Below are 115,343 nucleotides of genomic sequence, written 5' to 3' on the forward strand. Positions count from 1 at the left end.
AAAGCTATTTTGGATGATTCAGGTTGTGCTATATCTTCTATTTCCCAACCTTGCACAAGTCTGAAAGCGTTCCATATTTTATTAGCAAATTGCTTTCCTTGTTGGCATAACTCTTCATCAAACATCAAATCATTACCAGCTGCTGCACTTAATAATAAGCCAACACGAACACCATCGGCACCATAATCTTCTATTAATTTTAAAGCATCTGGAGAGTTACCAAGAGATTTAGACATTTTACGACGTTGCTTATCTCTTACTAAACCTGTTAAATAAACATTTTCAAAAGGCCTTTTGTCTTTATATTCATAGCCAGCAATAATCATTCGTGCAACCCAAAAGAATAAAATATCTGGACCTGTAACTAAATCGTTGGTAGGATAATAGTAATTAATTTCTTCATTTTCAGGATTCCTAATGCCGTCAAATACACTTATTGGCCATATCCATGAGCTAAACCATGTATCTAGGGCATCTGAATCTTGCTTTAAATCTTCAACATTTAAACTAGGATTTCCAGTTTTGTCTTTTGCCAAATTTAAAGCATCATTTATGTTCTCTGCCACTACAAAATCTTCTTTACCATCTCCATAGAAGAATGCAGGAATTTGTTGTCCCCAACGCAACTGACGAGAAATATTCCAATCACGAATATTTTCCATCCAATGTCTATAGGTATTTTCAAATTTCTTAGGATATAACTTTACATCTCCATTTGTTAAAACAGCATCTATAGCTGGTTTAGCTAAATCTTCCATTTTTAAAAACCATTGATCGCTTAATCGAGGCTCAATAACCGCTTTGGTACGTTCAGAGGTTCCAACTTTATTGATATGGTTTTCTGACTTTACAATAATTCCAGCTTCTTCTAATTCTTTTGCAACTGCTTTTCTAACAACAAAACGATCCTGACCTTCATAATGCAAGCCAAAACTATTCAAGGAGGCATCATCATTGAAGATATCAACAACTTCAAGATTGTGTTTATCCCCTAAAACCTTATCATTTTCATCATGAGCAGGAGTTACTTTAAGACAACCTGTACCAAATTCGATATCTACATATTCATCTTCGATAATTGGAATAACTCTTCCACAGATTGGTACAATGGCTTTTTTTCCTTTTAAATGTTCAAATCGTTCATCATTTGGATTTATACAAATTGCTGTATCACCAAAAATGGTCTCTGGACGAGTTGTTGCAATGGTTAATTTCTCATCACTACCTTCAATTTTATATTCTAAATAATACAATAAGCCTTGTTGCTCAACATGAATCACTTCCTCATCAGACAAGGTTGTTTTTGCTTCTGGATCCCAATTTACCATTCGGTAACCTCTGTAAATTAATCCTTTGTTATACAAATCAACAAAAACCTTTATTACAGCTTCACTCATATCATCATCCATGGTGAATTTGGTACGATCCCAGTCGCAAGAACAGCCTAATTTTTTAAGTTGCTCAAGAATTACACCTCCATATTCTTCAGTCCATTCCCAAGCATGGTCTAAAAACTCTTCTCGTGTTAAATCATTTTTATCAATCCCTTGAGCTTTAAGTTTAGCAGCCACTTTAGCTTCGGTCGCAATAGATGCATGGTCGGTTCCAGGTACCCAACATGCATTTTTACCTTGCAATCTTGCTCTTCGAATAAGAACATCCTGAATGGTATTATTAAGCATATGTCCCATGTGCAGTACTCCTGTCACATTTGGTGGAGGAATTACAATTGTATAAGGCTCTCTCTCATCGGGAACAGAATGAAAATAGTTATGCTCCATCCAATAGTTATACCACTTGTTCTCTACATTAGATGCTGAATATTTTGTTGGTATGTTCATGCTTTGGTATTGTTTTTGCTTTATGACAGACAAAAGTACTTATATTTCTTTTTTTGCGAAATTAATGTCTGCATATTATTGACATATTTAGCTTTATATGATGTTAATATTGTTGCATTACATCTAATTAATTTTGTAGAATGGCAAAAAGTAAGTAGTTTTGATAGTATCAATTTAAAATTTGAATGATGAAAAATGTAATATTAATTTTATTTGTAAGTGTGCTAAGTTTGGGTGTTTTTGCTCAAGAAAAGGTTGCAAAAATAGAATTTAAAAACGATGTAATTGATTATGGCACCATTGAAAAAGGTTCTGACGGTGTTAGAGTATTTGAATTTACAAATACAGGAAATGCACCTTTAATCATTTCTAATGTAAAGTCTACTTGTGGCTGTACTGTACCTAAAAAACCAGACGGTCCAATTATGCCAGGTGAAACTGGAGAAATCTCTGTAAAATATGACACGAACAGAGTTAATCCAATTAGAAAAACAATAACTGTAACCTCTAATGCAGACACACCTAGCGTAGCCCTAAAAATTAAAGGTCTAGTTGTGGATTCTAGTAAAGAAAATCCACTAGAGAAAAAAGACAAAAGTGTAATGGAACAATAGTAATTCCTAATTAAATAACAGGTATTAAGAACTCTCTTTTAAGGGAGTTCTTTTTCTTTAAAGACATCTTCAAGTCTAAACTCAAACAACATTACCTCTCCATCTCTCTCTATTCTCAAACGAATAAGTTTGCCAATATCGTTTTTAAAATATTCCATTATTCTCTGAAGCTTAAGTTCGTGTGTTTTTTTGCCATTAATAGATAAAAGTTCATCACCAATCTGTAAGCCAACTTTCTCAGCAGGCGACCCTTTTCTTAAAGCCACTATAGAATAAGCTGGCTTTAAAGAGTATTTATAGTACGTGCTTAACTCAATTTTAGTTTCATCTTTAGCGTTTCCGTAGCCTAGATGACCTCTATCCTCCTTTTCTTTAACAACCCTTGATCCCGTTTGTTCTAATACGATTCCACTTCTATTATAATAAAATGGTGTTTTAAAATTCCTATTCTTTTTTAAAGTTATTTTAGAGTTCCCATAATCGACAATAAGATTAAATCGTTTTAATATTTCTCCAGAAACACTACCGTTTCTATTTTTAATTTTTCTTGCATTACCAATAGAAGATGAATCTGGAAAGGCAACATTAACATCTTCGAGTTCGAAACTTTTCATCTTAAACATTTTTATTCTAGATCGTTTACCATAAACATTACCGCTTAAACCTTTTCCTATGTAATCATTAAAATACATGTCATTAAAAGGCTGAAGACCTAGTGAAACATCCTCAAACAACCAGATCGCATCACTACTACCAGTATCAATTAAAAGCTTTACTGGTATCAAATCAGAATCAACTTTTACCTCAGTTTCTATATAGGGCTTGTTATTAAAGAGTGAAAGATCAAAAACTTCACATTTTTTACAAGTTTTGTAGACATACTTTTCTGGCTTGTTCAACTTGATATATTTCGATGTGTAATTTACTTCGACAATAAAATTTTTAAAAAGGTCATAACCTATAATACCATGAACATTAACACCAAGTCTATTAGTAAAGTTTATTGAATTATCAAAAATCACATAAATGTCTTGATTAACATTAATAGCGTTTCCTATTTTGGTGAAATTTTTTTTAGATTTCAATGCTTCAATAGGCTTTCCTTCTTCTCCTAAACCTCTTAAATAAATGGTTTCTACATTTTTTATTTGCAATGAATCTGTATTAGTAATATTAAATAAAATGGGTTTGCTTACACCTGTATCAAGAATAAATGATAGTTCCACACCATTCAATTCTATAGGTATAATGATTAAATTATTAATAAGTTGAAACTTAATTTTGTCATTGTCTTTACCAGGCAAATTGAAATCTCCTTGTCCATATGAAGGGGGCCAACTTATCAAGCTAAGCAAACAAATAATCAGTATTTTTTTAGTTAAAATCATAAGTATTATTAACAAGTTACAAATCTTTGACACATCTTAAGTTTTTACCCCTATTTTTAAATAAAATTTAAGATAATTTTCAGAACTTTACTGCATAAATAATTTTCTCATGCCAACAATATCAAAAAAAGGACAACTAATGCCTGAATCTCCAATTCGAAAGTTAGTTCCTTACGCTGAAAACGCATATAAACAAGGTAAAACAGTTTATCATTTAAACATTGGCCAACCTGATATTAAAACCCCTCAAGTAGCACTGGATGCGATAAAGATTCACTCATTAGACATTTTGGCTTACACAAGGTCTGAAGGCTCTGAAGGTTACAGAAAAAAAATTGCAGATTATTACGCAAAAAATGATATTCAGGTTAATCACGATGATATAATTGTAACCACAGGTGGTAGTGAAGCATTACTTTTTGCATTTGGAACGATCACAGATGTTGATGATGAAATTATTATCCCAGAGCCATTTTATGCCAATTACAATGGATTTTCAACTGCTTCAGGTGTCAAAGTAGTTCCTGTGATATCAAAAATTGAAGACAATTTTGCCTTACCTCCAATTGAAGAATTTGAAAAATTAATTACCCCAAAAACCAAAGGAATTCTTATTTGTAATCCTGGAAATCCAACTGGATATTTATACTCAAAAGAAGAGATTAAAAAGTTAGCAAAAATTGTAAAAAAGCATGATTTGTTTTTAATTGCTGATGAAGTATATAGAGAATTTGCTTATGATGGAATAACTCATTATTCTATTTTACAAGAGGAAGGATTAGAAAAACATGCTATTGTAATTGATTCTGTTTCCAAACGTTACAGTATGTGTGGAGCGAGAATTGGATGTTTAGTTTCAAAAAATAAAGACGTGATTAAAACTGCATTAAAATTTGCTCAAGCACGTTTAAGTCCGCCAACTTTAGCTCAAATTGCAAGTGAAGCTGCTTTAGAAACTCCTCAAAGTTATTTTGATGATGTTATTAAAGAATATGTAGACCGTCGAAACGTTCTTATTGAAGAGTTAAATAAAATTGAAGGTGTACAAGTCGCCAATCCTAAAGGTGCATTTTATTGCATAGCGCAATTACCAATAAAAAATTCTGATGCATTTGCGCAATGGTTATTAGAATCATTTGATATTGATGGCGAAACCGTTATGGTTGCTCCTGCTGGAGGTTTTTATAGCACTCCAGGTGTTGGTTTAAATCAGATTAGAATCGCGTACGTTTTAAATAAAGACAGCCTTAAAAAAGCAGTACACATATTAAAAGAAGCGTTAAAAGTTTATAAAGACTAGTGCATATTCAACACAACATATCGCTTAAGAATTACAATACGTTTGGTATAGATGTTAATGCAAGACAGTTCATTTCAATCACTTCTGTAGCGGATTTAAAATCAGTTTATTCTGCTGAAAGAAAAGCATCTAAATTTATCCTAGGTGGTGGAAGCAATATGTTGCTTACTAAAGATATTGAAGCACTAGTGTTGCACATCAACTTAAAAGGTAAACACATCATATCTCAAACTGAAGACCATGTACTTGTTAAGGCGAGTGCTGGAGAAAACTGGCATGAATTTGTACTTTGGACCTTAGAAAACAACTTTGGAGGTCTAGAAAACTTATCATTAATCCCTGGAAATGTTGGCACTAGCCCAATTCAAAACATTGGCGCTTATGGTGTAGAGCTAAAAGACACATTTCATTCCTGCGATGCATTAAATCTTGAAACATTAAAAATAGAAACCTTTACAAATAGCGACTGTAACTTTGGTTATCGTAATTCAATTTTCAAAGAGGAAGCGAAAGGACAGTATATCATTTTGAGTGTTGTTTTTAATTTAACCACAAAAAACCATGTGTTACACACTAAATATGGAGCTATCAATTCGGAATTAGAACGACTTAACATCACCAAACCAACAATTCAAGATGTTTCAAAAGCCGTAATTTCTATCAGACAAAGTAAATTACCAGATCCAAAAGACATTGGAAATAGTGGTAGTTTTTTTAAAAATCCAATTATAACCAAAGAGGCCTTTTCAAGGTTAGAACGTAATTTCCCTAATGCGCCGCATTATGTCGTTTCAGATAAGAACATAAAAGTACCAGCAGGCTGGCTTATAGAAACATCAGGATTTAAAGGTAAAACATTTGGTAATTATGGAGTTCACAAAAAACAAGCTTTAGTGCTCGTAAATTATGGTGGTGCATCTGGTCATGATATCTTAAAGTTATCTAAACTTATACAAGACACAGTTTTACGACTTTTTGATATTAGTATTGAAGCTGAAGTGAATATAATATAAAAAAAGCCTCAACGAATTGAGACTTCTAGTTTTAACGTAGAAATTTGAAAAAGCTATTAATCAATTTCTTAAGAAAGAAAATTTAATTTCTACGGGAATAAATTTTAATTTTGTTCCGTTAATTTTTAATTAACTTTACCAACCTTTTATTATATACGAACGCAAATAGACATTTGGATCATTTCAAATTCAGTTTTTACAAAATTTATTTTTTTTGAGTACATCTTTAGAACAACAAATCGTACACTTACTTCAAAAAGGCGATAAAAAAGCCATTAGTCTTCTCTATGAAAATTATTCAGATAGTTTGTATGGTGTTATTCTAAAGGTTACCATAAATGAAGAAATTGCTCAAGATGCGCTTCAAGAAACCTTTGTCAAAGTCTGGAAAAACGCAAAAAAATACGACGCTAAAAAAGCTAAATTATTTACATGGCTCTATCGAATAGCAAAAAATACTGCTATAGATAAATTGAGAAGTTTCAACAATCGATTTGATAAAGAAGTCCAAATTGATAAATCAAACGTATATATCTTACCAACAGCGAATTTAAATCAAGATGTATTAGATTTAAAAGAGCATGTGGCAAGGTTAGACGTAAAGTACCAAATTGTTTTAAAAGCCTTGTTTTTTGAAGGTATGACTCAACAAGAAGCAAGTGACGAATTAGAGATTCCGTTAGGTACAATTAAGTCTAGATTAAAAATAGGATTACGAGAACTTAAAAAAGTTTATGATCCCTAAATAAGTTATATATGGAAAAAAAACTACATACTTTTTTTCAATCTGGTTTACTTGACAAGTACATACTAGATGAAACCTCTGCATCAGAACGTCTGACAGTAGAAAATTTTATTGACACCTATCCTGAAGTGGCAAGTGAATACGAAAGGTTACAAAACAACCTTGAAATTATCGCTAAAGCTACTGCTATAGAAGCTCCTACAACCATTTTAGATGCTATCTTAAATGAAATTGAAGAAGACAACACTCCAGTTATCAAACTAGAAAAAGCGCAACATAGTACACCTTGGTATAGCATTGCGGCAAGTGTAGTTGCCTTACTTTTTGCTGGTGGATACTATATGAAAACACAACAAAACTTAGATTTATTAAAAGAAAACCAAGTGGTTGTGGAAGAAATTTTTGATTTGAGAAGTGATATTGAAGACAATAATAAAAGGCTCGATAATTTGATGGACGAGTTTATGAAACTCAATAATCCTGAAACTGAAAAATATGTGTTTAGAGGAAATGATCGAGCAAAAGACTTAAAAACTGTTGCTTATATTAATCCTGTAGATGAAACATCTATGATTGATGTTGTGTCTTTACCTCAATTACCTGAAGATCAAACGTATCAACTTTGGGCAGAAATGCAAGACAGAATGGTAAATTTAGGAATTTTAGATGCTTCTCAAAAAAAGTTACAATCTGTGCCTTATGTGAAAGACGCTCTTGCGTTAAGCATTACAATAGAACCTAATAGCCATTTAAACACCACTGCAGCAGATAGTGCTGTAGCTGAAATTGATTTAAACAATAAAAGAAATAATTAATAGCAACTATTTTAAAATACGGAAAGCCACTTTTGATTTGTTCAAAAGTGGCTTTCCGTATTTTTATTGAATCAGATTAAACCTATTCTTTATCGAATAATGCTTTGTGAATGAATCCTGCAACTATAGCACCTGCGATTGGAGCCAACCAAAACAACCATAATTGAGCTGTATAGTCTCCTCCTGCAAATAATGCTTGACTCGTAGATCTTGCTGGATTAACAGACGTATTAGAAATTGGAATACTAATTAAATGAATCAATGTCAATCCAAGTCCAATCGCTATTGGAGCAAATCCTTTTGGTACTCTTACATCAGTACTACCAAGTATAATTAGCAAGAAAAACATGGTTAAAAGAAATTCTGCAATTAATACAGACATCATATTAAAACCACCTGGAGATAAATCACCATAACCATTTGAAGCAAATCCACCTATATCAACAAAATCAGATTTTCCAGAAACAATAACAAACAACAATCCTGCAGCTGCAATTGCTCCAACAAGTTGTGCAATGAGGTAACCTAATACATCTTTTCCTGAAAACTTTCCTCCAGCCCATAAACCTAAAGATACAGCTGGATTAAAATGTCCTCCAGAAATATGACCAACAGCATAAGCCATTGTTAAAACTGTTAAACCAAAAGCTAGTGCAACACCAGCAAAACCGATTCCTAATTCTGGAAAAGTAGCTGCAAAAACAGCACTACCACAACCTCCAAAAACAAGCCAAAATGTTCCAAAGAACTCCGCGAATAATTTTTTCATAATTTAAAAAAGTAGTTAGTTAAAAATTTAATTTATTAACTTTTAGACACTTAAACAAACTTCAAAGTCACATTCTAGGTTTTTATCAAGTAAACTGGCTAATAATTTTAACGGTAAACCATCGAAAATCTGTATCTTTGCATTGAATTTTTTAACCTTCATTTATGAAACTCGTCATCATTACATTAGTGCTTTTAGGTTTAAGTGTAGCTGGTATAGCCATTAAAATTTGGGCAAAAAAGGACGGAAAGTTCGCAGGTACTTGCGCAAGTCAAAACCCAATGCTTAATCAAGAAGGTGAAGCTTGTGGATTTTGTGGAAAATCTCCAGATCAATTTGAGAATTGTAACGAACCTCAACACTCCTAATCTTTAATGATTATTCTTGAAATAGCATTCTACGTATTTATCGTTGTTGTAGGTATTCAAGTTTGCTTCTACGGAATTATATTCAACAGTTTAACTAGGCATAAAATAGTTAAACCCAATCAAAAAAATATTTCAGTTTCAGTAATCATTTGTGCAAAAAATGAAGCTAAAAACCTAAGAGAGTCATTACCATTAATTATGACTCAATCCTATTCCGATTTTGAAGTTATTCTAATTAATGATAATTCAACTGATGACACATTACAAGTGCTAGAGAGTTTTAAGGAAAATCATAGCAATATAAAAATTGTAAATGTTAAACCTATTGAAAAATTTTGGGGTAATAAAAAGTACGCACTTACTCTTGGTATTAAAGCAGCTACTCATAATTTTCTTCTTTTTACTGATGCAGATTGCAAACCGTTATCAAAATATTGGATTCAAGAAATGAGCTCACATTTTACTAACGATAAAACAATAGTTATAGGTTACGGTGCCTATAAAAAAATTAAAGGATCATTTATTAATAAACTTATTAGGTATGAAACTTTTCTAACAGCCATTCAGTATTTATCATATGCAGCATTAGGACAACCCTATATGGCTGTAGGCAGGAATTTAGCTTATAGAAAAGAACAGTTTTTTGAGGCAAACGGATTCATGCAACACATGCATATAAAATCTGGTGATGATGATTTGTTTATCAATCAAGTAGCGAATGCAACTAATACAACCATTTGTGTGTCAAAAGAAAGCTTTACTGAATCAGTCCCTAAAAATTCCTTATCTGATTGGTCACTCCAAAAGCGCAGACATATTAGTACTGCAGGTCATTATAAATTGAAACATAAAATCTTTTTAGCAACATTTTATTGCTCCCAATTTCTATTTTGGTCCCTAGCTATTTTATTATTGGGTTTTATGTTTGAATGGAAAATTATTATAGGGTTAATCCTTTTAAGATTTGTTGTTCAACTCATTAACCTCTTTTTAGCTTCAAAAAAACTAAACGAAAAGGACCTTCCGTTTCTTAGTCCATTTCTTGAGGTGTTTTTAATTGCCTTTCAATTCTTTATATTTATAAAAAATATGATATCAAAACCAACGCATTGGAAGTAAAAGAAGCCATTGAAAGAGCAAAAACCAACGATCAAATAGCATTTAACTTTTTGCTTGATTCCTTTTGGAATAGTATTTATGGATTCCAGCTAAAGCGTACTGAAAATGAGAATGATGCTGAAGATATTACCATACAAACGTTTTCAAAAGCATTTGATAAAATTCATACATACAACGACCAATATGAATTTAAAACTTGGTTAATTACTATTTCAAAAAATATTCATATTGATCTACTTCGAAAACGCAAATCATCAATTTCACACACCTCAAATAGTGATGAAGATGATGGTTTTCACGCCATTATTGATGAATCACCTTCACCTGAAGACAAACTCATCACAGAACAAAATCTTGCCAAATTACTTCGCGATATAAAAAAGTTAAAACCTCATTATCAAGAAGTAATTAATTTAAGATACTTCCAAGAACTAAGCTACAAGGAAATATCTCAACAGCTAGATGAACCAATGAATAACGTAAAAGTAAAATTATTACGTGCTAAAAAATTATTAGCTGAGATTATTAAAAAGAAATAATATCTAGTGAATTTTAGTCTAAAAAAAATAGGTCCTGGATTATTATTTGCAGGTGCAGCTATTGGAGTTTCCCATTTAGTGCAATCGACTAGAGCAGGTGCAGATTTTGGTTTTGGATTAATTTGGGCTTTGCTCTTAGTGAACCTTTTTAAATATCCCTTTTTCCAATTTGGACCTCGATATGCGTCTGCAACTGGAGAATCACTTTTAGATGGTTATAAAAAACTTGGAAAACCTGTTTTAGTTGCCTATTTCTTGCTCACATTCGGAACCATGTTTACCATTCAAACTGCAGTTACAATCGTAACAGCAGGCATAGCTGCTTCCTTGTTTGGTGATTTATTTAGTATTGAAACTTGGACTGTTATTATACTAGCCATTTGTCTGCTTTTATTACTTGTTGGAAAATACAAACTCCTAGATAGGCTCATAAAAATAATTATAATAACACTAACTATCAGCACTATAACTGCGGTTTGCTTTGCTTTATATAATACATCGCAAGCAGGCTCCTTCCAACAATTACTTCCTAAAAATAGTATAGAAATCGCTTTCCTAATTGCTTTCATGGGATGGATGCCAGCGCCTTTAGATATTTCGGTTTGGCATTCACTATGGACAATTGAAAAGAAGAAATCGTCTGGAGAATTTTCACCAAAATCAGCATTATTTGATTTTAATGTAGGATATATAAGTACTATCGCTTTAGGTATCGCTTTTGTAGCCTTAGGTGCGCTAGTCATGTTTCAAAGTGGAGAAACATTTAGTAATTCTGCTGGAACGTTTGCAAACCAACTTTTAGATATGTATACCAAAAGTCTAGGTAATTGGGCTTATGTTTTTATTGGCATTGCTGCTTTTACAACAATGTTCAGTACAACCTTAACCACTTTAGATGCCTCACCTAGAGCAATGTCTAAAACAACTCAACTCCTTACAGATGGCACTTTAAAGAAAGGCTACTTATTTTGGATACTAGTTTTAACACTGGGAACTATTGTGATCTTCTTTTTCTTCGCTTCTGAAATGGGATTACTTATAAAATTTGCCACAATTCTATCATTTTTAACAGCGCCTTTTTACGCTATAATTAATTATATCTTAATTTCTAGTAAACATACACCGCAAGAATGGAGACCATCTAAAGGTTTACACATACTAAGCATTCTTGGGATAATCTTTCTCGTAGGATTTAGCATTTGGTATCTTTCATATTAAGATTTATTTAAAAGAATACTTCGTATCTTTGTATTCGAAATTTTTAAGAATGAGCATAGAAGGAGCTTCAAATACCATAACGCAACGTCAACCGAAACCAAAATGGCTTCGTGTTAAGCTTCCCACAGGAAAAAAATACACTGAACTAAGAGGATTAGTCGATAAGTACAAATTAAACACAATTTGTACCTCTGGTAGTTGTCCAAATATGGGTGAATGTTGGGGAGAAGGAACAGCCACGTTTATGATTTTAGGAAATGTATGTACGCGTTCTTGTGGTTTTTGTGGTGTAAAAACTGGAAGACCAGAAACCGTAGATTGGGACGAACCTGAAAAAGTAGCTCGTTCTATTAAAATTATGGGAATCAAGCATGCTGTTTTAACAAGTGTTGATAGAGATGACCTTAAAGATATGGGAAGCATCATGTGGAGTGAAACAGTAAAAGCTGTAAGACGCATGAATCCTGAAACAACTTTAGAAACGCTTATTCCAGACTTTCAAGGATTAGAACAGCATATAGATAGAATTATTGATGTGGCTCCAGAAGTGGTATCTCACAATATAGAAACTGTAAAACGATTAACTAGAGAAGTTCGTATTCAAGCCAAATACGATCGTAGTATGCATGTACTTAATTATTTAAAACAGCAAGGACAACGACGTACAAAATCTGGAATCATGCTAGGTTTAGGTGAAACTCGAGAAGAAGTTATAGAAACACTTCATGATCTTAAAGCTAATCATGTGGATGTTGTAACTATCGGACAATATCTTCAACCAAGTAAAAAACACTTACCAGTTAAACAGTTTATCACTCCAGAACAATTTGATGAGTATAAAGCTATTGGATTAGATTTAGGATTCCGCCATGTCGAAAGTAGTGCTTTAGTGAGGTCTTCATATAAAGCACAAAAACATATCAACTAAATGATTAACGTCGCAATTAATGGATTTGGTCGCATTGGAAGACGTGTTTTTAGACTTATTCAAAACCGAAAAGACATTCAGGTTGTTGCCATAAATGACCTTGCAGATGCCAAAACACTTAGTCATTTATTAAAATACGATAGTATACATGGAGTTTCGAAGCAAGATATTTCATCTTCAGAAACCTCAATTATCATTAATGGCAAACATATTCCACTTTTAAATCAGAATCACCCAAAGTTTATTAACTGGACGCCTTATAATGTAGATTTCGTGATTGAATCTTCAGGGAAATTTAAAACGTCATCTGATTTAGAATTCCATATTAAAAATGGCGCAAAACAAGTAATTTTATCAGTCCCACCAATTGAAGACGATATAAAAACTGTTGTATTAGGTGTCAATGAACACGAAATTAAAGGAAACGAAACTATCATTTCAAATGCATCGTGCACCACCAACAATGCGGCTCCTATGATTTCTGTTATTGATAAACTTTGTGGTGTAAAGCAAGCTTATATCACAACTATACATTCTTATACTACAGATCAAAGTCTACATGATCAACCTCATAAAGATTTAAGACGTGCACGTGCAGCTGGACAATCAATTGTACCTACAACTACTGGAGCAGCTAAGGCATTAACAAGAATTTTTCCTGATTTATCAGATGTTATTGGTGGCTGTGGCATTAGAGTGCCTGTTGCTAATGGCTCGTTAACAGATATTACCTTTAATGTAGAACGAACGGTAACTATCGAAGAAATTAATTCTGCTTTTAAGAAGGCATCTCAAACCTACTTAAAGGATATTCTTGAATATACTGAAGACCCAATTGTATCGATAGACATTGTTGGAAATCCACATTCTTGCATTTTTGATTCTCAAATGACTTCTGTCATAGGAAACATGATAAAAATAGTGGGTTGGTACGACAATGAAACTGGCTATTCTACAAGAATTTTAGATTTAATTTGCAATTTATCGATGAAATAGTGTCTTTTATCGAATAAATATTTATATTTGTCCAAATAAAGTGGCCAAAATATGTCCCAAGTTAAATATTACATATTAGCATTTTTAATCACTTTTTCAACATTTGTTTCTGCTCAAGAAGATTCTGAAGAAGATGTTGACATCCTAAAAATGCGCATTGAAAACCTAATCACTCAATCAAATTTTGATAATGAGAGAGGTGACTATTTTAATGCAAAAGACAACCTAGAAAAAGCACTTGCTATCGCTGAAAAAATTAGCGACAGAAAAAGCGAAGGTGAAATTCATACTAAAATTGCCAAACTTCAATTCACGGTAAATGAGTATGAAAACGCCCTAGTTTCCCTTACTAAAGCTGCAGAAATTCAACGTGAAATTAATGATTATGGCAATCTGGCCATGACCTACAACATAAGAGGTTTACTTCACGCAAGTAAAAAAGAATATCAAACAGCATTAGATTATTACAATTCAGCTAAAACAAAATTTGAGGAAGAAGACCTTGAACGTTTTATTTCAGAAGTTACATTAAATGAAGCTAAAGTAAATCTAAAACTTAAAGATTATAAAACTGCTAAATCTCTATTAGAGCGCACAATTGTACTCGCAAAAAAATACAACCAAAACAATATCTTATCTAATGCTTTAATCTATAGTGGAAAAACGATAGATAAATTAGGAAATAACCAGTTAGCCATTTCAATGACTAAAGAAGGTTTAGACATTGCAGATGCTTATGGATTTATCGAAAACACCAATGAAGCTTATTTAACTCTAAGTAATATCTATGAAAATGAAACTGATTTTGAATTAGCTCATGAATATCTTGCTAAGCATGTTCAGCTTTCAGATTCAATTCTTAATATTAAAAGAGAAAATTTAAATCCAGAGAAAAGGGTACAATACATTGACGCTTATAATGCTGCAGATTATGAAAAGCTAAAAAACATAATAGAAGAACAAGAATCTGAAAGTAGTTTAGCCAAAATCACAACAATATTAAGTATTGCCTTAATTACTATTCTTTCACTATTAACGTTAGCACTTTATAAAAACAACAATATTAGATTGAAGTCAAATAATATGCTTCATGAAAAAAATGATGACCTCATTGAAGCTATGCGTAAAGCAGAACAAGCTTCAAAAACTAAAGCTAATTTCTTATCTACCGTTACTCATGAGCTTAGAACGCCGTTATATGCCGTAACAGGACTAACAAATATGTTATTAGATGAAGAGCCAAAAGAGCATCAAATACCACATTTGAAGTCTTTAAAATTTTCAGGTGATTACTTATTGACCTTTATTAATGATATTCTTCAAATTAATAAGATTGAAGCTAATAAAGTTGAACTTGATCCTGTTCAGTTTAACTTAAAGATGAAAGTTGAAAACGTAGTATCTGCTTTGAATAATTCAGCATTAGACAATAATACCATAATGCACTATGAATATCAAAAAGACTTACCACATACGTTTGTTGGAGATAATTTGAAAATATCCCAAATCTTAATCAATCTAATTGGTAACTCGATCAAGTTCACCAAAGATGGTGATATTTGGGTAAGAGTATATAGCATTTCTAAAAATGGAGATGATCATGTTCTTCGATTTGAAATTGAAGATAATGGTATAGGAATCTCTAAGGAAAAACAAGATAACATGTTTGAGAGCTTCTCCCAAGGCTCGATACAAATTAATAGAAAGTATGGCGGAACAGGTCTAGGACTATCCATCGTAAAAGGATTAATTGAAATATTAAAAGGAAAAATTTACCTCAAAAGTGAACTCGGAAAAGGAACTACTTTCTTTTTTGAAATACCATTAACCTACGCTCCAGAAGAAGTTAAAATTATTAAAGAGGATTACTCTAAAAACATTAGCAAATTGGACATTAGCAACATTAAGATTTTGATTGTTGAAGACAACAAAATTAATCAAATGATTACCAAGAAAATCTTGAATAAGATGGGTCTTGAGTGCGAAATCGTAGACAATGGTGAAGCAGCAGTTGAAAAAGTAAGAGAAAACACCTATGATGTTGTACTTATGGATATTCACATGCCTGGTATTAGCGGTCTAGAAGCCACTAAAATCATTAGAACATTCGATAAAGACCTTACTATTTTTGCATTAACAGCCGTAACTTTAGAAGACAAAATGCATGAGTTTGATGAAGCAGGATTTGATGACATCATTTCTAAGCCATTCAAACAAGAAGATTTTGAAAAGAAGTTGTATGAAGAGCTTTCTAAAAATGAAAAGACAACACAGTCTTTATAAGGATTCTTTCAGGTAGTTACTTATTGTATTTTCAAATAATTCAGGATTATCAATTTTGAATTCTATGGGTAAATAAAATAAAGAATTGTTGTCTTTAAAATAAGGTAACAGTCTTACATAATCTTTTTCTGTTGTAAGTATTCTTGTATCACTCTTTAATCTTGAAACATCTTGTGCTGTAAAATTATGATGATCCTTAAATTTTAGGTGTTCAAATTGTAGTCCTTTGTCTTCTAAATAATCCTCAAGTGGTTTCGGATTAGCAATTCCAGTGACTAAAGTAAATGTTTCATCCTTAAATTCAGTTAATGACAAGCTTTCACTTGCATTCAATATAGAGTCAGAATACTTTATAGAACTAAACAACACGTCTTGATTTGATAAGGGTTGTAACCGATTAATAATCGATGATTTTTCAGCTTCCGAAATCGTTTCAGGACATTTGGTAACCACAATGACGTTTGCACGATTTGCTCCAGATCTTGGCTCTCTCAAATTCCCAGTAGGCAAAACGATATCATCACTATACAGTTGGTCATAGGCTGTAAGCAAAATATTAAAGCCTGCATTTACCTTTCTATGTTGAAACGCATCATCTAATAAAATAATATCTGGTTGTTTTTGCTCTAGTAATTGCGAAATTCCATGTCTTCTATCTGCATCAACAGCAACGATTACATTTTTAAACTTATTATAAAACTGAAATGGCTCATCGCCTATTGAAAGCGCAGTTGCATGGTCATCAGCCATTATAAATCCTGAAGATGCTCGCTTATAGCCTCTACTTAATGTTGCTACTTTATAATTCTGACTTAAAAAACGGATAAGATATTCTATTGTAGGTGTTTTTCCTGTACCACCAACACTCAAATTTCCAACACAAAATACAGGAGTTTGATATGAGGTTGAAGACTTCCAACCTAAATCATACAACCGATTCCGTAACCAAGTAACAAAATAGTATATGGGAACAATGGGGAAAAACAAGTATCGAAGTAGCTTCATTATCACGAAATCAATTGCTAAGATAATCATATCAAATGACTATAAAATTTTATATTTGAAACAAATTCACAATTATGGTTGTAAAAGATGTCATTAACTATTTAGAAGAATTGGCTCCTCTTAGCTATGCAGAAGACTTTGATAACGTCGGACTTCTCGTTGGAAATAAGCATACTGAAGTCACAGGAGTTCTTGTCACACTTGATACTTTAGAAGCTGTTGTTGACGAAGCTATCGACAAAAAATGTAATCTTATTGTAAGTTTTCATCCAATTATTTTTAAAGGATTAAAAAAGATTACTGGAACATCTTATGTTGAAAGAACAGTTTTAAAAGCTATTAAAAACGACATCGCTATATATGCAGTTCATACGGCTTTAGACAATGCACTAAAAGGCGTCAATGACATCATTTGTAACACCTTAGGATTAACCAATAAAAAAATATTAATTCCTCAAAAAGGTAGTATTAAGAAACTAACGACCTACGTTCCAACAAAAAATGCTGAGTCATTAAGATCTGAATTATTTAAAGCAGGAGCAGGTAATATAGGAAATTATGACAATTGCAGTTTTAATACCGAAGGCAAAGGCACCTATAGAGGTAATGAATCTTCAAATCCGCAGGTTGGTAAAAAAGGTGAATTACATGAAGAACTTGAAACTCAAATTTCAGTGACCTTCAGTAAACATGTAGAAACTCAACTTTTAAATACACTCTTTGAACATCATCCTTATGAAGAAGTTGCTTTTGAAGTGACAACACTTGATAATTATAACCAAAATATTGGTATAGGAATGGTTGGAGAGTTGGCTAAAAGTCAGAAAACTGAAGCATTTCTCCAATTTGTCAAAGAAAAAATGAATGTCTCATGTATTAGGCATTCAAATCTTATAAAAGAAAACGTAGCAAAGATTGCGGTATTAGGAGGTTCTGGAAGTTTCGCTATTTCGGCGGCTAAAGGAGCTGGAGCTGATGTTTTAATTACTTCAGATTTAAAATATCATGATTTCTTTTCAGCAGAAAGCGACATTATTTTAGCAGATATTGGACATTATGAAAGCGAACAGTTCACAAAAAACTTTTTAGTAGACTATCTCTCGAAAAAAATTACTAATTTTGCAGTCGTTTTATCAACGACGAATACAAATCCGGTAAAGTATTTATAATTATGGCAAAAAAAGCTGAAGCATCTGTTGAAGATCGATTAAGAGCATTGTATGATTTACAATTAATCGACTCTAGAGTAGATGAAATTAGAAACCTAAGAGGAGAATTACCTTTAGAGGTTCAAGACTTAGAAGATGAAGTTGAAGGTTTAAATACAAGACTCGAAAAGTTAGGTACTAACTTAGATCTTATTGATGACCAAATCAAAGGAAAGAAAAACCTTATTGAGGAAGCAAAAGCGCTAATCAAAAAGTATTCTGAACAACAAAAGAATGTTAGAAATAACAGAGAATATAATTCTTTAACGAAAGAAGTTGAATTTCAAGAATTAGAAATTCAATTAGCTGAAAAGCATATCAAAGAATTTAAAGTTCAGATAGATCAGAAAAAAGAAGTTATTTCTGAAACTAAAAGCAAACTTAAAGATCGTACTACACACCTTAAGCACAAGCGTGGTGAGTTAAACGAAATTTTAGCTGAAACTCAAAAAGAAGAAGATGCTTTACTTAAAAAATCTGAAGATTTCCAAAAGAAATTAGATGAGCGTTTAGTAAATGCATACTTAAGAATTAGAAACAATGTAAAAAATGGATTAGCTGTTGTACCAATTGAAAGAGGTGCATCAGGAGGTTCTTTCTTTACTATTCCACCACAAATTCAAGTTGAAATTGCATCTCGTAAAAAAGTAATTACAGATGAACATAGTGGTAGAATTCTTGTTGACGCTGAATTGGCTCAAGAAGAACAAGATAAAATGGGAAAAATGTTTGCTAAACTTTAGTAAACACTACATTACAAATTAAATTAAGCCTTCATTTCTTGAAGGCTTTTTTATTTTAATAAAACTTTCACAATCTTCATATTAAGGTTTCTTATCTTTTATCGACTTAAAGAAAAATTAAACATAAAAATGAGAACACTTTTTACAACTTTGGTTATTACTGTATTATTTAGTTGCCAAAATACTGCGCAAGAAAACAAAGAGCAGCTTGCTGTTATTAACGCTAGTCCAATTGAAGTCCCTTTAGAAAATGGGAAAGCCAAAGCTTATTTCGCCAGTGGCTGTTTTTGGTGTGTTGAGGCTGTTTTTGAAAGTGTAAAAGGTGTTGAAGAGTCCATTTCTGGATATGCTGGAGGCCACACTCAAAATCCAACTTACGAATCAAATAGCTATGGTCGTGTAAAAGATCATGCAGAAGCGGTAGAAATTATTTATGATCCAAATGTAGTGAGTTTTGCAACATTAGTTGACGTCTATTTTGCGTCTCAAAACCCTACACAAGTCAATGGCCAAGGTCCAGATCGAGGGTTTCAATATCGCTCTATAATCTTTTACCAAAACGAAACACAAAAGAAAATTATAGAAGAGAAAAAAGCAGCTTTAGCTAAAGAACTCAATGCAACTATTGCGGCAGAAGTCTATCCGTTTCAAAAATTCTGGAGAGGTGAAGATTACCACCAAAATTATGAGCGACTACATCCTAATCAAAGTTATATTAGAAATGTATCTATCCCAAGATTATTAAAATTTCAAGCTAAAATGCCAGAAGTTTTAAAGAAACGCCATTAAAAGGACTTGTCATTCAGAACCAAGCGAAGAAACTATATACACTGAAGAGACATCATTAGTAATTTTGATTTTTTATTTGGTTGCTTTGATTTCAAAAATAAGAGGATACAATTTTTCTTTAGTTACATACATTCCTGAATCGGTTTTAATTAAATCAGGCAAAACATCATATGGACTTTCATCGTACTCGTTTAAGTAGTCAATTTTTAGACCTGCTTCAACAAGTGCGTTAATCACTTCGCTTAAACCATGATTCCAGCCATATTCTTTGCTTATCATCTTTGAAGTTTCATCGGCATAAGTCCCTTCATATTCCTCATAAATGGCTTCGTCTTGCATATAGCCGTATTTCATAATTGGTTTACCTTCTAAGTAATCAAACATCCAAACAATAGGATGAAACTCGACCATATAAAACGTGCCTCCCTTTTTTAAGCGTTCTGCAATCATTTTTCCCCAAGGTCTCAAGTCTGGCAACCATCCAATTACGCCATAAGAAGTAAACACGATATCAAATGTTTCTTTTATATACTTTGACGTATCCAAAACATTACATCGTACAAATTCTGCATCAAGCTGAAGTTCCTCATTTAAAGTTTTTGCCATGGCGATTCCATCATCACTCAAATCTACACCAACACATTTAGCGCCTACTCTGCTCCAACTCAAAGTATCTTGCCCAAAATGACATTGTAGATGTAATATAGACTTTCCTTTTACATCGCTCAAAGCTTTTAGCTCGTAAGGCATTAAAGACGATTTCCCTTTTTTAAAAGCATCTAAATCATACATGTCACTTTTAGAATGAATTTTCACCTTTTCATTCCATGTTTGCCGATTCACCTCAAAAAAATCTTCACTCATAATTACATTATTAAAGCTCTAAAGTAATAATTACTTCGGAAACAAAACTACTTTCATACCTTTACAATAAAACTGATGATACGACTTCTAACCATTTTATGCATGCTGACTATTCTGCTCGCTTGTAAAACTGAAACAAAAGAACATAACACCAAAACTGAAACAACTTCAGAAAAAATAAAAGAATTTACTCCTGCTGAAAAAATTGCTCAAGCTCATGGTATTGACAATTGGAATAACATTAATGAGATTCAATTCACCTTCAATGTTGATAGAGCTGACAATCATTTTGAGCGTTCTTGGACATGGAATCCTAAAACTGATGAGGTTAAACTAATATCAGAAAAAGGTGCTATTCAGTATAATCGTAAATCTATTGATAGCATATCAATGAGTTCAGATCGAGCCTTCATAAATGATAAATTTTGGTTGTTAATTCCTTTTCAATTGGTTTGGGATGAAGGCACAACAATTTCAGAACCTATAAAAGAAGTAGCTCCAATTTCTACAACTGAATTACATAAAATCACAATAGCTTACGGAAACGAAGGTGGCTATACACCTGGAGATGCCTATGATATTTATTATGGTGACGATTACAGGATTAGGGAATGGGTATTTAGAGAAGGAAACAAAAAAGAACCTTCAATGACCACAACTTTTGAAAACTATGAAGATATCAAGGGCATAAAAATTGCTAAAGATCACAAAATGGCTGAAAGCAATTTCAACCTTTACTTTACAAACATAAAAGTAAAGTAACTTATAAGGTTTAAATAAACATTCAAGTTAAAAATTGTTCGAAATAAAAACATCTAAACTGTAGCAATTAGACGTATATAAAGTATATAATATTCCGCTTTATGCGTCTATATATATTCAAAGCGCTTCATCTATTTAGTTGAAGCGCTTTTTACTTAGCCAATAAAGTTTTTATCGACGTGAGCGCCATCGCAATAGGGTTTGTTTTGAGAAGCTCCACATCTGCAAAAAGCTGTCGTTCTATTTTTAGTTTCTTTACGTCCATTGTTATGAGTCACTTTCAAAGTACCATATACTAAAAGTGGACCGTTTTCCATCACTTCGACTTTGGTATCTAGAGATTCTGAAGCTTCATTATCTTCACCATTCATATAATAGCTTAGTGCACCAGACGGACAAGCTTTAACTTGCTTAACTAATGCTTCCGTTGATGCTGCATCTATTTTAATCCATGGTTTCTCTTTAGGCTGAAACACATCACCTAAACCTTTAACACAAATTGCAGAATGAATGCAAGCATCAGGTTTCCAAACGATAGTAACTTCTCCGTTGGAGTATTCTTTTGTCTTTCCCATATCGCTTTGATTTCTTTAAAGATACTAAAAAAACAATTCATTTACACTCGAGAAATTGACGCTTTCAACTGTTCTTTCCTACCGTAATTATTCTTATTTTTGTTAGATACCATAAAACTAAACACCTTGTCCAACTATAAATCTGGTCTTGATTTTGCTAAACAACAAGACAAAAACGACGAACTTTCATCGTATAGATCACAGTTTCATCTTCCGAAAGACAATAACGGAAATGAACTTATTTATATGACAGGAAACTCTTTAGGTTTACAGCCTAAAATCACAAAAGATTACATTAATCAAGAACTAGAAGATTGGGCAAATCTAGGTGTTGAAGGCCATACAGAAGGAAGAAATCCTTGGTTGTATTATCATGAGTTCTTAACTGAAACCATGGCCAATATTGTAGGAGCTAAACCCATAGAAGTTGTGGTGATGAATTCATTAACAGCTAATCTTCATTTTATGATGGTCAGTTTTTATAATCCAACTCCTAAACGCTATAAAATCTTAATTGAAGCTGATGCCTTTCCAAGTGATAAATATGCTGTAGAATCACAATTGCGTCATCATGGTTATGATGAGAAAGAAGGGTTGATTTTATGGAAAGCACGCGAAGGCGAAGAACTTGCCAATTACGAGGACTTAGAATCAATCTTAAAGGAACAAGGCGACCAGATTGCGCTTATAATGATTGGTGGCGTTAACTATTATACAGGCCAATTTTTCGATTTAAAACGTATCACCCAACTTGGTCACAAACATGGATGCGTTGTTGGTTTCGATTGTGCTCATGGCGCAGGAAATGTACAACTTAATCTTCATGATTCTGGAGCTGACTTTGCGGTTTGGTGCACTTATAAATATTTAAACTCAGGACCAGGAAGTTTATCTGGCGCTTTCGTACATGAACGTCACGCACATAATAAAGAGTTAAATCGTTTTGCAGGTTGGTGGTCACATAACAAACAAACACGTTTTAAAATGCGTGATGAGTTTGACCAATTACCTGGAGCTGAAGGTTGGCAATTAAGCAATCCTCCTATTCTGTCTATGGCTGCCATTAGAGCTTCTTTAGATGTATTTAAAGCTGCTGGATTTGAAAACCTGTGTGAAAAATCAGTTCGACTTACAGGTTACTTCGAATTTTTATTAAACGAACTCAATAATTCGGATATAAAAATAATTACACCTAGCAATCCAGATGAACGTGGTTGTCAAATTTCAATCCAAGTGAAAAATGCTGATAAAAGTTTACATGATAAACTTACAAACGCTGGAATAATCACCGACTGGAGAGAACCAGATGTGATTAGATGTGCTCCTGTTCCTTTATACAATTCGTTTATGGATGTTTACGGATTTGTTGAACGGTTAAAAACCATTTTAAATTAAACAATGTTACCACGAACGCAGTCTAGAGGTCTTAAACAGGTCTCGAATGCGCTCAACCAGACAAACAAACATATGAAACAACAAAACATATTAATCATTGGAGCTGGTCTCTGCGGAAGTTTACTCGCATTGCGTTTAGGACAACGTGGTTATAACGTTACAGTATATGAAATGCGTCCAGATTTGCGTAAAACAGATATTTCTGCTGGTCGATCAATTAACTTAGCATTTTCAGATCGAGGCAATAAAGCCATGAAATTGGTTGGTATTGAAGACAAGGTGAAAGCATTATGTATACCTATGAATGGTCGAATGCTTCACGACAAAGAAGGCAATACGTTTTTATCAAACTATAGTGGTAGAGATCACGAGTATATCAATTCTATTTCTAGAGGAGAGCTTAACGGACTTTTATTAACTGAAGCAGAAAAACATGATAATGTTAGGATTCATTTTAATAAAAAATGTAAATCGGTAGATTTTGAACATACAACTGCAAGGTTTAGAGACTATGAAACAAAAGACGAGTTTGTGGAAGATGCAGACTGCATTATAGCTACTGATGGCGCAGGTTCGGCCTTGCGGAGAAGTTATTACTTAGAACGCAAATTTTTATTCAGTTTTTCGCAAGATTACTTAACTCATGGGTATAAAGAATTATCCATTCTTCCTACTGAAAGTGGAGATTATAAAACCTACAAAAACGCTTTACACATTTGGCCTAGAGGTGATTTCATGGTTATTGCTTTACCAAATTTAGATGGTAGTTTTACTGTAACTCTATTCTTAAGTTTTGATCAAGGTGAATACAATTTCAATAATTTAACAACACCAGAAATCGTAACGGAATTTTTCCAAAAAGAATTTCCTGATGCCTTAGAATTAATGCCTAATCTTGTTGAAGATTTCTTCGACAATCCAACTGCACCTTTAGGAACCGTAAAATGTTCGCCTTGGCATTACAAAGGGAATACCTTACTTATGGGAGATTCTGCTCATGCTATTGTGCCTTTTTACGGACAAGGGATGAATGCGTCGTTTGAAGATGTGGTAGAATTTGATGCTGTTTTAGACCAACATGAAGGCAATTGGGAAACCATCTTTTCTGAATATGAAAAAACCAGAAAGAAAGATACAGATGCAATTGCAGATTTAGCAATTGATAACTTCCATGAAATGAAAGACCACGTTGGTCAAGCTATATTTCAAGAAAAACGAAAAATTGAAATGGCTTTAGAGAGAGAATTCCCTGAAGATTATTCTTCAAAATATAGTTTAGTTACCTTCAACGAACATATTGGTTATCGTGAAGCCATGTTAAAAGGTCGTGCACAAGACAAAGCCATTTTAACAATGTTAGCAGATGGAATTATCTCAACCGAAGATGACATTAAAGATATCTTAGATAAAGTTCAATCAGAAACCAAAGCCATTCTTGAAGATGATAGAATTGCTGGTTTGCATTAAAAAAATGAATGTCACCTCGAGCGCAGTCGAGAGGTCTTAAAAAAGGTCTCGACTGCGCTCGACCAGACAAACTAATAAAATTATGAGCGAAAAAATAGTAACACCAAGAGGAGCCTATCCACATGTAAAACAAGTTGGCGATTTCATTTTCGTTTCGGGTACAAGTTCTCGACGACCAGACAATACAATTGCTGGTGTAGATATCATTGACGACATGGGAACTAAGCGCTTGAATGCCGAAACCCAAACTCGTGAAGTATTACAAAATATAGATGCCAATTTAAAAAAAGTAGGTGCCAGTTTAAAGGATGTTGTTGATGTGACTTCCTTTTTAGTGAATATGAATGATTTTGCAGGCTATAACAAAGCCTACGGAGAATTCTTCGACAAAGCAACTGGACCAACCCGAACGACAGTCGCAGTACATCAATTACCTCATCCAGATCTCGTTGTCGAAATTAAAGTGATGGCTTTTAAAAAACAAGAATGAACATTAAAAACTATATCAACGGAAACTTTCATAATCCCATTCTAGACAATTGGATAGACAACTACAATCCGTCTAATGACGAGATTTACGGCCAAATACCTAACTCATCAAAAGAAGACGTTGAAAACGCATATATTGCTGCAAAATCAGCGTTTCCAGTGTGGTCGCAAACCACTCTGGAAGAACGCAGTCGCATCCTTATAAAAATATCAGAATTATTAGAATCCAATTTGCAACGTTTTGCAGAAGCCGAATCTAAAGACAATGGAAAACCTGTATCACTTGCTAAAGCTGTTGACATTCCAAGAGCTGCGAGTAATTTTCGTTTCTTCGGAAATGCCATTACGCAATTCGCTAGTGAGAGCCATGAAAGTATTGGCCAACAAGCCATAAATTATACCTTGCGTCAACCCATTGGAGTTGTTGGCTGTATTTCACCTTGGAACCTGCCACTCTATTTATTCTCTTGGAAAATAGCTCCAGCACTTGCAGCCGGAAACTGTGTGGTTGCCAAACCTAGTGAAGTAACACCAATGACAGCATACCTTCTTGGGGAAATTTGCAACGAAGCTGGTCTCCCAAAAGGTGTTTTAAATATTGTTCACGGACTTGGAGGTTCAACTGGTCAAGCCATTATTGAACATCCAGATATAAAAGCCATTTCATTCACAGGAGGAACAGCAACTGGAGCTCATATCGCCAAAGTCGCTGCTCCAATGTTTAAAAAATTATCGTTAGAGTTAGGTGGGAAAAATCCGAATATCATTTTTGCAGATTGCGATTATGACGATATGCTTAATACGACCGTTCGTTCATCATTTGCAAATCAAGGACAGATTTGTTTATGTGGGAGTCGGATATTTGTGGAAGCATCAATTTATGAGACATTCAAAACCGATTTTGTAACGAAAGTAAAACAACTTAAAGTTGGTCATCCTTCTGAAGCTGACACAAATATTGGAGCTTTGGTTTCCAAACCTCATCTTGATAAAGTAAAAGACTACATTCAAATTGCTAAAGATGAAAACGGAACTGTATTATGTGGTGGAAATGAAGTCACTGTCAAAGGTTATGAAAATGGTTATTATTTAGAACCTACCGTTATTGAAGTTCAAAGTGATGAATGTCGCGTCAATCAAGAAGAGATTTTCGGGCCAGTAGTCACCATAATGCCATTTCATACTGAGGATGATGTTTTAAAAATGGCAAACAAAGTAAAATACGGGTTATCCGCAACCTTATGGACAAATGATTTAAAACGCACAATGCGAATGAGCAACCAATTGCAAGCAGGAATAGTTTGGGTTAACACTTGGATGATGCGCGATTTGAGAACACCCTTTGGAGGCGTTAAAGCTTCTGGAGTTGGTCGTGAAGGTGGTTTTGAAGCCTTACGTTTTTTCACCGAAGCTAAGAATGTTTGCATTAAATATTAAAGGAGTAAGGTCTCGACTTCGGTCGACCAGACAATAAATAAAAATTTAAAACTAAATGTCACTTCGAGCTCAGTCGAGAGGTTTCAATAGAATTTAAAATATGGATTTACAACTAAACAACAAATACGCATTAGTCTGTGGAAGCACAGCAGGAATAGGCAAAGCAACAGCTTTAGCGCTAGCCGAAGAAGGGGTCATAGTTACACTTATTGCTAGAAATGAAGACAAGCTTAAAGTCACTTTAGCCGAATTACCTCAACATAGATCTCATGATTATATCGTTGCAGATTTTTCAAATCCGAAAGCATTAAAAGAAAAGGTAAGTGATTATATATCTAATAATCATGGGTTCCATATTTTAGTAAATAATACAGGAGGACCAAAAGGCGGACCTGTTTTTTCAGCAGATGTTTCAGAATTTGAAAGTGCATTTACCCAACATTTGAAATGTAACCATGTGCTAGCACAAGCGGTTGTTCCATTTATGAAAAGTGAAGCTTATGGTCGAATTATAAATGTGATTTCTACATCTGTGAAACAACCACTTGATGGCTTAGGTGTTAGCAATACCATACGAGGTGCTGTGGCTAATTGGAGTAAAACTTTAGCCAATGAATTAGGACAATTTGGAATCACGGTCAACAACGTGCTTCCAGGAGCAACAGGCACCGAACGTTTAACTGAAATCATTAAAAACAAATCGGCCAAAACAGGCACAACTGAAGATGAAGCTGCTAATGCTATGAAAAGTGCTGTGCCAGCTAAACGCTTTGCAAAACCTCAAGAATTGGCAGATGCTATTACGTTTTTAGCTAGTGAACGCGCTGCTTACATTAATGGAATAAATCTTCCTGTTGATGGCGGACGAACAAAGTCATTGTAAACGAAAGAACAAAGAGCACCTTCTTTTTTAATATTAAATCCATTTATTATTACTAATTTTATTGGATTGATGAATTTGCGTTAAGGATTGAAAGGTTTATTTGAGCTCATCTCTGATAGCGAGCCTTGAAAGCCTGACCCTTTATGGGTAACGCCCAAAATAAAACACTATGAGTAAATTATTTCCACCCATAAATTTTAAAGCTTGGATTGAAGAAAATCGACATCTTTTAAAGCCACCAGTTGGTAATAAAGTCGTTTGGAAAGATGGTGATTTTATTGTCATGGTCGTTGGTGGACCTAATAGTAGGAAAGATTATCACTATAATGAAACACCTGAATTTTTCTATCAAGTTGAAGGTGACATAGTTTTAAAAGTCATTGACAAAGGCACGCCTAAAGATATTCATATTAAGGAAGGAGACATATTTTTACTACCACCTAAAGTACCACATTCTCCGCAAAGAGGTGCAAATACGGTAGGTTTAGTTATTGAGTATCCTCGTGAAGAAGGTGTGCAAGATGCCTTATTATGGTTTTGTGAAAACTGTACAACTAAATTGTATGAAGAGGACTTTACCTTAGACAATATTGAAACTGATATGCCAGCTATTTTTGACAAATATTATGGAGACAAGGACAAACGTAGTTGTCCGAATTGTGGAGAAATCATGCAGCCACCTAAAAAAGTTCAATTAGAAGAGTAAATTAATTAACTCCTGAAATCATTTTAGGATACTATTATGGAAAAACGAAAATTAAGAATAAACGGTCATTCCCACCTGCTTCCCTATCCGGAAGAAATTCCTGAATTCATGAAAGATAAAGGGATTTTTTGGGTAGATAAAGATCGTAAATTCATGCTTCAAAAAGACTGGAATCGCCCGATTACAGATTCTAGTTTCTTTCTAGATGAGAAGCTTGCTTGGATGGAGCATTTTAAGATTGACCATGCCGTAGTTTTAAACTTATCTCAACTTTACGGAAATGGCTTAAGGCTTGAAGAAATGAAACAAGCATTACGTTTTCAAAATGATTTTAATGCCAGAGTACAGAAAGAAAATCCAAGCAAATTTACAACAGGTTTTGTTGTACATCCAGGTTTTGTAAGAGGTGCCTGCTGGGAAATTGAACGTTGTGTTGAAGAGTTAGGCATGCAGTTATTATGTTTACCAACACATTATATGGATACCATTGGAACTTGGCGTTGCATTTTTGATGAAGAGAATGAGCCGATTTTTGAGCTCGCAGATAAATATAATTTAGCAGTAGAAATTCACCCTTATGATGGTGAGAAATTTATAAAACTTGAAAACACATCTTGGCGTTTTCACTTAATTTGGATGCTTGCACAATGTGCAGATGCTTATCATTTTTTAACCTTAAATGGCTATTATGAAAAGTATAAAAATATGCGTATTTGCTTTGCTCATGGTGGGCAATTAGCTCAAATTAATTTGGGTAGACGTATCCAAGGCTTTGATGGTAGACCAGATTTATTTAAAGATAAAACCCACCCTAGAAAAGCTGTTGGTCATAAAAATATTTTCTTTGACACTTTAGTTCATGATACTGGTGGACTTGAGTTACTTATAAGAAATCAAGGTTCTAAACAAGTATTAATGGGATTAGATGATCCCTATCCTTTAGGCGAAATGGAAAGCGTGCAACAAAGTTCGTATCCTGGTAAAATATTAGATCTCGCTGTAGACCGAAAGATTATAGGAGAAACTGAACGTGATGCCATTTGGGAAGATAATGTCATACAGTGGTTATGCGGTGATAACGAAGATGCTAAGCAAAAACTTGTGAATAGGATTTTATCGTAATTTAGAAATAACAAAAAAAAACCTTTCAACTCTATTAGAATTGAAAGGTTTTTTATTTTCTATTGGTTTAAACTATAAGCCTAAAGCGTCTGTCCCTTGTTCAAAAATAACATCAACTGGAATGTTAGCCTCACTTAAACGATCTAAATCAGCTTGAAGTTCTGGTGAAATAATTCCACTTTGAGCAACTAATTTTGAAACAGCATCATAATCACCATCACCTTGAATTGTTAAAATTAGATTTGACAAATCTTTCATAGCCCGTAACATTTTATCAAAGTTTACTTTATATGTACCGTCTTCATTTCGTGAAAACGCTCCCTTTTCTTTAAAAAAGTTAAAACGAATCATATTGGCTTTACCATGAGCAGAAGATGCTCCAAAGCGAACTGAGCGAAAAATACCAGCCATAAACGTAACCATATTATCTTTTATATCTTCTTTCAATTCACCTCGTTCTTGTAATTGCTGTATCATATATAAGCCTAAGATGTCTGCTTTACCTTCTTCTAAAGCACTAGCATGTTCTTTTAAAGATGTTCTCACAGTACCCTTTCCATTAATGGTATTCTTTATACCTAAACCATGAGCTACTTCATGAAACATAGTATTTGCAAAAAACGCATCAAATGTGATGTGTTTACGCTGACTTTCTTCAATTAACACATCCGAAATTGGCAATAAAATTTTATCAAACTTTGCTCGCATAGCATTTTTTAATTGTAAACGACGTGTCCCTTTTTGCAGTTGCACTTCTTCATCATTTGGAAGGTTAATTGCTATGGTTTTACTACCCGAATTACAATCACCAGCATAATACACCACATCATAAGCGTTTAAATCACTATCTGTTCCAGGTTTTTCAGCTTTATACGCGTCATCTACAGGCAAGCCTTCTTGAAGCTCAGGTAAATAAGCACTAAACTTTGCTAAACGCTTACTCCATTCTTGATCTTTAATCAACACGTAGGCTTCATGAGCTGCTTTGTTTCCAAACATCTGGTCTTCGTAGGTTTCAATTGGACCTATAACAATATCAAGTGTATTGGTTTTCATATCCATCCAAGCCAAATCACTAGCTTGGTAATTATCATCTAACAATGCTTTGGATCTCAATTTCAAATACGCCTGCAAACCTTCATCTTCAGCCAATTCAGAAGCTTGTACAAGTAAATCTGACACCTCTTTTAACTCTTCTGCAAATTGAACATGATAAGGTATAGAATATAAAGCTCCGTTCTCATCACGTCTAACAAAATTATAAATACTTGATTTGTTTTCTATATCTGCAGATACAAACTCTTCTTTAGTCATGTCTTTTGGATAAAAGTTTGCTCCTAAAGGCTTTTCTTTAAATCCATCAACAAAAGGGCTATTTCCATCAAGTCGATCCCATGGACCATAATTAATTTCTACAAACTTCTTTGTGTCTTCATCTGAAATGGAATTTAACAGCTCTTTTTTATCTCCATAAGCTTCAAACCAAAATAAATCGTTCATTTTATCTGCTGCCTTAATAAGCAACGGAATCATTTTACGTTCGTTTTCAGACAATCCACTAATATCTGCTGTAAGCTTAAAACTCACATATTTACTTAGTTTCTTTTCTAAAGGTGTCATTTCTTTTTCTGGCATTACGACCTCCTCTTTTTTATCTCCTTTACATGAAGTAACTATCACTAATAGTGACAGCATGGCTATTATTTTTTTCATAAATTTTAATAGGTTTATTTAGTTTTCCAAAGTTAATTAAATTAATAAGTTTCAACAGGCAGTAACGTCTATTTTTTATTATAGACATTTGGTATTATCCATTTATAATTTTCAAAAACACATCTGCAAATGGATCTTGATTTACTACAGTGTAATAAAATAATGCGCCTAACCAACCATGTAGCAATCCTAAAACGTATAAATTTTTTGATTTTAAATACACATAACCATAATATAAAGCTAAAAAGAATGTACCTATCATTAACCAATTTGAAGGGTAATGCACTATAGAAAAAAGTATTGCTGTCAATACGATAACCGGAAATTTATTCAATCTAACAAATTTGAGAGTATTCAAGTTACCAGCAACAAGTCCAATTGTTAGAAATTGTTGAACCGTTCCCCAAATAGGATACGTGATTAATAATGGAATAATATGCCATGATAAATTAAGTGTTCCTTGAAGATAACCAATGACCAGAAATGATAGAATTGAAAGTAAAGCAAAAGGCATCATTAGTCTTAAAACTGTTTTAAAATTATCAATCCGAAATCCCCAATCTCTTAAAACTAACGTATCTTTTTTATAGCGATACCTAATGTAAATTGACCAAGCCAAAATAGCAAAAACCACGAATGGTAATCGCCAATTTAAATAATCCATAAATACAAATTTACCAACACCAGTTAAGGCAACAGCAATGATTTCTAATAGTCTTACTTTATCAGAAATTGGTCGTGTCAAACTAAAGTTTGAGAATTCAACTAAATATTTTGTGAGTTTTGATTTCATCTTTATTGTTTTAAAACCTCGCAGAAAAAACTACGAGGTTTATTGTCAGCATATTTACTACTAACCATCATCAAAACTAACCTTTAGTCTTCATTTGTTTTAAGGTCTTTATCAATATAAGCTACATCTCTAGTGTTCTTTTGTACTGCAATTGCAGAAAATAGACTTAAGGTAAATGACATGCCATAGAATCCCTTCTCACTCAGCTCTAAATCTGCATTCCAAAGGCCAATAATTAATAGTACAATGGCAGCAATAGAGGTAAACCAACTAATCCCATAATACATTTCGGTAACCTGAATATCTTCAAGTTTATCTCTTACTGCTTTTTGAACTGAAATCACTGAGAATAATCCGAAAAGTAAAATGGTGAAATAGTATCCTTTTTCATTAAGTTCCATATTTGCATTCCATAAACCTATACAATATGAAACCATTCCAATACATAAAGCCGTCCAAGAAGCTCCAATAAATGCAGGCGTAGGTTTTTGGTTATAGATCTTTTTCTCTTTCTTTTTCGATTTAACTTTGTCGTCTTCTTTTAACGATACTGTTGTTTGATAATTCATAATGTTTTGTTTTAATGATTATGATACAAATGTGCAACGATAAGCACAACACGAAAACACAGATTTAATGAAATACTGACGATTATATATGTATTATAGTATTCAATAACGTTATATTTAGTGCATTCATAATATATATACTGACGACTAAATGACTGATTTAAATACTATAGTTTCCACGTTTTCTTCCGAAGAACAACAACGATTTATCAAATACTTAGAAAACAAGAACAAACGAAACGACACAAAGAACATCGAACTATTTAAACTATTAACCAAAGAAGACCTTAGCTCAAAAGCATTGTGCTTCGCTATTTATAAAACAGATAATAAAGTAGCTTATCATGCCCTTAGAAAACGACTTTATCAATCACTAGTTGATTTTATTGCCAATACAAATCTTGAAGAAGAGAATTCTATTGACATGCAAATCATAAAATACATTTTGGCGTCAAGAACATTTTTAATTAAGAAACAATTTAAAATTGCTTATGCCATTTTAGATAAAGCTGAAGTTTTAGCTCATGAACATTCCTTGTTTCCAATATTAAATGAAATCTATCATACTAAAATTCAGTACGCCTATTTAAACCCAAAAGTTGACATAGATGAATTGATTTCTAAATTTAAAATCAATCAGAAAAATCACTACCTAGAGGAAGAACTCAATATGGTTTATGCTAAAATACGGCAAACCTTAAATGATATGACCTTTAAAGGTGAAGTTATAGATTTTCAAACTATTTTAAACACTACACTAGCTGAACATAACATTAGCCTCAACAATTCGATGTCATTTAAATCGCTCTATCAGCTCATGACTATCGTAAGTATTTCGGCTTTTGTAACCAATGATTATCTAAAAATAGAATCCTTCCTATTGGAAACATATTCAAAAATTAGAACACACAAATTAAAAGACAAGCAATTGTATTATCACATTCAAATTGTGTATATGATTGCGAATACGTTATTCAGAAATAAAAAATTTAAAATGTCTTTATTGCATTTAGAGACTATGAAAGTTTTAATGGAAAAACAACGAAGAAAGCATTTTAAAACTTTTGAATTAAAATATAATTTGCTGTTAGCCTTAAATTTAAATTATTCTGGTTTTCAAAACAAAGCCATTGAAAACCTTGAAGAATTTAAGCAATCAAAACACAATGACCTTGAATCCTTTTTAGATATTCAATTAAGTCTAGTTATGTTTTACATCCAGGGTTCAAAATTTAAGAACGCGCAACATCTTTTTTCAAAATTTTACCATACAGATAAATATTATATTGAAAAGGCAGGAAAAGAATGGATTATTAAAAAAAGTCTAGTTGAAATTATTCTACATATCGAATTAGGACATATAGATTTAGTAGAATCAAGATTACTTAGCTTTAAGCGTAACTACAATTCATATTTAAAACAAATTCAGCAAGAGCGTGTTTTAACCTATTTGAAGTTAGTAAACCATTATTATAAACACCCAGAATCTGTGACTACTTCAAAATTCAAGGACAAAGTTGAAGCCTCATTTAATTGGATAGAAGCTGAACAAGAAGACATTTTTGTAATGAGTTTTTTCGCTTGGTTAAAAAGTAAAATGGAGAACAAACCACTTTATGAGACCACCTTGCAACTTGTAGAAATTGTCAAAAAAAGCTAAATTCAAGTTAAAATAAAAAGTATATTAAACCTTTAAAATCTTTTGTAGTCTTAACTACATCAATTAAAAAAACAAATAATTAAAAATTATGAAGAAATTAATGCTGATTGCAATTGCTTTATTAACCTTAAACGCAACTGCACAAGACAAAAAAATCAAAAAAGGACATCTTAATGATTTATCTGCCGAAGAAGTGGCTACTTTAAAAACCAAAAAATTGACGTTACACTTAGACTTGACTGAATCTCAACAAGAGAAAGTAAAGACCATTGTTCTTGAAGAAGCAAAATATAAAGAAAACCAAAGAGCTGTTCACAAGAAAAAAAAGAAAGATGAAACGTCTAAAAAACTATCTAAAGAAGATCGATACGCTATGGCTAACGAACGTTTAGATCGACAAATTGAAATGAAAAAACAGATGAAAGCTGTCTTAAATGCTGAACAATACAAAAAATGGGAAGCATCGCTATCTAAGAAAAATCAAAAAAAACGAAAAGCTCTTCGTGGTAAGAAATCTGATAAAAAGCAATAAGCCTAATTGTATTATTCGATTTATGAGCATTGATTTTTAAAATCAGTGCTTTTTTTATTTGCCATTTTAAATTAAAAATCATTAATTTAGTAGCCTAAATTTCTTTCAAAATATCATAATGATGAAAAAACTAATAACACTTTGCTTTTTTGCGTTTGCACTTATGTTTAGCACGCAAGGATTGGACGCTCAAAACAAAATAGAAATTAATGGAGCAGCTTCAGAAAAAGCAAAAGACATTCAAAAGAATATTAAAATCAATAGTAATCAATTAGAGGAAGTTTACCAAGCTTACAAGGCATTTGAGACTACCTATCAAACGATTAGTAGTGATTTACAAGGAAATCAAGTACAACTTGAAAAAATTAATACCATTTTAGATAAAAGATTAAGTGAGATTTTAAACCAGGAGCAATTTGACAAATATATTGCCCTTTACAGGTCTAATTAGTCTTTAAGGAATACCTAATAAAAAAGCCTACTTAAATTTAAGTAGGCTTTTTTATTATAAGCTTTTTGCAACTTTCGCAACAGCGGCAATAGTTGCGTCTAAATCTTCATAACTAAGGGCATCAGTAATAAACCAAGTTTCAAAAGCACTCGGAGCGATATAAATCCCTTCGTTTAGCATCCCATGAAAAAAGGTTTTAAAAGTTTCATTATTACCTTTTACAGAACTTTCAAAATCTACAACATCATCTTTTGAAAAATGAATGGAAATCATAGACCCAACCCTATTAATAGTGTGTGTAATTCCTGCATCAATTAAAGCTTGAGAACAGCCTTTATGCAAATACTTTGTTTTATCTTCTAGTCGCTGAAACAATTCTGCGTCATTATTTATAGACGATAGCATAGCAAGTCCAGCAGCCATTGCTAGTGGATTTCCACTTAAAGTACCAGCTTGATATACACTACCTAAAGGTGCTAAATGATTCATTATTTCGGTACGACCAGCAAAAGCACCAACAGGAAGTCCACCACCAATTACTTTTCCGAAGCATACAATATCAGCATCAACACCATACAACTCTTGGCAACCACCTTTAGCCAGTCTGAAGCCTGTCATAACTTCATCAAAAATCAATAAGATTCCATTGGCATCACACTCACGTCTTAGCGCTTGTAGAAAACCATCTTTTGGCGGAATACATCCCATATTTCCAGCAACTGGTTCAAGGATAATACAGGCAATTTCATTTGGATTGGCTTTAATCAGTGCCTTCACATTATCAATATCGTTAAATCTCGCCAACAAAGTGTCTTTGGCAGTACCTTGTGTCACACCTGGACTATTTGGGCTTCCAAAAGTAACAGCTCCACTACCAGCTTGAATTAAAAACGCATCACTATGACCATGATAACAACCAGCAAATTTTATAATCTTATCTCTTTTCGTAAATCCTCTTGCTAAACGAACGGCACTCATACAAGCTTCTGTCCCAGAATTCACAAATCTGATCTTATCAATATTAGGCACCATTGACACTGCCAATTCAGCAATTTTAGTTTCAATTTCGGTAGGCATTCCAAAGGATGTACCCAACTTGGTTTTTTCAATCACAGCATTGACAACGGGTTCAAAAGCGTGACCTAAAAGCATTGGTCCCCAAGAATTTATATAATCGATATAACGATTATCATCTTCATCATAAACATAAGCGCCTTTGGCAGATTTTGCAAAAATTGGAGTTCCTCCAACGGCTTTAAATGCTCTAACTGGAGAATTAACACCTCCTGGAATAACCTTCTCTGCGTCTTTAAAAAGCGCACTACTTCTTTTGTACATCATATTTATTTTACTATCAAAATCTGACCAATTGACAATTCATTATTAGCAAGATTATTAAGTGATTTAAGCTTATCAACAGTAGTATTATACGTTTTAGATAACGAATAAAGTGTATCACCTTTAACTACAGCATGTGTGATGCTAACATTATTTTGATTATTTGAGATACTTTTTTCTTTTCCTAAAACCATATCATCAAACTTATAAAGTTGATAGCGTTCAATTAAACTAATTAATTTTTCCGGATATTTTCTATCTGTTGCATAACCTGCAGCTCTTAATCCTTTCGCCCAACCTTTATAATCATCTTCTTTTAATTGAAATAATTTCGAATATCGACCGCGAGAGGTTAAAAATGTTGAATGATCTTCAAATGAAGACTCTGCATGTTTATATTTTCTGAAACACTCTTGAGAGGCATCATCATCATGATAAATTTTTTGACCTGTCCAACCATGACATTTAATTCCAAAATGGTTATTCGCCTTTACGGCCAAACGACCTTTCCCAGAACCTGATTCCAGAATCCCTTGTGCTAATGTAATACTTGCAGGTATTTTGTACTTTCGCATTTCTTCCGTTGCAATAGCGCTAAAATTAGCAATATAAGCTTCGGTTGCGTTTAGATGGGATGTTGGTTTTGAAGGGGTTTCAGAAGTTGTTGTTCTGTCGGTTTCTGTCGGTTTTGAAACTTGTTCTGTTTTTTGTTTACTCCCCTTCTTTTTTGTAACAATTTTTCGCTTGGAACTGCAACTTACAGCTAAAAGTGAAATCAAAAACATAATACTAATTCTCTTCATAAATTCTTAAACGATTAAGGGCTTGTTTTGTTGTTTTAATTTTGCGTTCATTCCTACTATTCCTTGCAAACCACCTGTATGAATTGCTAATATTTTTGCGTCTTTTTCAAAATAGTCTTTAGAGATTAAATCATAAATTCCATACATCATTTTACCCGTGTAAACAGGATCCAGTGGTACATTATACTTTTTCTTGAACCGATTAATAAATTGAATTAAATCTTCATTAATCTTTGCATAACCTCCAAAGTGGTAATCGGAAACAAGCTCCCAATTATTTTTATTTACAAATTTAGTGATTTCTTCCTGTAAAAAATCACCTTTTAACGCTGGAAAACCAATAATTTTTTGATTAGAATTACTCGCATTTATTAATCCAGAAATTGTACCTCCTGTCCCAACTGGACAACATATATAATCAAATTTTTCATTAACCTCTTCCAATATCTCTTCGCAACCTTTTACTGCTAATTCATTAGTTCCTCCTTCTGGAATAAGATAAAAATCACCAAACTCCTTTTCCAATTGCTCAATAAAACTTTTAGATGTTTTGTGTCTATAGTGTTCTCTTGAAACAAATTTAAATTGCATACCACAAGCCTTTGAAACTGACAAAGTGGAATTTAATGTCCTTAAATCCTTTAATTCTTCTCCTCTAATAACTCCAATAGTTTGAAAGTTATTTTCTTGACCTGCGTGAGCTACTGCGGCAATATGATTTGAGAATGCTCCTCCAAATGTCAATAATGTCTTTTTATTCAGCTTTTTTGCTTCCAGCAAATTGTATTTAAGTTTTCTCAATTTATTACCCGAAACATGAGGGTGATTTAGATACTCAGGCTTTATAAAAACATGATTATCAATTGAAATAAGGTTTTTATCCATAAAATGAAACACTTTATCAAAAAAATAAATTAATCAATAAATATCTATAAAAATTATTTATTTTTGATTAAATTTGGAGATTACTTAGCCACAGTATTATCTGAATCTTATAAATCCTACATAATTGACAGTAAAATAGTCAATGTGATATGCCTTAAATTAAAAGATTATGATTAGAAAAATACTAGCTTTCTTATTATTAGTAATTACAACTCAATTAACTTTAGCTCAAGCCCCTGGAACAGATTGCGCATCTGCAGCTCCAATTACACTAGCACCTGGTACGACAGTATCTACTGGATTGCACACTGTTGCTAATCCTGGCGGTACTTATGCAGGAACAGGTTGTGACCCTGGAAGTTCTTGGTACACTGGTGGCGATGATGGTATTTACTCCATAAATGTTACTATTCCAGGAGATTACACTTTCGCATTTGCAAATAATGGTACGACATGGAAATCATTATCCGTTCATAATACTTGCCCACCAACTAATGGTGCGGATTGCATAGGAGGTGTTGGAACTGGATCATTTCGAGATAATTCAAGAACTCTAACTTTAGCAGCAGGTATGCATTATATAGTTATTGATTGTTGGAGTGCAGCAGCTACTTATCCTCCGACACCAGGAGCAACACCAATTCCTACATTTGAATTACTTATAACATCACCAATTTCAAATGATGACTGTTCTGGAGCTGTTGAATTATTTTCAGACGTTGACTGTACATTTAAAACATATACCAATGCTGGTGCTACTGGATCTGTTGGTGCTCCTGCTCCAGGTTGTGCTAATTATCAAGGTGGAGACGTTTGGTTTTCTTATGAGGTTAATATTACTGGAGAATTTACAATTACTACTCAAGCTGGTGTAATTTCAGACAGTGGAATGGCAGTATATTCAGGAACCTGTGGTTCTTTAGTGTTGTTAGACTGTGACGATGATTTCGGAACTGGACTTATGTCCACGATAACAATTACGGGAAGAACACCAGGAGAAATTGTTTATATAAGACTTTGGGAATATGGAAATAACAACAATGGTACTTTTGGTATTTGTATTACAACACCAATACCTCCTGGCGACAACGGCGTGTATCACGACTGTCCTAATGAAAGAAGTCAGTCATTGACCTCAGACTTTACTTGCCCTCCAGGTATTAATTCATCGAATACTGTGTTCGGGAACCTTGATGGAGCTCCCACAGCAGATAGACAAAATTCGGCAGCAAACAATACTACTTGCAATACTAATGTTGGTGCAGCAAGACGTTATGAAGGCATAAATTTCACAGTACCAACGACTGGACTTTATGTTATTGATATGACTGCAGCCGCTGGATTTGATGGCATGGGATATATTATAGTTAATGATGGGTTATATACTATTGGTTCATGTGCAACTGGGACTTTTGTCATCAGAGATGATGATTCTGGTGCAGGTCTTAATTCAAGATTAACAGTGACATTAACAGCTGGTACACCTTATACACTTATTACAACAGAATTTAACTTAGGTAGTGGCAATAGCCCTTATACATGGACTGTAACCACAGGCCCTAATATTAATTGGGAAACAGTATTTCCAATTGAATGGTATACAACAGCATCTGGTGGAACTCCTATAGAAACTGGACCAGGATTTAATCCAGTAAACTATCCAGGTTCTGGATTAACAGATACTAGTGTAGCTGGTATTTACTCATATTGGTATGCTTGTCCTACTACTCCTGCAGTTAGAACTCGAGTAGACTACGTAATAGGTAAACATTGGGAAGGTTCAACATCAAGTGATTGGAATACGGCATCTAACTGGCATGGAAACTCAGTACCTACGAATTCACAGTGTGTGTATATTCCTGATGGAACTGTTACTATTCCTGTTCTTAATGACCCTATTGTACCTGATGACTATGATGCAGACGGTTTAAACTTAACCGTTCGTAATGGAGCTTCGCTTACCTTAGCTTCAGATGTAAATACGAATAACTTTGGTTCGTCATTAACTATTCAAGATTATATTAGTGTTGAAGCAACTGGTTCATTAATCGTTGATAATGATGCTAGTTTAATTCAAGTAAATGACACGCCTTCAGTTGCAAATAGTGGCAATATTACAGTCAATAGAATCGCAAACGTAAGCCGAACTGACTATGTATATTGGGCAAGTCCTGTACAGGGCACAAGTGTGTCATCGGTTTATGGTGCAAATACACCTTTGAGTTATATATTTGAATGGATACCAACAGTACCTACAGGTTTATTTGGACCTCCTGCAGACAATGCACCTATTTGCTTTGGAGAGTGGAATAACAATAGTACTCTAACAATGAGTCCTGGACAAGGTTATGCCGTAAGAGGCCCTAATGATCACAGTAATGTGACATCTATTGATGAGAATGTTACATTTAATGGTGTACCAAATAATGGTGCCATTACGCAACAAATACTTAGTGGAACGAATCCTTCTACTAATAGTCCATACGTAAATACGATTACGAATAATTATGGATTAACAGTAACGGCTTCTGATGACAACTGGAATCTTTTAGGGAATCCTTACCCATCAGCTTTAGATGCAACAGCATTTTTATCAAGTAATACAGCCCTTGAGGGTTCTGTACATATTTGGACGCATTCAACTCAAATAGGCAATAATGGCCAGTCGTTCTACACTCAATTTGGATCTACATACGACGTTAGCGATTATATTTCGTTCAACTTTTCTGGACCTAGTTATCCTGACACCTCTTTTTCAGGTAAAATTGCTTCAGGACAAGGCTTTTTTGTTATGGCCTTGAATGATAATGAGTCTGGTAATGTTACTTTTAATAATAGTATGCGTAGTAGAACTCACAGTAATACTGACTTCTATAGAACAACCAATGACAATGAAAACACAATAGATTCTAATACCTTAGAACGTCACCGCATTTGGTTAGACTTGGTTGACCCTAACAATGCTTCATCAAACATTTTAGTTGGCTATATTGAAGGAGCAACTCAAGAAAAAGACAGATTATATGATGCATTGGCTAGAGAAGCTAATAGTTTAAGTTTATATTCTAAAATTGGAAATCAACGTATGATAATACAAGGCCGTTCATTACCTTTTGATGAAAACGACCAGGTTTCTTTAGGAACGGTAATTCCTCAATCAGGAGAATATACTATAGCAATAAGCGCTGTTGATGGATTGTTTTTAGAGGACAGTCAAAACATCTATTTGGAAGACACTCACAATGATGTAATACATAATTTAAGAGCAGCTCCATATACCTTTACAGCAACAGAATCTGCAGATTATGGAGACCGTTTCATTCTGAGATATACAGATGATGCTTTAAGTATAAATGAGTTTGACTTAGATGAATTAAGTATCGTCGCTCCTAAAGGCAACTATATAAAAATCAATTCTGAAACTAGCCCTATTGCAGCAGTAACTGTTTTTGACCTACTTGGAAGATCATTGATTGATAAATTTAATATCGGAAATACAGAGTTCATTTTAACAAATCACAATTTATCTAGTGGAGCTTATTTGGTTAAGGTAACTTTAAACAATGGTTTATCAAAAACACAAAAAGTAATTCTAAAACAATAGTTTTAAACCATTAGTCATACATTCAAAAAAAGGTCTAGATACAAAATTATCTAGACCTTTTCTGTTTTAAACACCTTGCACATATTTAAAAAAAATGTGCTTTTCACCTTTAAATTTATCCTATTTAAATGGCTAAAGTTATTAACTTAATTCAAAAAACAACATAATTTCATGCTTTACAATAGCATGATTATCAAGTAGATTAAGGGTTTTACCCCTAAAACTAAACAGTTGAACAAAAAAATAAACAAATCCTAAAATTTTTGTTAAAATTATTTAAATTTGATTAAATTGTTAAACTAGATTCCCCACAATCTGCACTGTACCATTCAACCTCATAGAAGATCTATAGTATATGGTTTAAAGATCTTGTTTTAAATTTTATATCATGATTAAAAAACTACTTTTACTTTTAATAGTTGCATTTACACCCTTGTTGATGTTAGCTCAAGCTCCAGGTGCTAACTGCGGAGCAGCAACACCTATAGGGCTTGTACCTGGTGGCACAGTATCAACAGGATTACAATCAACTGCAGGATTAGGCGATACCTATGGTGTAGGAATTAGTTGTAATACAGGATCTGGATTTTACGGAGATGGAACAGATGGCGTGTATTCAATAAACGTCACAAGTGGAGGTGATTACACCTTCACATTCGCAAATACTGGTAATACATGGAAATCACTGTCAATACATTCTGGTTGTCCACCTACAAATGGTAATTGTATTGGTGTTACTGGAGGAATTATAACTGGAGGTGCTCAAAGTGGCACAACAGGCCCACTAACTTTAACACCTGGCACCTATTATTTGGTGGTTGATTCATGGGCTGTTTTAACTCCATCTGCAAGTTTTACTTTAGAAATCACATCACCAATCGCAAATGACGATCCATGTGGTGCAATCCCTTTAACATCAAACATACCTTGTACTTTTACAACATCCACAACGGCTAACGCTACGGCTTCTGCAGGAATACCTGCACCAGGTTGTGCAAGTTATAATGGTGGTGATGTCTGGTTTACGACTGTAGTTCCTGCAAGTGGGACTATCATTGTTGAGACAGACACAGGAGTCATTACAGATAGTGGAATGGCTATTTATTCTGTTGTAGGTTCATGCCCAACACCAACACTAACTTTAATTGAGTGTGATGATGATGGTAGTGCTAATGCTCTTTTTATGTCAGCTATTACTAGAACAGGTTTAACTCCAGGCGAAACAATTTATATACGTGTTTGGGAATATGGCAATAATAATCCTGGAACTTTTAGCATTTGTGTCTCAGAACCTCCTGGACCTCCAGTTAATGATGAGCCGTGTAACGCCATAGTTTTAGGGGTAAATTCAACTTGTTCATTTACGACTTATACCAATGAGAGCGCAACGGCATCTGCGAGTGTAGCTGCTCCAGGTTGTGGAGGCTATAGCGGTGGAGATGTGTGGTTTAGACTTGTTGTTCCTGCAAGTGGTAGTATTCTAGTTGATACTAATACAGGTGTAATGACTGATAGTGGAATGGCTATGTATCAAGGTGCTTGTGGAGCTCTTAATTTCCTTGAATGTGATGATGATGATAGTAACAATGGTGCTATGTCTTCTATCACAAGGACAGGATTAACGCCTGGTGCAAACATTTATATTCGTATTTGGGAATTTGGAAATAACAATAATGGTACGTTTGATATTTGTGTGACTGAGCCACCACCACCTCCAACGAACACAGATTGTGCTTCTGCTACAGATCTTAACTGTGGACAATCAATTTTTACAACAACAAATGGGGTAACTGGTAGTGCAGCCCATGGTTCTGGATGTGGTATGAGTGATTATGGTGTTTGGTTCCACTTTGTAGGAGATGGAAGTATTGCCACAATAAATGTCACGCCAAATGGTAGTTATGATACAGAAATAGCAGTAATGTCAGGTAGTTGTGGGACTCTTACCAATTTATCTTGCCAAGATGGATTTGGAACAGATACTTTCACCTTTACAACAGCAAATTTAGTAGATTACTATGTTTACGTAGCTCATTATGGTGTTGGTAGCACTACAACAGGTGATTTCACAATTAATTTAAATTGTGCACCACCAAATTGTACTGTGGGTCCAGGAACAGGAGTTTCTCCTCTTGGATTGCCAAATCTAGGTGTCTTAGACTCCAATGGGAATAACCCAGCAATTACATCATGTGGTGTTGTAGGAAGTATTAATCTTGAAGCTACTTATTTACAATTGGGTGATCCTAGTGATTATAGTGTTTCCAATATATCTTACAGTCCTCCTTATCAGTTTGACTGTTTAGCAAACCAATTTTCAACTTTTAATGATGATACGTGGTCTCCAGTTGTCAATTTGCCTTTTGATTTTTGTTTTTATGATAATGTTGCAGCTAATGCCTTTACTCAATTTCAATCCAATGCGAATGGCGTTGTGACCTTTGATAGTTATACTCCAGGTTCGAATTGCGGCTATATTAATGATTGGAATGTACCTAGTGCTATAAATGCAGACGGATTATTTGGAACACAATTTTATGGTCGCTCAATATATGGCGTACACCATGATATTAATCCTAGCCAAGGTGGAGAGGTTGGCTACGAAACAATTACTCTTGATACTGGAGAAAGAGCTTTTATTATGTCGTGGCACGATATCCCAATGTTTTCTAATAACTCTATTTTGTACTCAGGCATGATGGTATTATATGAACATAGTAATGTCATAGAAGTTTATATTGAAGAGAAAAACATTGATAACTTTAATATCTCTCCTTGGAATGATGGTAATGCAACCGTAGCCATTCAAAACAATGCTACTACAGGGTTGGCAGCTCCAAACAGAAATAGTTTAGACGCCAATTGGACCGTTACCCAAGAAGCCTGGAGATTCACACCAACAGGTGGTGGTTTAGGATCAATTTCAAATTTGACCTGGTATGAAGGTTCGGCTATTGCTAACGGCAATACAACAACAGGACTTACGTCTTTAAGTACTAATGATGTTGTTACAGTTGCACCAACTTCTGACACAATATACACGGCTGAAATAGTCTATAGCTTTTGTGATGGGTCAACCATGACCAGATCTGAAGAAATTTTAGTTCAAGTTTCAAGTACTAAGATTTGGGATGGTTCTGAAGCCAACGATAATTGGATGGATCCATTAAATTGGTCTGATGATGCCGTACCAACCGCTGTAGATTGTGTGATTATTCCTGTAACAGGAAATGATCCAGTTATTTATGATAACGATAATGGTGATGGTTTAAACTTAACCATTGAAACTGGAGCAACACTTACTTTAACATCCGATTCAAATTCAAATGGTTTTGCGTCTTCATTAACCATTCGAGATAATATTGATATTCAAGGAACAGGTACTTTACTCGTTCAGGATGATGCTAGTTTAATTCAAGTCTATGATAGTAGCACTCCTATTGCGCCTTCAGCTTCTAATAGTGGAAACATCGTACTTAATAGAAATACTAGTCCACTTGTACGATTAGATTATGTGTATTGGTCAAGTCCTGTAGAAAATTTTGATGTATCCAATGTTTATGGAGCCAACACACCCTTAAATCGTATTTATCAATGGGAACCAACTGTACCTACAGGTACATTTGCACCTGGTGGTCAACCTATTTGCCATGGAGATTGGAGAAATCCATTATTTACTGTTGGTGGAACAATGACCAATGGAAAAGGATATATTGTTAGAGGACCTGACAATCATTCAACAACTGTGTTTTCGTCAGCGACAGCGGTGTTTACAGGAGTACCTAATAACGGTGTTATTACTAGGCAAATAACAAGCGGTACAAATCCTAATACTAGTGTTCCTTATATTCTTACACCTTATAATGATCCGCTAACCGTTACACATTTTGATGATAACTGGAATTTATTAGGAAACCCGTATCCTTCTGCCTTAGATGCAACTTCATTTTTAACGCATCCTAGTAATAATATTATAGAAGGTGCTGTTCATATTTGGACACATGGAACAGAAATTGGCAACAATGGTGATTCATTTTATGAGGATTTTGCGCTCACCTACACTACGACAGATTATATCACCTTCAATTTATCTGGAGTGAGCAATCCAAGACCTACTTTTCTAGGAAAAATTGCTTCAGGTCAAGGCTTTTTCGTTTTAGCTTTAAATGATAGTGAGAGTAATAGCGTAACTTTTAATAACAGTATGCGTGATAGAACCCATAGCAATACTGAATTTTATAGAACTACTAATGAAAATGAAAACACTTCAGATGCTGAAACTATAGAACGCCATCGTATTTGGTTAGATTTAATCGATCAAAACGAAACAACATCTAGTATTTTAGTTGGATATATTGAAGGTGCAACTCAAGAAAAAGATAGACTTTATGATGCTTTTACTAGAGAAATTAATAGTTTAAGTATCTACTCTAAAATTGATAATCAACGCATGATTATTCAAGGGCGAGCATTACCATTTGACGAATACGACCAAGTCCCATTAGGCACTGTTATTCCTCAAGCTGGAGAATACACTATCGCTATAGGTAATGTAGACGGTTTATTTTTAGATGATAATCAAAACATTTTTCTAGAAGACACTTATACTAATATAATTCACGATTTAAGAGCTGCTCCTTACACATTTACTGAAAGTGAAGCTATAGATTATGAGGACAGATTTATCCTAAGATATATAGATGACACTTTAGGTTTAAATGAATTAGAAATAGATTCAGGCTTAACTATTATTGCTCCGAACAGCAGTTATATTAAAGTGCATTCGGAAAGAAGCCTTATTGAATCAGTTACTGTTTACGACCTTTTAGGAAGAGTATTATTTGAAAAGAACACTATTAATAAGAATGAATTCGTTTTAAATAATCATAACTTATCTAGGGGTACATATATTGTAAAAGCTATATTAGAAAATGGTCAATCTAAAGCTCAAAAAATAGTATTAAAAGATTAAATTTTAATACATTTTATAAAATTCAAAAAAGGCCTTGATTTTAAATAATTAAGGTCTTTTTCATTTGAAAAAGCTTCTCTCTCAAATGAAATGTTTTTATACGCTTCATTCCAGTTTTTATAAACTATTAAGCGAATAAAGAATTCAATACCATACCACAAATAAAATGGAATAATAAGCAATTCTAATTGTTGTCTTAAATGAATTTTTTCGTGATTCACTAAATTGATATCGGTTTTTAAATGCTTATGCTTTAGAAAAACGAATGGGAAAATCGTAATTCCAACATAACCTTTAGGCACCAAATATTTAGAGATTAAAATCATAGTTTATTGCTTTCAAAAATCAATCCAATTTCCACTATCTTTGTAATATATGAAGAAAATCATTCCTTTAGAAGAAGGCGATTATTATTTAACACCTGAGGGCTATCGATGCTTTACAGAACAATATCTCTTAAAGAGAGGGTATTGCTGTGAAAGCGGATGCAGACATTGTCCTTATGGTTTCGACAAAAACACATTAAAAAAAAAGTAATGCAATCAACACATCTGTCTTTTAAAGAGCAAATAAAAGAAGGTATTCCAAATGTTTTACCTCAATCTAAACCTCATGATTTATCAATTAATCATGCTCCAAAACGTAAAAATATTCTGTCTTCAGAAGAAAAAAAATTAGCACTAAAAAATGCGTTACGCTACTTTGATAAATCACAACATTCTGAATTAATTTCAGAATTCAAAAATGAATTAGACACCTACGGCAGAATTTACATGTATCGATTGCGCCCTGATTATAAAATGTACGCACGACCAATTGAGGAATATCCTGCAAAATCTCAACAAGCAGCAGCCATAATGCTTATGATTCAAAATAATCTAGATTATGCTGTGGCTCAACATCCACACGAATTAATCACCTATGGTGGAAATGGTGGTGTATTTTCTAATTGGGCACAGTACAGACTGACGATGAAATATCTTTCGGAAATGAATGATGAACAAACTCTTGTGATGTATTCAGGTCATCCTATGGGACTATTTCCAAGTCATAAAAATGCTCCAAGAGTCGTTGTAACAAATGGAATGATGATACCTAACTATTCAAAACCAGATGATTGGGAAAAATTCAACGCATTAGGTGTTACGCAATACGGACAAATGACAGCTGGAAGCTTCATGTATATTGGTCCTCAAGGCATTGTTCATGGAACAACAATAACCGTACTCAACGGATTTAGAAAAATAAAAAAATCACCAAAAGGAAACCTATTCGTTACATCTGGATTAGGAGGCATGTCTGGTGCACAACCAAAAGCAGGTAATATTGCAGGCTGTATAACTGTTTGTGCCGAAGTCAATCCTAAAATCACACAGGTAAGATTAGATCAAGGTTGGGTAGATGAAAAAATTACAGATTTAGATGCATTAGTTGCTCGTGTTAATATAGCCAAAGCCGAAAAGGAAACTATTTCTATAGCATACTTAGGAAATATTGTTGATGTCTGGGAAAAATTTGACAAGGATAATGTTCACGTTGATTTAGGAAGCGATCAAACTTCTCTCCATAATCCATGGGCTGGAGGCTACTACCCTGTTGATATCTCCTTTGAAGATGCTAATGATATGATGGCAAACAATCCTGGATTGTTTAAACAGAAGGTGCAAGAAACCCTACGTCGTCATGCAAAAGCAATAAATAAACACACAGCAAAAGGCACTTATTTCTTTGACTACGGAAACGCATTTCTATTAGAAGCTTCAAGAGCTGGTGCAGATATCATGGCGGATAATGGAATTGATTTTAAATATCCAAGTTATGTTCAAGATATTATGGGACCTATGTGTTTTGACTATGGATTTGGTCCTTTCAGATGGGTTTGTGCTTCAGGAAAACCTGAAGATTTAGTAAAAACAGACGAAATTGCGTGTGAAGTATTAGAAGACATAAAGAAAAACTCCCCTGAAGAAATTCAGCAGCAAATGGCAGACAATATTCAGTGGATTAAAGGCGCTCAAGACAATAAATTGGTTGTTGGTTCGCAAGCTCGAATTTTATATGCTGATGCAGAAGGGCGACTAAAAATTGCTGAAGCATTTAACAATGCAATCAAAAACGAACGTATAGGAACTGTAATTCTTGGAAGAGATCATCATGATGTTTCTGGAACGGATTCTCCCTTCAGAGAAACAAGTAATATTTATGATGGATCACGCTTTACTGCAGATATGGCTATTCATAATGTTATTGGTGATAGCTTTAGAGGTGCAACTTGGGTAAGCATTCACAACGGTGGAGGTGTTGGTTGGGGTGAAGTTATAAATGGTGGATTTGGTATGGTTCTTGATGGTAGTATAGATGCAGAAAAACGTTTAAAATCGATGCTATTTTGGGATGTAAATAACGGAATTGCAAGACGAAATTGGGCAAGAAATGAAGGCGCAATTTTCGCCATTAAACGTGCTATGGAAGGTGAACCAAATTTAAAGGTAACACTCCCGAACTTAGTTGATGAAGACTTATTAGACTCGTTATAAAAAAAATAAAAATGATATGAAAAATTTAAATGAGATTCACAAACACTTTTTATTTAAAGGTGGTGTGATAAAAAAATTATTAAACGGTTTATCCTTATTTCTAATTACTTTAATTATTTCATCCTGTAGTTCTGTTAGGGTAGCCGCAGATTATGACAAAGAAGTTGATTTCAAATCTTATAAAACGTTTGCGTTCTTCAAAACTGGAATAGATAAAGCTGAAATAAGTGATTTAGATAAACGTAGGATTTTACGTGCCATTGAAGCAGAATTATTAGCTAAAGGATTTACTAAATCTGAAAATCCAGATATGCTTGTAAGTATTTTTACAAAGTCACAGCAGCGTGTTGATGTTTACAATAATTCTTGGGGATGGGGAGCTTTCGGTCCTGGTTGGGGAGGTTATGGTCCTGGTTGGGGATGGGGTTTTAATAACAGACCTATCGTTTCTACAAAATCTGAAGGCACTTTATTTATAGACCTTATTGACATGGAGAAAAAAGAATTGATTTGGCAAGGTATGGGAACTGGTTACATTTCTCAAAAAATGGAGAAAAAAGAAGAGCAAATAAAAGAATTTGTTATGAAAATAATGGAAAAATATCCTCCAGGCGACAAACAATAAACTGCACAAATTATAGTTTATCAAGCATCAATATTATATTGATGCTTTTTTGTTTTATGGCTTGAGTTTTAAGCTTCACTTATAAAAGCCTATATTTGCCGACTTTTAAGAGCAAGAATTATGATATTAGGTCAAACCACTAGAAAAAACTTTACACAAAACCCAAAAAATGATATTTTATCAGGTCTTACGGTTGCTTTAGCACTTGTACCTGAAGCTGTAGCATTTGCATTTGTAGCAGGAATTGATCCTTTAGTAGGCCTTTATGGTGCATTTATGATGGGTATTGTAACTGCTCTATTTGGTGGTCGACCTGGAATGATTTCTGGTGCAACTGGAGCAATGGCTGTAGTCATGGTTCATTTAATTCAGAAGGGTAATGAGGTAGGAACTCATCTAGAAACTCCAATAGAAAATCTTGGACTTCAATGGCTATTTATCACCTTGCTTTTTGTTGGTGGAATTCAAATTTTAGCTGGTGTTTTTAAATTAGGGAAGTTTGTTAGACTCATTCCACATCCAGTAATGATGGGATTCGTTAATGGTCTAGCTATTGTAATTTTTCTATCACAATTAGGCCTCTTCCCAAATGCTGTTCCTAAAGATATATCAATATTATCTAATACAACTGAATGGTTTTCAGCATTATTCACTAATACAACCTTTTGGAAAATGATGGGCTTCATAGGATTAACTATGGGAATAATGTACGGTTTACCTAAGCTCACTAAAAAGATTCCTGCTGCGTTAATTGCTATAATAGTTGTTGCATGTATTACAATATTTGGCGGAATTGAAATGAGTACTGTCGGTTCTTTTATTCAAGATGGAGGCGGAAAAGGACTAGAAGGAGGCTTACCAACATTCCAAGATCAAATCTTTAGTTTGTTCGGAACATTAGTTGGGCACTGGGATTTAATTCTTTCTACCGCTTTTATTTTAGCCGCTGTTGGCTTGATAGAATCATTAATGACGCTTAACCTTATTGATGAAATGACAGAAACTAGAGGTAATGGCAACAGAGAATGTATTGCTCAAGGTGGCGCAAATATGCTTAACGGACTTTTTGGAGGAATGGGTGGCTGTGCCATGATTGGACAATCAATTATAAATGTTGATTCAGGTGGTCGTGGTAGACTATCAGGTGCAGTAGCAGCGGTAGCTTTATTATGTTTTGTTTTATTCGGTGCTCCATTAATTGAGCAAATTCCAATTGCAGCACTTGTTGGCGTTATGTTTATGGTTGTCATTGGTACTTTTGCTTGGAGTAGTTTCAGAATTATTAGAAAAATTCCCTTGTCGGATGCCATTGTTTTAATTGCAGTTTCTGCTATTACTGTGTGGAAAGACCTTGCAGTAGCCGTAATTGCTGGTGTCATAATTTCAGCGCTTGTTTTTGCATGGAAAAATGCAACTATGATTAGAGCTCGCAAACGTTTACAACCTGATGGCACAAAAACGTACGAAATTTGGGGACCACTTTTCTTTGGATCTATCCAAAATTTTAATTCTAAATTCGATGTAAAGAACGATCCTCAAAATATTGAGATTGATTTTATCGAATCTAGAGTTAGCGACCATTCTGCCTTAGAAGCTATCTTTAATTTAGTCAACAAATACGAAGCCGAAGGAAAATCAATCAAGCTTAGACACCTGAGTGAAGACTGTAAAGTATTACTGTATAAGGGAAGTCCAAAGTTTAAAGAAGTAATCGTTGAAGATATTGACGATCCAAGATATCATTTAGCGGCAGATCCTGAAAAATTCACAAAACCATTATCTGAATATACTATATAAAAAAAGCGACCAAAATTTGGTCGCTTTTTTTATATTATAATTTAATTATTGATTCTTAACTAATTCTAAATAATTTTTAAACTGACCTTCAGTTAGAATCTCTTTCATTTGAGCCATAATGTATTCATTCATTTTAGCTTCCTTCATTTTTTTCTCTTTTGTTTCACCCTCAAGACTTGCTCTAGACATTTTTTCTTCAGACTTAACAAAAAGATTATATACTTGTTCTTGTTGTTTCTTATTTAAACCTAAAGAACGAATTAAACTTGTAGTCTTCTCTTTTGCACTAACTTCAGTTTCCTCAGCACTAACAGACTGTGTCTCTTTTTCCATTTTAGCCTGAGCAGTTATCGATTGGTTACCTAAAAACAAAAATAAAGCTGCAGCAATAAGTAAAATATTTTTTTTCATAATAAAATTGGATAAATTAATGGTTCAATATACAAAATTTGAAGTACTTAGGCATCAAAAATTTTAAAAAGCAAATGATATTCAATTGTAATATCTATTACATGACAATATCATTCTTCCATTCATAAGGTTTTGGTATTTCTGTATCTTCAATTAGTTGTCTTATATCAATTTCTATACCTCTACTCATATCTGTAATTGGAATGTCATTGGGTCCACCTTCGAAAGGATTTTCAGTGCTCTCACCAATAGCTTCCATAGTATGAAACACCCAAGCTAATAATGCACTAAACGGAATTGAAAACCAAACAAAATGATGGGCAATAAATTCTTGAATGTGATGCAAGGTAGACGTATGAGATACATGGTTTTCCAAATCACCTATTATATGCTCACCAATAGATTCAAATTCTTGCATAATTCCAAAAGGTAAAAGAATTATAAATACCCAAACAAACATATAGTTTAAAGTTGCAAATTGCCTAGGATAAGGAAAGTTTTTAATACGTTCACTTTTCCCTTGAAGGGTGTAAAATTCTTTCAACATATTAGCCAATTCCATATGCCTAAAATCTTCAATTATCCCTTGTTGCATTAATTCTTTAAGTCTTCTAGATTGTATGCCTAACAACTGAGACGGTTTATTCCCTTTGGCAAAAACTGTTTTATATTCCTCTTCTGAAATATACCCTTTTATGGCGTCTTCAATTGGAATAGTATCCTCACACACTAAATAGTTCGATTCTCTAAATTCCTTATTAGACTTTTGATCTTTAATATGTTGTTCCCAAGGCTTGTCTGCTCGTAATTGGTAACGTAAAGCAGTTAGCCATGCTACATGCCGATGGACTAGTTCTCTATGAACATTGAATAATTCCTTATCTGAAAGTTTTTCTTTACTATGGTCATTATTAATGAAATCTTTAACCATAATAGTCCAAGTACGTGAAGCATTAACAATTCCTCCCCAAATTTTTCGAGCTTCCCATAAACGATCATAGGATGCATTGTTTTTAAAACTCACAATAAATGCCACAGCTGTACCTAAAACTCCTAAAGGCAGCCAAGGCACATGTAACCATTTTAATCCAGCAATATCGAACAAGAGAACTGGAATAGTTGCTAAAATTAAAAACAATAAAATATGTCTACGCGTCCATTTAATGACGCCTGTTATTGGAAATATTCGTCTAGTGTACATAAATAAGATATATCATGTAAGATACAAAAGACTAGTAATTAAGCAAGCTTTCTATTTTAGACTTTACTTTTTTAGTAGAAGGGATCATAGTTTGTTCTAAGGTCGAATTTAATGGGATTGCTGGCATGTTTTCACTACCAATAGTCATTACAGGAGCATCTAAATACTTAAAGCACTCTTCTTGAATTTTTCCTGCTAGTGCTCTTGCAAAACTATTATCAGAAGGTTCTTCAGTGATCACCAAACATTTTCCAGTTTTCTTAACTGATGCCATTATTGTCTCTTCATCTAATGGATACAAAGTTCTTAAGTCTATGATTTCAATTTGATCTCTCATATCTAATTCTCCAGACGCATTATATGCCCAATGTACACCCATTCCATAAGTCACAATAGTCAACGTTTCAACATCTTCCTGTTTCCAGATTTCTTGTAAAACCCATGCTTTTCCGAATGGCAACACATAATCTTCAGAAGGCTCAACAGATGTTGCTGTTAAAGTTCCTGGTACTTTGGACCAATACAAACCTTTATGTTCTAAAATCACTACTGGATTTGGATCATAATATGCTGCTTTCATCAAGCCTTTTAAATCGGCTCCATTACTAGGATAAGCGATTTTAATTCCACGTATATTGGTAATTATACTTTCTACAGAAGAGGAATGATATGGTCCACCACTGCCATAAGCTCCAATTGGCACTCTTAGAATCATACTAACTGGCCATTTTCCGTTAGACAAGTAACAACTTCTACTAACCTCTGTAAATAATTGATTTAATCCAGGCCAAATGTAATCAGCAAACTGAACCTCAACAATCGGTTTCAACCCGACAGCACTCATGCCAACAGTAGAACCTACAATAAAGGCTTCTTGTATTGGTGTATTAAACACTCTGTCATCACCAAATTTTTGAGCTAGTGTAGCAGCTTCTCTAAACACACCACCTAGTCGTCCACCTACATCTTGTCCATAAAGCAAACACTCTTTGTGTTTTCTCATAAGTTCTTCAACTGCAAATAATGCGCAATCGACCATGACCACTTTATCAGCTCCTTCAGGAGAACGAATTCCTTTTTCTTCTGTAATTGATGTAGGCACAAAATCATGTGTGAATAAATCTTCAGGCTTTGGGTCTTCAGCTTTTAGAGCTTTTTTAAAATCACGTTCAACTTTTGCTTTTGCAGAATTTTCAATAGCGTCAATTTCTTCAGAAGTAAAACCATTATCTAATAATTGTTGTTTTAATACTGGATAAGGATCACGAGATCTAGCTTCATCCAAATCATCACGATACCACTCCATTCTAACACCAGAAGTATGATGATTTAATAAAGGAACTTTAGCATGTACTAAAAACGGACGTCGTTCTTTTCGAATCGTTGCGATTACTTTTTCAATTGCTTCATAGCTTTCTATAAAATTCGCACCATCAATAGAAATCGCTTCTAAACCGTGAAACCCTTGTGCATACTCAAAGGCATTTTGTGCTCTAGTTTCTGCTGCATTAGCCGAAATATCCCAACCATTATCTTGTACTAAATACAAAATTGGCATTTGCTTAAGAGCAGCCATTTGAAAGGCTTCTGCTATTTCACCTTCTGTCACTGAAGCATCGCCTAAACTACATACCACCAAAGGTGAATCTTTTAGTTTTTTATCATCTAGATCTTGAAGTTCTTTATACTGCATTCCCATAGCAACGCCTGTTGCAGGAATAGCTTGCATACCAGTTGCAGAGGATTGATGCGGAATTTTAGGTTTATCATCATCCTTTAAACTAGGATGGCAATAATATGTTCTTCCTCCAGAAAAAGGATCCTCTTTTTTAGCTAATAATTGCAACATTAAATCATAAGGTTGAAGTCCAAATGACAATAACATGGCATCATCTCTATAATATGGAAACGTATAATCTTGAGGTAATAATTGCATTCCTAATGCCGTTTGAATCGCTTCGTGACCTCTTGACGTTGCGTGCACATATTTTGAAACTAGTTTGAAATTAGCTTCATATAATTCCGCCATTGCTTTAGCAGTACACAAATTTGAAAATCCTTTTTTAAGTATCTCTTTATTCATATCAAATGCCTGCGAAAGCAGGTATCTATTTTATTTAACTTGATTGTCATTCTGAGCAAAGCGAAGAATCTCAAGTGAGATTGCCACGTCGTTTCCCTCCTCGGAATGACAATTCGATTATATTTTTCTATTCATATCAAACTGCTCGAAATAATCAGCAACGCGACGCACAAAACTTCCGCCTAAAAAACCATCAACTACTCTGTGATCAAATGACAATGACAAATACATCATACTTCTTATTGCTATTTCATCACCTTTTTCTGTAGAAATTACTTCAGGTCGTTTTTTTATGATTCCTAAAGCAAGAATAGCGACTTCTGGCTGATTAATAATAGGTGTTCCCATGACGCTTCCGAAGGTTCCAACATTAGATATGGTGAATGTACTTCCTTGAATATCATCTGCTTTTAAATTGTTCTCTCTAGCTCTGTTGGCAAGTTCATTGACCGTTGCTGCTAGACTCTTCAAATCTTTGGTATCTGCGTTTCTAACAACAGGAACAATTAAATTCCCACTAGGCAAGGCAGTTGCCATACCAATATTAATATCCTCTTTTACAATGATGTTTTTGCCATCTACTGATGCATTAATATTTGGAAAATCTTTAACTGCTTTTGCAACAGCTTCAACAAATAAAGGTGTAAACGTTAGCCGTTCGCCATGCTTTTCTTGAAAAGCAACTTTATTAGCATTTCTCCAATTTACCATATTGGTCAAATCGGCTTCTACATAAGCTGTAACATGAGGTGATGTATGTTTTGAATACACCATATGATCTGCAATCATTTGACGCATTCTGTCCATTTCTATTACCTTACCTTTTCCTTTATCAAAGTTCAATTGTGGAATACGATACGCTGTTGGGTCTTGTTGAGCAACTGGTTGCGCAAACTTATATGGTCGACCATCTTCTATATACTGAAACACATCACTTTTACGTAATCTTGCGTCATGACCTGTTGCTGGAATTCTTGCTAATTCTTCAAAACTGATATGATGTTCTTTTGCAATTTTGATTATTAAGGGTGAAAAGAACGTATTACTGTTGGAAACTGAAAACGATTTTGATTGAGATTCCTGTGCTTCGTTCGGAATGACAACTCGTTTCTTTTTTAGCTTTTCGGCTTTCTTTTGAGAGGTCTCAACTGCGCTCGACGTGACATCTGTTTTCTTTTTTGAAACTGAAACTTTGCCATTTGTTTTGATTATAGCAATAGTCTCACCGATTTTAATAACAGCATTAGACTCATATAAGATTTCTTCGATAACTCCTGAAACATTTGAAGGCACTTCAGAATCTACTTTATCTGTAGCGACTTCTAAAAGCATTTCATCTTCTTCTATAGTATCACCAACATTTTTGAACCATGTAATAATGGCTGCTTCAGTAATACTTTCTCCCAATCTGGGCATTTTAAATTCTACTTTAGACATTGTCTTTTCTTATCTTAATGGATTCCGTATCATGTACGGAATGACAAAATATATTAATTATCGTTCTCAATATCTACTACTTTGCGTTAGCGATTGAGCGGTATGTTTGAGCTCCTTGAAAAGAGCGAGTAGTGAAAGCGCGACCCTTGTGGTAACGCCCAACTATTTTTTCATAAAATCGCGAAGTGTTTTATACACATCTTCTTGAATTTTCATATGTTTTGGAACCTCTCTTAAAGGTTCAACTTCTTTTAAACTGTCGTGACAATCTGCTGGTAATTGCTGATATAACTGAGTTCCCTTTGTTTTCCAGGCAATCATATCATCTGTAACGTCTTTAATCACTTTTGCAGGATTTCCAATGACTAAACTTCGTCTTGGAACTAAGGTTTCAGCCTTCACAAATGCCATTGCTCCTATTATAGATTCATCACCAATTTCAGCATCATCCATGATTACAGAATTCATTCCTATAAGGCAATTTCTGCCTAAATTTGCTCCATGAATAATGGCTCCATGCCCAACATGAGCACTTTCTTTTAGTGTAATTGATTTTCCAGGAAACATATGGACTGTACAATTTTCTTGAACATTCACACCATCTTCCAATATAATTTGTCCCCAATCACCTCGAATTGCAGCTCCAGGTCCAACATAACAGTTCTTGCCAATAATAACATTACCTGTTACGGCTGCCAAAGGGTGCACAAAACTACTTTCATGAACGACTGGTATGTAGCCATTAAAACTGTATATCATTTCTATTTAAATCCTTTTAATTTTTCTTTTGTAAAATCAGACAGCACTAATCTCCCACTAGTTTGTGCGCGTTCTGCTAATAACTCATCCCAATCATCTGTTCCTTTCCAGAACACTTTTTTCATCTCCATCATGGCTTCTGTATTGTAAGTACACAAATGTTCAGCTGTTACTTTTACCGCATTGTCAAGTTCCTCTGTACTTTCATAGACATGGGTAAACAAACCTTTCTGTTTAGCCCATTCTGCAGGATAAAACGAATTCGCATCAATAGCGATTTGAGACATGGCACTCAATCCCATTTTACGTTCAATCGCTGGACCAACAACAAATGGTCCTATACCAATATTCAATTCACTTAATTTTATTGCCGCAAACTTTGTACCCATGCAATAATCGGTTGATGCTGCAAGTCCTACTCCTCCTCCAACTGTTTTTCCTTGAATTCGTCCGATAATAAACTTTGGACATTTGCGCATGGCATTAATGACGTTTGCAAATCCTGAAAAGAATACTTTTCCAGTAGCTGCATCATTAATATTTATTAGTTCTTTGAAACTTGCTCCTGCACAAAATGTTCTATCTCCTCCACTTTTTAAAACAATGACTTTGACATCATCATTTTCGCCTGCATCAGTAATAGTTTGTGCTAGTTTAGCTAAAACATCTCCTGGTAAAGAGTTGTGTGCCGGATGAAAAAACTCAATATATCCTACTTCGTTTTCGATTTCTATTTTTACGTATGGCTGTGTCATGTTATATTAATCCAAATTGTTCAAAATGGTGATTAAGGTGTTTTCTCTCTAATAAATATGATTCATATCTATTCAATTCACCGAAAACTAGATTCTTTAATTTAGACTCTGGATGCTCTTTATAATACTCTAAATATTTTTCTCTTTGTGCTTTAAATTTTTCAATCGCAGTTTCTAAATCAGGATATCTTAATGTATCCAGTGTGTCTTTTTCAAGCAACGGAAAGTTTGTATTCTTAGGAAACTTGTCATAATTATAAAGGCTATTATGAACCTTCTCTAAAATTTTCTCAGGTGTTGCAACATCAAAATCTTGAATTTCTCCTGAAGCAATTTTATAGGTGTATTCTAAATGCTCAATCATGTGTTGAGGTGTCATAATTCCCCATTTTGGTTTAGCATCTTCGGTAAGTTTAGATAAACATTCTATGATTTTGTCTTCGGTCATTTCGATAAAGGTCTCTTGCTTTTTCTGTACCATTGTTAGAATAGTTGCAATTGCCACCAATTCATCTTCAGCATCAAATACCTCAACATACCATTTTACGATACCGCTTGGATGCTCTGCCGAAGCGACATCACGATCTACTTTTTGTTTGCAAGTCAATCTTACATAAACCGTATCATTGTGGTATAATGGACGTAAGAATCGACAATCTTCTAATCCGTAGTTTGCTGCTACAGGACCTTTGTTTGGGTACACAAATAATCCAGCAGCAGCTGAAATTATGAAATAACCATGAGCAGTTCGCTTTTCAAAAATGCTTCCATCTAAAGATGTGATATCTGTATGCGCATAAAAATGATCCCAAGTTAAATTTGCAAAATTTATAATATCAGTATCTGTGAACGTGCGTTTATGTGTTTTGAGTGACATTCCTGGTTGAATATCTTCCCAATGGTATTTAAATGGATGCTGATCTGCTACCTTGTATTTTGAATTCTGCTGGTAAATACCAGTAATTTCTGTAATTGTTGTTGGAGAACCTTGAATAGCAGTTCGTTGCAAATAGTGCTTAATTCCTCGCATTCCTCCCATTTCTTCTCCTCCTCCAGCACGACCTGGACCACCATGAACCAAGTAAGGTAAGGGTGAACCATGACCTGTACTTTCTTTAGCACTTTCTCTATTTAAGACTAATATTCTTCCGTGGTGACTGGCTGCATTTACAACATAATCTTTGGCAATTTTGTCGTCATTAGTGGCAATTGAAGACACTAAAGATCCTTTTCCCATTTGAGCTAAAAGAATGGCTTCATCTAAATTTTTATAAGGCATTATTGTGCTTACTGGTCCGAAAGCTTCGCGTTCATGAATCACTGTATTTTGTAACGGGTTATCAGCTCTAAATAAAATTGGGCTTATAAACGCTCCCTTTTTAGCATCAGCTCCAATGGTTTCAATTTTATCTAGGTTACCATAAACCATTTGTGCTTCTTTTGCAATATCCTTAACTGAATCTCTAACCGCTTGAACTTGTTGATGGCTCACGAGTGATCCCATTCTGACTTCTTTTAATCTTGGATCACCTATAGTAACTTTATCTAAGGCTTTCCCCAAAGACACCTGAACATCTTCAACTAGATTTTCGGGAACAATAATACGTCTGATTGCCGTACATTTTTGTCCAGCTTTAACGGTCATTTCTTTGCGGACTTCTTTAATGAATAAATCAAATTCTGGTGTTCCTGGAACGGCATCTTCACCTAAGATTGACGCGTTTAGTGAATCGGCTTCCATTGTAAATGGCACAGATTCTTGTATTAATCTAGGATGTGCCTTTAATAATCGCCCTGTTGCGGCCGAACCTGTAAACGTAACGACATCTTGAGATTCTACTGTATCAAGTATTGTTTTTACAGTTCCATTTATGATTTGAAGTGCACCTTCTGGTAATATACGAGAATCGATTATCGTTCTGGCAACAGCTTCTGCTAAAAACGATGAAGAAGGTGCTGGTAAAACAACTGCAGGAACTCCTGCCATCCAATTAACTGCACATTTTTCTAACATTCCCCAAACTGGAAAATTAAAAGCATTAATATGTACTGCAACCCCTTTTTTAGGGACCATTATATGATGTGCCATAAAACGTCCACCACGAGATAAATCGATAGCATCGCCTTCAACATGATACGGTTGATTAGGAAATAGTTTTCTCAATGATGCATTAGCAAATAAGTTTCCGAAGCCACCTTCAATATCAATCCAACTATCAACTTTCGTAGCTCCAGTTCTATAACTTAACTCGTAAAACGCCTCTTTCTTTTTTGTAAGATACATGGCTAATTTTTTGAGCATATTGCCTCGTTCCTGAAAAGTCATTTTACGAAGTTGCTCTCCTCCTTTAGTTCTTCCGTAATTGAGAATTTCAGGAATATCTAATCCTTCAATTGCAACGCTAGTGAATGCTTCACCAGTAATAGCATCTAGAATTGGTGTTCCTTCTTCTTTACCAGTTGTCCAATTACCTTGAACGTAATGTTGTATTTTTTCCATTTTAACTCTTGTAATCTTCTATTTGTTTAGCAAAACTTTCTTCATCCTTAAATGCAATTAAATTACCATCTGGATCTTTAAATTTTGCCACTATTCCCCATTTATGCTCTTGATAATCCACAGCAATATTTTGGCTTTTTAATTTATCTGAATGCTGTTTTACATCGTCAACATTTAATCTAATACAGCTATAGGTTCTGATTTCTGAATGATCATTTAGATAGTCCTGTCTATCTTCTTTTTCCACCATAAGGTAGGTTCCATAAAAATCAAAACACGTCAAATCTTCATTCTTAAATAAGACTGGCAGCTTCAGGGATTGACCATAAAACTCAATGCATTCTTCGTAATTATTAACGTATAAAATATGTCCTGTTCTACTTATTTGCATTTTAAACTCGCTCTATAATTGCTGCATAACCTTGTCCCACACCAATACACATGGTAATTAACGCATATCTTTTTTGTTGTTCATGTAATTCTAAAGCTGCTGAATAGGCTATTCGTGCTCCAGTTACTCCTAACGGATGACCAATTGCAATTGATCCTCCATTCGGGTTTAATCTTGGATCGTCATCTGCCAATCCCCAAGCTCTAGTACATGCTAAAGCTTGTGCAGCAAATGCCTCGTTCAATTCTATAACATCCATTTCATCCATTGTTAATCCAGCCTTTTCCAAAGCTTTATTGGATGCCTGAACTGGTCCAATTCCCATAATTCTTGGCTCTACACCAACCACTGCAGAACTTACTATTCTTGCTAATGGTTTTAAGTTATATTTTTCAACGGCTTCTTGTGAAGCAATTATCGTAGCTGCTGCTCCATCATTTAATCCTGAAGAATTTCCTGCAGTCACACTTCCGCCTTCTTTCTTAAAAGCTGGTCTTAATTTTCCTAAAACCTCTAAAGATGTTATAGGTTTTACAAACTCATCTTTTGAAAACCTTATTGGATCTTTTTTACGCTGCGGAATTTCAACAGTGATAATTTCTTTTGCTAATCGTCCATTTTCTTGTGCTTTCGTAGCTTTCATTTGGCTCCAATACGCGAACTTATCTTGATCTAATCTTGAAATGGCATACTTAGATACTAAATTTTCAGCTGTATTTCCCATACCATCTATTCCATACATTTCTTGCATTTTTGGATTGATAAAACGCCAACCAAAAGTAGAGTCGTACATTTTTGAATCACCACCAAATCCCGTAGATGGTTTAGCGATGACGTACGGTCCACGAGTCATATTCTCAACACCTCCTGCAATAAATACATCTCCATCGCCAGCTTTAATAGCTCGATTGGCATGAATAATTGCTGATAATCCAGAACTACATAATCTGTTGACTGTTTCTCCAGGTACTGAAAACGGTAATCCTGCCAATAAGGATGACATTCTTGCAACATTGCGGTTGTCTTCACCAGCTTGATTAGCACAGCCCATAATTACATCATCATAAGCTTCTTTTGGAATGTTCGGATTTCGATTTACAACTTCTGCAATTACTAATGCTCCTAAATCGTCTGTTCGCACAGTTGATAAAGTTCCTTTATAATTTCCTATTGGAGTTCTTACTCCATCAATAATATATGCTTCCTTCATATGCTAAAATTTATTCTTCCCAATCTTTTTGAGTTCTGTAAACTATTCCTTTAAATAGGGCAACTAATTCGTCACCACGCTTCACTTCAATTATATTGAAACCGAGTTTATTATTTACTTTTTCAATCACAGATTCTGCAACCAAATAATCACCTTCATCTATGGCTTCAATATGGTTGATGCTAGTTTCAATCGACACGGCATATTTACCATGAGTATTGGCTGCAAATCCAAAAGCTGTATCAGCTAAGGAGTAACTAACACCACCATGTGCTTTATTCATACTATTAAGCATTTCTTTTCTTATGGTCATCGCTACTTTACAGCGTCCAATTTCACATTCTAAAATCTCAATTCCTAACCATTGACTGTAGGCATCTTGACTAAGCATTTTATACGGAATCTGTTCTCCTTTCATTTAAAAAAAAGTTTTATTCTCTCTGTTCATTTTGCGCAATAAAGGACTGCATCGATAACGATCTTCATGATATTCGTTATACAATTCATCCAATTTAGACACACACCAATCGATTCCTATTTCATCAGCCCAAGCCAACAAACCTTTAGGATAATTCACGCCTTTAGTCATTGCATTGTCTATATCTTCTGCCGAAGCAATGTTAAAAAACAGAGCGTCTGCAGCTTCGTTTATAAGCATCACTAAAACGCGATCAAATATGAGTTTTCCAAGTTTATTCTTTTGGGATTCTGAAACCAATTTAGAATGACGAGGTACAGTTTTCCCATTTTCATCGTAATCATAATATCCTTTGCCAGACTTACGACCTAAATAGCCTGCTTCTGCAAAGCGCTTTTGAGTAAATGCTGGCTTATATCTTGGATCAAAATAAAAGGCAGTAAATACAGTTTCTGTAACAGTATAATTGACGTCGTTACCAATAAAATCCATGAGTTCAAATGGTCCCATTCTGAAACCACCAATAGTTTTCAAACTCCAATCAATTGTTGCAAAATCTGCAAGACCTTCTTCATAGATTCGCAATGATTCGCCATAAAATGGTCTTGCTACTCTATTGACAATAAATCCAGGTGTATCTTTTGCAACGGCAACAACTTTTTTCCAATCGGAAATTGTTTTGACTGAAGCTTCTAAAACTTCCTTTGACGTTTGAATCGCTGGAATCACTTCAACTAATTTCATTAAAGGTGCTGGATTGAAAAAATGAATCCCTACACAACGTTCAGGTTTTTTAAGCGATGCTGCTATTGAAGCTATCGATAAACTAGACGTATTTGAAGCAATAATACAATCATCTGCTACATAGGCTTCTAATTCTGAAAACACCTTTTGCTTAATATCAAGGTTTTCTATAATTGCCTCTATTGTTAAGTTAGAGTCTGCCAGTGCATTTAAATTATCTACATAGTCAATATTAGATTGAATTCTATCTTTTTCGGCAGCATCAATTCGTCCTTTTTCAATAAGACGATTTAATATTTTTTCCAAAACCGTTTTTGCTTTGTCTAAAGCAGCTTGATTCGTATCGTATAATTTGACTTTACAACCAGCAGTTGCAGCCACTTGTGCAATGCCACTTCCCATTGTTCCTGAACCTATTATTCCTACGTTCATATTATTTGCCTTTGAATTCTGGTTTACGTTTTCCTATAAATGCAGCAACTCCTTCAGCATAATCTTCACTCTGTGCAGCTTGAATTTGTAATTTAGATTCAAGTGCTAGTTGCTCTTCTAGCGTATTGGTCATGGATTGATTGAATAGTTCCTTAATAAACCCTAAAGCTTTAGTAGGCATATTTGCCATTTTTAATGCCAGCGTATTCACATCATCTTCGAAACTTTCTAAGGGTAATACTTTGTATAACATTCCTAATCGTTCAGCTTCTTCGGCAGACACTTTATCGCCTAACATAGCCAAAGCTGATGCTTTTTGGAAACCTATTAATCGCGGTAAAAAGAACGTTCCTGCACTATCAGGAACCAGACCAATTAAACTAAATGCTTGAATAAAACTCACTTTCTCATGAGCTACTACAATATCACATGCCAATGCGATATTTGCTCCTGCTCCTGCAGCAACACCATTGACAGCAGCAATAATTGGTTTTTTAATGGACCGTATTCTAGTAATTATTGGGTTGTAATGTTCTTCGAGAATCTTTTTAAAACCTGGATTTAAATCTGGATCTGTGACTTCTTTTAAATCTTGACCAGCACAAAATGCCTTTCCCTTACCAGTGAGAACGATTGCTCGAACATCTGGATTAGTTTCACAATCATCCATAGTGGTTTGAAGGCTTAGTGCCATATCTCGATTGAAACTATTAAAGACTTCTGGTCTGTTGAACGTAATATACGCTACTTTGTTTTCAATTTTTAAAAGAATTGAATTATTGCTCATACCTATGTTTATTCTTGTCTATTTAAGACATTTAAAATAGTCGAATGGCTCCTGGCAGTCTTCACATTGAAATTGTGCTTTACATGCGGTTGAACCAAACTGACTTACTAATCTTGTATTCTGAGAACCACAATTTGTGCACTTCACCAATCGCTTCTCATTTAATAATACATCTTTATCGGCTTCGGCTTCTAAAGGTGCAGCTATACCATAATCCTCTAAGGCTTTTCTACCTCTTGGTGTTATCCAATCGGTTGTCCAAGCTGGATGCAAAATCAATTCTATTTCAGATTCATAACCTGCATCTTTTAAAGCTTTTTTAATGTCGTCTCCAATCACATCCATTGCTGGACAACCACTGTAAGTTGGTGTGATTTCGACCTTAACTACATTGTTAACAATAACAGCAGAACGTACAACTCCCATATCCATAATCGACAACACTGGAATTTCTGGATCAGAAACTTTCTCGAGTATTGGAATAAGTATTTGGTCTATATGTTGTTCTATTCTTGTCATGTTTTAAGACCTCTCGACTTGCCCTCGAGGTGACATATTTTTTGTTTTTTTGATGAGATTCTGAAACAAGTTCAGAATGACAAATCAAAGATTTGTTACCATTCCATATTTGGATAAGCACGTTGCATATATTGCAAATCGCTTAATAAATATCCTAAATGTTCTGTATGAATCCCTATTTTTCCTCCTTTTTGAAACCATTTTGATTCAGGCACCTGAAGGTTTGCTTCTTCTAAAAGATGGCTTACATTTTTGTAATACTCATCTTTTAGTTTCGTAACATCAACTGCAATACCTTCAGCTAACATAGCTTTATCTGCCGCAGTTTGATGAAACAATTCATCTGTATACGTCCATAAATCATTAATTGCTTCTTGCATTTTCTTATTACTCTCTTGAGTTCCATCACCTAAACGCTTTACCCAATCTGAAGAAAAACGTTCGTGGTAACTTACCTCTTTAATACACTTATTAGCAATTGCTGAAAGCGTTAAATCTGCACTTTTTTGTAACTCAGCAAGAAATGCTAAATGGTATACATCAAATAAAAATTGACGACCAATAGTGTATGCAAAATTGGTGTTGGGTTGCTCGACCAATAATACATTTTTATACTCTCGTTCTTTACGAAGCATTGCTATGTCATCTTCTGTTCTATTATCACCTGCAATTTTTGCCGCATACTGAAAATAGCTACGAACTTGTCCGAATAAATCGAGTGAAATATTAGTACAAGCGATATCTGTTTCTAAACTTGGTCCGTGACCACACAGTTCTCCCATGCGTTGCCCTAGAATAAGACTGTTATCTGCAATGCCGAGAATGTAATTGTATAGGTTTTCGTTTTTCATTTTTAATCTTTGTGTAATGAGATTCTTCACTTTGCTCTGAATGACATATAGATTCAATTAATGAGATTCCTGCCTTTGCCGGAATTTGTTACATGTGTTTTACTTCGTCAGGTAAATCGTAAAATGTTGGATGGCGATAAACTTTATCTTGAGCTGGCTCAAATAATTCGCCATTATGTTCAGGATTTGATGCTGTAATATGTTTAGATTCTACCACCCAAATACTAACACCTTCATTACGTCTTGTGTAGACATCGCGAGCATTTTCTAAAGCCATTTCTGCATCGGCTGCATGAAGGCTTCCAAAGTGCCTGTGCTCTAATCCGTTTTTACTTCTTACGAAGATCTCCCAAAGAGGCCAGTTTTTTTTTGACATACTTATATGTTTTTAACTCTTCTGTCTTTCGGACATATCTTCCCTTTATATGGGAAGAACAAGTTTTATTATTATTTATTTGGATTCCGCATCAAGAGCGGAATGACAAAGCATTTTTAAACTGCTTGTTTTTGTTTTCTATTTTGTTTCTTTTCGGCATAAGCCATTGCTGCATCTCTAACCCATTCACCTTCTTCCCATGCACCAACTCTTGCCTTCATTCGCTCCTTATTACAAGGTCCGTGACCTTTAACCACTTGCCAAAACTCATCCCAATTGATCTCGCCAAAATCATAGCTTTGACGTTCTTCATTCCATTTTAAATCTGGGTCTGGAATAGTTAAGCCAATTAATTCGGCTTGAGGAACGGTTTGATCTATAAACTGCTGACGCAAATCATCATTTGACTTACGTTTCAATTTCCATTTCATAGATTGTTCTGTGTGCACAGATACATCATCTGTTGGACCCAACATCATTAAGCTTGGCCACCACCAGCGATTAAGTGCATCTTGCGCCATTTCTTTTTGTTCTGGTGATCCGTTAGCCAATTTTATCATAATTTCATAACCTTGACGTTGGTGAAAACTTTCCTCTTTACACACACGAATCATTGCTCTAGCATAAGGTCCGTAAGAGGTATTACACAATGGCACCTGATTGATAATTGCGGCTCCATCTACTAACCAACCTATAGCTCCCATATCTGCCCAAGTAATCGTTGGGTAATTAAAAATGCTTGAGTATTTTGCTTTTCCAGAATGAAGTTGATCATACAATTCGTCTCTTGAAACACCTAAAGTTTCGCAAGCACTATAAAGGTATAATCCATGACCTGCTTCATCTTGCACTTTCGCTAATAGCGCAACTTTTCGTCTTAAGGTAGGCGCTCTTGTAATCCAATTACCTTCAGGCAACATTCCCACCACTTCTGAATGTGCATGTTGTGACATTTGCCTGATATGCGTTTGACGATATTTTTCTGGCATCCAGTCTTTAGGTTCGATTTTTTCGTCTCTTGCGATACGTTCTTCAAACTGCTGTTCTAGATTTTTTATTTGTTCTTCACTCATAACTACTGTTTTTTGTGACTCAATTCTTCTTTTTCAATATATTATAGATTCTGCATCAAGTGCGGAATGACAAATCTTTTATACGTCGAAGTCAACGACCACTTTTTCTGCTGTGGGCACTGCTTGACAACTTAACACCAATTGTTGTGATACCTCCTTTTCATCTAAGGCATAATTAATTTTCATTTCTACAGAACCTTCAACAACTTTACATTTACAAGTACTGCAAACACCACCTTTACAAGCGAAAGGCAAATCTGCTCCAGCTCCTAAAGCTGCATCCAAAATGTTATCATAGTCTTTGGTCATGGTGAAGACAAACTCTTTTCCACCATCAACGATTGTTACTTCAATACCTTCAACATTTTGTTGCGCCAAGCGTTCTGCTCGTTTAATATCTTCTTCTGAAAGTCCAGTTACAAACAACTCAAAATGCACTAGTTCTTTTGGCAATCCTTTATTTATAAGGTAATCACTTACATAGTTTACCATTTTTTCTGGACCACATAGGAATACTTCACTCGTGTCTGGAATATCGATAAATGTATTTGTGAGGACTTGCATTTTTTCATCATCAAAACGACCATTAAACAACTCGATATCTCGACGTTCTTTAGTTAAGAAATAATAGATTTCTAATCTTCCAAAATAGGTGTTTCTCAGTTGTTCTAATTCTTCTTTAAAGATAATAGATTTTGCTGTTTTATTTACATAAAATAGCTTGCAAGTTGAATTAGGTTCCGATTTAAGATGCGCTTTAATCATTGAAATGACAGGAGTTACGCCACTACCTGCTGCAAAGAATAAATAATTTTTTTTAGCCTCAGGTTGCACTGGAACTCCAAAGGTTCCGCTTGGAGCCATGACTTCGAGCTGACTTCCCGTTTTTAATTCTTGATTTACAAAGGTTGAAAATTTACCACCTGGAATTAATTTTACTGCGACTTTCCATTGGTTCTCATATGGACTAGAACACAAAGAATAAGATCGACGTACATCTTCGCCATCAATATCGGCTTTAAGCGTCAAATGTTGTCCTTGTCTAAATTTAAATACACTTTGTAATTCTGAGGGGATTTCAAAAGTTACTACTGAGGTATCTTCTGTTTCCTTATAAATATCTGCAACTTTTAAGTTGTGAAATTCTGCCATAAATAATCCTTAAAACACTTAACTAACACTTGTTAGTTTAGAGAACAAAGATACAAAATTTTATTCATAACTAGTTGTTAATTCCTTCTATAAGAACCTCACTTAAACTCGTTGCTAAATCGTTTGCATTTAAGTCTTCTTTTTTAGGAATCCATAAATACAATGACCTCAAAGTACTTAGCATTGAAAACATAATAATTTCGGGATTGCTATTTTTAAGTTCTGTAGACGAGATACCCTCTTTTATGATGTACAGAAAATTAGTTTCATATTCGTTACGAAGCTGGAGGTAATATTCTAATTGATCTTCAAGATGCATCCAGTCATTGTTTAATGATGCCATTCCGTTCGTATTACGAGAGGTAATATTTACATGAAGGGTAACAATCTTTTTTAATTTATCAATATTAGATGCTTCAGATTGGATAATGGTTTGCATTCCACTTGTAAATTCTTCAGCAATTGAAATGATAATCGCTTTTAGAATGTCTTGTTTAGAATTGATATGATTGTATAGACTGGCCGCCTTTATTCCCATTGCAGTTGCCAAATCACGCATAGTAACTGCGCTATATCCTTTTTCTTTAAAAAGTTTTGAAGCTGTAACTATAATTTCTTCTTTACGTGTTTCTGACTTCATTTAAAACTTAATAGTTTGCAAGGTTTCAATTTCTGTGATAGAAGTCGTATTATATTCAAGTGTCCAACCTAAAGAATTTGTTAGGATATAAAATTTGGCTAATTCACTTATGAGTCTGTTTTTCGCATTTGATTTTAACTCAGACGCTTCTATTTTTTTCATCAAGGATTGCCTAACAGTGTCCTTGATATCATTGTAATCTTTTGCTTCAAACTGATTAAGAAAATCGGCTTGTATGTCATAATATTCAAAGTCTGGGGAAATTTTTATTTCCTCTTTTGGAATACTTAAAATTTGAAGTGTTTTTGTTGCTTCGTCAATATTGTATTCTATCAGACTTAAATCATAAGCAATAGTGACATCTGCATTAACGACAACTAACGCTTTTTTTTCCGCTTCAAATAAATCACCAAAAATGGCTTTTGAATTTTGATAACTGAAGACTTCACTAAAATGACTTTCTGTTACGATTAGCTTTCCAACATTTTTGATTTGTTTTTGGATGAGCGCAGAATTTTCTTTCAGGATAATTTTATCTTCCTTTTGATCTCCACAATATTTAAATGCAAATAGAATAATGAGGGTTATGATGACTCCAAATAAAATCTTTCTCATAGGCTAATTTAATTATTAAAAAAGAACTATCACTGTTAGCTCTTTAAATTTATACAAAATCTCCAATAAAACACTTAATGATTGTGACCTAAGTTAGAGTTTAGTGTCTTAATATATCCAGACAAGAATTAATTAATTCTTTTAAGCACTTTAAAAACGAACATAATGAATAAAAGCTTACCCATATTGTTGTTAATGATCTCCAACTTTTTCATGCATGGCCAGCATATAACCTTTCAAAAGAATATCAATTATAAAGCTAGTAATTTGCATCAAAGTCTAAATACGAATCGCGATAGTCTTTTACTAGAAAGTAAAACTGAACAAATCCTTCAAGTTGATATATTTAATAAAGATTTTTCAGAAAGCATCAATGTTCATAACACTAAAACAAAGATTGACCTCAACAAATTACCAGCAGGCAACTTTATTATTCAAGCCAGATTACACAAAAAAATAATTGTGATGTACTTAGAGAAAAATAAAGCTACGACCATTGCATCTTCCGAATTAAAGGAGAAAAACATAGACCACAAGGGGTTTGCTGCTAAGTTTAAATCTAATAACCTTACAGAAAAGAATGACGCTTCATATTACTGGGTTGTATCTGAAAGTAATTCTAATTTTGGATCATGTAAATCTATGAGATTAGAAAATAAGGGAGACATAGTTAAATTGATAACTAAAATTAAGTTAGAACTAAAAACAGATGTAGGGAAAAATAATAGATTATTTGTATATGAGATATATAATCGATCTAAGTTTATGACAAACCAGCTAAGGAATCCTGGGTATTATAAAACTGAAAATTCGGAATTTTTTAATGTTGTACCCATTTATAATTCATTGAATACTAAAGAGTAAGTACCAAGCTCTTAAATTCATAAAAATTTCATCTCTTTTTAGTCCAGATTTTCCATAAAACAACAAGTTATCAGGATTCATTTATTTAATATTGCAAACTAAAGTTTATTCAGAATAGTAAATTAAAAACTTAACCTAAAACTACACTTGTTATGATTAGAAATTTAGCAATCCTAGTATTTACATTATTCACTTTATTCACTTATGGTCAAAGAATTACGTTTCAAAAAAATGTAAATCATAAAGCAAGAGCCTTAAAACAAAGCCTAACTAAAAATGGAGATAGCTTAATTTTAGAAAGCAAAAAAAACATTGGACAAGTTGACATATTTAATGAAGACTTTTTCGAAAGCATAGATATTGATAGTACAAAAACTAAGATTGACCTTAAAATGCTGCCCATAGGAAGCTTTATTGTACAAGCTAGATTAGGTAAAAAAAGGATTATAATGTATCTGAGGAAGAGTGACAACTATGAAATAGATACAAAACAACCTAAATTTAAATTAAGGAAAGTATATAAAATAACATCTTCTGAACTAGATGCTATAGATGTAACTACATCAAAAACTAAACGAAAATCTAAAACAACCTATAAAAAGAAAGATGTTAAATTTTATTGGGTTGTGTATGAAAGCAATTCAAATTTTGGATCTAGAAAATCCATGAAACTAGCATACAAAAACGAATTGCCAGAATTAATTAAAAAAAATAAATTAGAATTACAATCCAAAGTAGGAAGTGATAATGTTCTGCGTATTTATGCTATTTATAATAAGAATAAGTTTATGCGCAAGCAGTTTAGAAATCCTAAATATTATAAAACCGTAAAAAAATCCAAACTCTTTAATGTAAAACCGTATTACAATTCTTTAAACGAATAAGATTTCGATTCTAGCATTTAAAGTTATGGATTTCCCCTTTCTATCACATAGTTAAGTTAAGCTCAGAACAGACCATTAACGCAACCAACTACAACTTTTAACTTCTATAATTTCATTAATTTTAATGCGATTAGATGTTCAGTTCTTAGGCAAATTTTATCCATTTATGAGTTTAAAAAACCATGCTCTGTTTAGTGCGATATATGTGTAAAATATCCTCAAAATACACTTCTACACAGTTCATCTGAAAATAAATGTAGGTCAAAACGTACGTATGTCAATTTTTTTGGTTATATTCGATTAATCATTGCCCCAAAACTATGATCAAAAACACCTACTTTGTAGCAATCTTGCTATGCACCATTCTCAGTTATGGGCAGCAAATCACCTTTCATGAGAATACAAATTATAGAGCTACTGTACTACTTCAGAGCCTTGATGACGACGCAAAAAATCTTTTACTAGAAAGTAAAACTGAAGAGATTACTAAAATAGATATTTTTAATGATGACTTTTCAGAAATTATGGATGTATATAGTAACAAAGCACAAATTGACCTCAATACATTACCAATTGGTCATTTTGTTATTCAAGCAAGAGTTGGCCAGAAAAGAATCATAATGTATTTGGAGAAAAACGAGGATGCAAAACTTGCATCTTCCAATCAGGACGTCGAAATAATAGACAAAAACGCCCTAACATCGAAGCAGGCATCTCAAACCATTTCGAGAGAAAAAAATAAAGATGCACAAGTTGGATCGTCTTCTCAAAAAGATTTAGAATTAAACAAAAAAGTCTTAGCAAGTCAACAAATCCTTAAAAAACCCGATAATAATAAGAACGCTGCTTTTTACTGGGTTGTTTCTGAAAGTAATTCTGGTTTTGGTTCGAGCAAGTCTATGAGGTTAGAATATAAAGACGATGTAGACAAATTAATTTCTAAAGTTAAATTAGAATTAAAATCAAGCGTAGGTAAAAATAACAAGCTACTTATTTATGAGATCTATAACCGATCGAAATTTATGAGTAAGCAATTAAGAAATTCTGGATATTATCAATCTGAAACATCAGAATTTTTCAATGTAGTCCCGATTTATACATCCAGAAAGTTAAATAATAACTTAACAGCTGCTACTGAAGTTTACGCTAATGAGGATTTAACCAAGAATTAATTATTTATTTTTTGAGTTCAAGCTTTTCAGCAAAGTAATCACAGAAATCCATCATAGTTGCAGACATCTTTTCATCTTGAGTTGCTCTAAGAAAGGTCTTACTCATTTCAACCAAAGTTTGGTGAAAAAACAGTTTCATTTCATCAACAGGCATATCTTTTGTCCAAAGATCAATCCTAAGTGTTTCTTGCGCTTTACTATCCCAAACCGACAACATCATTGCTTTAGCTTCGGCATTTGTAATACCGCCATCTTCCGCAGTCCAGTGCAATTGTTCAGGCACTCTATTTTCGTCAAGTTCTACGCTAAGTTCTATTTTTGAAGTATAATTTTTCGACATTATTTTGGTGGTTTATAATTTGATTTATTAAAAATTTCAACAGCATCCTTCTTCATCATATCCAAAAAAGGGATGTCGTTATTTTTCATATACGCTCTTACAATCTGCCAGCCTATATATTGACCAAGTCGTCCTGGTGACTCAGTATCAAGCTGTAAATAAAATTTTGAGAAAGGCGCATCGGCAATAAACCGTCCAGGCAAACTACTGTCTGTGCTATATAAATATTCATTCTCAATAAAGTTTTTCCAAATCTCACCTTCATTCGATTTAGCAAACTCCAATTCCCATTTAGTATATCCTATTTTTTCTTCATCAGATTTAAAAGGAATCATTTTATCCTTAAAATACAACTGCTTTCCAAAATAGATCATATCATCTAAAAGTGTTTTCTTTTGAGATTGAAATGTATAGCGTTTAGCATAATCTGAAGTTAGATTAGGAACAATCTGAGAAGGTTCCATATTTTGCGTTATATATTTTGGAATGTTGGTGTAATACCTATGACCTTGTCCTAGATAGTTATCAAGTGGTATTACTAAAATTGTATCTGTCACGATTACTTTATCTCTATACGACACGTTATTAGTTAACGTAATAATACGAGGTTCAGTAAATGTTATGTCATAATATTTTAAGTGTTGAAATAGCCCAGTAATTTCATTTTCTATGGTTGAGAAATCACTAAACTTTTTATTCACCTCACCTAACAACTCAATTTGTAAGGTGTCAGTCATTCGTGCAATAAAAACAGAGTCAGGAATATGTTTTGAAAACAAAAATGGAAATGTCTTTTTAAGTTGCCCTAAATCATCTGGGCTAGACTGCGAAATTACATGATCAAAGCGTTCAACCATAAGATTGACGTCAATTTTAGAAATCTCATTTTCAATTTGATCTTCTTTATTACAAGAGTAAGCAACTAATAACAAGAAGAGAATACAACAAAAATTTTTCATAGATATATTCAAAAAAACTTAGGCATTATTAATTTTTATAACTAACGCTATTGGTTTATTTTTGTTTTGCAAAGGTACTATTCTTTCATTTAAATTCTATAAAAATGCAAACAGAAAAAGTTGTTGATTATATTGTAAACTGGCTTAAAGATTATGCTACTAACGCTAACGTTAATGGATTTGTAATTGGTATTTCTGGTGGAATAGATTCGGCAGTAACCTCGACACTTTGTGCTAAAACTGGTTTAGATTTGTTATGTATTGAAATGCCTATTCATCAAGCAGCAAGTCATGTTAGCCGAGCGCAAGAACATATAACACAATTAAAACAACGCTTTCCAAATGTTAAAGACACTAGAACCGACTTAACTCCAGTGTTTGAAGAATTTAAAACAGAAGTCTCTCTTGAAGGCGAACAAAGCACTGTAGATATGGCTTTGGCAAATACAAGAGCGCGATTACGAATGACAACTTTATATTATCATGCTGGTCTTTTGGGTTTATTGGTAGCAGGAACAGGCAATAAAGTTGAAGATTTTGGCGTAGGCTTTTATACTAAATATGGCGATGGTGGTGTTGATTTAAGTCCAATTGCTGATTTAATGAAATCTGAAGTATATGCCATTGGAAAACTATTGAATGTACCAGAATCTATAATGAATGCAGCACCTAGCGATGGACTTTTTGGAGATGCGAGAAGCGATGAAGATCAAATTGGTGCATCATATCCAGAATTAGAATGGGCTATGCAACAAAAAGACGAAGGCAAAACGGTTACTAATTTTGAAGGAAGACAACGTGAAGTCTTTCAAATATTTATGCGTTATAATCGCAATAATCAGCATAAAATGATTCCTATACCAATTTGTGAAATTCCTAACGATTTAAAGTAAATAATGAATTAATCGTTGTAAAAAGTCGTACTAATTGATTTTTTTGCTATTTTTACACTTGTATTCTCCACTATCTAGAACTTAATCTGAATAGGTTCTGGCACTTAGTAACCAACTAAATTAAATATCATGATCAAGGTATTAGTAGTAGACAGCCATCCTATAGTTAGGACTGGTTTAGAACTCTTATTCAAAGAACATAATGAAATTGAAGTCATAGGAACAGTTGGAAGTGGCGTTGAAATTTTTGAATTTGTTAGGCGTCACCAAGTAGATGTTATCATTTCAGAAATTGATCTCCCAGAACTTAATGGTATTACAGCATTAAGAGCCATAAAAAAAGAACATAGTAGTATCAATATTATCATGTTTAGTTACCATCCTGAAGAGATTTATGCAATTAGCACTATAAAAGCTGGAGCTTCGGGATATGTATCAAAAACGGAATCTACAGACACTATAGAAAAGGCTATTCTTCTCGCTCACAAAGGTGATTTATATTTAAGTGAAAAAATGTCAAAACACCTTAAATATGATGACACGAAAAAATCTAAAAGCAGAATTTACAAAAGACTATCAACTCGTGAAGTAGAGGTTTTGAAACTTTTATCTTCAGGTAAAAAGAATAAGGAAATTGCCTTAGAACTTGATATTAACGAAAAAACTGTTAGTACCTATAAAGCTAGGTTATTCAAAAAACTAAATGTTACTAATTTAATCGACCTTGTTAATCAAGGTAAGCATATGGAGATTACTTAAACTTTGCCTCCAATTACTTTTCCAAGTTTTCTTGAAAGCAACATTTTAAGTCCTAAATAATCTTTAACATCTTCTAAAATACTTCTTGAATTTGTGTCTTCTTTAAGCGTTTCATTTTGATATTCAGCAACTTTTTTATCAATTAAATAGCATCTTAAGGTTAAGATCGTTTGATTTACCAATTGAGAAATACTATGATTTTTCTCTTTAGGAATGATATGATTACGTTCCCAATCGTGCAAGCTATAACGCTCATCATTCATTAAAATAGTAGTCACTTCTGCTGCCAAATCTTGATCTAATTTATTGACATAATTACGGGTTGAAAATTCAGGCTCTTGATGCAACGTGTCAATAATTGAATAGTATAAGGTTTTAAACGTAGTATTGCTAAATTGCATTTCATCTTCTTGCAAATCCAAATATACTTTTTCAAAAACCTTAGCATTATGAACCACAGGTTCTAATTGCAGTTCGCCATCGTCACTTTCTTTTAAGACTAAGTCTTCAAAATCTTCAGTTTTATTTCCGTAGAGTAATAAAATTTCAATTATTTTACGTTCTAACTCGTATTGTAAATCTACCTTTGGGGCTTTTATTTCTGGTCGTACAACATCAAACGCTTTTTGTTGTGTTTTATAAGCCTTATTAGCTTCTTGATTATCCTTTTTGTTGATTTGTGCTAAGGTTCTAAATAAAACCTCTTCACTAATATCCATGATTCGAGAACACTCTTGAATATAAATTTCCTTTTTAATCTGATCTGGAATTTTAGAGATACTATTCACAATTTCTCTAATCGTTTCAGCTTTTTTTATAGGATCATTATTAGCTTCTTTCACTAACAACGATGCTTTAAATTGAATAAAATCTTTAGCATTACCTTCTAAGTAGGCAGTTAATTCTTCTAAAGTATTTTGCTTGGCAAAACTATCAGGATCCTCGCCTTCTGGAAACGTACAAACTTTAACATTCATACCTTGTTCTAGAATAAGATCTATACCTCTTATGGAGGCTCTAATTCCAGCTGCATCACCATCAAAAAGAACTGTAATGTTTTTTGTTAGTCGATTTACTAGTCGAATTTGTTCAGGTGTTAATGCTGTTCCAGAGGATGACACAACATTTTTAATTCCCGACTGATACAACTGAATCACATCAGTATACCCTTCAACTAAATAACAATTATCCTCTTTAGCTATGCTTTGCTTCGCATGAAACAATCCATATAAAATTTTACTCTTATGATAGACTTCACTCTCAGGTGAGTTCAGGTATTTAGCGGCTTTTTTATCCGTTTTTAAAATTCGTCCACCAAAACCTAAAATTCGTCCACTCATACTATGAATAGGAAACATTACACGTCCTTTAAAACGGTCAAATTTTTTGTCCTCTTTAACAATGGTAAGTCCCGTTTTATTTAAAAACTCTAATTGGTATCCTTTTTTTAAGGCTTCATCAGTAAAGGCTTGCCATTCGTCAAGAGAATATCCTAAATTAAACGTTTTGATCGTTTCATTAGTAAATCCTCGCTCTTTAAAATAACTCAATCCAATGGCTTGTCCTTGATCGGTTTTTAGCATAACTTTTTGAAAATAGTCATTCGCAAAATCGTTTACTAAATACAAACTCTCACGTTCACTTGCTTCTAGCTTTTGCTCGTCGGTTTGTTCGGTTTCTTCAATTTCAATATTATATTTTTTGGCCAAATACTTAATCGCTTCAGGATAAGTAAAATGTTCATGTTCCATTAAAAAGGTAACTGCATTTCCGCCTTTACCGCTTGAAAAATCTTTCCAGATTTGCTTTACGGGAGACACCATAAAGCTAGGAGAACGTTCATCACTAAAAGGACTTAAGCCTTTAAAGTTACTTCCCGCTTTTTTTAATTGCACAAAATCACCAATAACCTCCTCAACGCGAGCAGTTTCGAAAACTTGTTCAATGGTTCTTTGTGTTATCATTTTAATTTTAACTTATAGAAGTTATTCCAATTTAGAAGCAAGGGTAAATTTAAGATAAAGAATTTGTTTTAAAAATTAACTGAGTGAATTAACTTTGAATAATATTTTTCATGATGTATTTACATCAACATCAAAACAAGAAAACCACTCAGCTATAATTTTAAGTCGATCTGTTTTTGCATTGATACTGATAATAAGTTATAACTTTTAAAAAAAAACTATGAGAATTATAAAGTCAATTTGTGTAGTAACATTATGTGTTTTATCCTTCAATTGTCAAAATGACGATGACAACACAACTGAGATAATGGACCAAATACCAGACCCAGAATTGACAGATAATGTTGAAGTGTATGTTGGCAACTTAATCGACAATAGTTACACACTTGCCGTAGAAAATGGAGGAACAAAGTCCTACTTATTAGATAAGGCGGGAAATAGAATTAAAGAATGGCAATTTGATGATAATCTTGGCAATGATTTAGAATTATTATCTGAAGGAAAACTTCTTGGTATTTTTAAATCAGACAACCCATCGATTGCATTTGGTGGTTATGGTGGAAAAGTTAAAATCATTAATCCTGATAATAGCATAGACTGGGAATATGAATATTCTTCAGAGGACTACATCTCACATCACGATGCTGAACTTTTACCAAATGGCAACATACTTTTTATAGTTTGGGAAAAAATTGACGCCATAGAAGCTCAGGCAAATGGATTCGTGACTTCGGTTCCAATTTATCCAGAAACACTAATTGAAATCAATCCATCAAATAACCAGGTTGTTTGGCAATGGAGAAGCTTTGACCATCTTATTCAAGATTTGGATAATACACTTTTAAATTATGGAAGTGTTAGTGAAAACCCGCAACGCATAGATTGCAATTTTGATATTATTGATAATGGTGACATTATGCATGCCAACGGACTAGATTATGATGATGAAAAAGATGTGATTTATCTGAGTGTAAATTATTACAGTGAAATTTGGGTTATTGATCATAGCACAACCACAGCACAAGCTGCAACGAGCAATGGAGGAAACTACAATAAAGGGGGTGATTTACTTTATAGGTTTGGTAACCCTTCTGCTTATAAAAACACGGAAGGCACAAGACTGTTTTACAATAATCATTTTCCAAATATTTTGGAAGACAATGAACCAGGTGAAGGTAATATTTTAGTGTATAACAATGGTAGCAACACTGCCCAATCTATTGTTTACGAATTAGATATGCCAAATGACTTTAATCTCATTCCAAATGCAAATAATGAACCAAATATAGTCTGGAGTTTTACAGATCCAGATTTATTTCATGGACGAGTTTCTGGTGCGGTTCGACTCAAAAATGGAAACACTTTAATTGCTGAAGGCGACTATGGTTTTTGGGAAGTAACCACCGATGGAAGTATTGTATGGAAATATAACGGAATAGGAGTGAATTTCTGGAGATGCTATAGCTATGACTTAGATGACCAAGAAATTCTTGATTTAAACCTTGATGAAGAATAAGACAAGTTTACAATACAAGAAACCCGATTCTATTTAACCAGAATCGGGTTTCTTGTTGTAAAACATTACATTATTCCAAATCGAATCGCAATCCCATTGACACATTATGTTGATCTACTAATTGATTTTTAAATAATGGATTCAAATCGTATTTAGCATAAAGAGATATTGGACCAAAACCAACATAAGCACTTAAACCATATACTAAACTTGAAGCATTAAAGTCTCGTCTTGATTTGTCTTTCACGAAATCTCCATCTTCCTTATAACGCAACTTTCTTTGTGTTGCTAATCTCACACCAGCATAACCACCAATTCCAACTTTAAACTTATTATCGGTAAAATAACGGATTCTATTACCATAATCTTTTAACCTAGAAGGACCAAATTCAAAATGAACAGGCAGTACTAAATTTGTCATTCTAATTTGAGATTTCCTAAGATCTACAGGAAATTCTTCAAGTACTGTTTCATTTCCATCTTGCACAAAATAAAGATTATCTTTTACATTGAGTTTATTCCATTGAAATGAGAAACCATAATTAAGTCTAGCAAAATTAGAAGTCTTAGACAAACGTGTTTCCCAGATCCAGCCTAACTCTACAAATCCGGAACCACCAATTTCGTATGGTGTATTACTTAAATCTTGTCCTTCGCCAATAGCGTTGTTAAAGCCTATTGCAAAAAATAATTTGTTACCAGTTCGGATATCATACTTTGGTGGTTTTCGTTTCCCATTGGCTAAGTCAATTAAAAACCCATTTGAACCAATCGAAATTGACATAGAATTGTTTTCTTCTACTGTTATATGGTTAGTTTCAGGATTTCGTTTTAGAAGACTAATTTTGGCATCAATAATTGCGATACGATCTTCAATATTGGCCGCGTGTTTCATCGCAGCTTCTTTTTTAAGTTTTTCGGCCTCAGCACTAGTGATCTCACCTCTATCTAAACGTTGATTAATCGTTTCGACTTCTTGCTTCAAAAATTCACGTTCTTCATTTGCTATTGCTTTTTTTGCTTCTTCAAGCTTATCGATTTTTAAACCATTCTCACGATATGGAATAGTGTCCTTAGCAATTGAATGTTCTTGTTGTTCCTGTTGTTCTTGTGCAGTGATTGTGCTTGTAACAAGACATAGAATAAGCAGCACTACGTGTTTAGTAATAGTGTTCATAATGTTGTAATTTAATTGATGTTTGGATTTAACTTTTCGTTTTTTGTTTGATGATACTAGTTTAGTTACGTCGCTCGACAACTGCAGTTTTTACCGAATTATAACTTGATTTTAAAGCTTCAAATACTTTATCTCTAAACGATTGGTCTAATTCTACTTCAACGTCTTGAAGTAATGCATTGGCATCTACCGTTTTGGTTGTTTCATTATATATACGTTGCTTTAAAATTTCTCGTTGCGCTTGTTTTAAAAGCGAATCAATTTCTTTATTTGTTACTGATGACTCGCCACCTGCACTAAGTTGTTGAATTTCGGCAACTACTTCTTTGATTTTTATGTCTTCTAAAGACATCACCTTAACAAGCTTATTGTCTTTTATATCTTCTTTAGATTTCTCAAGAGAAGCAACAACCTCTTTTTGCTCTTTTAACTGAAGTTTTGCGTTCTCTTTTAATTCTTGCTTAGGCAACTCCATAGTATTTTGTTCGGTCTCGGAAGTAATTTCTGTTGTATTTGCTAGGTCCACTTTTTCGTTTTCTGAATTTGTTATAATGTCTTCAATAGCAACAGCATCTGTATTCAATTTTGGATTACTTTGTGTATTTGTTTCAGTTTCGACTACAATAGGTAATTCTTTGACATCTTCAGTATTTTTATAAAACTGAGTTGTTATAAGAATTACACCTACAATACTTGCTGCAATACCTAACCACCAAAATCTAGTGTTATACTTCGTTTTGTCTTCTTTATCTAATCTTTCTGCCAAGGTATTCCAGGCATCTGATGATGGTTCTAAAGTTCGATTTTCGAGCTTGTCCTTCAGCTTATCTTCAAATTTAATTGGTGCCATAACTCGTTTTATTTAATTCTTTAATTTTTTTCTGAAGCATTTGTCGTGCTTTAAATAATTGTGACTTAGAAGTCCCTTCTGAAACATTGAGCATTTCAGCTATTTCAAAATGTTTGTAACCTTCTATAGCATACATTACAAATACCATTTTGTAACCTTCTGGAAGGTCATCAATTAATTGTTGAATTTGAGCCACCTCAATTTCAGTATTGATATTATTAGAATGATCTTGAGGAATTGTAACATCTTCAATAGAAAACTCTACATTCTTTTGTTGTCTAATAAAGGAAATCGATTCTCTTACCATTATTTTTCGCAACCAGCCTTCAAAACTTCCTTGATGCTTAAAATTTTTCAAATTTGTAAACGCTTTAAAAAAACCATTAAGCATAACAGACTCAGCATTTTGAATATCCTTTATATAATACCTGCAAATACTTAGCATTTTAGGTGCATGTACCTTATACAATTCGTGTTGTGCTTCACGATCATTTTTAGCTGCTTTTTTTAAAAGTGCAGTATTGTTATTATGTAATTGAATAACTTTCAAAAGGTACTTATTTAAGTCTTCTATTTATAAAGACGCAAGAATTATGCAAATGGTTGCTTGACTACGAAAAAAATTATTTTTTTCTGTCTATAACATAGCTAACCATAAGTTGTAGAGCAGATTTATATTGAGATTCTGGGTACATATTAAGAAGTTGTAAAGCTTCGTCTTGAAACGATTTCATTTTGCTAACAGCATATTCTAATCCGTTATTTTGTTTAACAAAAGTAATAACTTCCTTTACTCTCTTTTTATCTTTATTATGGTTTTTAATTGAATTAATCAACCACTTTTTTTCTTTTTTAGTGCAGTTATTCAAAACATGAATTAAGGGCAAGGTCATTTTTTGTTCTTTGATATCAATACCAGTAGGCTTACCAATAGCTTCATCTCCATAATCGAACAAATCATCTTTAATTTGAAATGCCATACCTATAAGTTCTCCAAACTTTCTCATGGTATCAACATCTGTTGAATTTGGTTTTACTGAAGCAGCGCCAAGACTACAACAGGCAGCAATTAATGTTGCCGTTTTTTGTCGAATAATATCATAGTAGATGTCTTCTGTAATATCGAGTTGTCTTGCTTTTTCAATCTGGAGTAGTTCGCCTTCACTCATTTCTCTAACTGCAACCGAAATGATCTTGAGCAAATCAAAGTCATTATTATCAATAGAGAGTAACAAACCTTTAGATAATAAATAGTCGCCAATAAGGACAGCAATTTTATTTTTCCAAAGGGCATTTATTGAGAAAAACCCACGTCTTCTGTTACTATCATCAACAACATCATCATGAACTAAGGTCGCTGTATGAATTAATTCAATAACTGAAGCGCCTCTATACGTTCGTTCACTTACTTGACCATTATCGACCATTTTTGCAACTAGAAAAACGAACATTGGGCGCATTTGTTTCCCTTTACGGTTTACAATGTAATGCGTAATTCGATTTAATAACGCAACCTTACTTGACATAGAAAGTAGAAACTTTTGTTCAAAAAGTTCCATTTCGTAAGCAATGGGTTGTTTTATTTGTTCCGTTATTTTCAATAGAGTTGTCTTGAATTGCTAAATTACTAATTAAGTTAGACTTGTTTTGCTTGGCTTGTAATTATTAGTTAAATAAAACATGTTAAAATTATTCACTTTTATTTTTTTGTATATTGCTGCTTGATTAATCCAAAATTTATAATCTTATGAAAAAAATTACTTTATTATTTTTATTATCAATTTCATTTTCTTTTGGTCAAGTACTAAGTGAAGATTTTGAAGCTGGTTTAGCAGTTCCTTTAGATTGGACAAATAACGACATCGCTGGTGGTGGAGAAACTTGGACCGTTGCTACAGGAGGAGAAGCTGTTGGATTCGCGCCACCTAACACACTTTATTACGACAATACTATTGTAGGCAACTATGCTTTGTTTGATAGTGATGGATTTGGAGGAGCACCTTCTCCAGCAGAAGAAGCTGCTCTTGAAAGCCCAGCTTTTGACGCCACTACCATAGCAGGAACTATACAGTTATCTTTTGATAATTTCTTTACTGCTGGTTATGGTGGTGCAGGATTTGTAGAAGTTTATGATGGATTTTCTTGGATTCAAGTAGCATCGTATGCTGGTGCAGATCAAAATGCGTCTTCAATTGGACTTGTTGAAATAGATGTTACAGCAGAATTAGCTGCCGCAACTAATGCACAAGTTAGATTTAGATGGGTTGGAGATTATGCTTGGGGATGGGCTATTGACAATGTTGTTGTTGATCAAGGTCCTTCTTGTTTTGTACCTTCTGATTTTGTTGCAGAGTCAATTACTAGTACAACATTTGAATTGAGCTGGATGGATGCAAACCCAGGAACTTCTATGTGGGAATTCGAAATTGGTCCTGAATTATTTACTCAAGGAACTGGAACACCTATTACAGGAGTTACTGGATCACCTTATACATTTATGGGCTTAACACCTAATACGGTTTACGACTTTTACATGAGAACTAATTGTGATGGTGGTAATGGTGATAGTGACTGGGTTGGACCGCTTTCATTTAGAACCTCTAGAGATTGTGTTGCTGATGCTTCATCAACTTTCAATACTAATGACTTCGTAGATGACACTATTCTTGATTGTTTTGACTTTGAAGACACTGATGGAATTAGCCCAATATGGTCTTTTAATACAGGTATAAACGATTTAGATGGTGATGGAGCAACTGATCAATTCTTAGTTGTATTTCCACAAGGTGCTGGAGAAACTGAAAAAGATGATTGGTTATTTTCACCTCAAATAAATATGACAGCAGGTAATAATTATCCTATAAGCGTTATTTATAATGCATTTGACTTAAACTCTGTTGCCAATGAAAGTTTTGAATTACTTATTGTTGATGAGCAATCTTCAACTGCCGCTTACCAAAATGTATTAGGTACGTACAGTAATGTTGCTCAAAGTGGTGTTTTTGGTGATACAGGAGGAAATGACTTAATAACTCAAGCTAATACTGCATTTGAAACGTTCTCACCTCCAGGTGATGGTGCCTATTATGTTGCAGTAAGAGCTACATCAACAGGATCTGCTAATTTATTAATGGTTCTTAATATTATCGTAGATGAAACTTTAAGTTTAACTGAATTTGATTCTAATAACTTTAGCTATTCATATAATAAGAACACAGATCAATTGACTTTAGAATCTTCAAATTCGACTTTCGATGCAATTGAAATGTTTAGCATTCTTGGACAAAACGTTATCTCTAGAAAATTATCTAATCAAAATGAGGTGATAGATTTATCAAGTTTAACAGATGGTGTTTATTTAGCTACTATTAATATTAATGGAAATAGTAAGACGATTAAAATATTAAAGCAATAATAGTATCGTTATATCTTTAAATGAAAAGAGCTACAATATGTAGCTCTTTTTTTTATGACTTGTTTCTATATAGAGTTTTGTCAACACAAGCAGCCATTTCAGGCTTATTCATGTCTACTCCAATAAAAGAAGTAACTTTATCTATGGCCTCACTAGTATTCTCTAACACATCTTTGTAGTTTAAATACATAATTTCAACACCAGGTTCTTTATTCTTCCAAGTCTCCACATTTATCAATTGCTTTTTAAAAGCTTCAAATAATTTAATTGGTAAATCATCTGGGTTTTTTCCAATCATTATCTGTTGGGATTTAATAATCTCATTCAAATCCCTATTCATAAAGATAATCTTATAGCGGTATTTAGAATCTAAAAATTTAAGTAAAGGCGCAACCACTTTCACCGATTTATTCTGAGCTTTTTCTAACCAAGAATTATCTTTGTGAATTGACATTACTGGATCATATTCAAAATAGCCTTTAGGATTTGACTTGTCTGCTTTTCTGTTTTCATCAGTCAACACATTTAGTCCTCCACTATTTAACATCTGCATCATTAAAGATGTACCTGATCTTGGTAAACCAGAAACGATTACAATTTGATCTTTTTTATAAGCATTTGATTTTTTATCCACTAAATGAACCGTCTCAATTAATTTATCTTCTATGTTTTCAAGTGCTTTTTCTGCATGATGAAAAGTTTTGGGTGTTAATCTAGAAGCCGTTTCATAAGCTATTTTAGCATTTTCAAGATCGCCAAGTTTTTCTAAAGCTCGTCCTAAAACATAATGTGCTTCTGAATAATATTTTACCAATTCCAGGCTTGTCAACGCCGATTCCACAGCTTCTTCATACTCACCTAACTCAATAAAATTCTCTGCTAATGCCTTATGAAATTTAGCTTTATCTGGTTCAATTTTTATTGCGCGATCATACGCATTTTGAGCATCTGAAAATCTCCCTAGACTATGATTTATTACTCCAATTCTATACCAAATTTCAGAATTGTTAGTTCTATTATCATCTCTTGCATCTTCAAGTACTTTTAAGGCTTTAAGTGTTTTTCCATTACCTAATAATATTGCAGCCTCAGTAAAGAACAGCGCATATTTAACATCTGTTTTTATACTTTTTAGCGTATCAAGGTACGACTGCGCTTGATCATATTCCTTTTTTTCGAGACTTAAGCCAACTAGATCCATATAGTATGCGCTGATATCAATAGGCTCTTTTTCTTTTATAAGTTCTAATAATATCTCTTTCGCTCTTTCATGGTTTTTTTTACCCATGTGAACCCTTGCCAAATTATGCTTTAAATCACACTTGGTTTTATTAACAGCATTTTCAATTTTCTCATCTGGTCGTTCTATATAACCTAATTCGATAAGTTGCTCCATAGTTTCTTCATCTGAAAAAGTATCAGAACTTTTCTTCTTATCTAACTCGGCAAAATCTCCTTCAACATCTTCCCAGCTTTTTATATATTTTACATCTTTTGTCTCTTTAAAAATATCTAAAGCGACTTTACCATCCATGTCCTCTCCAACAGGAAGGTTAAAATGGTGCAAAATTGTTGGAGCAATATCAATTAATCCTAGACCATACACCTTTTCATTCTTTTTAATATTTGGACCCATAGCAACAAACATTCCAAATTGTCTATGATCCATGGCAGCTGCAGCTTGTACTTTTGGCATTACTAACAGTCGTTTATCTCCAGATTCGAAACCATGATCAGACATGACAATTACGGTTGTATCATCATCAACTAACTCAAGAGTTCGCTCTAACATCATATCTTGGAAACGGTAAGAACCTACTACAGCATCTTTAAAAATCTCATATTGATCTTCGTAAATTCCTTTAAGTTTTGGAGGATAAAATTTCATATAAGAATGACAGAAATGATCAATTAAATCATAATATACTGCCATAAAATCCCATTCGGTAGTTCTTAACAGTTTCGTAGTTGCATTATGAATAGATACGTTTTCAGAAATAATTTTAGCTATTGGAGTTAATCCTTTATTCTTTTTTTGATCAATTTTAGCTGCAAGAGGAATAAATGGTAAAACATGCTCACTTGTTATTTCATATGGAAACATTCTTAAATCCTTAAAATCTTTCTCAGCATTTTTTGGATGAATAGTTCCATTAGCCATAGGTTTTTGCTTTTTTGGATCTAAAGATACCTTTTGAAACTTATCAGTAATTACAACACCATTAATAGGTTCAGCAGGAAAGCTAGGCCACCAACCTACTAAATTACTTTTATAGCCCTTGTTATGAAGAATATTCCAAATCGCTCTAACCTTTCTTGAATTAACGGTAACTGGTCGTACACCACTATTATCTTCTAATGGTTCTATAAAACCTAAAACACCATGTTTATCTGGTGTTTTACCAGTAGCGACAGAAGACCAGAGCATAGGCGAATAAGGAGGATTCATAGTACTCATGTTTCCATAAACACCATTATCAATCATTCTTTTTAGGGTTGGCATTTCACCTTTAGCTAATAATGGTCCAATAATTTTCCAATCCGCAGCATCCCAACCTATTAATAACAGCTTATTTTTCTTCATCTAATAGGTCTTTTTTAGATTGTTTTTTTAATTCTCTCCATGCCACAAATGCAATGTCTCCATAAGCCAATAAGCCAAGATTACTCTCTAATGGTATGTCTGAAACACTAATTGTCAACTTATTATCATTGTTAAATTTCTTTTTTACCATTTGCGTAATTTGTGTTTTAAAAATTAATTTAATATATTTAAAAGTTATCAATCTTTTTAAGAACCAATAAAATCAAAAATATATGAAAAAAACTACTTCTGAAAAACTTTCAAACAGACTTTTAAAATATAGTGCTTTTTCTGCCGCTATATTAGGAACAGCTAATGCCAGTGGACAAATTGTTTACACTGATATTGCTGATGAAACAGTCTTACCAGGCAGTTCTTATTCCTTAGATTTAAACAACGACCTTCTAGGAGATTATTTATTCACAATTAATTCAGCTGCTAATTTTGCATTTATGCAACCTGTATCTGGGACTGCTGCAACAATGTATAACTCTAATGGTTTTGTTGGATTTAGTTCTGCTCCTTACAATTATCCTTCAAATTTAGCTGCAGGAACTGTAATAAATGGAACTAGTGGAATTTTCTCTGCAAGAGGAGATTTTAACTACAGTAGTTGTGGTTATCCTGGGAGTCAATTTTGCGATGGATTAGATGGCTATGTTGGATTGCATCTCGTTGTAGGTGTTAACACGTATTATGGCTGGGCAAGAATTCAAGTTGCCACAGATACAGCAAACATGATTATTAAAGATTATGCTTATAATACGACGCCTAGTGAAGCCATTGAAGCAGGACAAACTACTTTAAGTATTAATGAATTTTCGATTAATAGTATTAAAGTTGTGGCCTTAAATAAAAGTATTGGTCTTTATAATTTGTCACAAGCAACAGATTACAGACTTTTAGATATTTCTGGTAAATCTATACTTGATGGCACTACAAATGGTGAAAGTCATGTTATAGAAGCTAACGGTATTGCAAATGGTATTTATATTATTGAGATATCTGACAGGAATTCAAATTCAGTTATTCGCAAGAAAATTGTTTTATAGTCCATATTTATCATAAAAAAAGCGACCAATTGGTCGCTTTTTTTATGATTTATTTGCTAACTGCCCACAAGCAGCATCAATATCTTTTCCTCGTGAACGCCTTACGGTTACGGTAATGTGATTAGCTTCTAAAACTGACACATACATATCTAGTGCTTTTGTATTGGCTTGCTGAAACTCTCCATCATCGATTGGATTATATTCAATAAGGTTAACCTTACTTGGCGCAAACCTGCAGAATTCAACTAAAGCTTCAACATCTTTTTTGGTATCATTAATTCCGTCCCAAACAACATACTCGTATGTAATTCTATTTTTAGTTTTGGCATACCAATATACTAGAGCTTCTCTAAGATCTTTAAGGGGGAATGTTTCATTAAATGGCATTATGGAAGTGCGAATGTCATCAATTGCAGAATGTAATGACACAGCTAACTTAAATTTCACCTCATCATCAGCCATTTTTTTTATCATTTTAGGAACACCAGAAGTAGATACTACAATTCGCTTTGGTGACATTCCTAAACCATCAGGAGATGTAATCTTATCAATTGCCTTTAGTACATTATTATAATTCATAAGAGGCTCTCCCATTCCCATAAACACAATATTACTTAAGGGTCTGTTATGATATAATTTGCTTTCTCTATCAATGGCAACGACTTGGTCATAAATTTCGTCCGGATTAAGATTTCGCATACGCTTAAGTCTAGACGTTGCACAAAATCGACAATCTAAACTACAACCAACCTGACTTGAGACACAAGCTGTTGTGCGATTCTTAGCAGGAATTAATACAGACTCTACAATTAAACCATCATGTAAACGAACCGCGTTTTTAATGGTTCCATCTGAACTTCGTTGCATCTGATCAACCTTAATATGATTAATTGCAAAATTACTTTCTAACATTTCTCTGGTCTCTAATGAAATGTTAGTCATGTCTTCAAAACTATGAGCACCTTTACTCCATAACCATTCATAAACCTGATTACCTCTAAACGCTTTATCTCCTTGACTTTCAAAAAAGTCACGTAATTGTTCTTTGGTTAATGCTCGTATGTCTTTCTTTTTTATTTCCATGTATGCTTTACAAAATTAAGTAAATTGATGCACTCCTATCTAGCAAAAATAAAGCCTTATCGTTATAGACAAGGCTTTATAGTATTTAACTATTGATATTAATAATCGTGAGATCCTGAAATAAATTCAGGATTAAATAATTAACATCGCGTCACCATAAGTGTAAAAACGATACTTTTCTTTAACTGCAACTTCATAAGCTTCTTTAATGAAATCATGTCCTGCGAACGCAGAAACCATCATCAACAAAGTAGATTTTGGTGTATGAAAGTTCGTAATCATACTATTAGCAATACTAAATTCATATGGAGGAAAAATAAACTTGTTTGTCCATCCAGAATATTCATTTAATGTTCCACTTGAAGATACTGAACTTTCAACAGTTCGCATTGCAGTTGTTCCTACAGCACAAACACGTCTTTTTTCAGCTATTCCTCTATTAATTACTTCTGCAGCACCTTCTAAAATTTCTATTTCTTCACTGTCCATTTTGTGCTTTGACAGATCTTCAACCTCTACTGGATTAAACGTCCCTAAACCAACATGAAGTGTTACTTCTGGCAAATGAACACCTTTAATTTCAAGGCGTTTCAATAAATGTTTTGAAAAGTGTAAACCTGCAGTAGGAGCAGCAACTGCACCTTCTTTCTTAGCAAAAATAGTCTGATAACGCTCTTCATCTTCAGGTTCAACATCTCTTTTTATATACTTAGGTAATGGAGTTTCTCCTAGTTCTGTTAACTTTCTTCTAAACTCTCTATAAGACCCATCATAAAGAAAACGAAGTGTTCTACCTCTAGATGTGGTGTTATCAATAACTTCAGCAACTAAGGTATCATCATCACCAAAATACAACTTATTCCCAATTCTAATCTTTCTTGCTGGATCAACTAAAACATCCCAAAGACGTTGTTCTTCATTAAGTTCTCTAAGTAAAAATACTTCTATTCTTGCTCCAGTTTTTTCTTTATTTCCATACAAACGTGCAGGAAATACCTTTGTATTATTCAAGATCATCACATCATCTTCTTGAAAATAGTCAATGATATCTTTAAAAAGCTTGTGTTCAATAGTTTTGTTTTTTCTATCTAAAACCATTAACCTCGCTTCATCTCTAATATCTGAAGGGTGTTCAGCTAATAATTCTTCTGGTAAATTAAATTGGAAGTGTGATAATTTCATGTATTATATGTTTTTTTAGCAAGGTGCAAATATACAATCTCAAAGTAGGCGTTGTCAAGTAAATAGGCAGTTATTATTTAGAAATTTTAAAACCCAGAGTTTTTAGGTCTTTCCAAAACGTCGGAAATGATTTTGAAACGACATTGGCATCGTTAATTTTTAAGGACGTTTTTAACGCTAGTGGAGCAAATGCCATTGCCATTCTATGGTCATTATAGGTGTCAATCGAAACAGATTTATTCAAGTTTTTACATGGCATTAAATGAAGTGCATCTTCAGTGATTTCAATTTGTCCTCCTAACTTTTCAATCTCAATTTTTAAAGCTTCTAAACGATCTGTTTCTTTAATTTTTAAAGTATGTAAACCTGAAAGCTCACATTCAATACCTAAGCCTAAACATGTAACTGCAATGGTTTGAGCAATATCTGGTGAATTATTGAGGTTATACGTTTTTGGACTGAAATTATTTGTCACTTTACTCAAAACAATAGAATTATCATTAAACCGTGTTTCAATTCCGAAATCTTTATAAATCTCACTTAAAACAGAATCTCCTTGCAAACTATGCTGTTTATAGGAAGCTAATGTAATCTGAGTTCCAACAGGACTTAAAGCAGCAATACTATAAAAATAGGATGCAGACGACCAATCTGATTCTACAACTATAGTGGGCTTTTCACTTTTAGTTGCTTTTGGAAATACTGTTATCACATGATCTTCAAATTTTGTCTTAACTCCTATTTGATTTAGTAAATCTAAAGTCATATTAATATACGGAACAGATGTAATTTCTCCTTGAAGCGTAAGCATTAGTCCGTTTTTAAGTTTAGGAGCTATAAGCAATAAAGCTGAAATGTATTGGCTACTCACATTTGCATTTAGTGTGACCTTATTTTTACTTATTTTTTGACCATTAATTTGTAATGGAGGACAGCCTTTGTTTTCTAAATATGAAATATCTGAACCAAGTATATTTAGTGCATCAACCAAAATTTTTATTGGACGTTCTTTCATTCTTGGCGAACCTGTTAAGACTACCTTTTTGTTGTCTTGAGTTGCAAAATATGCCGTAAGAAAGCGCATTGCCGTTCCTGCATGATGAATATCGATAATAGCTTCTGACGTTTGTAATGCATGTTGCATCACCTTGGTATCATCACTATGAGAAAGGTTTTTAATCGTTATTTCAGGAAACAATGCTTGCAACACTAGCAATCTGTTAGATTCACTTTTCGAACCTGTGATAATGATTGAGGATTGAAGATTGGCAATTGAGGATTTTTGAAGCACAACGTTCATCGTTACTTCAATTTTTGATTATTATGATGTCTATCGTGATCTCGCTTTGTTTTTATATCCATTTTCTTATCAAAAGCTGCTTGAAGATCAATTCCTGTTTGATTTGCTAGGCATAACACTACAAACATAACATCTGCCAATTCTTCTCCTAAATCTTTACCCTTATCACTTTCTTTCTCGCTTTGCTCTCCATAACGACGCGCAATAATTCGAGCTACCTCTCCTACTTCTTCTGTAAGTTGCGCCATATTAGTAAGTTCATTGAAATACCGAACACCGTGTTCTTGAATCCAATCATCTACTATTTTCTGGGCGTTTTTTATTTGCATTTTATATTTTTTTGAGCATTATCTTTTCAGCTTGAGTTTCGATAATAGATGTATAAAAGTTTTTAAATATTTCATAATCATTAGAAAGCACTAAAGACGTCTTCATTTCAAAGTTAATGGTTAGCTGAAGAAATCTGCCATTTTCATTAACCAAATATGTAAATTCACCTTGACCTTCATTAAATTGGATTTTTTTACTTTGAGGAATCGATTCGACTTCATAGCCTTCAGGAAGCATAATATTAATCACATACTTATCATTAAACGGATACGACAAATCTATAGGATATGATCTTTTTTCTGCTTTGAAAGGGTTCTCTTCGGAAGCTAAAAACAACATTGGCGTAAAATACAGGTTATCTCCTACTTCTTCAATTTCATTAGTTGTTGAATAATTATAAGTTAAATTTATTGGTTGAGAAACATTTCTAGCATTTTCAATTTCTAGTTCTGACACCACGAGTTCTCCATTATTACGCTCAACATATTTGATATATTCTTCAGGATTAGCATCGGCAAACCTGTTTCTAAACTGTTTAGCAACATAATCTGTTTTTTGATTTCTTATTTTTCCTTCAATTGAAAAATCAGGATTTATTTTTGCATTCAAATAGGTGACATCTGAAGATACAACGTTAGGTTGTAATTCAATCCAAGTTGATCTTCCATTATCCAAAATCAATCTACCTTGCCAATTTAAGGTTCTAAGTGGTAAAGTATTAAACGTACTATAAGATTCTGTGGCATCAAGTAGTGCGCTAAAACCATCGCCTTGTATAATGCAAATCACATAATTAAAACCTTGTCGTGTTGGAAATAGCGGAATACCATTATTTTTAGTACTTATCAATACTGGGTTGGCATTAATACCAGCATATCGAAGCATCGATATAAGCATCAGATTAATATCTGCAGAATTTCCAGAGCCATCATTATAGGCTTTTTTAACACCAGATTCACTTGTAAAGCCATAAAATTCATTCCATTTTACTTTAGATTTAACAAAATCAAAAATTAAGGCTGCTTTTTCAATAGGATTGGTAACTCCAGAAATTAAAGCATCAACATCCTCATCAAAATAATTTGTTTTGGAGAGTTGATCTCCAAAATCTGGATCATCATATATGTTTTTCGTTATTTGTTCCCAAGATGTTGAATACGTCTTATATGGTGTATTAGGAAAGGTGGTCATACTTAACTCCATTATTAATTTTGAAGCATAATTATCTAAGTTGTCCACTAATGGTTCATCTTTAAGCGCTGGCACATTTGTCGCATTACAAGAAATCACATTATCAAGATAGTTTGATTTAGAACTACTAAACGTGGATGCTCCAGCCCCAGTACCATTGCTTTGTTTACTCGTAAATGTAATTGATTTATTAGCTTTACTGTTAACTAAATTAGGCACATAAGCCGCTCTAGGGTTTAAAAGGTTATTATAAACTAAGTATTCTGGCGTACTTACTCTTAATTCGTAAGTCTTAATTGGGATAGAATATTGAAAATAAATATCATCAATTTGTGTATATGGTGACATAATCTCATAGACATATTCAATAACTGAACCTGCTTTAACATTAGGCATCGTAAAAGATTTATACTTCCAGTATTTATTGGCAATCTCTTCAAAAATACCATCCTTTTTTAGTTTTTCTTTTTCTACATCGCCATCAACTAAATTGTAGGTGTAGCCTTTTAATTCTTGTAAATCTTCACTATTTGATGCAGACCTATTGTATAGTCTTATTTTTTTAGTCGCCCAATTGAAACCTTCATTGTTGTAAATTTTGATGCGTTCGTGAACCTCTACAATTTGGACAAATCCATCACTTTCTCTATACTCAAATCTTACATCATGCTTTTTATACAATACCGTAGCATTAGCAGAGGTGTCATTTGGATTTATAGTCTCTTTTAATTCTTCTTCAGACACTTTACCATATTTAAAATTTTGAGCTTGAAATGATAGTGTAATACCTAGCATTAAACAGACAATGATGGTTTTCATTTTTGTTAGGATTTTGAGATTAAAACTATTTTTGACTTATCGAGTTTTACAACATTAGCTATAAAGTCTCGAAAAGCTTTGTACTCTTCTTTAGGATAATATCCTTTGTTAAGACTATAGGTTCTTTTATAAAGCAGTTCGGTTTCAGATACTTTTTCTATTGAAAAAGAATAACTCCCAAACTTATTTTTAACAGTAATATCCTTAGGTTGAGCTTCAATTTCTAATGAGCCATCAATCGTAATTATAAATTCATCTTGGTCTGTGAAACCACGATCAATTTCAAAATCTAAAGTTCGTTTTTTGTAGCGTGTTGGAGTACCTGTGACCTTATTAAAAATGTTAGGCTCAAACAGAAAACGTTTGCCACTTTTGGCTGCATAATTTTTAGCACTTAGGGCTACTTTTTCTGTAAAAACAACATTGTCTTTATCATTTTCAAAAACCATCGAGGTAATATTCAAATCATTGATATAATCCCAATACTCTTTTAAATTTAATTCCTGATCATTTGAAGGTAGAGTTTGAATCCCTTCATGTAAGGCATATTGATAACCAGAAGTTTTGATTGTTACATTGGCATCTATTGCACCTTCCTTTGAAAAAAGAATGGATGCAGTTGTATGCTGCAAACTTTCTTCTGCGCTATACGAGGTCGTATGCACAATTTTACCACCATCTGGAGTTATTACTAAAGCATCTCTATCATCCGTCCAATTAGCTATATAACCAAACGGATTGGTTTGACTTGTACATTCGAGCCATATATAATCTTCCTCTTTCTCACTTGGAATACACAATACAGCGTGATTACCTTCAGTTGCAGAAAATTCACTATCAATATTGGTTATATTTCTAGCTCCATAAATAACCGCATAATTAGCTTCTACACCAACCTCTTTTAGCAAGGCTTTTGTATAGTTAGATAAGCCTTTGCAATCTGCATAACCTAATCGATCAACATCTTCGGCTAACATAGGTTTCCATCCGCCAATCCCAATTTGAACACTAATATATCTCGTCTTATTTTGCATGTAATTGTAGACTACTTTTGCTTTTTCTCTATCACTTGTGACACCTTGCACAAGGCTTTTAATTTCAGATTTTACAGCTTCTGGTAATTCTTCAGTACCAACTAATAATCTATCGTGCATCCATTTACCAAAATCTTGCCAATTGGTATTAACACCTTTTACGCCTTCCATTTCAAACTCTTTCAAGGCTACTTTTAAATAAGGTGCAAACGACCTAAATGATGGACTATAGGATTCTGGTTTTAACGATTTTAAGTTTTTAGCAGAATAATGAAAATCACTATGCTTTTCAATAGCATAGTTTTCAAAATTTGAAGTTTTTATTTTTATGTCCACATCAGACTCGTTACTTATTTTATATTCCGAAAACTGTGTGCTAGAATAAAAACCATCTAAAGGCATCCAACTAGGAAAAAAGGCAGTTGAATTATATTCAATTTCTGTTTCTAATAAAATTGAATACGGATACGTAATTGGTGTATAATCTAAATATTTAAAACGAGTATCTGAATACAATGTGCTACCACTTACAGCGCTTACATCTTGAAAGTCATTTTTTTTAATCTTTTTTAATTCTTTGCCAAAAGCATCAAAAACTTTTACTTCTAGTTTTTTAATATTTGTGTTAGAATCATACTGAAAAGCCGCTCCATAATCGTCATTTCCTTTCTTATTTAAAATAGTAATTAACCGCGTTTTAGTATATATGTATTTATTGTAAGCTTTGACTTCTATATTGGTAACATCATATCTCACCACCGAGTTAGACTTTTCAATAAGTTCGGAAGGAATTAAAATGGATTGGAACAAGGCTTCCTCTTGTGACATTGAAGATAATGACAAAAGAATAAAGCTGAGTGTAAGCAATATATTTTTCAGCATTTTGATAGTTAGTTGTATTCCAAATGTATAAATAAATGAATGAGAATAAAATTTTAAAACTATTTTCTATACTTTTTTGTCAAAAAAACCACAGACAACACTAAAATACAGGGTACAACTACATACTTAAACTCACTGAATAGCACTTGCGCTCCCCATTCTGAAAAGAATTTTTCAATACCTATTGGTGATACTTTAATTCCTCTAAATGGAAAAAAATAGCGCTCATCATTAAAGGGGATGAGAAATCCAACACCTTTTCCACCTGAAGTCATAGCATCCAATATACCATGAGATACTGTTGCTAAGAAAAGGACACTAAAAAAGATAAAACGTTTGGTTTTTGAAAAGATAAAAGATATTGCAACGGACCAAAGTATGGCAAATGCAATGGAATGTGTAAAACCACGATGACCTAACATATGTTCATATGGAATCCCAAAACGAAAAGCTAATACATCGGCATCAGGAAGTATGGAAGACACGATAGCCAATAGTATTAAGATTTTTAATTCCCGTTTATCAACAACTTTCGTAATTGTATAGGCTAAAATACCATGACCAAAAAGAGATGCCATTAGGTTTTGTTTTTGGTATCAATTATAATAGTCACAGGACCATCATTTAATAGTTCAACTTTCATGTCTGCACCAAATTTTCCTGTTCCAACAGACTTTCCTAAATCTAATTCTAATTGGGTAATAAAAGCTTCATACATGGGAATAGCAGTCTCAGGTTTTGCAGCTTTGATATAACTCGGTCTGTTTCCTTTTTTTGTGCTTGCTTGAAGTGTAAACTGACTTACAACAATGGCATCGCCTTGAGTTTCTTTAAGCGAACAATTCATGACCTCATTATCATCAGAAAATATACGAAGGTTAGCGATTTTATTTGATAGCCATTTAATGTCTTCAGGTGTATCGTCATCTACAATTCCTACAAGTACGAGTAATCCATTTGCAATTGAAGCAACAATGGCTCCATCAATTGTGACACTGGCTTTTGATACTCTTTGTATAACTGTTTTCATAAACTGAAGGTATTTAGGTTATTCTTCCCAGTTATCAGTTCTATAATGTTCATCTTCACCTTCTAAAATTTGCAAATAACTTCTATATCTAGAATAAGAAACCTCATCGTTATCTAAGGCTTCTTTAACAGCACATTTTGGTTCTTCTTTATGCAAGCAATTATTGAATTTACAATCTTGTTTGAGGTTGAAAAATTCAGGAAAATAATCTCCAACTTCTTCTTTGTCCATATCAACCACACCAAAACCTTTAATACCTGGCGTATCAATAATTTTAGCTCCAAAACTCAAATCGAACATTTCAGCAAAAGTCGTTGTGTGTTGTCCTTGGCTATGTTGTGAAGAAATTGCTTTTGTCTTTAAATCTAAATCAGGTTCAATTGCATTTACTAAAGTCGATTTACCAACTCCAGAGTGACCAGCAAACATACTTACGGTATCTGTCATAAGCGCTTTAACCTTATCAATATTTTTACCCGTAACTGCCGAAATACCCATGCATTCATAGCCAATTTTCCTGTACACATGAGCTAAATATTTCACTTCATCTAAAGTCTCGTCACTATACGTATCAACTTTATTAAATAGTAATACTGTTTTAATCCCATAAGCTTCGGCAGTCACTAAAAAACGATCTATAAAACTGGTAAACGTTGGAGGATTATCGATGGTAATCAATAAAAAAACCTGATCAATATTAGAAGCAATTATATGGGTTTGTTTAGATAAGTTAACCGATTTACGAACGATGTAGTTTTTACGATCATGAATGGTATTAATCACACCTGTAATGGTATCGTTATCGGTTTCCAGTTCAAAATCTACCACATCACCAACCGCAATTGGATTTGTGCTTTTTATACCTTTTAATCTAAATTTACCTTTAATCCTACATTGATACACAGCACCCAGATTTGTCTTCACGGTGTACCAACTTCCAGTAGATTTATAAACGATTCCTGTCATGTAAAAAAGTATTAAGCAAAGTAACAATTTTAATTTCTATTAACATGAATGAAATCTCCTTGAATCAATATAAACGTACCTGGAATAAAAAATCAATACTATTATCTTTTAATTTTTGGGATCAAAACTATAATCTTAACTTAGTTACTTAATTTTTAAAACGCAACACTATGAAAAAATTAGTACTGTTAATAGCCCTTGGCTTTTTATCATTTTCTGATGCTTTTGCTCAGGTAGAATACAAAATCATTACAAGTGTCGAATCTATTGTTCCAAATGGATTGGGAAGATCAAGAATAGTTTCAGCATCTGAAGACAGAGATTACAAAGAGTTTACATCGCAAAGAAGTGATGACAAAGATGAAGACAAGAGAAATAAATCTGACAGAAGTGAGATTAGAGTTAAGAATTTTGAAGAAACAAAATTGTTGAATTTCTATAACATAGGCGGAATTCGTTTTCAAAACATTGCTGCTAACGATGCTGTTTTAACCTCCAAAGTTAATACTATGATTGAAGAAGGTTGGGAATTAGCATTTGTAACCAGTGCTGTTGAAAGTGCTGGAAAAGGAGACAATAACGGGATTTTTATTACACGTTTTATATTTAAACGAAACAAACAATAGGTATAAAAAAGCCTCGACATGTCGAGGCTTTTTTTATACTTTAATGATTAATAATCTTCTCTTGATGATTAATCGATTCTTGGTGAATGGCTTTAAACATGCGTAAAATAAATTCTTCGCTAAGTCCTTTCTCATCACCTTCCATAATCATTTTACCCAAAATCTCATTCCAACGTTTACTTTGCAACACAGCAACGTTCTTTTGCTTTTTAAGTTTTCCAATTCCATCGGCTACTTTCATTCGTTTTCCTAATAACTCGATAAGTTGATTATCGACGACATCAATTTGAGCTCTTAAATTATTAAGTTCGTTATTATATTCTGCTTCTGGATCTGTTTCTTTTCTAATTCTTAAATCGGTCATAATTTGCACCAAACGTTCAGGTGTGACTTGCTGAGCAGCATCACTCCATGCATTATCTGGATCGATATGTGTTTCAATCATTAAACCGTCAAAATTAAGATCTAAAGCCGTTTGCGACACATCAAATATCATATCACGTTTTCCTGTGATATGCGATGGATCATTAATTAAAGGCAAATCTGGAAACTTTGTTTGTAGTTCAATGGCGATTTGCCATTCTGGATTATTTCGATATTTAGATTTTTCATAAGTTGAAAAGCCTCTATGAATCACACCTAAATTTTTAATATCTGAAGATGCTAAACGTTCAATTGCACCTAACCATAAAGGTAAATCTGGATTTACTGGATTCTTAACCAGTACAATTTTATCGGTTCCTTTTAATGCTTCTGCAATTTCTTGCACAATAAACGGACTCACAGTTGAGCGCGCACCAATCCATAATAAATCGATATCATGTTCTAAGGCAAGTTCGACATGATTTCTATTGGCAACTTCTGTTGCTGTTTTCAAACCTGTTTCGGCTTTTACTTTTTGCAACCATTTTAAACCTAATGCACCAACGCCTTCAAAATTCCCTGGACGTGTTCTAGGTTTCCAGATACCAGCTCTATAATAATTCACATCAGTATCTTTAAGCTCATGTGCTATTTTTAAAACTTGTTCTTCGGTTTCAGCACTACATGGTCCAGCAATTACTAAAGGATGATTTAATCCTAACTTGTCTAACCATGTTCTCATTTCTTTTTTATTTTCCATAATCTATTTTAAGCAATTCCGTTTAATATGTCTTTTATATGATTTGTACTTTGCATTTCGTTGAATATCTCATCAAAATCATCAGATTCCATCAACGATTTAAACTGTTTTAAATTAGCGATATACTCATCAAGTGTTTCAATAACGTTCTCTTTATTTTGTTTGAAAATGGGTGTCCACATGGCTGGTGAACTTTTCGCCAATCGCACAGTACTTTCAAAACCACTTCCTGCCATATCAAAAATATCGCGTTCATTTTTTTCTTTTTCAATGACAGTTTTCCCTAACATAAATGAACTTATATGCGATAAATGTGAAACATAAGCAATGTGTTTATCATGTGCTTCAGGATTCATATATCTAATACGCATCCCTAAGTCTGAAAATAACTGCAAAGCTTTCTCTTGAAGTTTAAACGATGTTTTCTCCACTTCACAAATGATATTAGTTTTCTTCTGAAACAAACCATGTACAGCTGCTTTTGGGCCTGAAAATTCAGTACCAGCAATTGGATGCGTTGCTAAAAAATTACGACGCATTTGATGATTATCTACAGCCTTACAAACTGGATTTTTAGTTGAACCAACATCAATAACTAAAGTCGTTTCTGAAATAGCATCTAATACCTTTGGCAATTCTATAACTGCTTTGTCTACAGGTATAGCAAGCACAACTAAATCAGCATTTTTCAAATCTTCATAGCTTGCTTTTTCATCAATAAGATTGAGTTCTAAAGCCTTTACTAAATGCGAATCATCAGTATCTATTCCGAAGATTTTAGCCTGTTTGTTTTTAGACTTTATATCTAATGCGATACTACCGCCAATTAATCCAATTCCTATGATGTATACCCTATTCATTTTATGTCAATCTTGCTAAAGCTTCCTCTAATTGATCTTGAGGCGCGCAAAGTGATATTCTTATATATCCCTTTCCATTAGTACCAAAAATTGTTCCTGGTGCAATAAATATTCCTTTTTCCTTAAGTATTAAATCGATGTATTCTTCTGCTTCTAAATAATCTGGTAATTTACACCAAACAAATAATCCAGTTGCGTTTGAATCGTATGTGCAATTAAGTGCTTCGGCTATTTTCCAGACGACTTGACGACGTTGTTCATAAACACTATTAAGACTTACATACCACATATCTGAACAATTCAATGCTTCAATAGCACCTTTTTGTATGCCTAAAAACATCCCTGAATCCATATTACTTTTAACCCGTAAAACAGCATCAATATATTCGGTTTTTCCTAGTAACATTCCGACGCGCCAGCCAGACATATTAAAAGTTTTACTTAAAGAATTTAATTCCAAACACACGTCTTTAGCATCTCTATATTTTAGAATACTTCTTGGGTAGCGGTTTAAAACAAAACTGTATGGATTGTCATTAACAATTAATATATCATTACGTTTGGCGAAGGTTATTAAATCTTCAAACAGTTTATTCGTTGCTTGTGCTCCTGTTGGCATATGCGGATAATTCACCCACATAATTTTCACCTTTTCTAAACCTCTTTTTTCTAAAGCTAGTAAATCTGGAAGCCAATGATTGTCTTCAGTTAAATCGTAAAACACAGGTTTTGCTCCAACTAATTTAGTAACAGATTCATAGGTTGGATAACCTGGATTTGGAATTAACACCTCATCATCTACATTTAAAAACGCCATTGAAATATGCAAGATACCTTCTTTACTTCCCATTAGCGGTAATACTTCAGTTAATGGACTTAAAGGCACATTAAAGTGTTTTTTATAAAAGCCAGTAATTGCTTCTCTTAATTCTGGAATTCCTTTATAGCTTTGATATTTGTGAGCTCCATCTTCATTGAACGTTTCAACTAATGCATTAAGCACACGTTCTGGAGGATTTAAATCTGGACTACCAATCCCTAAATTAATAATTGGTTTCCCTTGAGATTTAAGTAAGTTTACTTCTCTCAATTTCTTTGAGAAGTAATACTCTTCAACATTATTTAGTCGGTTAGATATTGGTATCATAATCTTGCGTTTTTATATTCTCCCAATACTTTAAAATCCTGAGCCATGATTTTCATAATTGACTTTGCTTTCTGGTAATCGCTATAGGTTTCAAAAGTTACATCAACGAAAAAAGCATATTTCCAAGGTGTCTCAATTTTAGGGAGTGATTGTATCTTTGTTAAATTTAACTTACAATCACTTAAAACATTCAAAATAGTCGCTAAACTTCCTCTTTTATGGTCTAATTCAAATTTAATAGACGCTTTATTAATTTCAATCTCTGGTATTTCAGAATTTTTGGTCTTTACTATAAAAAATCGTGTCTCATTATGCTTTATGGTTTGAATACTTTCTGCTAAAATTTGGAGTTCAAATAATTCAGAAGCTAATCGAGATGCAATGGCTGCAACATTTTTTAATTGATTATTCTGAATGCGTTGTGCAACTTCAGCAGTGTCTTTATCTTCAATTAATTTGATATGAGGATAATTCTTAAAAAAGGCTTTACATTGTAATAATGCCATTGGGTGAGAATACACTTCTTGAATATCATTAATAGATTGATTTGGCAAAGCCATTAAATGATGCTGAATGTCTAAATAGTGCTCTCCAACAATATGTAAACCGTAATTATCTATTAACGCATAATTAGGAATGATAGAACCAGCAATAGAATTTTCGATGGCCATAATAGCGGCATCAGTTTTAGCCTTCAAGATACTATCAACCACACCATCAAAGGTTAGATGTTCTGAAACAGCAATCGTTTCATCAAAGAATTGTTTTGAAACAATATGATGAAATGACCCTTTAATTCCTTGTATCGCTACTGATGCTATCAATTTAGTTCATTCGTTTTATGAGATCCCGAAGCTAGTTCGAGATGGATTCAACTTTAGTTTTAGATTTCGCTTTTTATAGTTTATCAAAAAAAATTGAATCACAAAAAAAGTCTCGACTTTCATCGAGACTCATATTATATTTATTACTATAAATTATACATATAACGTCTCTCTCTTTTAGCTAAAAAAGAAATAAAACCAGTTATAATATGTACAATTGAATGTGTTCATGTTGCAATGATGTTGCTAATGTAATTATTATTTTAGGAAATCAAAATTGTTATACGTTATTTTTGAGTTTTACGTTACAGTTTTAAAGATTTCATAATTTAAAGGTAGGCATTCGTTATAATTACTATTTTTGAACAAACTACTTGATATATGTCTATTGAAGTTGAAAATATTTCTAAAGTTTATGGCGATCAAAAAGCGCTGGATAACATTTCATTTTCAGTTAATAAAGGTGAAATTGTTGGTTTCTTAGGTCCAAATGGAGCTGGAAAATCTACGCTCATGAAAATATTAACGACTTATATTAATGCTTCTGAAGGCCGAGCAAATGTGAATAGTTTTGATGTTACAGAAAGCAAGCAACAAGTACAAAATAGTGTTGGATATCTTCCAGAACACAATCCGTTGTATCTTGACATGTATGTTAAAGAATATTTAACCTTTAATGCTTCTGTTTACTCTACTTCTAAAACTCGTGTAAATGACGTTATTGAACTTACAGGTTTATCACCAGAAGCACATAAAAAAATAGGACAACTTTCAAAAGGCTATCGTCAGCGTGTTGGACTAGCAAATGCTTTATTACATGAACCAGAAGTTTTAATTCTTGATGAACCTACAACTGGTTTAGATCCCAATCAATTAGTAGATATTAGACATTTAATTAAAACGGTTGGCAAAGATAAAACTGTATTTCTTTCAACTCATATCATGCAAGAAGTTGAAGCTATTTGTGATCGTGTCATAATTATTAATAAAGGTAGAATTGTAGCGGATAAAAAACTCAAAGAGCTTCGTGACGATAAAGAGCAAATTGTTATTGTGGAATTTGATTATCGTGTAGAAGATGCATTTTTACTTAAACTTCCTAATGCAAAAACAGTTAAAAACACACATGATTTTGTTTATGAAATCACTTTTTCAACATCTGAAGATATGCGTTCTCATGTTTTTGATTTTGCACATGATAACGAATTAAAAATTCTTCAATTAAATCAAAAGAATGCAAGTCTAGAAAGTTTATTTAGGGAATTAACTACCGATTAACACTTATTCAAAAATCAATGTTCCAGTATAGAATTGTTCAACATTAACCGTTGGAGGAGTATTCACAATTATTACGTCACCAGTACTTCTAATTTCTCCAGTCAGGCTTTGTTGCGGATTAATAATCAAATCGTTGCTACTGCGCTGAAAAATATCGATGTTTTGAGCTATAAGATGTCTACCTTCAAAACGTGCATCACCAGAATAATAACCAATAAACAAATCTTCAACTACACCAGTTATAAAAATAGAAGACAAATTATTCACCACACAATTTAACTCCACACAATCCACGACGACATTAAAGTCACCATCTGTATTTACTTCTGCTTCAACATTAACATCTTCTGAAATTAATCTCAAATTATCAAATGCTAAAACACCATCACTACTTACTGTTAGTCCAGATCCATTTCTAATTTCAGTTAGATTTGGAGTACTGACATATACTTTTGTAATCCCGTAATCTCTACTGAAATTACAAGCGTTATTGTTGGTAATTAACAATCTATTATTTTCAACACTCACTTCAATATCATTTAACAGATACTCTCCCGTTTCAACAATTACTTTTTGTGTTGCAGCTTGTTTTACAATGAGTTCTACATTAGAAAACACTGTAATTTTAGTAAATTCACTTACTATAAACTCCTCTTGAATAATAGCTCCCGAATTTTGAAAACAATCTGGTGCATCTTCACTATTACAAGACAAAACTACCGTTGCACAAATTATTAATAGTAACTTTTTCATAATCTTACACCTATTCCAAATTCTACTGCTTCAGCTTTAGCTCCATGAGATTTTAGAGTAATTGCTCCAAAAAAATTATCTCCAAAGTAGCGTTTCATTCCAATTCTATTATAAACTCGTCCTTCAAAATCATAAGGGTAATATATATAATAACCCAATTGAGTGATGATAGACATTTTATTAATAAATAGCTCATGACCAACAAACACACCAACTCGTTTCCAATCTTCATCACCACTCACATTTAACTCAGGAAAGGCCACAGAATAATAATAAATAAGCTCTTCTAAAAATTTAGAAAAGAATACATCTGCACCAACTTGTATGGCACTTTTTCGATTCAAGCGTTTATCAGCATAACCTGACACAATATAAAATGGAAATTGTCCAACTCCAATCACATCGCTTTCATTAATACCTGTTCTAAAAGCCACATTATATTTGATATTCTCTTTGAACTTTTTGTCTTCAGTTGAAGGTATATATTCTGGTTCATTTTCATAATCAAGCATATAATTGGCTCCAACATTAAAAACGAATGTATTTGTAGACGTATTTGGCGCTTTAATATTGGCGTTAGAATAATGTATTACCGAAATACCAGCTTGCAATCCGAAACCTTTGAACAGCTTTTCTTTCTTATAATTAAACATCAAATAGGTCGTGCTTAGTAGATGAGAACCGTAGGCATTATTTTTAAAATTTGCCTCCTTATCGTAAGGATTGGAATTGTAAGCAATACCTTGACCCAATCTTAAATTAAGATGTCGTTTAAGAAAGTAAAAATTATAATGGGCATACAAACTATAATTCTCACCAAGAATATCGTTTTTCATATCCTGATAAATAAACGAAAATCCCCAATCTGGATAATTGAATCTACTTTCCCAATCTTTAAAACCGTATGTTTTTTTATTAAAACTTAAAATTAATCCTGTGGGATGTTCTGTAATTAAATGAGCAATGTCTGAGTTATGCTCGACAACAGAGCCATAAAACAGATGGGCATCTAACGTGAATATATTATCGTTTTGTTCTTGAGAAAACAAGAATCCACAGCAAAGGGAAAGAAAAATAGTAAGGTAAAACTTCATGAATTTTAATCTGAAACAAAAGTAACAGAATAATTGAAATATCATCTATGATATATCTGTTAGTGCATGTTTTAGTAATTCAAAAATGGTAGAAATATCCTCTTTTTTTGAAGTTCCGACAGATAATCTAAACCAGTTTGAATCTTTTGATGTTCCAAAAGCATAAAAAGGTACAATAGCTAACTTAGCTTCGGTTAGCAAATAGCTTGTCACTTCTTGTATTGTAGTTAGAGTTTTTCCGTTAGATGTGGTTTTTCCAATAAGATCAAACTGAACGGTTAAATACAAGGCAGCTTCTGGTTCAATGGCATTCACTGGAAAACCTTCAGATTTAAGCATTTGGAATCCGTCATAAAACCGATTCAACCTTAAATCCAATTCACTTTTAATATGATCTAAATACGTCGAAACTGCTTCGGTTTGATTTAAATACGAAGCTGTTGCCATTTGTTCTGCTTTAGGTGACCATGCACCAATATGACTTAACATCGCTTTCATTTTATTGATCACGTGAGCAGGTCCAAATGCCCAACCTACTCGAACTCCTGTTGCGGCAAATGCTTTTGAAATCCCATCAACAAAAATGGTATAATCTCGCATTTCAGGAACCAGCTCAACTGGATTATAGTGCACTGTTGAACCATAAGTTAATTGCCAATAAATTTGATCGTAAAGCACATATAGCGGTTTTAAATTCTTGTGTGCTCTGCGTTTATTTTCATCAACAACTAGCTTTGAGATTTCAGTCAAGGTTTGCTTATCAAAAGTAGTTCCTGTTGGATTTAATGGCGAACACAAGGCTATTAAATTCACATTCTGAATATGAGGTTTAATATCGCCAATTGTAGGCATAAATTTGTTCTCAGGCTTCGTTTCTACAATAACAGCATTATTTCTTGCCAAGTATGTATAAGCATCATTATTCCAAGACGGAACTGGATACAAAACAGTGTCATCAAGATCTAAAATAGTTTGGTAAATAGCATAAATTAAAGGTCTTGCTCCTCCAGAAATTAGGATTTCATTTTTAGAATAGTTGAGACCAAGGTTTTCTGATAAATATGAAGAGACACTTTCTCGCAGCACTTCCATACCGTTAGCTGCAGGGTAATTAGTTTGGTTGTTATGGTAAGCAGAAACGATTTCTTCCTTTAACTCCTTTGGAATAGGAAAAATACTAGCATCAAAATCTCCAATGGTTTGGTTATAAATAATTTCACCTTGTGCTTTAAGGTCATTAACTTCTCCAGCAATTTTTATGATTTCTGAACCCTTTAATCCTTCGGCTAATTTTGATGTTTGCATAACTATAAACTATATCGTTTTCGTTCTGCAAAAGTAAGGCATAATTAACGATTTTAGAAATGAAATTTCCTTCTTCAAAACGCACAAGTAAGTGTTTAATTTTTAGGGTTTTGTAAGAAATAATTTAGGAAGTTAATCACCGTTAGGTTTTATTGTTTGTTATAATATTTTTGTCGAATCACATCTGCAATAGGTACATTTTGAATCTTACTTTCTAACCAAGACATCACATCTAAATACAGAAAAGCTCTACGTTCATAAGGATGATCTTCATATTTTTTAAGTGTATCACGTAAATCTTCGAAAGCTTTTTTGATATCCTGAGGATATATATATTGAAGGTTTCTTAAAAATTTAATCATCTCTTTTTGAACTTCATACAAATCATTAGTCTTTATTAAAAATTTATAGGTGCTTTTCAGTAAAGCCTCAATATTATAATCTAAACCTGCTTCGTAATGTGCAACCAAATTTAACACACGAGCAAAGCATTGCAAATCTTCACGTATCAACAATGATTTATTACTAATGATCTTATCTAAATAATAAATACATTCTTTATTGTTTCCATGACCAAAATACATATTAGCAAATTTGTAATAGAAAATCATCACATGATGTTCATCCAACCTATTTTTAAACGAATCCAGTTCCTTTTTTATTTTAGGAATCCTATTCACGCCTTCTTGGAAACTTCCATCAATAAAATAAAGGTTGATCGTATTTAAATTAAGATATAGAAAGGTTAATGCCTGAACATTTTCATCATTGGGAAATTTCTTTTTTGAAGTAGCTTCTTGAAATTTTAGTAAATGGTTTTGAAATTTTTCTTTATTCCCAATAAAAAATAAGGCTTCCAAAAGATAATTGTTTCCTTTTAAAAAAAATACTGGATTTACAGTAATCATTTGTGGATATTCTTGAAATAAATCTACCCATTTGAGCGCATATCTATAACAGTTTTTAAAATCTTGCAATAAGAAACTATACCATAAATACACATTATACAACCAATATTTTTCTCTAAAACCAAGCTCTTTAAATTCAAATCTGGGAAATCTTTCGTAAAAATACGCTTGTATCTTTTTGCTTTCAGTTTCGTTTTTAATGTAACCAGATTTTAAAATAATACCATAAAGTTGAAGGGATAAATTAGATAGCTTACTCGAAATTACATTTAGTGTACTTAATTCTTTCGACTGAATCATTAATTCATCAGTTCTAGTACTAATCTTTCTTGTTATGTATTGGGATTCAATAATTTTTTCGAGCTCAACAATTTCGTAGGCTAAGGTTTTCTCTTCATTTTGAATAGCCACTTCCTTAGATTTATCTAAAATTTTTAAACTTTGTTTGTATAAGCCTTTATGATATAAAATGGAGGCAAAATCTAATTGTTCTCTAATTTGTGATCTAATATTTTGATGTGATGGATTTAGCTTTAAGCTAATTAAAATTTGCCTATATAAATGTGCTTTAACATTAGCTAATTGCTTCTTTTTAACAATTTCGCGCTCTAAAATAGCAGACTCATTATATACTTTTGATTTGTCTAAAAAATTAAAAAGATTTAAATATTTAGAATCTTGATTAACCTCTAATCGACCAACGTACAATTTAAATTGTCGTTTTTCAGATTTGGTTAAGGATTTAATTAATAAAAATAAATTGTCTTTTTGGTCTTTAGTCATCAAACAACATTTGATTTATAATCTTCAAGTTAAACAAAAACAGTTATAAATTAGCAAATTATTAATTCGTAAGCCAACAGAAAAATAAATTCTTGTAAATATCTTCTTAGATGTTACGACTAAGTAAGTCTTTGCCTAATAACATTAGTTTTTTATAACCTTTTAATTGTTCTTTCTCTAATTTCAATATTATATGTACTTTTGTCTTCAATAAAAAAAAAGAGGAGAAATTTGTTCTGATTGCAACCTCTAATACTGAATTCGTTTCAGTACCTGTTTGGAAATAACAGATTCTGAAATAAATTCAGAATAAAAAAAATGCTAAAGCAGTTACATTCTAACTTCTCTAGCGATTAAGCAATCTCAACACTATTTTAGAAACCAACATTTAAGAGATTATGGCATATTTATTTACTTCAGAAAGTGTTTCCGAAGGACATCCAGATAAAGTAGCAGATCAAATTAGTGATGCTTTAATTGATAATTTTTTAGCTTTTGATAGCGAATCAAAAGTTGCTTGCGAAACCTTAGTAACTACTGGTCAAGTGGTTCTTGCTGGTGAAGTAAAATCGAACACCTATTTAGATGTTCAAAAAATTGCTCGTGATACGATAAACAAAATAGGTTATACCAAAAGTGAATATATGTTTGATGGGAATTCTTGTGGTGTTTTTTCTGCCATCCATGAACAATCTGAAGACATTAATCGTGGTGTTGATAGAGCCAATAAAGAAGAACAAGGGGCTGGAGATCAAGGAATGATGTTTGGTTATGCTACTCGCGAAACAGAAAACTATATGCCTTTGGCATTAGATTTATCTCATCGAATTTTAAAAGAACTCGCCGACCTTCGACGCGAAAATAAAGACATAACTTATTTACGTCCAGATTCTAAAAGTCAGGTAACGATTGAATATAGCGATGACAATTTACCTCAACGCATCGATGCCATTGTTGTATCTACGCAACATGATGATTTTGCTAAAGATGACGTTATGTTAGCGCAAATCAGAAAAGATATTGTTAACGTTTTAATTCCAAGAGTGGTTGCCAAATTACCTGAACATATTCAAATATTATTTAATGAAGATATTACTTACCATATTAATCCTACTGGTAAATTTGTAATTGGAGGTCCTCATGGAGACACAGGATTAACAGGTCGTAAGATTATTGTTGATACTTATGGTGGTAAAGGTGCTCATGGTGGAGGTGCTTTCTCTGGGAAAGATCCTAGTAAAGTAGATCGTAGTGCTGCATATGCTACTAGACATATTGCAAAAAACATGGTTGCAGCTGGCATCTGTGACGAAATTTTAGTGCAAGTGAGTTATGCTATTGGAGTTGTTGAACCAACCTCAATATTTGTAGATACTTACGGAACTTGTCCTTTTAATATAACTGATGGAGAGATTGCTGAAAAAATCTCTGCAATTTTTGATATGCGACCAGCAGCTATTGAATCTCGATTAAAACTTCGTAGTCCTATTTACAGTGAAACGGCAGCTTATGGACATATGGGAAGAGATTCTGAAACAGTCACCAAAACGTTTGAACAACCCAATGGAGAACCGATTACTCTTGATGTAGAATTATTTACTTGGGAAAAACTAGATTACGTTGATAAAGTAAAATCTGCATTTGGATTATAGACTATAAAAATAAATTCTTAAGGCCTCTAAACTTAATATTTAGAGGCTTTTTTTGTGTTTTTTTGACGTAAATTGATGTTGCTTTCAACTAATTCTAAATTTATAATAGAAAATACACGCAACCTTTTTATACATTATGCATCTATTGTATGATACTGCAGTTAGGGTTTTCACCCCGTCAACTGTTTTATATATAACAGCAAATCAAAACTCTATGAACTCAATTAAAAGATTACTCAATCCTATTGCATTTTTATCAGTATTTGCCTTAGTTATTATTTCTTGTGATAAAGATGATAGTCCTACAACTCCACAAGAACAAAATCAAGATCATAATGCAGCTGCTTTTGCTGAAAATTTTGGTAATGACATCTTAAGAACCTTCTTAGGAACTGTTGTGGATACCAATGATAATCCTATAGACAATGCGATGATTAGCATTGGAAATAAAACTGCTATAACAGATAGCAATGGTGTGTTTATTATTGAAGATGCTCCTGTGAACCAACGCTTTGGATATGTGAAAGCTGAAAAGGCTGGCTTTATTCATGCATCGAGAGCAGTTGTACCAAGTAATGGCACAAATAAAGTACGTATTATGATGCTAGCTGAAACTATTGCTGGCTCGACGTCTAGCGGAACACAAGAAACCATTGCTTTAGCAAATGGTGCTTCTGTTGCTTTGGAAGGTGCCTACATTAAAGCCGATGGCTCTAGTTACTCTGGAAATGTGAATGTAATTATGCATCACTTAGATCCTGCAGATGATAATATGAGAGACCAAATGCCTGGTATGTTATATGCTGCAAATGCTCAAAATGAAGAACGTATGTTGCAAACCTTTGGAATGCTTGCTGTAGAATTAAGAGGTTCTGCTGGTGAAGACCTAAATATTGCTGAAGGTTCTACGGCAGAAATTAGAATGCCATTAGATGCTAGTTTAATGAGTAATGCTCCAGCGACAATTCCGTTATGGTATTTTGATGAAGTGAATGGTTACTGGATTGAAGATGGTCAAGCGACTTTAGTTGGTAGCGAATATGTAGGAACGGTTTCTCATTTTTCGTTTTGGACCTGTTCTGTTTATCAAATTGAACATTCAATTCTAACGATATATATTGAAGACGAAAATCAAAATCCACTAGAAAATATAAAAGTTAGTTTAGAAAGTGGAAATTTAGGTCTTTCCTCTAGTTACACTAATGAAAATGGAATGGTTTCAGGTTTTATTCCTTCAAACCAATCTATTGACATGAATATCTTTAGTAGTTTTAACTGTGAAGGTAATTCAATTTATTATGAGTCTATAGGTCCATTTTCTACTAACACTACACTAAATATAACTGCCCCAAATAATCCAAATTCTGTAACTGAAGAATTAGCAGGTTCCTTCAATACATGTAATGGCAATAGCATTGAAAATGGTTATGTTTTTATTACACATAGTGGTAAAATTTTCACTAGCACAATTCAGAATGGAAACTTTAACACTAGTATACTAAGATGTACTAATAATGATGTGTTCAAAATTGAAGCTATTGACTATAATTCATTTAATACCACTGGTGAAATTTACTATGCATTCACTTCGCCATCTACTTATCTTGGGAACTTAAGTTCTTGTAATGATATTGACGAATTTGTAAGCTTTAAATTAGGTGACGACATCGCATTTATTCCGCATGGAGATAGCTTTTGGATTGATTACAGTTCTAGCTGGGACGAATTGAGTTTTAATTCTGGAGGACTTAATGATGACGGGTTTGCATTTAGTTTAAAAATTAGAAATGCATCTGGAGAAGACTATCATCCTAGTAATGAAACTCTAGGAGGATTTGTTGTTGAAGGTATAAATGATACCTATAGTAATGGTAACTTTTATATTTCATCTGTTCCTTTCGAACTTGAGTCTTACGTTTCAACTTACGGAAATCTTGGCGAATATGTTGATGTTACATTCTCTGGAAACTATACATCTCCTGAAGGAACGATATATCCAATACATGGTATAATTCATGGTAAACGTGACCAATAATCTAATTATCATAAATCAAAATCTTTACGTATTTTAAACAATACAACAGATAGGAATACCAACGTTTCAACTGTTTTATATATAACAACAAATCAAAACTCTATGAACTCAATTAAAAGATTACTCAAACCTATTGCACTTTTATCAGTATTTGCCTTAGTTATTATTTCTTGTGATAAAGATGATAGTCCTACAACTCCACAAGAACAAAATCAAGATCATAATGCAGCTGCTTTTGCTGAAAATTTTGGTAATGACATCTTAAGAACCTTCTTAGGAACTGTTGTGGATACCAATGATAATCCTATAGACAATGCGATGATTAGCATTGGAAATAAAACTGCTATAACAGATAGCAATGGTGTGTTTATTATTGAAGATGCTCCTGTGAACCAACGCTTTGGATATGTGAAAGCTGAAAAGGCTGGCTTTATTCATGCATCGAGAGCAGTTGTACCAAGTAATGGCACAAATAAAGTACGTATTATGATGCTAGCTGAAACTATTGCTGGCTCGACGTCTAGCGGAACACAAGAAACCATTGCTTTAGCAAATGGTGCTTCTGTTGCTTTGGAAGGTGCCTACATTAAAGCCGATGGCTCTAGTTACTCTGGAAATGTGAATGTAATTATGCATCACTTAGATCCTGCAGATGATAATATGAGAGACCAAATGCCTGGTATGTTATATGCTGCAAATGCTCAAAATGAAGAACGTATGTTGCAAACCTTTGGAATGCTTGCTGTTGAATTAAGAGGTTCTGCTGGTGAAGACTTAAATATTGCTGAAGGGTCTTCGGCAGAAATTAGAATGCCTTTAGATGCTAGTTTAATGAGTAATGCTCCAGCGACAATTCCGTTATGGTATTTTGATGAAGTGAATGGTTACTGGATTGAAGATGGTCAAGCCACTTTAGTTGGTACTGAATATGTTGGAACGGTTTCTCATTTTTCATTTTGGAATTGTGATATACCTGCGGAATATGTTGATTTCTGCGTTACTGTATTAAATAGTGATGGAAACCCAGTTGCTAATACGCAAGTTAACCTGACAAGCACTAATTATGGTACTGGTTATGGCTATACCAATGAAAATGGTGTAGATTGTGGTAAAATTCCTAGTGGTGAAACACTAGAACTCAATGTTTACAACTATGATGTGTGTAGTCAAAGTCCGATATACACTGAAACCGTTGGACCTTTTAATGCAGATTCTAACATCTCAGTCACAATACCTGATAATCCAAATATTATTTCTGAAACCGTAACTGGTCTATTTAATGATTGTGATGGAAACCCAGTTACTAATGGTTATGTCGATTTAAAATACGGAGAACAACATTTCTCTGACCTTGTTACAGATGGTGAATTTGAAATTAATTTGATTCGTTGTAATGCAGATGACACGTTTAGAATAAAAGCGTTCGATTATATCAATATTCAGGAAACGGACTCTTTATATTACACGTTTACGACACCTTTAACTAATTTGGGTTCTATACAATCTTGTAATACTGTTGAAGAATTTATCACTTACCAAGTTGATGACCAACCAGTAGTAACTTATAGTTTTAATGTCTATGGCGGACTTGACGGTAATTATTTGACTGTAAATTATAATTCTAATAATCAAGAAAATTGGTTTAATTTATACATCGATAGTTTTAATGGTCCAAATACATATACAAATAGTTATCTAAATTTTTATGATGATAATTTTAGCATGGTACTAGAAAATTATTTTGTAGGGACAACTAATGTCACCACTTTTGGAGATGTTGGAGACTATATAGACATCAATTTCTCTGGATTAATTTTAGATGAGAATAGTGCTGATGAGACACCAATTTCTGGATCTATACATGTTTTAAGAGACTACTAAATATAGAATGATACATAAAAAAGCCTTCTCAGTTGAGAAGGCTTTATTTTATCGTTATGGTTCATAAATTATCGCCTACCTCTTCCCATTCTGTTATCACGGAATTCTTTCATTTTGGTAATTAGAGTTGCTTGATATTCGTCTTTCGTTATTTCTTTTCCCTTATCTGGCGCTTCAATTACTAATGCTTCTGTCGGATTTAAAATCAACTTAGAACATAACATTGTTGTGTCGCCTGCACTCACCTCTAATATTAATCCTGGAAGTCCCCAAAATTCTGATGGTCCATGACCTACAGGTATTTGTGGTGCATACCAAGCTTCAACTTGGGTCATCGGAATCTCTGGCTGTTCGGCTTCTCCTTCTACTATTTCAGTAGAATTACCACTTCTAAGTTTAGCCCAAGAAAATGAATACCAAGTTAACTCATCTGTAGGAATCGATGCTGTTGCTTTAAAGCAGGTATAATTTCCTATTTGTTTCGTTTCGGTACCCATTATCCATTTGATGGGTTGCAATTTATCTTTAACCAAAAATCGCTTACCATAGAACTCTTGATCTTGAATTTGGGTATTGGTTTTTACATTTTTGTATTGGTCTCCTGCAGCGAAATTTTTGCCCCAAGAATCAGTTGCACCAGACATAGCATCTAATTTATCACCTTCTTTAAAAAAAGATTCTTCTTTATTAAAGTTTAGTACATAGGTTTTTTCTAATCTGTTTTTTAGATTCGCCATGACTTGTTTCTTTTGAGCTTCACTAAGTCGTTTGCCCCAATTACCCAAATCCATTGTTGATTTAGAAATGTAAGTCG

At 33.4% G+C, this 115,343-nt stretch carries 104 protein-coding genes (2 of these 104 only partly in view); 45 read left to right on the top strand and 59 right to left on the bottom strand.

The window, feature by feature from the left end:
- Positions 1 to 1,841, bottom strand: the 5' portion of a protein-coding gene (locus tag VOI25_RS06890) for a valine--tRNA ligase (protein ID WP_323788319.1). Its footprint begins 790 nt before the window's first position; the window shows 1,841 of its 2,631 coding nt (coding positions 1-1,841); it begins with the start codon at positions 1,839 to 1,841; its stop codon lies off the left edge, out of view.
- A 188-nt stretch (positions 1,842 to 2,029) separates the two neighbouring features.
- Between VOI25_RS06890 and VOI25_RS06895 the strand changes: the two genes are divergently transcribed.
- Positions 2,030 to 2,455, top strand: coding sequence for a DUF1573 domain-containing protein (locus VOI25_RS06895; RefSeq protein WP_323788320.1), 426 nt, complete (start codon positions 2,030 to 2,032; stop codon positions 2,453 to 2,455).
- Between the two features lie 38 nt (positions 2,456 to 2,493).
- Here the strand turns inward: VOI25_RS06895 and VOI25_RS06900 are convergent, their stop codons facing one another.
- Positions 2,494 to 3,843 carry an aspartyl protease family protein gene (locus VOI25_RS06900; RefSeq protein WP_323788321.1) on the bottom strand — a complete coding sequence of 450 codons (1,350 nt, stop codon included), beginning with the start codon at positions 3,841 to 3,843 and terminating at the stop codon, positions 2,494 to 2,496.
- A gap of 109 nt (positions 3,844 to 3,952) precedes the next feature.
- Between VOI25_RS06900 and VOI25_RS06905 the strand changes: the two genes are divergently transcribed.
- The 4 genes from VOI25_RS06905 to VOI25_RS06920 all read left to right on the top strand — a co-directional run bounded on the left by VOI25_RS06905 (position 3,953) and on the right by VOI25_RS06920 (position 7,716).
- The gene (locus VOI25_RS06905; RefSeq protein WP_323788322.1) at positions 3,953 to 5,143 is read left to right on the top strand and encodes a pyridoxal phosphate-dependent aminotransferase; all 1,191 of its coding nucleotides are present in this window, start codon (positions 3,953 to 3,955) and stop codon (positions 5,141 to 5,143) included.
- Complete coding sequence (gene murB / locus VOI25_RS06910) at positions 5,143 to 6,156, top strand: UDP-N-acetylmuramate dehydrogenase (RefSeq protein WP_323788323.1); 1,014 nt, start codon at positions 5,143 to 5,145, stop codon at positions 6,154 to 6,156. The genes VOI25_RS06905 and murB overlap by 1 nt, the downstream gene beginning before the upstream one ends.
- Positions 6,157 to 6,370: 214 nt before the next feature.
- Positions 6,371 to 6,901, top strand: a complete 531-nt coding sequence (locus tag VOI25_RS06915; protein ID WP_323788324.1) for an RNA polymerase sigma factor — start codon at positions 6,371 to 6,373, stop codon at positions 6,899 to 6,901.
- A gap of 11 nt (positions 6,902 to 6,912) precedes the next feature.
- Positions 6,913 to 7,716: an anti-sigma factor gene (locus VOI25_RS06920; RefSeq protein WP_323788325.1), complete on the top strand. Its 804-nt coding sequence runs from the start codon at positions 6,913 to 6,915 to the stop codon at positions 7,714 to 7,716.
- A gap of 82 nt (positions 7,717 to 7,798) precedes the next feature.
- Here VOI25_RS06920 and aqpZ read toward each other — a convergent pair whose 3' ends face one another.
- The gene (aqpZ, locus tag VOI25_RS06925) at positions 7,799 to 8,485 is read right to left on the bottom strand and encodes an aquaporin Z (protein WP_323788326.1); all 687 of its coding nucleotides are present in this window, start codon (positions 8,483 to 8,485) and stop codon (positions 7,799 to 7,801) included.
- 164 nt (positions 8,486 to 8,649) lie between these two features.
- Between aqpZ and VOI25_RS06930 the strand changes: the two genes are divergently transcribed.
- Genes VOI25_RS06930 through VOI25_RS06960 form a run of 7 tightly spaced genes read left to right on the top strand, consistent with a single transcriptional unit; the run spans position 8,650 to position 15,936 of the window.
- Positions 8,650 to 8,853 (top strand): membrane or secreted protein, encoded by a 204-nt coding sequence (locus tag VOI25_RS06930; protein WP_323788327.1) that lies wholly within the window; start codon positions 8,650 to 8,652, stop codon positions 8,851 to 8,853.
- Between the two features lie 6 nt (positions 8,854 to 8,859).
- A complete protein-coding gene (locus tag VOI25_RS06935) occupies positions 8,860 to 9,972 on the top strand; it encodes a glycosyltransferase (protein WP_323788328.1) in 1,113 nt (370 codons plus the stop codon).
- Positions 9,963 to 10,511, top strand: a complete 549-nt coding sequence (locus tag VOI25_RS06940; protein WP_323788329.1) for an RNA polymerase sigma factor — start codon at positions 9,963 to 9,965, stop codon at positions 10,509 to 10,511. Before VOI25_RS06935 ends, VOI25_RS06940 begins: the two co-directional genes overlap by 10 nt.
- 6 nt (positions 10,512 to 10,517) lie before the next feature.
- A complete protein-coding gene (locus VOI25_RS06945) occupies positions 10,518 to 11,729 on the top strand; it encodes an Nramp family divalent metal transporter (RefSeq protein ID WP_323788330.1) in 1,212 nt (403 codons plus the stop codon).
- Positions 11,730 to 11,778: 49 nt separating this feature from the next.
- Positions 11,779 to 12,657, top strand: coding sequence for a lipoyl synthase (lipA, locus tag VOI25_RS06950; RefSeq protein ID WP_323788331.1), 879 nt, complete (start codon positions 11,779 to 11,781; stop codon positions 12,655 to 12,657).
- The gene (gene gap / locus VOI25_RS06955) at positions 12,658 to 13,653 is read left to right on the top strand and encodes a type I glyceraldehyde-3-phosphate dehydrogenase (RefSeq protein WP_323788332.1); all 996 of its coding nucleotides are present in this window, start codon (positions 12,658 to 12,660) and stop codon (positions 13,651 to 13,653) included.
- Between the two features lie 51 nt (positions 13,654 to 13,704).
- Positions 13,705 to 15,936, top strand: coding sequence for an ATP-binding protein (locus VOI25_RS06960; RefSeq protein ID WP_323788333.1), 2,232 nt, complete (start codon positions 13,705 to 13,707; stop codon positions 15,934 to 15,936).
- On the opposite strand, the gene lpxK is transcribed toward VOI25_RS06960, so the two are convergent.
- Positions 15,931 to 16,941, bottom strand: a complete 1,011-nt coding sequence (lpxK, locus tag VOI25_RS06965) for a tetraacyldisaccharide 4'-kinase (RefSeq protein ID WP_323788334.1) — start codon at positions 16,939 to 16,941, stop codon at positions 15,931 to 15,933. The genes VOI25_RS06960 and lpxK overlap by 6 nt on opposite strands.
- A 74-nt stretch (positions 16,942 to 17,015) precedes the next feature.
- On the opposite strand from lpxK, the gene VOI25_RS06970 reads away from it, so the two are divergent.
- From VOI25_RS06970 to msrA, 3 genes are all read left to right on the top strand, one after another.
- The gene (locus VOI25_RS06970; protein WP_323788335.1) at positions 17,016 to 18,110 is read left to right on the top strand and encodes a Nif3-like dinuclear metal center hexameric protein; all 1,095 of its coding nucleotides are present in this window, start codon (positions 17,016 to 17,018) and stop codon (positions 18,108 to 18,110) included.
- A 2-nt stretch (positions 18,111 to 18,112) separates the two neighbouring features.
- Complete coding sequence (locus tag VOI25_RS06975) at positions 18,113 to 18,892, top strand: zinc ribbon domain-containing protein (protein ID WP_323788336.1); 780 nt, start codon at positions 18,113 to 18,115, stop codon at positions 18,890 to 18,892.
- 129 nt (positions 18,893 to 19,021) lie between these two features.
- Positions 19,022 to 19,681 carry a peptide-methionine (S)-S-oxide reductase MsrA gene (gene msrA, locus VOI25_RS06980; protein ID WP_323788337.1) on the top strand — a complete coding sequence of 220 codons (660 nt, stop codon included), beginning with the start codon at positions 19,022 to 19,024 and terminating at the stop codon, positions 19,679 to 19,681.
- A 72-nt stretch (positions 19,682 to 19,753) separates the two neighbouring features.
- Here msrA and VOI25_RS06985 read toward each other — a convergent pair whose 3' ends face one another.
- The gene (locus VOI25_RS06985) at positions 19,754 to 20,545 is read right to left on the bottom strand and encodes a class I SAM-dependent methyltransferase (RefSeq protein WP_323788338.1); all 792 of its coding nucleotides are present in this window, start codon (positions 20,543 to 20,545) and stop codon (positions 19,754 to 19,756) included.
- Positions 20,546 to 20,647: 102 nt separating this feature from the next.
- Here VOI25_RS06985 and VOI25_RS06990 point away from each other — a divergent pair, with 102 nt between their 5' ends.
- Positions 20,648 to 21,307 carry a hypothetical protein gene (locus VOI25_RS06990; RefSeq protein WP_323788339.1) on the top strand — a complete coding sequence of 220 codons (660 nt, stop codon included), beginning with the start codon at positions 20,648 to 20,650 and terminating at the stop codon, positions 21,305 to 21,307.
- 155 nt (positions 21,308 to 21,462) lie between these two features.
- On the opposite strand, the gene VOI25_RS06995 is transcribed toward VOI25_RS06990, so the two are convergent.
- Positions 21,463 to 21,882, bottom strand: coding sequence for a (4Fe-4S)-binding protein (locus VOI25_RS06995; protein ID WP_323788340.1), 420 nt, complete (start codon positions 21,880 to 21,882; stop codon positions 21,463 to 21,465).
- 126 nt (positions 21,883 to 22,008) lie between these two features.
- On the opposite strand from VOI25_RS06995, the gene kynU reads away from it, so the two are divergent.
- The 7 genes from kynU to VOI25_RS07030 all read left to right on the top strand — a co-directional run bounded on the left by kynU (position 22,009) and on the right by VOI25_RS07030 (position 29,381).
- Positions 22,009 to 23,277, top strand: coding sequence for a kynureninase (kynU, locus tag VOI25_RS07000; RefSeq protein WP_323788341.1), 1,269 nt, complete (start codon positions 22,009 to 22,011; stop codon positions 23,275 to 23,277).
- Between the two features lie 72 nt (positions 23,278 to 23,349).
- Positions 23,350 to 24,744, top strand: coding sequence for an NAD(P)/FAD-dependent oxidoreductase (locus VOI25_RS07005; RefSeq protein ID WP_323788342.1), 1,395 nt, complete (start codon positions 23,350 to 23,352; stop codon positions 24,742 to 24,744).
- 82 nt (positions 24,745 to 24,826) lie between these two features.
- The gene (locus tag VOI25_RS07010; RefSeq protein WP_323788343.1) at positions 24,827 to 25,234 is read left to right on the top strand and encodes a RidA family protein; all 408 of its coding nucleotides are present in this window, start codon (positions 24,827 to 24,829) and stop codon (positions 25,232 to 25,234) included.
- Entirely contained in the window at positions 25,231 to 26,670 is a 1,440-nt protein-coding gene (locus tag VOI25_RS07015; protein ID WP_323788344.1) for an aldehyde dehydrogenase, read from the top strand. The genes VOI25_RS07010 and VOI25_RS07015 overlap by 4 nt, the downstream gene beginning before the upstream one ends.
- Before the next feature lie 100 nt (positions 26,671 to 26,770).
- Positions 26,771 to 27,553, top strand: a complete 783-nt coding sequence (locus VOI25_RS07020) for an SDR family oxidoreductase (RefSeq protein ID WP_323788345.1) — start codon at positions 26,771 to 26,773, stop codon at positions 27,551 to 27,553.
- Between the two features lie 169 nt (positions 27,554 to 27,722).
- Positions 27,723 to 28,259 carry a 3-hydroxyanthranilate 3,4-dioxygenase gene (locus tag VOI25_RS07025; protein ID WP_323788346.1) on the top strand — a complete coding sequence of 179 codons (537 nt, stop codon included), beginning with the start codon at positions 27,723 to 27,725 and terminating at the stop codon, positions 28,257 to 28,259.
- Positions 28,260 to 28,295: 36 nt separating this feature from the next.
- On the top strand, positions 28,296 to 29,381 hold the full coding sequence (locus tag VOI25_RS07030) for an amidohydrolase family protein (protein WP_323788347.1): 1,086 nt from the start codon (positions 28,296 to 28,298) through the stop codon (positions 29,379 to 29,381).
- Between the two features lie 72 nt (positions 29,382 to 29,453).
- Here VOI25_RS07030 and VOI25_RS07035 read toward each other — a convergent pair whose 3' ends face one another.
- The 3 genes from VOI25_RS07035 to yiaA all read right to left on the bottom strand — a co-directional run bounded on the left by VOI25_RS07035 (position 29,454) and on the right by yiaA (position 32,456).
- Positions 29,454 to 31,094: a dipeptidyl-peptidase 3 family protein gene (locus VOI25_RS07035; protein WP_323788348.1), complete on the bottom strand. Its 1,641-nt coding sequence runs from the start codon at positions 31,092 to 31,094 to the stop codon at positions 29,454 to 29,456.
- Between the two features lie 94 nt (positions 31,095 to 31,188).
- A complete protein-coding gene (locus VOI25_RS07040) occupies positions 31,189 to 31,887 on the bottom strand; it encodes a CPBP family intramembrane glutamic endopeptidase (RefSeq protein WP_323788349.1) in 699 nt (232 codons plus the stop codon).
- 83 nt (positions 31,888 to 31,970) lie between these two features.
- The gene (yiaA, locus tag VOI25_RS07045) at positions 31,971 to 32,456 is read right to left on the bottom strand and encodes an inner membrane protein YiaA (protein WP_323788350.1); all 486 of its coding nucleotides are present in this window, start codon (positions 32,454 to 32,456) and stop codon (positions 31,971 to 31,973) included.
- 151 nt (positions 32,457 to 32,607) lie between these two features.
- On the opposite strand from yiaA, the gene VOI25_RS07050 reads away from it, so the two are divergent.
- From VOI25_RS07050 to VOI25_RS07060, 3 genes are all read left to right on the top strand, one after another.
- Complete coding sequence (locus VOI25_RS07050; RefSeq protein WP_323788351.1) at positions 32,608 to 34,116, top strand: hypothetical protein; 1,509 nt, start codon at positions 32,608 to 32,610, stop codon at positions 34,114 to 34,116.
- 88 nt (positions 34,117 to 34,204) lie between these two features.
- The gene (locus tag VOI25_RS07055; protein ID WP_323788352.1) at positions 34,205 to 34,648 is read left to right on the top strand and encodes a hypothetical protein; all 444 of its coding nucleotides are present in this window, start codon (positions 34,205 to 34,207) and stop codon (positions 34,646 to 34,648) included.
- 121 nt (positions 34,649 to 34,769) lie between these two features.
- Complete coding sequence (locus VOI25_RS07060; protein ID WP_323788353.1) at positions 34,770 to 35,099, top strand: hypothetical protein; 330 nt, start codon at positions 34,770 to 34,772, stop codon at positions 35,097 to 35,099.
- Between the two features lie 54 nt (positions 35,100 to 35,153).
- Here VOI25_RS07060 and hemL read toward each other — a convergent pair whose 3' ends face one another.
- The 3 genes from hemL to VOI25_RS07075 are packed head-to-tail and all read right to left on the bottom strand — an operon-like array spanning position 35,154 to position 38,125.
- Positions 35,154 to 36,440 carry a glutamate-1-semialdehyde 2,1-aminomutase gene (gene hemL, locus VOI25_RS07065; protein ID WP_323788354.1) on the bottom strand — a complete coding sequence of 429 codons (1,287 nt, stop codon included), beginning with the start codon at positions 36,438 to 36,440 and terminating at the stop codon, positions 35,154 to 35,156.
- A gap of 2 nt (positions 36,441 to 36,442) precedes the next feature.
- On the bottom strand, positions 36,443 to 37,240 hold the full coding sequence (locus VOI25_RS07070; protein WP_323788355.1) for a glucosaminidase domain-containing protein: 798 nt from the start codon (positions 37,238 to 37,240) through the stop codon (positions 36,443 to 36,445).
- Positions 37,241 to 37,246: 6 nt separating this feature from the next.
- A complete protein-coding gene (locus tag VOI25_RS07075; protein WP_323788356.1) occupies positions 37,247 to 38,125 on the bottom strand; it encodes a 1-aminocyclopropane-1-carboxylate deaminase/D-cysteine desulfhydrase in 879 nt (292 codons plus the stop codon).
- A 169-nt stretch (positions 38,126 to 38,294) separates the two neighbouring features.
- Here VOI25_RS07075 and VOI25_RS07080 point away from each other — a divergent pair, with 169 nt between their 5' ends.
- Both VOI25_RS07080 and VOI25_RS07085 read left to right on the top strand, forming a co-directional pair.
- Positions 38,295 to 41,729 carry a T9SS sorting signal type C domain-containing protein gene (locus VOI25_RS07080; RefSeq protein WP_323788357.1) on the top strand — a complete coding sequence of 1,145 codons (3,435 nt, stop codon included), beginning with the start codon at positions 38,295 to 38,297 and terminating at the stop codon, positions 41,727 to 41,729.
- A 388-nt stretch (positions 41,730 to 42,117) separates the two neighbouring features.
- Entirely contained in the window at positions 42,118 to 46,701 is a 4,584-nt protein-coding gene (locus VOI25_RS07085; protein WP_323788358.1) for a T9SS sorting signal type C domain-containing protein, read from the top strand.
- On the opposite strand, the gene VOI25_RS07090 is transcribed toward VOI25_RS07085, so the two are convergent.
- A complete protein-coding gene (locus VOI25_RS07090; protein ID WP_323788359.1) occupies positions 46,698 to 47,027 on the bottom strand; it encodes a hypothetical protein in 330 nt (109 codons plus the stop codon). The genes VOI25_RS07085 and VOI25_RS07090 overlap by 4 nt on opposite strands.
- Positions 47,028 to 47,076: 49 nt before the next feature.
- Here VOI25_RS07090 and VOI25_RS07095 point away from each other — a divergent pair, with 49 nt between their 5' ends.
- The 4 genes from VOI25_RS07095 to VOI25_RS07110 all read left to right on the top strand — a co-directional run bounded on the left by VOI25_RS07095 (position 47,077) and on the right by VOI25_RS07110 (position 51,660).
- Positions 47,077 to 47,238, top strand: coding sequence for a DUF5522 domain-containing protein (locus tag VOI25_RS07095; RefSeq protein WP_161791994.1), 162 nt, complete (start codon positions 47,077 to 47,079; stop codon positions 47,236 to 47,238).
- Positions 47,239 to 47,252: 14 nt separating this feature from the next.
- The gene (locus VOI25_RS07100) at positions 47,253 to 49,238 is read left to right on the top strand and encodes a urocanate hydratase (protein WP_323788485.1); all 1,986 of its coding nucleotides are present in this window, start codon (positions 47,253 to 47,255) and stop codon (positions 49,236 to 49,238) included.
- A 16-nt stretch (positions 49,239 to 49,254) separates the two neighbouring features.
- Entirely contained in the window at positions 49,255 to 49,863 is a 609-nt protein-coding gene (locus VOI25_RS07105) for a DUF4136 domain-containing protein (RefSeq protein WP_323788360.1), read from the top strand.
- Between the two features lie 120 nt (positions 49,864 to 49,983).
- A complete protein-coding gene (locus VOI25_RS07110) occupies positions 49,984 to 51,660 on the top strand; it encodes a SulP family inorganic anion transporter (protein ID WP_323788361.1) in 1,677 nt (558 codons plus the stop codon).
- Positions 51,661 to 51,705: 45 nt separating this feature from the next.
- Here the strand turns inward: VOI25_RS07110 and VOI25_RS07115 are convergent, their stop codons facing one another.
- The 19 genes from VOI25_RS07115 to VOI25_RS07205 all read right to left on the bottom strand — a co-directional run bounded on the left by VOI25_RS07115 (position 51,706) and on the right by VOI25_RS07205 (position 70,014).
- Positions 51,706 to 52,071 carry a hypothetical protein gene (locus VOI25_RS07115; protein ID WP_323788362.1) on the bottom strand — a complete coding sequence of 122 codons (366 nt, stop codon included), beginning with the start codon at positions 52,069 to 52,071 and terminating at the stop codon, positions 51,706 to 51,708.
- Between the two features lie 97 nt (positions 52,072 to 52,168).
- Complete coding sequence (locus VOI25_RS07120) at positions 52,169 to 53,272, bottom strand: bestrophin family protein (protein WP_323788363.1); 1,104 nt, start codon at positions 53,270 to 53,272, stop codon at positions 52,169 to 52,171.
- A gap of 31 nt (positions 53,273 to 53,303) precedes the next feature.
- Positions 53,304 to 55,355, bottom strand: coding sequence for an alpha-ketoacid dehydrogenase subunit alpha/beta (locus VOI25_RS07125; RefSeq protein WP_323788364.1), 2,052 nt, complete (start codon positions 55,353 to 55,355; stop codon positions 53,304 to 53,306).
- A 117-nt stretch (positions 55,356 to 55,472) separates the two neighbouring features.
- The gene (locus VOI25_RS07130) at positions 55,473 to 56,792 is read right to left on the bottom strand and encodes a dihydrolipoamide acetyltransferase family protein (protein WP_323788365.1); all 1,320 of its coding nucleotides are present in this window, start codon (positions 56,790 to 56,792) and stop codon (positions 55,473 to 55,475) included.
- Positions 56,793 to 56,954: 162 nt separating this feature from the next.
- On the bottom strand, positions 56,955 to 57,551 hold the full coding sequence (locus VOI25_RS07135; protein WP_323788366.1) for a transferase hexapeptide repeat family protein: 597 nt from the start codon (positions 57,549 to 57,551) through the stop codon (positions 56,955 to 56,957).
- A gap of 2 nt (positions 57,552 to 57,553) precedes the next feature.
- Entirely contained in the window at positions 57,554 to 58,306 is a 753-nt protein-coding gene (locus tag VOI25_RS07140) for an enoyl-CoA hydratase/isomerase family protein (RefSeq protein ID WP_323788367.1), read from the bottom strand.
- Position 58,307: 1 nt separating this feature from the next.
- Positions 58,308 to 60,806, bottom strand: a complete 2,499-nt coding sequence (paaZ, locus tag VOI25_RS07145) for a phenylacetic acid degradation bifunctional protein PaaZ (protein ID WP_323788368.1) — start codon at positions 60,804 to 60,806, stop codon at positions 58,308 to 58,310.
- A gap of 1 nt (position 60,807) precedes the next feature.
- Positions 60,808 to 61,197: a VOC family protein gene (locus VOI25_RS07150; protein WP_323788369.1), complete on the bottom strand. Its 390-nt coding sequence runs from the start codon at positions 61,195 to 61,197 to the stop codon at positions 60,808 to 60,810.
- A gap of 1 nt (position 61,198) precedes the next feature.
- Positions 61,199 to 62,407 (bottom strand): 3-oxoadipyl-CoA thiolase, encoded by a 1,209-nt coding sequence (gene pcaF / locus VOI25_RS07155; protein ID WP_323788370.1) that lies wholly within the window; start codon positions 62,405 to 62,407, stop codon positions 61,199 to 61,201.
- Between the two features lie 10 nt (positions 62,408 to 62,417).
- Entirely contained in the window at positions 62,418 to 62,825 is a 408-nt protein-coding gene (locus VOI25_RS07160; protein WP_323788371.1) for a hotdog fold thioesterase, read from the bottom strand.
- Positions 62,826 to 64,001 carry a 3-hydroxyacyl-CoA dehydrogenase NAD-binding domain-containing protein gene (locus VOI25_RS07165; protein ID WP_323788372.1) on the bottom strand — a complete coding sequence of 392 codons (1,176 nt, stop codon included), beginning with the start codon at positions 63,999 to 64,001 and terminating at the stop codon, positions 62,826 to 62,828.
- A 1-nt stretch (position 64,002) separates the two neighbouring features.
- On the bottom strand, positions 64,003 to 64,788 hold the full coding sequence (locus tag VOI25_RS07170; protein WP_323788373.1) for an enoyl-CoA hydratase-related protein: 786 nt from the start codon (positions 64,786 to 64,788) through the stop codon (positions 64,003 to 64,005).
- 18 nt (positions 64,789 to 64,806) lie between these two features.
- The gene (paaD, locus tag VOI25_RS07175) at positions 64,807 to 65,307 is read right to left on the bottom strand and encodes a 1,2-phenylacetyl-CoA epoxidase subunit PaaD (RefSeq protein ID WP_323788374.1); all 501 of its coding nucleotides are present in this window, start codon (positions 65,305 to 65,307) and stop codon (positions 64,807 to 64,809) included.
- Between the two features lie 95 nt (positions 65,308 to 65,402).
- Positions 65,403 to 66,158: a 1,2-phenylacetyl-CoA epoxidase subunit PaaC gene (gene paaC, locus VOI25_RS07180; protein WP_323788375.1), complete on the bottom strand. Its 756-nt coding sequence runs from the start codon at positions 66,156 to 66,158 to the stop codon at positions 65,403 to 65,405.
- 88 nt (positions 66,159 to 66,246) lie between these two features.
- Positions 66,247 to 66,534 (bottom strand): 1,2-phenylacetyl-CoA epoxidase subunit PaaB, encoded by a 288-nt coding sequence (gene paaB / locus VOI25_RS07185; protein WP_323788376.1) that lies wholly within the window; start codon positions 66,532 to 66,534, stop codon positions 66,247 to 66,249.
- A gap of 116 nt (positions 66,535 to 66,650) precedes the next feature.
- Entirely contained in the window at positions 66,651 to 67,607 is a 957-nt protein-coding gene (gene paaA / locus VOI25_RS07190; protein WP_323788377.1) for a 1,2-phenylacetyl-CoA epoxidase subunit PaaA, read from the bottom strand.
- A gap of 78 nt (positions 67,608 to 67,685) precedes the next feature.
- Positions 67,686 to 68,759, bottom strand: coding sequence for a 2Fe-2S iron-sulfur cluster-binding protein (locus tag VOI25_RS07195; protein ID WP_323788378.1), 1,074 nt, complete (start codon positions 68,757 to 68,759; stop codon positions 67,686 to 67,688).
- Positions 68,760 to 68,829: 70 nt separating this feature from the next.
- On the bottom strand, positions 68,830 to 69,399 hold the full coding sequence (locus VOI25_RS07200; RefSeq protein WP_323788379.1) for a TetR/AcrR family transcriptional regulator: 570 nt from the start codon (positions 69,397 to 69,399) through the stop codon (positions 68,830 to 68,832).
- Complete coding sequence (locus VOI25_RS07205; protein ID WP_323788380.1) at positions 69,400 to 70,014, bottom strand: DUF4230 domain-containing protein; 615 nt, start codon at positions 70,012 to 70,014, stop codon at positions 69,400 to 69,402. It abuts the gene before it with no gap.
- 165 nt (positions 70,015 to 70,179) lie between these two features.
- Between VOI25_RS07205 and VOI25_RS07210 the strand changes: the two genes are divergently transcribed.
- From VOI25_RS07210 to VOI25_RS07220, 3 genes are all read left to right on the top strand, one after another.
- Positions 70,180 to 70,878: a hypothetical protein gene (locus VOI25_RS07210; protein WP_323788381.1), complete on the top strand. Its 699-nt coding sequence runs from the start codon at positions 70,180 to 70,182 to the stop codon at positions 70,876 to 70,878.
- A gap of 152 nt (positions 70,879 to 71,030) precedes the next feature.
- On the top strand, positions 71,031 to 71,762 hold the full coding sequence (locus tag VOI25_RS07215) for a hypothetical protein (RefSeq protein WP_323788382.1): 732 nt from the start codon (positions 71,031 to 71,033) through the stop codon (positions 71,760 to 71,762).
- A gap of 320 nt (positions 71,763 to 72,082) precedes the next feature.
- Positions 72,083 to 72,934 carry a hypothetical protein gene (locus VOI25_RS07220; protein ID WP_323788383.1) on the top strand — a complete coding sequence of 284 codons (852 nt, stop codon included), beginning with the start codon at positions 72,083 to 72,085 and terminating at the stop codon, positions 72,932 to 72,934.
- Positions 72,935 to 72,938: 4 nt separating this feature from the next.
- Here VOI25_RS07220 and gldC read toward each other — a convergent pair whose 3' ends face one another.
- A complete protein-coding gene (gldC, locus tag VOI25_RS07225) occupies positions 72,939 to 73,274 on the bottom strand; it encodes a gliding motility protein GldC (protein WP_323788384.1) in 336 nt (111 codons plus the stop codon).
- Positions 73,274 to 74,233, bottom strand: a complete 960-nt coding sequence (gene gldB, locus VOI25_RS07230) for a gliding motility lipoprotein GldB (RefSeq protein WP_323788385.1) — start codon at positions 74,231 to 74,233, stop codon at positions 73,274 to 73,276. Before gldB ends, gldC begins: the two co-directional genes overlap by 1 nt.
- Before the next feature lie 104 nt (positions 74,234 to 74,337).
- On the opposite strand from gldB, the gene nadE reads away from it, so the two are divergent.
- Together nadE and VOI25_RS07240 are read left to right on the top strand one after the other, a co-directional pair.
- Positions 74,338 to 75,126, top strand: coding sequence for an NAD(+) synthase (gene nadE, locus VOI25_RS07235; protein WP_323788386.1), 789 nt, complete (start codon positions 74,338 to 74,340; stop codon positions 75,124 to 75,126).
- A gap of 129 nt (positions 75,127 to 75,255) precedes the next feature.
- On the top strand, positions 75,256 to 75,885 hold the full coding sequence (locus VOI25_RS07240; RefSeq protein ID WP_323788387.1) for a response regulator transcription factor: 630 nt from the start codon (positions 75,256 to 75,258) through the stop codon (positions 75,883 to 75,885).
- Here the strand turns inward: VOI25_RS07240 and dnaG are convergent.
- Positions 75,882 to 77,849, bottom strand: coding sequence for a DNA primase (gene dnaG / locus VOI25_RS07245; protein WP_323788388.1), 1,968 nt, complete (start codon positions 77,847 to 77,849; stop codon positions 75,882 to 75,884). The genes VOI25_RS07240 and dnaG overlap by 4 nt on opposite strands.
- Before the next feature lie 220 nt (positions 77,850 to 78,069).
- Between dnaG and VOI25_RS07250 the strand changes: the two genes are divergently transcribed.
- On the top strand, positions 78,070 to 79,365 hold the full coding sequence (locus VOI25_RS07250) for an aryl-sulfate sulfotransferase (RefSeq protein WP_323788389.1): 1,296 nt from the start codon (positions 78,070 to 78,072) through the stop codon (positions 79,363 to 79,365).
- 70 nt (positions 79,366 to 79,435) lie between these two features.
- On the opposite strand, the gene VOI25_RS07255 is transcribed toward VOI25_RS07250, so the two are convergent.
- The 4 genes from VOI25_RS07255 to VOI25_RS07270 form a co-directional block, all read right to left on the bottom strand.
- On the bottom strand, positions 79,436 to 80,542 hold the full coding sequence (locus tag VOI25_RS07255) for a hypothetical protein (protein ID WP_323788390.1): 1,107 nt from the start codon (positions 80,540 to 80,542) through the stop codon (positions 79,436 to 79,438).
- 61 nt (positions 80,543 to 80,603) lie between these two features.
- Positions 80,604 to 81,392, bottom strand: a complete 789-nt coding sequence (locus VOI25_RS07260; RefSeq protein WP_323788391.1) for a hypothetical protein — start codon at positions 81,390 to 81,392, stop codon at positions 80,604 to 80,606.
- Positions 81,379 to 81,942, bottom strand: coding sequence for an RNA polymerase sigma factor (locus VOI25_RS07265; protein WP_323788392.1), 564 nt, complete (start codon positions 81,940 to 81,942; stop codon positions 81,379 to 81,381). The genes VOI25_RS07260 and VOI25_RS07265 overlap by 14 nt, the downstream gene beginning before the upstream one ends.
- 73 nt (positions 81,943 to 82,015) lie before the next feature.
- On the bottom strand, positions 82,016 to 82,993 hold the full coding sequence (locus VOI25_RS07270) for a polyprenyl synthetase family protein (RefSeq protein ID WP_323788393.1): 978 nt from the start codon (positions 82,991 to 82,993) through the stop codon (positions 82,016 to 82,018).
- 146 nt (positions 82,994 to 83,139) lie between these two features.
- Between VOI25_RS07270 and VOI25_RS07275 the strand changes: the two genes are divergently transcribed.
- The gene (locus VOI25_RS07275) at positions 83,140 to 84,807 is read left to right on the top strand and encodes a T9SS type A sorting domain-containing protein (protein WP_323788394.1); all 1,668 of its coding nucleotides are present in this window, start codon (positions 83,140 to 83,142) and stop codon (positions 84,805 to 84,807) included.
- A gap of 52 nt (positions 84,808 to 84,859) precedes the next feature.
- Here the strand turns inward: VOI25_RS07275 and VOI25_RS07280 are convergent, their stop codons facing one another.
- Positions 84,860 to 87,391 carry an alkaline phosphatase family protein gene (locus VOI25_RS07280; RefSeq protein WP_323788395.1) on the bottom strand — a complete coding sequence of 844 codons (2,532 nt, stop codon included), beginning with the start codon at positions 87,389 to 87,391 and terminating at the stop codon, positions 84,860 to 84,862.
- A complete protein-coding gene (locus tag VOI25_RS07285; protein ID WP_323788396.1) occupies positions 87,378 to 87,542 on the bottom strand; it encodes a hypothetical protein in 165 nt (54 codons plus the stop codon). Before VOI25_RS07285 ends, VOI25_RS07280 begins: the two co-directional genes overlap by 14 nt.
- 82 nt (positions 87,543 to 87,624) lie before the next feature.
- On the opposite strand from VOI25_RS07285, the gene VOI25_RS07290 reads away from it, so the two are divergent.
- Complete coding sequence (locus VOI25_RS07290; protein ID WP_323788397.1) at positions 87,625 to 88,443, top strand: T9SS type A sorting domain-containing protein; 819 nt, start codon at positions 87,625 to 87,627, stop codon at positions 88,441 to 88,443.
- A gap of 42 nt (positions 88,444 to 88,485) precedes the next feature.
- On the opposite strand, the gene rlmN is transcribed toward VOI25_RS07290, so the two are convergent.
- The 9 genes from rlmN to rsgA form a co-directional block, all read right to left on the bottom strand.
- Positions 88,486 to 89,526 carry a 23S rRNA (adenine(2503)-C(2))-methyltransferase RlmN gene (gene rlmN / locus VOI25_RS07295; protein WP_323788398.1) on the bottom strand — a complete coding sequence of 347 codons (1,041 nt, stop codon included), beginning with the start codon at positions 89,524 to 89,526 and terminating at the stop codon, positions 88,486 to 88,488.
- Positions 89,527 to 89,658: 132 nt separating this feature from the next.
- Complete coding sequence (gene queA, locus VOI25_RS07300) at positions 89,659 to 90,708, bottom strand: tRNA preQ1(34) S-adenosylmethionine ribosyltransferase-isomerase QueA (RefSeq protein ID WP_323788399.1); 1,050 nt, start codon at positions 90,706 to 90,708, stop codon at positions 89,659 to 89,661.
- A 73-nt stretch (positions 90,709 to 90,781) separates the two neighbouring features.
- Positions 90,782 to 92,008, bottom strand: a complete 1,227-nt coding sequence (gene aroA, locus VOI25_RS07305) for a 3-phosphoshikimate 1-carboxyvinyltransferase (RefSeq protein ID WP_323788400.1) — start codon at positions 92,006 to 92,008, stop codon at positions 90,782 to 90,784.
- Positions 92,009 to 92,010: 2 nt separating this feature from the next.
- The gene (locus VOI25_RS07310) at positions 92,011 to 92,337 is read right to left on the bottom strand and encodes a nucleotide pyrophosphohydrolase (RefSeq protein ID WP_323788401.1); all 327 of its coding nucleotides are present in this window, start codon (positions 92,335 to 92,337) and stop codon (positions 92,011 to 92,013) included.
- A 1-nt stretch (position 92,338) separates the two neighbouring features.
- On the bottom strand, positions 92,339 to 94,348 hold the full coding sequence (locus tag VOI25_RS07315; RefSeq protein WP_323788402.1) for a DUF3857 and transglutaminase domain-containing protein: 2,010 nt from the start codon (positions 94,346 to 94,348) through the stop codon (positions 92,339 to 92,341).
- A gap of 5 nt (positions 94,349 to 94,353) precedes the next feature.
- Positions 94,354 to 96,264 carry a DUF3857 domain-containing protein gene (locus VOI25_RS07320; protein WP_323788403.1) on the bottom strand — a complete coding sequence of 637 codons (1,911 nt, stop codon included), beginning with the start codon at positions 96,262 to 96,264 and terminating at the stop codon, positions 94,354 to 94,356.
- Positions 96,265 to 96,323: 59 nt separating this feature from the next.
- A complete protein-coding gene (locus VOI25_RS07325; RefSeq protein WP_323788404.1) occupies positions 96,324 to 96,842 on the bottom strand; it encodes a metal-dependent hydrolase in 519 nt (172 codons plus the stop codon).
- Positions 96,842 to 97,294 (bottom strand): D-aminoacyl-tRNA deacylase, encoded by a 453-nt coding sequence (gene dtd / locus VOI25_RS07330; RefSeq protein ID WP_323788405.1) that lies wholly within the window; start codon positions 97,292 to 97,294, stop codon positions 96,842 to 96,844. The genes VOI25_RS07325 and dtd overlap by 1 nt, the downstream gene beginning before the upstream one ends.
- 18 nt (positions 97,295 to 97,312) lie before the next feature.
- Positions 97,313 to 98,260, bottom strand: coding sequence for a ribosome small subunit-dependent GTPase A (gene rsgA, locus VOI25_RS07335; RefSeq protein ID WP_323788406.1), 948 nt, complete (start codon positions 98,258 to 98,260; stop codon positions 97,313 to 97,315).
- A gap of 170 nt (positions 98,261 to 98,430) precedes the next feature.
- Here rsgA and VOI25_RS07340 point away from each other — a divergent pair, with 170 nt between their 5' ends.
- On the top strand, positions 98,431 to 98,886 hold the full coding sequence (locus VOI25_RS07340; protein WP_323788407.1) for a hypothetical protein: 456 nt from the start codon (positions 98,431 to 98,433) through the stop codon (positions 98,884 to 98,886).
- A 40-nt stretch (positions 98,887 to 98,926) separates the two neighbouring features.
- Here the strand turns inward: VOI25_RS07340 and VOI25_RS07345 are convergent, their stop codons facing one another.
- From VOI25_RS07345 to VOI25_RS07360, 4 genes are read right to left on the bottom strand one after another with little or no spacing between them, the layout of a single operon-like run.
- Complete coding sequence (locus VOI25_RS07345) at positions 98,927 to 100,009, bottom strand: bifunctional 3-deoxy-7-phosphoheptulonate synthase/chorismate mutase type II (RefSeq protein WP_323788408.1); 1,083 nt, start codon at positions 100,007 to 100,009, stop codon at positions 98,927 to 98,929.
- Between the two features lie 8 nt (positions 100,010 to 100,017).
- Positions 100,018 to 100,869 (bottom strand): prephenate dehydrogenase, encoded by an 852-nt coding sequence (locus VOI25_RS07350; RefSeq protein ID WP_323788409.1) that lies wholly within the window; start codon positions 100,867 to 100,869, stop codon positions 100,018 to 100,020.
- A gap of 1 nt (position 100,870) precedes the next feature.
- Entirely contained in the window at positions 100,871 to 102,016 is a 1,146-nt protein-coding gene (locus VOI25_RS07355; protein ID WP_323788410.1) for a pyridoxal phosphate-dependent aminotransferase, read from the bottom strand.
- Positions 102,013 to 102,840 (bottom strand): prephenate dehydratase, encoded by an 828-nt coding sequence (locus tag VOI25_RS07360; protein WP_323788411.1) that lies wholly within the window; start codon positions 102,838 to 102,840, stop codon positions 102,013 to 102,015. Before VOI25_RS07360 ends, VOI25_RS07355 begins: the two co-directional genes overlap by 4 nt.
- Before the next feature lie 381 nt (positions 102,841 to 103,221).
- Here VOI25_RS07360 and gldA point away from each other — a divergent pair, with 381 nt between their 5' ends.
- Complete coding sequence (gldA, locus tag VOI25_RS07365; protein WP_323788412.1) at positions 103,222 to 104,118, top strand: gliding motility-associated ABC transporter ATP-binding subunit GldA; 897 nt, start codon at positions 103,222 to 103,224, stop codon at positions 104,116 to 104,118.
- Between the two features lie 3 nt (positions 104,119 to 104,121).
- Here gldA and VOI25_RS07370 read toward each other — a convergent pair whose 3' ends face one another.
- The 4 genes from VOI25_RS07370 to VOI25_RS07385 form a co-directional block, all read right to left on the bottom strand.
- A complete protein-coding gene (locus tag VOI25_RS07370) occupies positions 104,122 to 104,871 on the bottom strand; it encodes a head GIN domain-containing protein (protein WP_323788413.1) in 750 nt (249 codons plus the stop codon).
- Positions 104,868 to 105,965, bottom strand: coding sequence for an acyloxyacyl hydrolase (locus tag VOI25_RS07375; RefSeq protein WP_323788414.1), 1,098 nt, complete (start codon positions 105,963 to 105,965; stop codon positions 104,868 to 104,870). The genes VOI25_RS07370 and VOI25_RS07375 overlap by 4 nt, the downstream gene beginning before the upstream one ends.
- A 45-nt stretch (positions 105,966 to 106,010) precedes the next feature.
- Positions 106,011 to 107,270 carry a pyridoxal phosphate-dependent aminotransferase gene (locus VOI25_RS07380; protein ID WP_323788415.1) on the bottom strand — a complete coding sequence of 420 codons (1,260 nt, stop codon included), beginning with the start codon at positions 107,268 to 107,270 and terminating at the stop codon, positions 106,011 to 106,013.
- A 149-nt stretch (positions 107,271 to 107,419) separates the two neighbouring features.
- Complete coding sequence (locus tag VOI25_RS07385; protein WP_323788416.1) at positions 107,420 to 108,961, bottom strand: hypothetical protein; 1,542 nt, start codon at positions 108,959 to 108,961, stop codon at positions 107,420 to 107,422.
- Positions 108,962 to 109,359: 398 nt separating this feature from the next.
- On the opposite strand from VOI25_RS07385, the gene metK reads away from it, so the two are divergent.
- From metK to VOI25_RS07400, 3 genes are all read left to right on the top strand, one after another.
- The gene (metK, locus tag VOI25_RS07390; protein WP_323788417.1) at positions 109,360 to 110,613 is read left to right on the top strand and encodes a methionine adenosyltransferase; all 1,254 of its coding nucleotides are present in this window, start codon (positions 109,360 to 109,362) and stop codon (positions 110,611 to 110,613) included.
- A 214-nt stretch (positions 110,614 to 110,827) separates the two neighbouring features.
- Entirely contained in the window at positions 110,828 to 112,648 is a 1,821-nt protein-coding gene (locus VOI25_RS07395) for a carboxypeptidase-like regulatory domain-containing protein (RefSeq protein WP_323788418.1), read from the top strand.
- Positions 112,649 to 112,750: 102 nt separating this feature from the next.
- Complete coding sequence (locus tag VOI25_RS07400; RefSeq protein WP_323788419.1) at positions 112,751 to 114,529, top strand: carboxypeptidase-like regulatory domain-containing protein; 1,779 nt, start codon at positions 112,751 to 112,753, stop codon at positions 114,527 to 114,529.
- A 68-nt stretch (positions 114,530 to 114,597) separates the two neighbouring features.
- Here VOI25_RS07400 and VOI25_RS07405 read toward each other — a convergent pair whose 3' ends face one another.
- Positions 114,598 to 115,343, bottom strand: the 3' portion of a protein-coding gene (locus tag VOI25_RS07405; RefSeq protein ID WP_323788420.1) for a GLPGLI family protein. It continues 88 nt past the right edge of the window; 746 of the gene's 834 nt are visible here — the last part of the coding sequence; the start codon falls outside the window, past its right edge; it ends in the stop codon at positions 114,598 to 114,600.

The sequence above is a fragment of the Psychroserpens sp. genome, from assembly GCF_034670085.1.
Lineage (GTDB): Bacteria > Bacteroidota > Bacteroidia > Flavobacteriales > Flavobacteriaceae > Psychroserpens.

Bases quoted from the DNA above. Each gene is read 5' to 3' on its own strand.
- VOI25_RS07130 (WP_323788365.1), bottom strand. From the start codon at position 56,792: ATGTCTAAAGTAGAATTTAAAATGCCCAGATTGGGAGAAAGTATTACT.
- VOI25_RS07370 (WP_323788413.1), bottom strand. From the start codon at position 104,871: ATGAAAAAGTTACTATTAATAATTTGTGCAACGGTAGTTTTGTCTTGT.
- VOI25_RS07280 (WP_323788395.1), bottom strand. From the start codon at position 87,391: ATGAAGAAAAATAAGCTGTTATTAATAGGTTGGGATGCTGCGGATTGG.
- VOI25_RS07120 (WP_323788363.1), bottom strand. From the start codon at position 53,272: ATGTACACTAGACGAATATTTCCAATAACAGGCGTCATTAAATGGACG.
- VOI25_RS06935 (WP_323788328.1), top strand. From the start codon at position 8,860: ATGATTATTCTTGAAATAGCATTCTACGTATTTATCGTTGTTGTAGGT.
- lipA (WP_323788331.1), top strand. From the start codon at position 11,779: ATGAGCATAGAAGGAGCTTCAAATACCATAACGCAACGTCAACCGAAA.
- VOI25_RS07315 (WP_323788402.1), bottom strand. From the start codon at position 94,348: ATGAAAACCATCATTGTCTGTTTAATGCTAGGTATTACACTATCATTT.
- VOI25_RS06960 (WP_323788333.1), top strand. From the start codon at position 13,705: ATGTCCCAAGTTAAATATTACATATTAGCATTTTTAATCACTTTTTCA.
- VOI25_RS07030 (WP_323788347.1), top strand. From the start codon at position 28,296: ATGGAAAAACGAAAATTAAGAATAAACGGTCATTCCCACCTGCTTCCC.
- aroA (WP_323788400.1), bottom strand. From the start codon at position 92,008: ATGAACGTTGTGCTTCAAAAATCCTCAATTGCCAATCTTCAATCCTCA.
- yiaA (WP_323788350.1), bottom strand. From the start codon at position 32,456: ATGAATTATCAAACAACAGTATCGTTAAAAGAAGACGACAAAGTTAAA.
- aqpZ (WP_323788326.1), bottom strand. From the start codon at position 8,485: ATGAAAAAATTATTCGCGGAGTTCTTTGGAACATTTTGGCTTGTTTTT.
- VOI25_RS07195 (WP_323788378.1), bottom strand. From the start codon at position 68,759: ATGGCAGAATTTCACAACTTAAAAGTTGCAGATATTTATAAGGAAACA.
- VOI25_RS07150 (WP_323788369.1), bottom strand. From the start codon at position 61,197: ATGCAAATAAGTAGAACAGGACATATTTTATACGTTAATAATTACGAA.
- paaD (WP_323788374.1), bottom strand. From the start codon at position 65,307: ATGACAAGAATAGAACAACATATAGACCAAATACTTATTCCAATACTC.
- VOI25_RS07125 (WP_323788364.1), bottom strand. From the start codon at position 55,355: ATGAATAAAGAGATACTTAAAAAAGGATTTTCAAATTTGTGTACTGCT.
- VOI25_RS07090 (WP_323788359.1), bottom strand. From the start codon at position 47,027: ATGATTTTAATCTCTAAATATTTGGTGCCTAAAGGTTATGTTGGAATT.
- dtd (WP_323788405.1), bottom strand. From the start codon at position 97,294: ATGAAAACAGTTATACAAAGAGTATCAAAAGCCAGTGTCACAATTGAT.
- VOI25_RS07160 (WP_323788371.1), bottom strand. From the start codon at position 62,825: ATGAAAGGAGAACAGATTCCGTATAAAATGCTTAGTCAAGATGCCTAC.
- VOI25_RS07080 (WP_323788357.1), top strand. From the start codon at position 38,295: ATGATTAGAAAAATACTAGCTTTCTTATTATTAGTAATTACAACTCAA.
- VOI25_RS07395 (WP_323788418.1), top strand. From the start codon at position 110,828: ATGAACTCAATTAAAAGATTACTCAATCCTATTGCATTTTTATCAGTA.
- metK (WP_323788417.1), top strand. From the start codon at position 109,360: ATGGCATATTTATTTACTTCAGAAAGTGTTTCCGAAGGACATCCAGAT.
- VOI25_RS07105 (WP_323788360.1), top strand. From the start codon at position 49,255: ATGAAAAATTTAAATGAGATTCACAAACACTTTTTATTTAAAGGTGGT.
- VOI25_RS07040 (WP_323788349.1), bottom strand. From the start codon at position 31,887: ATGAAATCAAAACTCACAAAATATTTAGTTGAATTCTCAAACTTTAGT.
- VOI25_RS07250 (WP_323788389.1), top strand. From the start codon at position 78,070: ATGAGAATTATAAAGTCAATTTGTGTAGTAACATTATGTGTTTTATCC.
- VOI25_RS06895 (WP_323788320.1), top strand. From the start codon at position 2,030: ATGAAAAATGTAATATTAATTTTATTTGTAAGTGTGCTAAGTTTGGGT.
- VOI25_RS07170 (WP_323788373.1), bottom strand. From the start codon at position 64,788: ATGAGCAATAATTCAATTCTTTTAAAAATTGAAAACAAAGTAGCGTAT.
- VOI25_RS06970 (WP_323788335.1), top strand. From the start codon at position 17,016: ATGGTTGTAAAAGATGTCATTAACTATTTAGAAGAATTGGCTCCTCTT.
- VOI25_RS07355 (WP_323788410.1), bottom strand. From the start codon at position 102,016: ATGATACCAATATCTAACCGACTAAATAATGTTGAAGAGTATTACTTC.
- VOI25_RS07385 (WP_323788416.1), bottom strand. From the start codon at position 108,961: ATGACTAAAGACCAAAAAGACAATTTATTTTTATTAATTAAATCCTTA.
- VOI25_RS07060 (WP_323788353.1), top strand. From the start codon at position 34,770: ATGAAAAAACTAATAACACTTTGCTTTTTTGCGTTTGCACTTATGTTT.
- VOI25_RS06985 (WP_323788338.1), bottom strand. From the start codon at position 20,545: ATGAGTGAAGATTTTTTTGAGGTGAATCGGCAAACATGGAATGAAAAG.
- VOI25_RS07325 (WP_323788404.1), bottom strand. From the start codon at position 96,842: ATGGCATCTCTTTTTGGTCATGGTATTTTAGCCTATACAATTACGAAA.
- VOI25_RS07095 (WP_161791994.1), top strand. From the start codon at position 47,077: ATGAAGAAAATCATTCCTTTAGAAGAAGGCGATTATTATTTAACACCT.
- VOI25_RS07275 (WP_323788394.1), top strand. From the start codon at position 83,140: ATGAAAAAAATTACTTTATTATTTTTATTATCAATTTCATTTTCTTTT.
- VOI25_RS07380 (WP_323788415.1), bottom strand. From the start codon at position 107,270: ATGCAAACATCAAAATTAGCCGAAGGATTAAAGGGTTCAGAAATCATA.
- gldB (WP_323788385.1), bottom strand. From the start codon at position 74,233: ATGAAAAATTTTTGTTGTATTCTCTTCTTGTTATTAGTTGCTTACTCT.
- VOI25_RS06975 (WP_323788336.1), top strand. From the start codon at position 18,113: ATGGCAAAAAAAGCTGAAGCATCTGTTGAAGATCGATTAAGAGCATTG.
- gap (WP_323788332.1), top strand. From the start codon at position 12,658: ATGATTAACGTCGCAATTAATGGATTTGGTCGCATTGGAAGACGTGTT.
- VOI25_RS07050 (WP_323788351.1), top strand. From the start codon at position 32,608: ATGACTGATTTAAATACTATAGTTTCCACGTTTTCTTCCGAAGAACAA.
- VOI25_RS07290 (WP_323788397.1), top strand. From the start codon at position 87,625: ATGAAAAAAACTACTTCTGAAAAACTTTCAAACAGACTTTTAAAATAT.
- VOI25_RS07085 (WP_323788358.1), top strand. From the start codon at position 42,118: ATGATTAAAAAACTACTTTTACTTTTAATAGTTGCATTTACACCCTTG.
- paaA (WP_323788377.1), bottom strand. From the start codon at position 67,607: ATGAGTGAAGAACAAATAAAAAATCTAGAACAGCAGTTTGAAGAACGT.
- VOI25_RS06905 (WP_323788322.1), top strand. From the start codon at position 3,953: ATGCCAACAATATCAAAAAAAGGACAACTAATGCCTGAATCTCCAATT.
- VOI25_RS07115 (WP_323788362.1), bottom strand. From the start codon at position 52,071: ATGAAAAAAAATATTTTACTTATTGCTGCAGCTTTATTTTTGTTTTTA.
- VOI25_RS07285 (WP_323788396.1), bottom strand. From the start codon at position 87,542: ATGGTAAAAAAGAAATTTAACAATGATAATAAGTTGACAATTAGTGTT.
- hemL (WP_323788354.1), bottom strand. From the start codon at position 36,440: ATGATGTACAAAAGAAGTAGTGCGCTTTTTAAAGACGCAGAGAAGGTT.
- VOI25_RS07035 (WP_323788348.1), bottom strand. From the start codon at position 31,094: ATGAAAAAAATAATAGCCATGCTGTCACTATTAGTGATAGTTACTTCA.
- VOI25_RS06995 (WP_323788340.1), bottom strand. From the start codon at position 21,882: ATGGGAAAGACAAAAGAATACTCCAACGGAGAAGTTACTATCGTTTGG.
- queA (WP_323788399.1), bottom strand. From the start codon at position 90,708: ATGAAATTATCACACTTCCAATTTAATTTACCAGAAGAATTATTAGCT.
- msrA (WP_323788337.1), top strand. From the start codon at position 19,022: ATGAGAACACTTTTTACAACTTTGGTTATTACTGTATTATTTAGTTGC.
- VOI25_RS07005 (WP_323788342.1), top strand. From the start codon at position 23,350: ATGAAACAACAAAACATATTAATCATTGGAGCTGGTCTCTGCGGAAGT.
- VOI25_RS07110 (WP_323788361.1), top strand. From the start codon at position 49,984: ATGATATTAGGTCAAACCACTAGAAAAAACTTTACACAAAACCCAAAA.
- VOI25_RS07240 (WP_323788387.1), top strand. From the start codon at position 75,256: ATGATCAAGGTATTAGTAGTAGACAGCCATCCTATAGTTAGGACTGGT.
- VOI25_RS07200 (WP_323788379.1), bottom strand. From the start codon at position 69,399: ATGAAGTCAGAAACACGTAAAGAAGAAATTATAGTTACAGCTTCAAAA.
- gldA (WP_323788412.1), top strand. From the start codon at position 103,222: ATGTCTATTGAAGTTGAAAATATTTCTAAAGTTTATGGCGATCAAAAA.
- VOI25_RS07320 (WP_323788403.1), bottom strand. From the start codon at position 96,264: ATGCTGAAAAATATATTGCTTACACTCAGCTTTATTCTTTTGTCATTA.
- VOI25_RS07140 (WP_323788367.1), bottom strand. From the start codon at position 58,306: ATGACACAGCCATACGTAAAAATAGAAATCGAAAACGAAGTAGGATAT.
- lpxK (WP_323788334.1), bottom strand. From the start codon at position 16,941: ATGAAGCTACTTCGATACTTGTTTTTCCCCATTGTTCCCATATACTAT.
- VOI25_RS07075 (WP_323788356.1), bottom strand. From the start codon at position 38,125: ATGGATAAAAACCTTATTTCAATTGATAATCATGTTTTTATAAAGCCT.
- rsgA (WP_323788406.1), bottom strand. From the start codon at position 98,260: ATGACAGGAATCGTTTATAAATCTACTGGAAGTTGGTACACCGTGAAG.
- VOI25_RS06900 (WP_323788321.1), bottom strand. From the start codon at position 3,843: ATGATTTTAACTAAAAAAATACTGATTATTTGTTTGCTTAGCTTGATA.
- VOI25_RS07010 (WP_323788343.1), top strand. From the start codon at position 24,827: ATGAGCGAAAAAATAGTAACACCAAGAGGAGCCTATCCACATGTAAAA.
- rlmN (WP_323788398.1), bottom strand. From the start codon at position 89,526: ATGGAAATAAAAAAGAAAGACATACGAGCATTAACCAAAGAACAATTA.
- nadE (WP_323788386.1), top strand. From the start codon at position 74,338: ATGCAAACAGAAAAAGTTGTTGATTATATTGTAAACTGGCTTAAAGAT.
- pcaF (WP_323788370.1), bottom strand. From the start codon at position 62,407: ATGAAGGAAGCATATATTATTGATGGAGTAAGAACTCCAATAGGAAAT.
- VOI25_RS06930 (WP_323788327.1), top strand. From the start codon at position 8,650: ATGAAACTCGTCATCATTACATTAGTGCTTTTAGGTTTAAGTGTAGCT.
- VOI25_RS06990 (WP_323788339.1), top strand. From the start codon at position 20,648: ATGCTGACTATTCTGCTCGCTTGTAAAACTGAAACAAAAGAACATAAC.
- VOI25_RS07350 (WP_323788409.1), bottom strand. From the start codon at position 100,869: ATGAATAGGGTATACATCATAGGAATTGGATTAATTGGCGGTAGTATC.
- paaZ (WP_323788368.1), bottom strand. From the start codon at position 60,806: ATGGAAAAAATACAACATTACGTTCAAGGTAATTGGACAACTGGTAAA.
- VOI25_RS07055 (WP_323788352.1), top strand. From the start codon at position 34,205: ATGAAGAAATTAATGCTGATTGCAATTGCTTTATTAACCTTAAACGCA.
- VOI25_RS07025 (WP_323788346.1), top strand. From the start codon at position 27,723: ATGAGTAAATTATTTCCACCCATAAATTTTAAAGCTTGGATTGAAGAA.
- VOI25_RS07070 (WP_323788355.1), bottom strand. From the start codon at position 37,240: ATGAAGAGAATTAGTATTATGTTTTTGATTTCACTTTTAGCTGTAAGT.
- VOI25_RS07260 (WP_323788391.1), bottom strand. From the start codon at position 81,392: ATGGCACCAATTAAATTTGAAGATAAGCTGAAGGACAAGCTCGAAAAT.
- VOI25_RS07255 (WP_323788390.1), bottom strand. From the start codon at position 80,542: ATGAACACTATTACTAAACACGTAGTGCTGCTTATTCTATGTCTTGTT.
- VOI25_RS07400 (WP_323788419.1), top strand. From the start codon at position 112,751: ATGAACTCAATTAAAAGATTACTCAAACCTATTGCACTTTTATCAGTA.
- VOI25_RS07340 (WP_323788407.1), top strand. From the start codon at position 98,431: ATGAAAAAATTAGTACTGTTAATAGCCCTTGGCTTTTTATCATTTTCT.
- VOI25_RS06920 (WP_323788325.1), top strand. From the start codon at position 6,913: ATGGAAAAAAAACTACATACTTTTTTTCAATCTGGTTTACTTGACAAG.
- VOI25_RS07205 (WP_323788380.1), bottom strand. From the start codon at position 70,014: ATGAGAAAGATTTTATTTGGAGTCATCATAACCCTCATTATTCTATTT.
- VOI25_RS07220 (WP_323788383.1), top strand. From the start codon at position 72,083: ATGATCAAAAACACCTACTTTGTAGCAATCTTGCTATGCACCATTCTC.
- VOI25_RS07015 (WP_323788344.1), top strand. From the start codon at position 25,231: ATGAACATTAAAAACTATATCAACGGAAACTTTCATAATCCCATTCTA.
- VOI25_RS07165 (WP_323788372.1), bottom strand. From the start codon at position 64,001: ATGAACGTAGGAATAATAGGTTCAGGAACAATGGGAAGTGGCATTGCA.
- gldC (WP_323788384.1), bottom strand. From the start codon at position 73,274: ATGTCGAAAAATTATACTTCAAAAATAGAACTTAGCGTAGAACTTGAC.
- VOI25_RS07135 (WP_323788366.1), bottom strand. From the start codon at position 57,551: ATGATATACAGTTTTAATGGCTACATACCAGTCGTTCATGAAAGTAGT.
- VOI25_RS07020 (WP_323788345.1), top strand. From the start codon at position 26,771: ATGGATTTACAACTAAACAACAAATACGCATTAGTCTGTGGAAGCACA.
- dnaG (WP_323788388.1), bottom strand. From the start codon at position 77,849: ATGATAACACAAAGAACCATTGAACAAGTTTTCGAAACTGCTCGCGTT.
- VOI25_RS07345 (WP_323788408.1), bottom strand. From the start codon at position 100,009: ATGGAAAATAAAAAAGAAATGAGAACATGGTTAGACAAGTTAGGATTA.
- paaC (WP_323788375.1), bottom strand. From the start codon at position 66,158: ATGAAAAACGAAAACCTATACAATTACATTCTCGGCATTGCAGATAAC.
- paaB (WP_323788376.1), bottom strand. From the start codon at position 66,534: ATGTCAAAAAAAAACTGGCCTCTTTGGGAGATCTTCGTAAGAAGTAAA.
- VOI25_RS07215 (WP_323788382.1), top strand. From the start codon at position 71,031: ATGATTAGAAATTTAGCAATCCTAGTATTTACATTATTCACTTTATTC.
- VOI25_RS07310 (WP_323788401.1), bottom strand. From the start codon at position 92,337: ATGCAAATAAAAAACGCCCAGAAAATAGTAGATGATTGGATTCAAGAA.
- VOI25_RS07210 (WP_323788381.1), top strand. From the start codon at position 70,180: ATGAATAAAAGCTTACCCATATTGTTGTTAATGATCTCCAACTTTTTC.
- VOI25_RS07375 (WP_323788414.1), bottom strand. From the start codon at position 105,965: ATGAAGTTTTACCTTACTATTTTTCTTTCCCTTTGCTGTGGATTCTTG.